The organism is Promicromonospora sp. NPDC019610 (assembly GCF_044389365.1).
Lineage (GTDB): Bacteria > Actinomycetota > Actinomycetes > Actinomycetales > Cellulomonadaceae > Promicromonospora.
Genome location: NZ_JBIRXX010000001.1, coordinates 1,256,245 through 1,369,340 on the forward strand (window position 1 = coordinate 1,256,245; position 113,096 = coordinate 1,369,340).

The 113,096-nt window shown below is 72.4% G+C and carries 106 protein-coding genes, 1 tRNA gene and 1 riboswitch (1 of these 108 running past the window's edge); of the genes, 53 read left to right on the plus strand and 54 right to left on the minus strand.

All coding sequences use genetic code 11. The annotated features are described in order from the left end of the window. Positions 1-201 precede the first annotated feature (201 nt). Together purU and ACH45N_RS05515 are read right to left on the minus strand one after the other, a co-directional pair. The gene (gene purU / locus ACH45N_RS05510; RefSeq protein WP_377231404.1) at positions 202-1,062 is read right to left on the minus strand and encodes a formyltetrahydrofolate deformylase; all 861 of its coding nucleotides are present in this window, start codon (positions 1,060-1,062) and stop codon (positions 202-204) included. Positions 1,063-1,071: 9 nt separating this feature from the next. After that, the gene (locus ACH45N_RS05515) at positions 1,072-1,671 is read right to left on the minus strand and encodes a GNAT family N-acetyltransferase (protein ID WP_397391907.1); all 600 of its coding nucleotides are present in this window, start codon (positions 1,669-1,671) and stop codon (positions 1,072-1,074) included. Positions 1,672-1,760: 89 nt separating this feature from the next. Here ACH45N_RS05515 and ACH45N_RS05520 point away from each other — a divergent pair, with 89 nt between their 5' ends. After that, complete coding sequence (locus ACH45N_RS05520; RefSeq protein ID WP_285103188.1) at positions 1,761-2,270, plus strand: GNAT family N-acetyltransferase; 510 nt, start codon at positions 1,761-1,763, stop codon at positions 2,268-2,270. A gap of 1 nt (position 2,271) precedes the next feature. Here ACH45N_RS05520 and ACH45N_RS05525 read toward each other — a convergent pair whose 3' ends face one another. From ACH45N_RS05525 to ACH45N_RS05535, 3 genes are all read right to left on the minus strand, one after another. Continuing rightward, entirely contained in the window at positions 2,272-2,664 is a 393-nt protein-coding gene (locus tag ACH45N_RS05525) for a PPOX class F420-dependent oxidoreductase (protein ID WP_397391910.1), read from the minus strand. Between the two features lie 44 nt (positions 2,665-2,708). Then, positions 2,709-4,097, minus strand: coding sequence for an NAD(P)/FAD-dependent oxidoreductase (locus tag ACH45N_RS05530; RefSeq protein ID WP_397391912.1), 1,389 nt, complete (start codon positions 4,095-4,097; stop codon positions 2,709-2,711). A 75-nt stretch (positions 4,098-4,172) separates the two neighbouring features. Further along, complete coding sequence (locus ACH45N_RS05535) at positions 4,173-5,078, minus strand: hypothetical protein (RefSeq protein ID WP_397391914.1); 906 nt, start codon at positions 5,076-5,078, stop codon at positions 4,173-4,175. A gap of 187 nt (positions 5,079-5,265) precedes the next feature. Then, positions 5,266-5,352: riboswitch (ZMP/ZTP riboswitch) on the plus strand. A gap of 97 nt (positions 5,353-5,449) precedes the next feature. Between ACH45N_RS05535 and glyA the strand changes: the two genes are divergently transcribed. From glyA to ACH45N_RS05555, 4 genes are all read left to right on the plus strand, one after another. Beyond that, positions 5,450-6,730, plus strand: a complete 1,281-nt coding sequence (glyA, locus tag ACH45N_RS05540; RefSeq protein ID WP_397391916.1) for a serine hydroxymethyltransferase — start codon at positions 5,450-5,452, stop codon at positions 6,728-6,730. Between the two features lie 4 nt (positions 6,731-6,734). Then, positions 6,735-7,616, plus strand: a complete 882-nt coding sequence (locus ACH45N_RS05545) for a bifunctional methylenetetrahydrofolate dehydrogenase/methenyltetrahydrofolate cyclohydrolase (RefSeq protein ID WP_397391918.1) — start codon at positions 6,735-6,737, stop codon at positions 7,614-7,616. Positions 7,617-8,160: 544 nt separating this feature from the next. Further along, positions 8,161-8,796, plus strand: coding sequence for a flavin reductase family protein (locus ACH45N_RS05550; protein WP_397391920.1), 636 nt, complete (start codon positions 8,161-8,163; stop codon positions 8,794-8,796). Positions 8,797-8,888: 92 nt separating this feature from the next. Next, on the plus strand, positions 8,889-9,371 hold the full coding sequence (locus ACH45N_RS05555; RefSeq protein ID WP_397391922.1) for a VOC family protein: 483 nt from the start codon (positions 8,889-8,891) through the stop codon (positions 9,369-9,371). A 14-nt stretch (positions 9,372-9,385) separates the two neighbouring features. Here ACH45N_RS05555 and ACH45N_RS05560 read toward each other — a convergent pair whose 3' ends face one another. Beyond that, complete coding sequence (locus ACH45N_RS05560) at positions 9,386-10,042, minus strand: trimeric intracellular cation channel family protein (RefSeq protein ID WP_397391924.1); 657 nt, start codon at positions 10,040-10,042, stop codon at positions 9,386-9,388. A gap of 94 nt (positions 10,043-10,136) precedes the next feature. Continuing rightward, positions 10,137-10,865 carry an alpha/beta fold hydrolase gene (locus ACH45N_RS05565; RefSeq protein WP_397391926.1) on the minus strand — a complete coding sequence of 243 codons (729 nt, stop codon included), beginning with the start codon at positions 10,863-10,865 and terminating at the stop codon, positions 10,137-10,139. Between the two features lie 158 nt (positions 10,866-11,023). On the opposite strand from ACH45N_RS05565, the gene ACH45N_RS05570 reads away from it, so the two are divergent. Beyond that, a complete protein-coding gene (locus ACH45N_RS05570; RefSeq protein ID WP_397391928.1) occupies positions 11,024-11,848 on the plus strand; it encodes an exodeoxyribonuclease III in 825 nt (274 codons plus the stop codon). Here ACH45N_RS05570 and ACH45N_RS05575 read toward each other — a convergent pair. From ACH45N_RS05575 to ACH45N_RS05605, 7 genes are all read right to left on the minus strand, one after another. Continuing rightward, positions 11,845-13,029, minus strand: coding sequence for an ABC transporter permease (locus tag ACH45N_RS05575; protein WP_397391930.1), 1,185 nt, complete (start codon positions 13,027-13,029; stop codon positions 11,845-11,847). The two genes, ACH45N_RS05570 and ACH45N_RS05575, sit on opposite strands and share 4 nt — an antisense overlap. Then, a complete protein-coding gene (locus ACH45N_RS05580; protein ID WP_397391932.1) occupies positions 13,026-13,805 on the minus strand; it encodes an ABC transporter ATP-binding protein in 780 nt (259 codons plus the stop codon). The genes ACH45N_RS05575 and ACH45N_RS05580 overlap by 4 nt, the downstream gene beginning before the upstream one ends. Next, positions 13,802-14,881, minus strand: a complete 1,080-nt coding sequence (locus ACH45N_RS05585) for a secretion protein HlyD (RefSeq protein ID WP_397391934.1) — start codon at positions 14,879-14,881, stop codon at positions 13,802-13,804. Before ACH45N_RS05585 ends, ACH45N_RS05580 begins: the two co-directional genes overlap by 4 nt. A gap of 153 nt (positions 14,882-15,034) precedes the next feature. After that, positions 15,035-16,267 carry a galactokinase gene (galK, locus tag ACH45N_RS05590; protein WP_397391936.1) on the minus strand — a complete coding sequence of 411 codons (1,233 nt, stop codon included), beginning with the start codon at positions 16,265-16,267 and terminating at the stop codon, positions 15,035-15,037. Between the two features lie 83 nt (positions 16,268-16,350). Continuing rightward, the gene (locus ACH45N_RS05595) at positions 16,351-18,426 is read right to left on the minus strand and encodes a beta-galactosidase (protein WP_397391938.1); all 2,076 of its coding nucleotides are present in this window, start codon (positions 18,424-18,426) and stop codon (positions 16,351-16,353) included. A 113-nt stretch (positions 18,427-18,539) separates the two neighbouring features. Next, a complete protein-coding gene (locus ACH45N_RS05600) occupies positions 18,540-19,529 on the minus strand; it encodes an NAD-dependent epimerase/dehydratase family protein (protein ID WP_397391940.1) in 990 nt (329 codons plus the stop codon). Positions 19,530-19,748: 219 nt separating this feature from the next. Continuing rightward, positions 19,749-20,549 (minus strand): MarR family transcriptional regulator, encoded by an 801-nt coding sequence (locus tag ACH45N_RS05605; RefSeq protein ID WP_397391942.1) that lies wholly within the window; start codon positions 20,547-20,549, stop codon positions 19,749-19,751. A 116-nt stretch (positions 20,550-20,665) separates the two neighbouring features. On the opposite strand from ACH45N_RS05605, the gene ACH45N_RS05610 reads away from it, so the two are divergent. Further along, positions 20,666-21,847, plus strand: a complete 1,182-nt coding sequence (locus ACH45N_RS05610) for a DUF418 domain-containing protein (protein WP_397391944.1) — start codon at positions 20,666-20,668, stop codon at positions 21,845-21,847. A 1-nt stretch (position 21,848) separates the two neighbouring features. Here the strand turns inward: ACH45N_RS05610 and ACH45N_RS05615 are convergent, their stop codons facing one another. Continuing rightward, complete coding sequence (locus ACH45N_RS05615; protein ID WP_397391946.1) at positions 21,849-22,988, minus strand: Mrp/NBP35 family ATP-binding protein; 1,140 nt, start codon at positions 22,986-22,988, stop codon at positions 21,849-21,851. Between the two features lie 117 nt (positions 22,989-23,105). Between ACH45N_RS05615 and ACH45N_RS05620 the strand changes: the two genes are divergently transcribed. After that, a complete protein-coding gene (locus ACH45N_RS05620; RefSeq protein ID WP_397391948.1) occupies positions 23,106-25,040 on the plus strand; it encodes a hypothetical protein in 1,935 nt (644 codons plus the stop codon). Here ACH45N_RS05620 and ACH45N_RS05625 read toward each other — a convergent pair. Both ACH45N_RS05625 and ACH45N_RS05630 read right to left on the minus strand, forming a co-directional pair. Beyond that, on the minus strand, positions 24,995-25,519 hold the full coding sequence (locus tag ACH45N_RS05625; protein ID WP_397391950.1) for a DUF1003 domain-containing protein: 525 nt from the start codon (positions 25,517-25,519) through the stop codon (positions 24,995-24,997). The genes ACH45N_RS05620 and ACH45N_RS05625 overlap by 46 nt on opposite strands. Then, positions 25,512-26,825 carry a magnesium transporter MgtE N-terminal domain-containing protein gene (locus ACH45N_RS05630; RefSeq protein WP_397391952.1) on the minus strand — a complete coding sequence of 438 codons (1,314 nt, stop codon included), beginning with the start codon at positions 26,823-26,825 and terminating at the stop codon, positions 25,512-25,514. Before ACH45N_RS05630 ends, ACH45N_RS05625 begins: the two co-directional genes overlap by 8 nt. Positions 26,826-26,898: 73 nt before the next feature. Here ACH45N_RS05630 and ACH45N_RS05635 point away from each other — a divergent pair, with 73 nt between their 5' ends. After that, positions 26,899-27,729 carry a general stress protein gene (locus ACH45N_RS05635; protein ID WP_397391954.1) on the plus strand — a complete coding sequence of 277 codons (831 nt, stop codon included), beginning with the start codon at positions 26,899-26,901 and terminating at the stop codon, positions 27,727-27,729. A gap of 32 nt (positions 27,730-27,761) precedes the next feature. Here the strand turns inward: ACH45N_RS05635 and ACH45N_RS05640 are convergent, their stop codons facing one another. Beyond that, positions 27,762-29,303 (minus strand): aminopeptidase P family protein, encoded by a 1,542-nt coding sequence (locus tag ACH45N_RS05640; RefSeq protein ID WP_397391956.1) that lies wholly within the window; start codon positions 29,301-29,303, stop codon positions 27,762-27,764. A 12-nt stretch (positions 29,304-29,315) separates the two neighbouring features. Then, positions 29,316-30,149: an alpha/beta fold hydrolase gene (locus ACH45N_RS05645; protein ID WP_397391958.1), complete on the minus strand. Its 834-nt coding sequence runs from the start codon at positions 30,147-30,149 to the stop codon at positions 29,316-29,318. Positions 30,150-30,322: 173 nt separating this feature from the next. Here ACH45N_RS05645 and ACH45N_RS05650 point away from each other — a divergent pair, with 173 nt between their 5' ends. Next, complete coding sequence (locus ACH45N_RS05650) at positions 30,323-31,171, plus strand: PHP domain-containing protein (RefSeq protein WP_397391960.1); 849 nt, start codon at positions 30,323-30,325, stop codon at positions 31,169-31,171. Further along, the gene (locus ACH45N_RS05655; RefSeq protein ID WP_397391962.1) at positions 31,168-31,803 is read left to right on the plus strand and encodes a MarC family protein; all 636 of its coding nucleotides are present in this window, start codon (positions 31,168-31,170) and stop codon (positions 31,801-31,803) included. Before ACH45N_RS05650 ends, ACH45N_RS05655 begins: the two co-directional genes overlap by 4 nt. A gap of 1 nt (position 31,804) precedes the next feature. Here the strand turns inward: ACH45N_RS05655 and ACH45N_RS05660 are convergent, their stop codons facing one another. The 3 genes from ACH45N_RS05660 to ACH45N_RS05670 all read right to left on the minus strand — a co-directional run bounded on the left by ACH45N_RS05660 (position 31,805) and on the right by ACH45N_RS05670 (position 34,404). Further along, entirely contained in the window at positions 31,805-32,101 is a 297-nt protein-coding gene (locus ACH45N_RS05660; protein ID WP_397391964.1) for a DUF1905 domain-containing protein, read from the minus strand. A 103-nt stretch (positions 32,102-32,204) separates the two neighbouring features. Then, positions 32,205-33,869, minus strand: a complete 1,665-nt coding sequence (locus ACH45N_RS05665; RefSeq protein WP_397391966.1) for a DEAD/DEAH box helicase — start codon at positions 33,867-33,869, stop codon at positions 32,205-32,207. Between the two features lie 313 nt (positions 33,870-34,182). Beyond that, the gene (locus tag ACH45N_RS05670; RefSeq protein ID WP_397391968.1) at positions 34,183-34,404 is read right to left on the minus strand and encodes a DUF3107 domain-containing protein; all 222 of its coding nucleotides are present in this window, start codon (positions 34,402-34,404) and stop codon (positions 34,183-34,185) included. A 178-nt stretch (positions 34,405-34,582) separates the two neighbouring features. Here ACH45N_RS05670 and ACH45N_RS05675 point away from each other — a divergent pair, with 178 nt between their 5' ends. From ACH45N_RS05675 to ACH45N_RS05685, 3 genes are all read left to right on the plus strand, one after another. After that, on the plus strand, positions 34,583-35,455 hold the full coding sequence (locus tag ACH45N_RS05675) for a DUF3152 domain-containing protein (RefSeq protein ID WP_397391970.1): 873 nt from the start codon (positions 34,583-34,585) through the stop codon (positions 35,453-35,455). A 170-nt stretch (positions 35,456-35,625) separates the two neighbouring features. Continuing rightward, entirely contained in the window at positions 35,626-38,853 is a 3,228-nt protein-coding gene (locus ACH45N_RS05680) for an ATP-dependent helicase (RefSeq protein ID WP_397393801.1), read from the plus strand. Further along, positions 38,850-42,239, plus strand: coding sequence for a UvrD-helicase domain-containing protein (locus ACH45N_RS05685; RefSeq protein ID WP_397391972.1), 3,390 nt, complete (start codon positions 38,850-38,852; stop codon positions 42,237-42,239). The genes ACH45N_RS05680 and ACH45N_RS05685 overlap by 4 nt, the downstream gene beginning before the upstream one ends. Positions 42,240-42,251: 12 nt before the next feature. On the opposite strand, the gene nudC is transcribed toward ACH45N_RS05685, so the two are convergent. Then, positions 42,252-43,169, minus strand: coding sequence for an NAD(+) diphosphatase (gene nudC, locus ACH45N_RS05690; protein ID WP_397391974.1), 918 nt, complete (start codon positions 43,167-43,169; stop codon positions 42,252-42,254). 114 nt (positions 43,170-43,283) lie between these two features. On the opposite strand from nudC, the gene ACH45N_RS05695 reads away from it, so the two are divergent. Beyond that, positions 43,284-44,201, plus strand: a complete 918-nt coding sequence (locus tag ACH45N_RS05695) for a phosphotransferase (RefSeq protein ID WP_377228225.1) — start codon at positions 43,284-43,286, stop codon at positions 44,199-44,201. 6 nt (positions 44,202-44,207) lie between these two features. Here the strand turns inward: ACH45N_RS05695 and ACH45N_RS05700 are convergent, their stop codons facing one another. Beyond that, positions 44,208-44,477, minus strand: coding sequence for a mycoredoxin (locus tag ACH45N_RS05700; RefSeq protein ID WP_020016326.1), 270 nt, complete (start codon positions 44,475-44,477; stop codon positions 44,208-44,210). An 88-nt stretch (positions 44,478-44,565) separates the two neighbouring features. Here ACH45N_RS05700 and ACH45N_RS05705 point away from each other — a divergent pair, with 88 nt between their 5' ends. Continuing rightward, the gene (locus ACH45N_RS05705; RefSeq protein ID WP_397391977.1) at positions 44,566-46,581 is read left to right on the plus strand and encodes an ATP-dependent helicase; all 2,016 of its coding nucleotides are present in this window, start codon (positions 44,566-44,568) and stop codon (positions 46,579-46,581) included. Between the two features lie 500 nt (positions 46,582-47,081). Further along, entirely contained in the window at positions 47,082-47,447 is a 366-nt protein-coding gene (locus ACH45N_RS05710; protein ID WP_285103255.1) for a WhiB family transcriptional regulator, read from the plus strand. Positions 47,448-47,455: 8 nt separating this feature from the next. Here the strand turns inward: ACH45N_RS05710 and ACH45N_RS05715 are convergent, their stop codons facing one another. Next, a complete protein-coding gene (locus ACH45N_RS05715; protein ID WP_397391979.1) occupies positions 47,456-48,511 on the minus strand; it encodes a ThiF family adenylyltransferase in 1,056 nt (351 codons plus the stop codon). 150 nt (positions 48,512-48,661) lie between these two features. Here ACH45N_RS05715 and ACH45N_RS05720 point away from each other — a divergent pair, with 150 nt between their 5' ends. Next, positions 48,662-50,095, plus strand: a complete 1,434-nt coding sequence (locus ACH45N_RS05720) for a zinc-dependent metalloprotease (protein ID WP_397391981.1) — start codon at positions 48,662-48,664, stop codon at positions 50,093-50,095. Between the two features lies 1 nt (position 50,096). On the opposite strand, the gene ACH45N_RS05725 is transcribed toward ACH45N_RS05720, so the two are convergent. Next, positions 50,097-50,639 (minus strand): SprT-like domain-containing protein, encoded by a 543-nt coding sequence (locus ACH45N_RS05725; protein ID WP_285103261.1) that lies wholly within the window; start codon positions 50,637-50,639, stop codon positions 50,097-50,099. 139 nt (positions 50,640-50,778) lie between these two features. Between ACH45N_RS05725 and ACH45N_RS05730 the strand changes: the two genes are divergently transcribed. Both ACH45N_RS05730 and ACH45N_RS05735 read left to right on the plus strand, forming a co-directional pair. Further along, positions 50,779-51,879 carry a PDZ domain-containing protein gene (locus tag ACH45N_RS05730; RefSeq protein WP_397393803.1) on the plus strand — a complete coding sequence of 367 codons (1,101 nt, stop codon included), beginning with the start codon at positions 50,779-50,781 and terminating at the stop codon, positions 51,877-51,879. A gap of 141 nt (positions 51,880-52,020) precedes the next feature. After that, positions 52,021-55,035, plus strand: coding sequence for a UPF0182 family protein (locus ACH45N_RS05735; RefSeq protein ID WP_397391984.1), 3,015 nt, complete (start codon positions 52,021-52,023; stop codon positions 55,033-55,035). 31 nt (positions 55,036-55,066) lie between these two features. Here the strand turns inward: ACH45N_RS05735 and ACH45N_RS05740 are convergent, their stop codons facing one another. Then, positions 55,067-55,915: a nicotianamine synthase family protein gene (locus ACH45N_RS05740; protein ID WP_397391986.1), complete on the minus strand. Its 849-nt coding sequence runs from the start codon at positions 55,913-55,915 to the stop codon at positions 55,067-55,069. 111 nt (positions 55,916-56,026) lie between these two features. Here ACH45N_RS05740 and ACH45N_RS05745 point away from each other — a divergent pair. The 3 genes from ACH45N_RS05745 (at position 56,027) to ACH45N_RS05755 (ending at position 57,176) form a co-directional block, all read left to right on the plus strand. Further along, positions 56,027-56,100 (plus strand) — tRNA-Met (locus ACH45N_RS05745). 53 nt (positions 56,101-56,153) lie between these two features. Then, entirely contained in the window at positions 56,154-56,381 is a 228-nt protein-coding gene (locus ACH45N_RS05750) for a hypothetical protein (protein WP_397391988.1), read from the plus strand. A 93-nt stretch (positions 56,382-56,474) separates the two neighbouring features. Next, positions 56,475-57,176, plus strand: a complete 702-nt coding sequence (locus ACH45N_RS05755; RefSeq protein WP_397391990.1) for a GNAT family N-acetyltransferase — start codon at positions 56,475-56,477, stop codon at positions 57,174-57,176. A gap of 581 nt (positions 57,177-57,757) precedes the next feature. Here ACH45N_RS05755 and ACH45N_RS05760 read toward each other — a convergent pair. Further along, positions 57,758-58,585, minus strand: coding sequence for a GNAT family N-acetyltransferase (locus tag ACH45N_RS05760; protein ID WP_397391992.1), 828 nt, complete (start codon positions 58,583-58,585; stop codon positions 57,758-57,760). A 392-nt stretch (positions 58,586-58,977) separates the two neighbouring features. After that, on the minus strand, positions 58,978-59,664 hold the full coding sequence (locus tag ACH45N_RS05765; protein ID WP_397391994.1) for a nitroreductase: 687 nt from the start codon (positions 59,662-59,664) through the stop codon (positions 58,978-58,980). Between the two features lie 87 nt (positions 59,665-59,751). Between ACH45N_RS05765 and ACH45N_RS05770 the strand changes: the two genes are divergently transcribed. Further along, positions 59,752-60,348, plus strand: coding sequence for a TetR/AcrR family transcriptional regulator (locus tag ACH45N_RS05770; RefSeq protein WP_397391996.1), 597 nt, complete (start codon positions 59,752-59,754; stop codon positions 60,346-60,348). A gap of 140 nt (positions 60,349-60,488) precedes the next feature. Here ACH45N_RS05770 and ACH45N_RS05775 read toward each other — a convergent pair whose 3' ends face one another. After that, a complete protein-coding gene (locus ACH45N_RS05775) occupies positions 60,489-60,779 on the minus strand; it encodes a hypothetical protein (RefSeq protein WP_397391998.1) in 291 nt (96 codons plus the stop codon). Positions 60,780-60,956: 177 nt separating this feature from the next. Continuing rightward, complete coding sequence (locus ACH45N_RS05780; protein WP_397392000.1) at positions 60,957-62,093, minus strand: glycosyltransferase; 1,137 nt, start codon at positions 62,091-62,093, stop codon at positions 60,957-60,959. Between the two features lie 778 nt (positions 62,094-62,871). Between ACH45N_RS05780 and ACH45N_RS05785 the strand changes: the two genes are divergently transcribed. Beyond that, positions 62,872-64,200, plus strand: coding sequence for a glycosyltransferase (locus ACH45N_RS05785; protein ID WP_397392002.1), 1,329 nt, complete (start codon positions 62,872-62,874; stop codon positions 64,198-64,200). A gap of 231 nt (positions 64,201-64,431) precedes the next feature. On the opposite strand, the gene ACH45N_RS05790 is transcribed toward ACH45N_RS05785, so the two are convergent. Then, a complete protein-coding gene (locus ACH45N_RS05790) occupies positions 64,432-65,382 on the minus strand; it encodes a cupin domain-containing protein (RefSeq protein WP_397392004.1) in 951 nt (316 codons plus the stop codon). Between the two features lie 101 nt (positions 65,383-65,483). On the opposite strand from ACH45N_RS05790, the gene ACH45N_RS05795 reads away from it, so the two are divergent. Then, on the plus strand, positions 65,484-65,906 hold the full coding sequence (locus ACH45N_RS05795) for a nitroreductase/quinone reductase family protein (protein ID WP_397392006.1): 423 nt from the start codon (positions 65,484-65,486) through the stop codon (positions 65,904-65,906). A 225-nt stretch (positions 65,907-66,131) separates the two neighbouring features. Here ACH45N_RS05795 and ACH45N_RS05800 read toward each other — a convergent pair whose 3' ends face one another. After that, positions 66,132-66,506, minus strand: a complete 375-nt coding sequence (locus ACH45N_RS05800; protein ID WP_397392007.1) for a nuclear transport factor 2 family protein — start codon at positions 66,504-66,506, stop codon at positions 66,132-66,134. Between the two features lie 181 nt (positions 66,507-66,687). Here ACH45N_RS05800 and ACH45N_RS05805 point away from each other — a divergent pair, with 181 nt between their 5' ends. Together ACH45N_RS05805 and ACH45N_RS05810 are read left to right on the plus strand one after the other, a co-directional pair. Next, positions 66,688-67,449: a DUF427 domain-containing protein gene (locus ACH45N_RS05805; protein ID WP_397392008.1), complete on the plus strand. Its 762-nt coding sequence runs from the start codon at positions 66,688-66,690 to the stop codon at positions 67,447-67,449. A gap of 210 nt (positions 67,450-67,659) precedes the next feature. Further along, positions 67,660-68,670 carry an NAD-dependent epimerase/dehydratase family protein gene (locus tag ACH45N_RS05810; protein WP_397392010.1) on the plus strand — a complete coding sequence of 337 codons (1,011 nt, stop codon included), beginning with the start codon at positions 67,660-67,662 and terminating at the stop codon, positions 68,668-68,670. A 6-nt stretch (positions 68,671-68,676) separates the two neighbouring features. On the opposite strand, the gene ACH45N_RS05815 is transcribed toward ACH45N_RS05810, so the two are convergent. Further along, the gene (locus ACH45N_RS05815; protein ID WP_397392012.1) at positions 68,677-69,795 is read right to left on the minus strand and encodes a sensor histidine kinase; all 1,119 of its coding nucleotides are present in this window, start codon (positions 69,793-69,795) and stop codon (positions 68,677-68,679) included. After that, the gene (locus ACH45N_RS05820; RefSeq protein ID WP_397392014.1) at positions 69,792-70,556 is read right to left on the minus strand and encodes a response regulator transcription factor; all 765 of its coding nucleotides are present in this window, start codon (positions 70,554-70,556) and stop codon (positions 69,792-69,794) included. Before ACH45N_RS05820 ends, ACH45N_RS05815 begins: the two co-directional genes overlap by 4 nt. A gap of 135 nt (positions 70,557-70,691) precedes the next feature. Between ACH45N_RS05820 and ACH45N_RS05825 the strand changes: the two genes are divergently transcribed. The 3 genes from ACH45N_RS05825 to ACH45N_RS05835 are packed head-to-tail and all read left to right on the plus strand — an operon-like array spanning position 70,692 to position 72,681. Then, complete coding sequence (locus tag ACH45N_RS05825) at positions 70,692-71,345, plus strand: glycosyltransferase family 2 protein (RefSeq protein ID WP_397392016.1); 654 nt, start codon at positions 70,692-70,694, stop codon at positions 71,343-71,345. Then, on the plus strand, positions 71,342-72,019 hold the full coding sequence (locus tag ACH45N_RS05830) for a DUF2064 domain-containing protein (RefSeq protein WP_397392018.1): 678 nt from the start codon (positions 71,342-71,344) through the stop codon (positions 72,017-72,019). The genes ACH45N_RS05825 and ACH45N_RS05830 overlap by 4 nt, the downstream gene beginning before the upstream one ends. Next, entirely contained in the window at positions 72,016-72,681 is a 666-nt protein-coding gene (locus tag ACH45N_RS05835; protein WP_397392020.1) for a class I SAM-dependent methyltransferase, read from the plus strand. The genes ACH45N_RS05830 and ACH45N_RS05835 overlap by 4 nt, the downstream gene beginning before the upstream one ends. Before the next feature lie 108 nt (positions 72,682-72,789). Here ACH45N_RS05835 and ACH45N_RS05840 read toward each other — a convergent pair whose 3' ends face one another. Beyond that, positions 72,790-73,791: a cupin domain-containing protein gene (locus ACH45N_RS05840; protein WP_397392022.1), complete on the minus strand. Its 1,002-nt coding sequence runs from the start codon at positions 73,789-73,791 to the stop codon at positions 72,790-72,792. Positions 73,792-73,970: 179 nt separating this feature from the next. On the opposite strand from ACH45N_RS05840, the gene ACH45N_RS05845 reads away from it, so the two are divergent. After that, a complete protein-coding gene (locus ACH45N_RS05845; protein WP_397392024.1) occupies positions 73,971-74,978 on the plus strand; it encodes a helix-turn-helix transcriptional regulator in 1,008 nt (335 codons plus the stop codon). Positions 74,979-75,011: 33 nt separating this feature from the next. Here ACH45N_RS05845 and ACH45N_RS05850 read toward each other — a convergent pair whose 3' ends face one another. Genes ACH45N_RS05850 through ACH45N_RS05870 form a run of 5 tightly spaced genes read right to left on the minus strand, consistent with a single transcriptional unit; the run spans position 75,012 to position 80,819 of the window. Continuing rightward, positions 75,012-76,877 (minus strand): glycoside hydrolase family 15 protein, encoded by a 1,866-nt coding sequence (locus ACH45N_RS05850; RefSeq protein ID WP_397392026.1) that lies wholly within the window; start codon positions 76,875-76,877, stop codon positions 75,012-75,014. Then, positions 76,874-77,788 (minus strand): S-methyl-5'-thioadenosine phosphorylase, encoded by a 915-nt coding sequence (locus ACH45N_RS05855; protein WP_397392028.1) that lies wholly within the window; start codon positions 77,786-77,788, stop codon positions 76,874-76,876. Before ACH45N_RS05855 ends, ACH45N_RS05850 begins: the two co-directional genes overlap by 4 nt. A 9-nt stretch (positions 77,789-77,797) precedes the next feature. After that, a complete protein-coding gene (locus ACH45N_RS05860) occupies positions 77,798-78,154 on the minus strand; it encodes a hypothetical protein (RefSeq protein WP_397392030.1) in 357 nt (118 codons plus the stop codon). Next, positions 78,151-79,380, minus strand: coding sequence for a molybdopterin-dependent oxidoreductase (locus tag ACH45N_RS05865; RefSeq protein ID WP_397392032.1), 1,230 nt, complete (start codon positions 79,378-79,380; stop codon positions 78,151-78,153). Before ACH45N_RS05865 ends, ACH45N_RS05860 begins: the two co-directional genes overlap by 4 nt. Next, positions 79,374-80,819 (minus strand): hypothetical protein, encoded by a 1,446-nt coding sequence (locus ACH45N_RS05870; RefSeq protein ID WP_397392034.1) that lies wholly within the window; start codon positions 80,817-80,819, stop codon positions 79,374-79,376. Before ACH45N_RS05870 ends, ACH45N_RS05865 begins: the two co-directional genes overlap by 7 nt. Positions 80,820-81,063: 244 nt before the next feature. Here ACH45N_RS05870 and ACH45N_RS05875 point away from each other — a divergent pair, with 244 nt between their 5' ends. Together ACH45N_RS05875 and ACH45N_RS05880 are read left to right on the plus strand one after the other, a co-directional pair. Beyond that, the gene (locus ACH45N_RS05875; protein ID WP_397392036.1) at positions 81,064-81,378 is read left to right on the plus strand and encodes a PadR family transcriptional regulator; all 315 of its coding nucleotides are present in this window, start codon (positions 81,064-81,066) and stop codon (positions 81,376-81,378) included. Next, complete coding sequence (locus ACH45N_RS05880; RefSeq protein WP_397392038.1) at positions 81,378-81,839, plus strand: HAAS signaling domain-containing protein; 462 nt, start codon at positions 81,378-81,380, stop codon at positions 81,837-81,839. Before ACH45N_RS05875 ends, ACH45N_RS05880 begins: the two co-directional genes overlap by 1 nt. Before the next feature lie 268 nt (positions 81,840-82,107). Here the strand turns inward: ACH45N_RS05880 and ACH45N_RS05885 are convergent, their stop codons facing one another. After that, complete coding sequence (locus tag ACH45N_RS05885; RefSeq protein WP_397392040.1) at positions 82,108-82,593, minus strand: cupin domain-containing protein; 486 nt, start codon at positions 82,591-82,593, stop codon at positions 82,108-82,110. Positions 82,594-82,758: 165 nt separating this feature from the next. On the opposite strand from ACH45N_RS05885, the gene ACH45N_RS05890 reads away from it, so the two are divergent. The 9 genes from ACH45N_RS05890 (at position 82,759) to ACH45N_RS05930 (ending at position 91,899) form a co-directional block, all read left to right on the plus strand. After that, positions 82,759-83,742: a helix-turn-helix domain-containing protein gene (locus ACH45N_RS05890; protein ID WP_397392042.1), complete on the plus strand. Its 984-nt coding sequence runs from the start codon at positions 82,759-82,761 to the stop codon at positions 83,740-83,742. Between the two features lie 213 nt (positions 83,743-83,955). Next, the gene (locus ACH45N_RS05895; RefSeq protein WP_397392044.1) at positions 83,956-84,411 is read left to right on the plus strand and encodes a DM13 domain-containing protein; all 456 of its coding nucleotides are present in this window, start codon (positions 83,956-83,958) and stop codon (positions 84,409-84,411) included. Then, positions 84,408-84,938, plus strand: a complete 531-nt coding sequence (locus tag ACH45N_RS05900; protein ID WP_397392046.1) for a hypothetical protein — start codon at positions 84,408-84,410, stop codon at positions 84,936-84,938. The genes ACH45N_RS05895 and ACH45N_RS05900 overlap by 4 nt, the downstream gene beginning before the upstream one ends. Before the next feature lie 37 nt (positions 84,939-84,975). Further along, positions 84,976-85,578, plus strand: coding sequence for an acyl-CoA thioesterase (locus tag ACH45N_RS05905; RefSeq protein WP_397392048.1), 603 nt, complete (start codon positions 84,976-84,978; stop codon positions 85,576-85,578). 17 nt (positions 85,579-85,595) lie between these two features. Further along, positions 85,596-86,969, plus strand: coding sequence for an FAD-binding oxidoreductase (locus ACH45N_RS05910; RefSeq protein ID WP_397392050.1), 1,374 nt, complete (start codon positions 85,596-85,598; stop codon positions 86,967-86,969). Between the two features lie 164 nt (positions 86,970-87,133). Next, a complete protein-coding gene (locus ACH45N_RS05915) occupies positions 87,134-88,876 on the plus strand; it encodes an NAD(P)/FAD-dependent oxidoreductase (protein WP_397392052.1) in 1,743 nt (580 codons plus the stop codon). Continuing rightward, positions 88,873-90,309 carry a hypothetical protein gene (locus tag ACH45N_RS05920; protein WP_397392054.1) on the plus strand — a complete coding sequence of 479 codons (1,437 nt, stop codon included), beginning with the start codon at positions 88,873-88,875 and terminating at the stop codon, positions 90,307-90,309. The genes ACH45N_RS05915 and ACH45N_RS05920 overlap by 4 nt, the downstream gene beginning before the upstream one ends. Before the next feature lie 229 nt (positions 90,310-90,538). After that, positions 90,539-90,991, plus strand: a complete 453-nt coding sequence (locus tag ACH45N_RS05925; protein ID WP_397392056.1) for a carboxymuconolactone decarboxylase family protein — start codon at positions 90,539-90,541, stop codon at positions 90,989-90,991. A 272-nt stretch (positions 90,992-91,263) separates the two neighbouring features. Further along, positions 91,264-91,899 carry a LysE family translocator gene (locus ACH45N_RS05930; protein WP_397392058.1) on the plus strand — a complete coding sequence of 212 codons (636 nt, stop codon included), beginning with the start codon at positions 91,264-91,266 and terminating at the stop codon, positions 91,897-91,899. 63 nt (positions 91,900-91,962) lie between these two features. Here ACH45N_RS05930 and ACH45N_RS05935 read toward each other — a convergent pair whose 3' ends face one another. From ACH45N_RS05935 to ACH45N_RS05945, 3 genes are read right to left on the minus strand one after another with little or no spacing between them, the layout of a single operon-like run. Then, positions 91,963-92,673 carry an alpha/beta fold hydrolase gene (locus ACH45N_RS05935; protein WP_397392060.1) on the minus strand — a complete coding sequence of 237 codons (711 nt, stop codon included), beginning with the start codon at positions 92,671-92,673 and terminating at the stop codon, positions 91,963-91,965. Between the two features lie 46 nt (positions 92,674-92,719). Next, positions 92,720-93,871, minus strand: coding sequence for a sensor histidine kinase (locus tag ACH45N_RS05940; RefSeq protein ID WP_397392062.1), 1,152 nt, complete (start codon positions 93,869-93,871; stop codon positions 92,720-92,722). After that, entirely contained in the window at positions 93,868-94,566 is a 699-nt protein-coding gene (locus ACH45N_RS05945; RefSeq protein WP_397392064.1) for a response regulator transcription factor, read from the minus strand. Before ACH45N_RS05945 ends, ACH45N_RS05940 begins: the two co-directional genes overlap by 4 nt. A 166-nt stretch (positions 94,567-94,732) precedes the next feature. Here ACH45N_RS05945 and ACH45N_RS05950 point away from each other — a divergent pair, with 166 nt between their 5' ends. Together ACH45N_RS05950 and ACH45N_RS05955 are read left to right on the plus strand one after the other, a co-directional pair. Then, on the plus strand, positions 94,733-94,924 hold the full coding sequence (locus tag ACH45N_RS05950) for a hypothetical protein (protein WP_397392066.1): 192 nt from the start codon (positions 94,733-94,735) through the stop codon (positions 94,922-94,924). A 108-nt stretch (positions 94,925-95,032) separates the two neighbouring features. Next, positions 95,033-96,475, plus strand: a complete 1,443-nt coding sequence (locus tag ACH45N_RS05955) for a glycoside hydrolase family 43 protein (RefSeq protein WP_397392068.1) — start codon at positions 95,033-95,035, stop codon at positions 96,473-96,475. A 136-nt stretch (positions 96,476-96,611) separates the two neighbouring features. Here ACH45N_RS05955 and ACH45N_RS05960 read toward each other — a convergent pair whose 3' ends face one another. Further along, positions 96,612-97,235: a TetR/AcrR family transcriptional regulator gene (locus ACH45N_RS05960; protein ID WP_397392070.1), complete on the minus strand. Its 624-nt coding sequence runs from the start codon at positions 97,233-97,235 to the stop codon at positions 96,612-96,614. Between the two features lie 49 nt (positions 97,236-97,284). Between ACH45N_RS05960 and ACH45N_RS05965 the strand changes: the two genes are divergently transcribed. Further along, on the plus strand, positions 97,285-98,229 hold the full coding sequence (locus tag ACH45N_RS05965) for an NmrA/HSCARG family protein (protein WP_397392072.1): 945 nt from the start codon (positions 97,285-97,287) through the stop codon (positions 98,227-98,229). A 70-nt stretch (positions 98,230-98,299) separates the two neighbouring features. Here the strand turns inward: ACH45N_RS05965 and ACH45N_RS05970 are convergent, their stop codons facing one another. After that, complete coding sequence (locus ACH45N_RS05970) at positions 98,300-100,456, minus strand: BTAD domain-containing putative transcriptional regulator (RefSeq protein ID WP_397392074.1); 2,157 nt, start codon at positions 100,454-100,456, stop codon at positions 98,300-98,302. 33 nt (positions 100,457-100,489) lie between these two features. Between ACH45N_RS05970 and ACH45N_RS05975 the strand changes: the two genes are divergently transcribed. Then, complete coding sequence (locus tag ACH45N_RS05975; protein ID WP_397392076.1) at positions 100,490-101,365, plus strand: alpha/beta fold hydrolase; 876 nt, start codon at positions 100,490-100,492, stop codon at positions 101,363-101,365. Between the two features lie 50 nt (positions 101,366-101,415). After that, complete coding sequence (locus ACH45N_RS05980) at positions 101,416-101,796, plus strand: hypothetical protein (protein ID WP_397392078.1); 381 nt, start codon at positions 101,416-101,418, stop codon at positions 101,794-101,796. Positions 101,797-102,056: 260 nt separating this feature from the next. On the opposite strand, the gene ACH45N_RS05985 is transcribed toward ACH45N_RS05980, so the two are convergent. Continuing rightward, positions 102,057-102,605, minus strand: a complete 549-nt coding sequence (locus ACH45N_RS05985; protein WP_397392080.1) for a MarR family winged helix-turn-helix transcriptional regulator — start codon at positions 102,603-102,605, stop codon at positions 102,057-102,059. A 146-nt stretch (positions 102,606-102,751) separates the two neighbouring features. Between ACH45N_RS05985 and ACH45N_RS05990 the strand changes: the two genes are divergently transcribed. Both ACH45N_RS05990 and ACH45N_RS05995 read left to right on the plus strand, forming a co-directional pair. After that, positions 102,752-103,723, plus strand: coding sequence for an aldo/keto reductase (locus ACH45N_RS05990; protein WP_397392082.1), 972 nt, complete (start codon positions 102,752-102,754; stop codon positions 103,721-103,723). An 86-nt stretch (positions 103,724-103,809) separates the two neighbouring features. Further along, positions 103,810-104,901: a Gfo/Idh/MocA family protein gene (locus tag ACH45N_RS05995; RefSeq protein WP_397392084.1), complete on the plus strand. Its 1,092-nt coding sequence runs from the start codon at positions 103,810-103,812 to the stop codon at positions 104,899-104,901. Positions 104,902-105,177: 276 nt separating this feature from the next. On the opposite strand, the gene ACH45N_RS06000 is transcribed toward ACH45N_RS05995, so the two are convergent. After that, a complete protein-coding gene (locus ACH45N_RS06000) occupies positions 105,178-105,720 on the minus strand; it encodes a TetR/AcrR family transcriptional regulator (protein ID WP_397392086.1) in 543 nt (180 codons plus the stop codon). A 76-nt stretch (positions 105,721-105,796) separates the two neighbouring features. Between ACH45N_RS06000 and ACH45N_RS06005 the strand changes: the two genes are divergently transcribed. The 3 genes from ACH45N_RS06005 (at position 105,797) to ACH45N_RS06015 (ending at position 108,219) form a co-directional block, all read left to right on the plus strand. After that, positions 105,797-106,843 carry an aldo/keto reductase gene (locus tag ACH45N_RS06005; RefSeq protein WP_397392088.1) on the plus strand — a complete coding sequence of 349 codons (1,047 nt, stop codon included), beginning with the start codon at positions 105,797-105,799 and terminating at the stop codon, positions 106,841-106,843. Next, on the plus strand, positions 106,843-107,658 hold the full coding sequence (locus ACH45N_RS06010; RefSeq protein WP_397392090.1) for a DUF998 domain-containing protein: 816 nt from the start codon (positions 106,843-106,845) through the stop codon (positions 107,656-107,658). Before ACH45N_RS06005 ends, ACH45N_RS06010 begins: the two co-directional genes overlap by 1 nt. Before the next feature lie 270 nt (positions 107,659-107,928). After that, the gene (locus ACH45N_RS06015) at positions 107,929-108,219 is read left to right on the plus strand and encodes a hypothetical protein (protein ID WP_397392092.1); all 291 of its coding nucleotides are present in this window, start codon (positions 107,929-107,931) and stop codon (positions 108,217-108,219) included. Positions 108,220-108,245: 26 nt separating this feature from the next. On the opposite strand, the gene ACH45N_RS06020 is transcribed toward ACH45N_RS06015, so the two are convergent. The 5 genes from ACH45N_RS06020 to ACH45N_RS06040 form a co-directional block, all read right to left on the minus strand. Beyond that, positions 108,246-108,701 carry a carboxymuconolactone decarboxylase family protein gene (locus ACH45N_RS06020; RefSeq protein ID WP_397392094.1) on the minus strand — a complete coding sequence of 152 codons (456 nt, stop codon included), beginning with the start codon at positions 108,699-108,701 and terminating at the stop codon, positions 108,246-108,248. 124 nt (positions 108,702-108,825) lie between these two features. Then, positions 108,826-109,713, minus strand: a complete 888-nt coding sequence (sigJ, locus tag ACH45N_RS06025; protein ID WP_397392096.1) for an RNA polymerase sigma factor SigJ — start codon at positions 109,711-109,713, stop codon at positions 108,826-108,828. A gap of 82 nt (positions 109,714-109,795) precedes the next feature. Continuing rightward, positions 109,796-110,890: a Gfo/Idh/MocA family protein gene (locus ACH45N_RS06030; protein ID WP_397392098.1), complete on the minus strand. Its 1,095-nt coding sequence runs from the start codon at positions 110,888-110,890 to the stop codon at positions 109,796-109,798. Continuing rightward, positions 110,890-112,056 (minus strand): Gfo/Idh/MocA family protein, encoded by a 1,167-nt coding sequence (locus ACH45N_RS06035; RefSeq protein ID WP_397392100.1) that lies wholly within the window; start codon positions 112,054-112,056, stop codon positions 110,890-110,892. The genes ACH45N_RS06030 and ACH45N_RS06035 overlap by 1 nt, the downstream gene beginning before the upstream one ends. A gap of 137 nt (positions 112,057-112,193) precedes the next feature. Beyond that, a protein-coding gene (locus tag ACH45N_RS06040) for a LacI family DNA-binding transcriptional regulator (protein WP_397392102.1) crosses the window boundary here: on the minus strand, positions 112,194-113,096 show its 3' portion. The gene runs 105 nt beyond the window's last position; the window shows 903 of its 1,008 coding nt (coding positions 106-1,008); its start codon lies beyond the right edge, outside the window — the gene reads right to left on this strand; the stop codon is at positions 112,194-112,196.

The window sequence follows — 113,096 nt, forward strand, 5'->3', positions numbered from 1 at the left end:
AAAACCCCCCCCCCCCCCCCCCCCGCGCGCCCCCCCCTGCTTATCACCCCCCCGCGGCCGGCGGGTTTCCCCCACTGTTGGGGGGCCCCCCCCCGGCCCCCCCACCCCCCCCCCAACTCTACGTTCAGTGCCTCGCCGGTCCGGGCGGCGGCGCCGGCCGGCGGCGCCAGCGGCCCGCAGCGGCGGCGGCGCCCGCGCCCGTCAGCGGAAGACGACCGTGCGGCGGCCGTCCAGCAGCACCCGGCGCTCCGCGTGCCAACGGACGGCGCGGGCCAGGGTGCGGCGCTCGACGTCCTCGCCGATGCCCACCAGGTCCTCGACCGTGCGGGAGTGGTCGACGCGCTCGACGTCCTGCTCGATGATCGGGCCCTCGTCGAGGTCGCCCGTCACGTAGTGCGACGTGGCGCCGATGATCTTGACGCCGCGGTCGTGCGCCTGCCGGTACGGCCCCGCGCCCTTGAACGACGGCAGGAACGAGTGGTGGATGTTGATGACCTGCCCGCTGAGGTCGCGGCACAGCTCGTCGGACAGGATCTGCATGTAGCGGGCCAGCACGACGAGCTCGGCGTCGGTCTCCTTGACCAGACCGCGCAGCGTCGCCTCCGCCTCGGCCTTGGTGTCCTTGGTGACGGGCACGTGGTGGAACGGCTTGCCGTAGAACGCGGCGATGTCCTCCAGGTCGCGGTGGTTGCCCACCACGCCGACCACGTCGATCGGCATGCGCTGCGACCGCTCCCGGTACAGCAGGTCCACGAGGCAGTGCGCGGCCTTGGAGACCATGACGAGCGTGCGGATGCGCCGGCCGACGACGTCGAGCGTCCACGTCATCTGGAACCGGCCCGCCACCTGCGTCATCGCGGCAGTGAGCTCCTCGCGCGACGCCGTCGACTCGACCTGGACGCGCATGAAGAAGAGGCCGGACGCCGGGTCGCCGAACTGCTGCGACTCCGTGATGTTGCCGCCGTGCTCCGCGAGCATGCCGGCCACCGCGTGCACGATTCCCGGCTGGTCCGGGCAGGACAGGGTCAGGATCCAGTGGGTGGCAGCGGTCGCGTCGTTCACGCGGTCAGGCTAACCCGGCGCGGCGACCGGCGGGACCTCGTCCCGCGAGAGCTCGCGGCGCATCACCCAGCGCCGTCGGCCGCCGCTCACCCCGCCCGTCTCGGCCGCCCGCTCGAAGCCCGCCGCCTCGAACATCCGCACCGTGCCGACGTACCCGCTGATCACGTCGACCCGCTCCGCGCCGGCGTCGACCGGGTAGCCCTCGACCACCTCGGCGCCGTGGGCCCGGGCGTGCTCGACGGCCCCGGCCAGGAGGTGGTGCATGAGTCCCCGCTTCCGGTACCCCGCGCGGACCACGAAGCACACCGCCACCCAGGCGTCCCGGTCGTCGACGAACGGGATGGTGCGGGTGTTCATCAGGCGCCGGTACGTGGACCGCGGCGCGACCGAGCACCAGCCCGCGACGACGTCGTCCACGTACACCAGGACGCCCGGGCCGGGCTCGGTGGCGCACTGGTCCCGCATGTAGCCGGGGCGGTCCTCCTGCGCCACCCTGCTGTCCCGGTAGGCCATGCACCAGCAGCCCTTGCCGCCCGGCTTCTTGACGCCCACCACCTCGTAGAAGTCGTCGTACCGCCCGACGGCGGGCCGTACCTCGATGCGCTCCATGACCCCGAACCTACGCCGGGTCAACGACACGCCGGACCGGACCGTGGTCGCCGTCGACCCGGGCATGTCACCTCTGCCACCATGGACCCATGAGCAACTCCACCACGACGATCGCCCTGGTCGAGGACGACCATGCGGGCGAGCTCCTCACGCTGCGCCGCGCCGCGTTCGTCACCGAGGCCCAGCTGTACGACGACCCGAACATCCCCCCGCTGACCCAGACGCTCGCCGAGCTGCGCGAGGACCTGGCGCGGGACGACGTGGTGACGATCGGCGCGTGGGAGGGCCACCGGATGATCGGCTCGGTGCGCGTCGAGATCGAGGGCGAGAAGGCGACCCTCGGCCGCCTCGCCGTGGCCCCGGACAAGCAGGCCCGCGGCATCGGCACCGAGATGCTGTTCGCCGTGCTCCCGTACCTGCCCGAGCAGACCACGGAGATCTGGGTCTTCACCGGCAAGGACTCCAAGCAGAACCTCGCGCTCTACACGAAGCACGGGTACGAGGAGCAGTACGACAAGGCCGCGGGCGACCTGACCTACACCTACCTGCGCCGGGTGCTCGGCGCCGCGGGCGCGCAGCCCGTGCCGCAGGAGAAGTAGCTCAGAAACCCCAGGCGTGGAAGGACTCGATCTCCAGCCACGCGTCGAACCGCGGGTTCTTGCGGTTCGGGTAGGGGTTGCCGCCGTAGTGGACGGACAGCCGGTCGATGCCGGCCAGTCCCTCGTCGGGCGTGATCGTCACGCGGCCCTGGATGCTCACGTGCCGGTACCAGTTCTCGGAGTCGAGCACCGTGAGGGACACCCGCGGGTCCGCCCGCAGGTGGTCCAGGCGCTTGCGCGTGCCGTCGAGGTTCAGCAGCACCCGGCCGTCCTCGTACAGGTACCAGGTGGCCACCGACACGGGCGCGCCGTCGGGCCGGACGGTCGCCATGACCGCGTGGTTCGGGCGTTCGAGCACCTTCGCGATGTAGTCGGGGACGGGGGGCTTGGTCACTTCGTGCTCCTTCGACTTCGACGCCGGACGTTCGCCGCAGCCAATCAGGTATCGCGGCCCAGGCCAAGTGCTTCGCGCGACCGGAGCGGCTCCGGCGGGTGCGGGGCCGGGACCTGCCGGAGCGTGCGGAGAGCGGTGCGCTCGGTCTCCGCGGCGCCGTCGAGCACGTCGAACCGGTCCAGGACGAGCTCCGCCGCGAAGTGCGTCGCGACGACGCCCAGCCCGGCGAACCCCGCCACGTGCTGCACGCGGCCGCCGGCGGCCTGCCCGAGGACCGGGCCGGAGCCGTGGGGCGTGCCGGCCGCGCCGCCCCACCGGTGCGTGAGGCGGACGCCCTCGAGCTGGGGGAACGTCGTCAGGAGGTGCTCGGCGAGGCGCCGGGAGGCGACGGGCCGGTTCTCGTGGGCGCGCCGCATGCGTCCGCCGGGGTGGTAGACGGCGTCGTGCCCGCCGAACACGATCCGGTCGTCGGCCGTGAGCCGGTAGCGGTGGGGCCGGGGGGCCAGGTCCCGCAGGCCCTGGCGGCCGCGCCAGCCGATGGCGCCCAGCAGCTCGGCGGACAGGGGCTCCGTCGCGACCGCGTACTCGTACACGGGCACGGTGTGCCGGCGGTAGCCCCGCAGCAGGGCGGGGAACGCGCCCGTCCCGAGCACCACGCGGTCCGCGCGCACGGCGGCCTCGCCGGCGGGCGACGTGGTGCGCAGGACGACGTCGCCGGCCGCGCCCCGACCCGGCGGCACCAGCCGGGTCACCCGCGTGTGCTCGAAGATCTCGACGCCGAGCGCGCTCGCCGCCCGTGCCAGCTCGGCGGCCAGCCGCGCGGGGTGCGTGAGCACGACGTCGTCGGGGCGGACCAGGCCGGCCTCGTAGGTGGGGCTGGCGATCTCGGCGCGCACCTTGGCCCGGTCGAGGAACGTGTGCGGCGCGCCGACCCGGGCGGCGGCGGCCGCCGCCTCCTGCAGCCGGTCGATGTGGTGGGGCTCCACGGCCAGGTCGACGACGCCGGTGCGCTCCCACGGGCAGTCCAGGGCGAGCCCGGCCACGGCGGACCCGACGGCCGCCAGGTGCTCCTGGCCGAGCCGGGTCAGCGTGGCGCGCTCGGCGGCGTCGGGCCGGCCGCCGTGCGTGAGCCGCGTCCCGCAGAACCCGCCGTCGCGGCCGGACGCGGCCCAGCCGACGGACCTGCCCTCGATCAGCACCACGCGCGCGCCGGGGTGGCGCTGCCTGGCCCGCAGTGCCGCCCACAGCCCGGCGTACCCGGCACCGACCACGGCGACGTCGGCCCGGACGGGGGCCGACAGCGCCGGGTAGCCGACGGGCTCGCCCAGGTCGTCCTGCCAGAAGACCGCTTGACGCGTCCTGGCCAGGGCATGGTCGACGACAGACCTGGCCGGAACGTTACGCTCGAAGACGGTCTGCCGCCGGTGCCCCATGCCGCAAATCTAGCCAATGCCCGATGAATGCTGGTTTCGGCCAGGTGAGAGGTGGATGACGCCGCAGGTGAGCGGTCAGCCGGCGAGGCAGACCGTCTCGAAGCTGCGGGTCGCGTCGTACCCGAGCTCGAGCTTGTCCTGGGTGCCCTCGGGGCACTCCATCCCGCTGACGATGAGGGCCGTGACCTTGCGCGCGCCGTCCGACGAGCAGGCGAGCTCGCCGCCGTCGCCGTCCACGCAGTCGCCGCTCACGAGCTGTCCGCCGCCCTTGCCCGGGTCCCCGGGGTGGTCGTCGGCCAGGTTGCGCGCACACACCGCCTGGGTCTCGCCGCCGGCCTGGCCGTCCTTCTGGAAGACGACGTCGGTGCCGGTCGGGCAGTGCAGCTGCGCCAACGACACCGCGTCCTGGATCTCGAGGATCGAGACCGTGGCGTCGGGGTCGTCGCACAGCAGGGGGCGGTAGCTGTCGGCCCCGTCCGGCCCCGAGGGCGACGGGTTCGGTCCGGCGCAGGCGTCGACCGCCCACGCGGCGGCGGCGTCCTCGGTGCCGTCGGGTCCGAAGAAGTGGATGCCCACGGCGACGATCACGCCGGCGGCGACGAGGAAGGCGACGACGGACCAGATCCAGTCCCGCCGCATGCCGCCCTTGCGCCGGCCGCTCCCGCCGTCGGGCCCGTCGCCCCCGCCGGACGGCAGGTCCGGGCCGGGCGGCTGCGTCCGGCCCGGCGGCTGGGTCTGGCCCGGCGGCTGCGTCCGGCCCGGCGGCTGCGTCCGGCCCGGCGGCTGCGGCGTCGCGCCGGACCGGGCCGGGAACTGACCGGTCCGCGGCGGGAACTGGCTCGAGCGCTGGGCCGGCTGGAACTGGCCGGAGCGCTGGACCTGCTCGAACTGGCCGGTGTGCCGGCCCGGCTGGGACGGGCGGCGGCGCGGGTCTGGCTGGTGTTCCGGAACACCTGCGTCCGGTGACACGGGGGAGGGCATGGCGGCACAGTAGCGACGTCGGGGTGAATCGCAAAAGGGTCTCAGGTACTTTCGCTGCAATCCTGCGGTTCCTGGCCGGCGGCCGTGAGCGCGGAGGACCGCGGCCGGATGCGCGACGGACGCGCGGCGGGCGCACGTCGGACCCGCCCCGGGCATGCGGTACGGGCTCCGGCCGCCGCTGCTACGATCTTCGGGTCGCGACTGGCGTCAGGTGGATCACCACCGGGGAGCGACGAGTCATGCCGACGACGGGTCGTTCGCCTGGGCCCTGGGTCACCTTGTGAGAGGTGCACGCCCGGGCCAGTCGTGTCACGGCGCGTGTGCCCTCCACCGCCGTCCGACCATCCCCGTCCCGCATGAATCGAGGAGCCATGAGCGCATCGACCCCCGACCCGCTCGCCACCCCGCTCGCCGAGCTCGACCCCGAGATCGCCGCCGTCCTGGACGGAGAGCTGGCCCGCCAGCGTGACACGCTCGAGATGATCGCGTCCGAGAACTTCGTGCCGCGCGCCGTCCTGGAGGCCCAGGGCTCGGTCCTGACCAACAAGTACGCCGAGGGCTACCCGGGCCGCCGCTACTACGGCGGCTGCGAGCAGGTGGACGTCGCCGAGAACCTCGCGATCGCCCGCGCCAAGGACCTGTTCGGCGCGGAGCACGCCAACGTCCAGCCGCACTCCGGCGCCCAGGCCAACGCCGCGGTGCTGCACGCCCTGATCAACGCGGGCGACAAGATCCTCGGCCTCGAGCTGGCCCACGGCGGCCACCTCACGCACGGCATGCGGATCAACTTCAGCGGCAAGCTGTACGACGTCGGCGCCTACGGCGTGGACCCGCAGTCCTACCGCATCGAGATGGACGAGGTGCGCAAGAAGGCGCTGGAGCACCGCCCCGACGTCATCATCGCCGGCTGGTCGGCCTACCCGCGCCACCTCGACTTCGCCGCGTTCCGCGAGGTCGCGGACGAGGTCGGCGCCAAGCTCTGGGTCGACATGGCGCACTTCGCCGGCCTCGTGGCCGCGGGGCTGCACCCGTCCCCGGTGCCGCACGCCGACGTCGTCTCCTCGACCGTGCACAAGACGATCGGCGGGCCGCGCTCCGGCTTCATCCTCTCCAAGGAGGAGTACGCCAAGAAGATCGACTCCGCGGTGTTCCCGGGCCAGCAGGGCGGCCCGCTCATGCACGTGATCGCCGCCAAGGCGGTCTCGTTCAAGGTCGCCGCGACCGAGTCGTTCAAGGACCGCCAGGAGCGCACGCTCCGCGGTGCGTCGATCATCGCCGAGCGCCTCTCGCAGCCCGACGTCGCCGCGGCCGGCGCGTCCGTGCTGACGGGCGGCACCGACGTGCACCTGGTGCTCGTCGACCTGCGCAACTCAGCTCTCGACGGACAGCAGGCCGAGGACCTCCTGCACGACGCCGGGATCACGGTCAACCGCAACGCCGTCCCGTTCGACCCGCGGCCCCCGCGCGTCACCTCGGGCCTGCGGATCGGCACGCCGGCGCTGGCCACCCGCGGGTTCGGCGACACCGAGTTCACCGAGGTCGCCGACATCATCGCGACGGCCCTGAAGGACGGCGCCGCGACCGACGTCGACGCCCTCTCGGCGCGGGTCGAGAAGCTCACCGCCGCGTTCCCGCTCTACCCGGGGCTCTGAGCCGATGACCGCACAGATCCTGGACGGGAAGGCCACGGCGGCCGCCATCAAGGCGGAGCTCAAGGACCGTGTGACGGCGCTGCGCGAGCGCGGCGTCGTGCCGGGGCTCGGCACCCTGCTGGTCGGCGAGGACCCCGGCTCGCAGTGGTACGTGGCGGGCAAGCACCGCGACTGCGCCGAGGTCGGCATCGCGTCGATCCGGGAGGACCTCCCGGAGACCGCGACACAGGAGGAGATCGAGGCCGCGGTACGGCGGCTGAACGAGGACCCGGCCTGCACCGGGTACATCGTCCAGCTCCCGCTGCCGAAGGGCATCGACACCAACCGCGTGCTGGAGCTCGTCGACCCCGACAAGGACGCCGACGGCCTGCACCCCACCAACCTGGGGCGCCTGGTGCTGCGGGTCAACGAGGACATCACGTCCTCGCTGCCCTGCACGCCGCGCGGCATCATCGAGCTGGTGGAGCGGCACGGCATCAAGCTCGCCGGCAAGGAGATCGTGGTGCTCGGCCGCGGCGTCACCGTGGGCCGCCCGATCGGCCTGCTGCTCACGCGGCGCGCCGTCAACGCGACGGTCACGCTGACGCACACCGGCACGCAGGACCTCGCCGCCCTGGTCCGGCGGGCCGACGTCGTCGTGGCCGCCGCGGGCGTCAAGGGCATCGTGTCCGGCGACATGGTCAAGCCGGGCGCCGTGCTGATCGACGTCGGCGTCTCCCGCGAGATCAACCCGGAGACCGGCAAGTCGCGGGTCGTCGGCGACGTCTCGCCCGAGGCCGCCGAGATCGCGGGCTGGGTGTCGCCCAACCCGGGCGGCGTCGGCCCGATGACGCGGGCGATGCTGCTGGCGAACGTGGTCGAGTCGGCGGAGCGCTCGCTGGCGTGACGCCGGCCTGACCCGGCCCGATCTGGCTGCGTGACCTGGCCGTCTGACCTGGCCGCCGAACGTAGGGATGGTCGCCGCAAGAGCTCTCTTGCGGCGACCATGCCTACGTCCGGCGCGCCCACGGTGGGTACGGTTCGGGGATGTCCGAGTCCAGACACCGTGCCGTCGTCGTTTCCGAGGCCGACGACGCCGCGTTCGCGGCGCTGCCGCCGGGTTCCTGAGCTGGCCCAAGCCCGCCGAGCTGTTCGACCGGTATGCGCGCCGCGCCGCGACGGGCGAGATCGTGGCGCTCGCCGCGCGGATCGACGACGAGGTGGTCGGCTACTGCCTCGTCCAGTGGGTCTCCGAGTACCCGCCGTTCGCCGAGGCGGGCACTGACCCGTGTTGACCACAGCAGCTTCTGCCAGGCCGGGCCCAGTTGCGGCAGCAACTGCTGTGGTCAACACCGGAAACCGTCGGGGGTGATCGCTGGTTCGCGGCGCTGGAGGGGCGCGACGGCCGAAAGCCGCCAGACCTGGCGGCCGGGCGAGGCGACGCTGAGGTCATGCACAAGACCGTCGACCTCAAGGTCAAGTACTTCGGCACGCCCGTCGTGCTCCTCTCGACGCGGAACCCAGACGGTTCCGCCAACCTCGCGCCGATGTCGTCCGCCTGGTGGCTCGGCGACCACTGCGCACTGGGGCTCGGCGACTCCGCGCAGACCTCGGCAAACCTCCGGCGCGAGCGCGAGTGCGTCCTGAACCTGGTGCCGTCCGGCCTGGTCGACGTCGTGGACCGGCTGGCGCTCACCACCGGCAGGCCGGACGTGCCGCCGCGCAAGGCCGCGATGGGGTACGAGTTCGTCCCGGACAAGTTCGCCCGGGCCGGCCTGAGCGGGCAGCCGTCCGACCTGGTCCGGCCGCCGCGCGTCGCGGAGTGCCCGGTCCAGCTCGAGTGCTCCGTCGAGCAGGAGTCCCCGCTGGGTACGTCCGGTTCCGGGGCCACCGTGTTCCACGTCCGCGTGCTGCGCAGCCATGTCGCCGAGGAGCTCGTCCTGCCAGGCACCCACTACGTCGACCCGGTGGGCTGGGACCCGCTGATCATGAAGTTCTGCGAGTTCTTCGGCGCCGGATCAGCGATCCGGCCGTCCCGTCTCGCCGAGGCGTGGGAGATGCCGCACGGCGGGGTGCTGACGCACTGACGCCGGTCTCACCCGATGAGTTGCGAGGTGCCGCGGCGTCTGAAGAGTTGATGACGGGGCCGCCGCGGCCCCGAGCGACTCAGGAGGACATCATGGTGAGCGTGCGGACCCATCTCTGGTTCGGTAACAACAAGGCCGGCGAGGCCGCCGCGTTCTACGCCGAGCACATCCCGGGCTCGTCGGTCGAGCGTGTGATCAAGGCGCCGGAGAACGCCCCGGGTGCCGAGGCCGGCACGGACTTCGTCGTGGAGTTCACGGTGGCCGGCCAGCCCGTGATCGGGCTCAACGCCGGGCCGCACCGCACCCTCGACGAGGCGTTCTCGTTCTACCTGTCCGTCGAGGGGCAGGAGGAGGTCGACCACTACTGGGACATCCTGACCGCCGACGGCGGCGAGCCCGGCGCCTGCGGCTGGTGCAAGGACAAGTTCGGGGTGTCGTGGCAGGTGATCCCCAAGGAGCTCGAGCGGCTCAGCGGCTCGTACGCAACGCCGGCCGAGACCGCCACGATGAACGCGATGCTGACGATGGGCAAGATCGACGTCGCGGCCCTGCAGGCGGCGCACGACGGCGCGTAGGCCGCACCGGGAGCTCAGTGCCGCGGCCGCCGCACGACCAGGGCCTGCTGGTCGGGGAACCGCCAGCCGTACCGCACAGCGAGCAGCCGGAGCAGCGTGGTGAGGACCACCGCGGCGACCGCGGCCCCGAGCACGGGCACCCCGAGTGCCACGAGGGCCACGAGCAGGGCGGCGCCGCCCGCGGCCGCGACGGCGTAGAGCGACCCGACGTGCAGCAGGGCGACCGGGAGGTTGAGGGTCACGTCGCGCAGCACGGAGCCGCCGACGGCCGCCGCCGCGCCCACGAAGACCGCGGGGACGGCGGGGACCCCGAGGGAGAGGGCCTTCGAGGCGCCGATCGCGCCGAACAGGCCGATGACGACGGCGTCCAGCGGCAGGATGACGGGGTCGAGGCGGGCGAACAGGCGCTGCAGAGACAGCCCGACGAGGGCCGCCGCCGCCCCGACCAGCACGTACCAGGGCCCGTAGATCACCACGGGCGGCTCGCCGAGCAGGACGTCGCGCAGGAGGCTGCCCCCGAGGGCCACCCCGATGCCGACGAGCACCGTGCCCAGCACGTCGATGCGGCGGTCGGTGAGGGCGCCCGCGAAGAGCGCGCCCTGGAGTGCGCCCAGTGCCACCGCCGCGAGCTCGGCCCACAGCGGGATGCCGAAGGGGATGATCGTGTCCATGCGGTGTGCTCCGTGCCTGCGACCTGTTCTCGTTCCTGGGGCCGCCGCCGGTCCCGGAGCGACCCGCGGGGAGCTCCGGGACCGGCGGGACGGGTCAGCGGGCGGTGGACCGCGCGGCCTCGAGGATCACGTTCGTCACGGACCCCGGCTGGGAGACCGTCACGGCGTGCGAGGCGTCGACCTCGACGAGCGTGGCGTCCGCGCGCTCCGCCATGAAGCGGGAGAGCTCCGCGGGGACGGCCAGGTCCTTCGTCGCCGAGAGCACCCACGACGGGATCGACCTCCAGGCGGCGGCGCTGGCCGGCGCCTCGAACGCGGCGAGCCCGAGCGGACGCTGCGTGGCCGCCATGTGCTCCGCCGTGGTGGCGTCGACGTCACCCGCGAACAGCTCGTGGAACTGCGCCGGGTCGATGTAGAGCTCCGTGGCCTGCGTTCCCTCGGGCGTGGTGTACGGGAACGGCTGCGCCGCGCCGCCGAGCCTGGCCCCGGGGAACTTCTCGACGAGGTCGACCAGGCTCTCGCCGGGCTCCGCGAGGAAGCTCGCGACGTAGACCAGGGCGGTCACGTCCGGGTTGCCCTCGGCCGCGTGGCTCATCACGTGCCCGCCGTAGGAGTGGCCGGCGATGACGACGGGTCCGTCGATCGTCCTCAGCACGTCACGCAGGTACTGCGCGTCCTGCTCCAGGTCGCGGAGCGGGTTGGCGACCGCGATCACCCGGTGGCCGGCCTGGCGGAGCGCCGTGATCGAGCCGTTCCAGCTCGACGAGTCGGCGTAGGCGCCGTGGACCAGGACGATGGTCTGCTTCGTGGCGGTGGTGCTCATGATGCCCTCACTCTCGGATCGGTCCTGCTTCGTCGAAGACCCGGTGCCTCCGACTCCCCCCGTAACGCATCGTGAATGCAATATATTGCATGTCGCGCGAGAAGGCGAGAGCTGCGTCGTGATCCGCCTCTGTCAGAGGTGGCCGTTAGGCTCTCCCGGTGCCCCTGATCGTCGCCACCGCCAATGTCAACGGGATCCGTGCCGCCGTCCGCCGCGGCATCGAGTCCTGGATCGCCACCCGCACCCCGGACGTGCTGCTGCTGCAGGAGGTGCGCGCGCCCGACAAGCTCGTCCGTGAGGTGCTCGACGGCTGGCACGTCGCGCACGCGGAGAGCGAGGTCAAGGGACGCGCCGGGGTGCTCGTCGCGTCCCGGCTGCCGCTCGGCGACGTCCGCACGGGGCTCGCGACCCACGGGCCGGACGGCGCCGCGGAGACCGGCGCCGACACCGGCCGCTGGGTCGAGGCCGACGTGCGCCTGCCCGACGGCGGCACGCTCACCGCGGTCTCCGCCTACCTGCACTCCGGGTCCACCACCCCGGGCCAGGAGCACACGATGGTGGCCAAGTACGCCTATCTGGAGAAGGTGACGGCGCGCCTCGCCGAGCTCTCCGCGGCGCAGGTCCCGGCTGTCGTGGCGGGCGACCTCAACATCGCCCACCAGAACGTGGACATCAAGAACTGGAAGGGCAACCAGAAGAGCGCCGGCTTCCTCCCCGAGGAGCGCGCGTACGTGACCCGCTGGCTCGACGAGCACCGGTGGACGGACCTGGGCCGTCACCATGCGGGTGACGGCCCCGGCCCGTACACGTGGTGGTCGTGGCGCGGCGCGGCGTTCGACAACGACTCCGGCTGGCGCATCGACTACCAGCTCGCCAACCCGGCCCTGGCGGGCGCCTGCCGCAAGGTCGAGGTCGACCGGGCGCCCACCTACGCCGAGCGCTGGAGCGACCACGCCCCGGTCGTGGCGACCTACGAGCTCTAGTACCGGATCGCGTCGATCACCTTGACGCGCACCGCGTAGATCGCCGGGATCAGGCCCGCCAGGGCGCCGATCCCGACGGCGCACGCCATGCCCACCAGGGCGGCGTCGAACGGGAAGCCCGGCAGGTCGTCGAGCGGCCGGCCGAAGATGCGGTCGATCGGGATGTTCTTGATCACGGCCACCGCGATCACGACGCCGACCACGCCCGCCACGGTCGTGGCGACCACGGACTCCATGAGGACGCCGAAGAACACGCGGGCGCTGGTGGCCCCGAAGGACCGCCGGATGCCGATCTCCCGGATCCGGTACCGCACGGTGACCAGCGCGATGTTGAGCAGTCCGAGCCCGCCCAGCAGCAGCGCGAACCCGCCCGTCCCGAGCACCAGGTACTGCAGCACGCGGTCGATCGCGACGGCGTCGGACATCGGCTTCTGCACGTCGAACGGGACGCCAGCCGCCGCCAGGTCGCGGGGCAGCACCTCGGCGAACTGGTCGGCGAGCTCCGGCGGCACCCAGAACCGGTAGCTGTCGGCCATCACCCGGTCGGGGAACCAGCGCACCGCCTGGTCGAACAGCATGAGGGCGCGCGGTCCCTCGTCGTTCCACTGCACGGGCACGACGCCGACCACGGTCGCGGCCACGGGCGACTCGCCCTCGATCACCACCTGCGGGTGCGTGGCCACGGGGGCGCCGTCGGCGTAGGCGTCCAGGAAGGCCTGGTTCACCACGAGCACCGGGGCCAGCCGCTCGGCGTCGGACTCCGTGAACCAGCGGCCGGCCTCGAGGTCCTGGCGGGTGATGGTCCCGCTGTCCACGTCGACGGCCGACCACTCGACGTAGGTTCCGGCCTCGCCGCCGCGTACCGCGAGGTCGGCGGTCGCGCGCACGGAGTGGTACGAGATCTTGTGCCGCTCGGCCACGGCGTCGACGAGCGCGTCCACCTCGGCGGCCGTCATCCCGGCGTCGGCCGGCCCCGTCGACCAGCCCTCCAGCGTGGTGTCGCGGCCCGACATGCGCTCGTTCTGCTCCTGCATGGCCTGGCCGAACATCGTCACGGCGGCGGTGATGCCGGTGATCGCGGTGACGGCGCAGGCGACGCCGATCAGCGCGAGGAGCACGCGGACCCGGTGGATCCGCAGCTCGTCCCACGCCTCGACGATCGCGCCCACGACGCCGGTCATGCGGGAACCCCGGCGGACTCGGACTCGGACTCGGGCTCGGGCTCGGACCTGAGCCCTGACTCGGCCACGGCGGCGGGTGCGTCGAGGTGGATGGGCACCAGCACGCCGTCGGCCAGCCGGAACTGGCGGTCGGCGCGGGCGGCGATGGCCAGGTCGTGCGTGATGGTCACGAGCGCGGAGCCGGTGTCGCTCGCGGCGTCGTCCAGAAGGGTCATGATCGCCTGGCCGGTCTCGACGTCGAGCGCCCCCGTGGGCTCGTCCGCGAGGATGACGCGCGGCCCCCGCACGAGCGCGCGGGCGATGGCGACCCGCTGCTGCTCGCCGCCGGAGAGCTTCTCGGGCCGGGTGTCGAGCCGTTCGCCCAGGCCGACGCGTTCGAGCGACCGCGTGGCGAGCCGGGTGCGGTTCCAGAACTGCTTGCCGCGCGCGTACAGCAGGGGCGCGGCGACGTTCTCGAGCGCCGTCCGTCCCTGGAGCAGGTTGAACTGCTGGAACACAAAGCCGAAGTCGTCGCCCCGGCGCCGGGCCAGGGCCCGGCTGCGCAGGCGGCCGACGGGCTCGCCCTCCAGGAGGTACTCGCCGGAGGTGGGTGAGTCGAGCAGGCCCAGGATGTTCAGCAGGGTGGACTTGCCGGTACCGGAGCGGCCGACGATCGCGACGTGCTCACCGGGGCCGACCGTCAGGTCCACCCCGCGCAGGATCTCCAGCGTGCTCCCGTCCGGGAGCTCGACGTGCCGGGTGACGCCCTGGAGGTCGACGAGCGGGATGCCGGTCATCCGAAGCACTCCTCCTCGAACGCCTGCATGGTGTCCATGTCGCCGTCCATCGACGCCTGGTCGTAGGCGCTCATGTCCTCGCAGTCGACGCCGCCCTCCGTGCCGTCGTCGACGGGCGTGAACTCCAGGATCTGCTCGCCGGCCTTCAGGCCCTTGGTGACCTCGACCTGCAGCCCGTCGGTCAGGCCCAGGGTCACGTTGCGGGGCTCGGGCTCGGCGCCCTCCTCCTTGACGGTCCACACCCGGCCGGTCTGGGAGGTGCCGAGCACCGCGCTGATCGGCACCACGACGACATCCTTCGCGTCGCCGTTCGTGATCTCGATCTCGGCGCCCAGGCCGGAGAACGCCTTGACCTTGGGCGGGATGTTGCAGTGGACGGCGCCCGTGGCCGGCTCGGGTGCGCCCGCCATGTCCTCGCCGCCCGTGGTGGTACCTTCGCCGCCGGGCGCCTCGCCGATCGTCAGCCCGGTGCACGTGAACGGCGCCGGCCCGCCCTTGAGCGTCACCTGCGCCGAACCCTTGGCGCCGACCAGCCGGTACTGCTGGTCGGCGGTCAGCGTGCCGGAGACCGAGAGGGTGCCGGGCGAGATCGTGCCGATGACCTCGCCCACGGCGACCGCCTGGTCCTTCAGCGCCGTGACGTCCACGGTGCCGGTGACCGGCGCGAGGGCCGAGGTCCAGGTGACCTTGGGCTCCTGCTCGGTGACGGTCTCCTCGCCGGTCTTCTCGTCGACCTCGACCACGGGCTCGACGGGCTCCTCGCTCTTGATCCACAGGATGCGGGTGCCCTTGTCGACCTTGGCGTCGTCGACCTGGATCTCGGCGATGACGCCGTTGGCGGTGGCCTTGATCTCGACCGGCGGGTCGGTCACCACGGACGCCGGCACCGTCACCGCGTTGGTCACGGAGCCCTTCTCGACGGGGATCACCGCCTCGGTGATCTCGCCCGTGGGCTGGAGCGCGTCCGGCGGGTCGAGCTCGGCGCCCTTGAGCGCCAGGACCACGAGCGCGGCGGCGATCACGGCCCAGATGATGATCCGGGCGGTGGGGAAGACGTACTGGCGGACAGCACCCACGGGGGCTCCTCGCGGCGGGGACGGGTGGCAGTCCGGTGGACATTAGTCCAGGTACCGGCCGAAAGGGGATGAAAGTACGGGGTGAAGCCAAGCCTTTGCGCACCAGGGCCCCGCACCTGACGGTGCGGGGCCCTGGTAGTGGTGCGGCGGCGCTCAGGCGGCGGGGGCCGACGGCGGCGCCAGCAGGAACACGGGGGCCGTCAGTCCGGCGTCGGCGAACGCGTCCGCGACCGCCTGGGCGACCGTGTCGACGTCGGACAGGCGGACCAGCGCGATGGCGCTGCCGCCGAACCCGCCGCCCGTCATGCGCGCGCCGAGCGCGCCGGCCGCCAGGGCGGAGTCGACGACGAGGTCGAGCTCGCGGCAGGAGACCTCGTAGTCGTCCCGCAGGGAGACGTGCGAGGCGACCATGAACGGGCCGACGTCGGCCGCGCGGCCCTCCCGCACCAGGTCGGCGAATCGCGCGGTGCGGTCGATCTCGGACACGACGTGGCGCACGCGGCGGCGCAGCACGCCGTCGGGGTCGTGGGGCTCGAGCTCGGCCAGCGCGCGGTCGATGCCCATGCCGCCGAGCGTCGGCGCGATCTCGCGCAGCGAGCCCAGGCCCAGCAGCTCCGCGGCCTGCTCGCACGAGGCCCGGCGGGCGCCGTACTCGCCGGAGACGTGCGAGTGCTCGGCCTTGGTGTCGACGACCAGGAGCGTGAGCCCGGCGGTGTCGAGGTCGAACGGCACGGGCACGCCCGACTCCAGCGGCTTGAGGCCCGGACGGAAGTCGAGCAGCAGGGCGTAGCCCTCGCGGCAGCGCAGCGACGCCGACTGGTCGAGCCCGCCCGTGGGGGCGCCGGCGATCTCGTTCTCGGCGCGACGGGTGGCGTCGACCAGCTCGGCCCGCCCGGCGTCCGACGCCGTGAGGCCGAGGCCCGCCACGGCGTCGAGGGCGACCGCCACGGCGGCCTCCAGGGCCGCCGAGGAGCTCAGGCCCGCGCCGAACGGCACGCACGAGTCGACGGCGGCGTCGAAGCCGCCGATCTTGTGCCCGGCCTCGGCCAGGGCCCACGCGACACCGGCGACGTAGGCGCCCCAGCCCTGCACCGCACCGGGTGCGACGTCGGACAGACTGGCCTCCCAGACGCCCTCGGCCTGCGCCGACACCAGCCGGACCAGGTCGTCCTCGCGCGGCCGCAGCGCGATGTAGGTGCGGTGCGGCAGCGCCGTCGGCAGGCAGAGACCGGCGTTGTAGTCGGTGTGCTCGCCGATGAGGTTGACCCGCCCGGGGGCGGACCAGACGCCCTCGGGCGAGCCGTCGAACGAACGGGTGAAGAGCTCGTCGACCCGGTGCGCGCCGTCCTCGGCGGTCCAGGCCTCGAGCCAGTTGATGGTGGTCACGGAACTGATTATTGCCCTCTCTGCGCGCCGGGCCGACCGCCGGTCAGGCAGCGAGACCGGCGCGCTCGTCATCGGGACGGGCGTCAGGCACCCTGGCGCAGCACGCGGACGGCCCCCGCGGGCACGTCCGTGTCGCCCGCGACCTCCTGCCCGGTGAGCAGGTCGGTGGCGGGCGACTCCAGGGGCAGCTTCACGTCGCCGTCGGTGTGGTTGACCGCCACGGTCCAGGTGGCGGCGTCGCCGTACCGGCGCACCACCTCCAGCCCGTCCACGGTGCCGGACTGCGCCAGCCCCGCGCCCGCGTAGACGTCGGCCATGACCGTGGCCAGCGTGTCGGCGTCGAGGGCCGTGGACACGTACCAGCCGGTACCCGCGCCGTGCCGGTGCCGGGTGATCGCCGCCCCGCCCGGCTTGGGGCCGTCGACGTAGGTGCCGACGGGCTCGGCGCCGTCCAGGACCAGGTCGTCGGCCCAGACCGTGCCCGTGAGGTCGGTCGTCGTGTTGCTCGCGGCTTCGGCTCCCGCAGCGCCGGCCCGGTAGGCGACCGTGAGGGAGTCGTCCGCGCGCAGCGGCAGGAACTCCTCCACCCACACGCCGAGCGCGTCGCGCAGCGGGGCCATGAAGCCGCCGGGGTGCACGGCGTCGTGCTCGTCGACGATGCCGCTGAAGTAGCTGACCAGCAGCGAGCCGCCGGCCTCGACGTACGCGGTGAGGTTGGCGGCGTCCTCCGCCCGCAGCAGGTACGACGCCGGGGCGACGACCAGCTTGTAGCCCGACAGGTCCTGTCCCGGCCGCACCAGGTCGACCGTGTGGCCGTCCCGCCAGAGCCGGTCGTAGTAGGCGTCGACGCGCTCGCGGTGGCGCGCGCCCTCGCTGGGCCGGAACTCCAGGTCCTGCGCCCAGAACGACTCGTAGTCCCAGACCAGGGCGACGTCGGCCCGCACCGTCGAGCCGCGCAGCTCGGTCAGCCTGCCGAGGTTCGCCCCGAGCTCGGCCACCTCGCGCCACACCCGCGAGCCCGTGCCGGCGTGCGGCAGCATCGCGGAGTGGAACTTCTCCGCGCCGGAGCGGGAGGCGCGCCACTGGAAGAACATGATCGCGTCCGCCCCGCGGCCGAGGTGCGCGAACGAGTTGCGGGCCAGCTCACCGGGCCGCTTCGCCACGTTGCGTGGCTGCCAGTTCACGGCCGACGTCGAGTGCTCCAGCAGGAGCCACGGCTTGCCGCCCGCGACCGACCGCGTGAGGTCGGCGGCCAGCGAGAGCCCCACGAAGCCGCGCGGGTCGGCCGCCCGGAGGTAGTGGTCGTTCGAGACGAGGTCGACCTCCTTGCCCCACGCGAACAGGTCGGTCCAGGGGCAGCTCGCCGCCATGAAGTTGGTGGTCACCGGCACGGCCGAGTGCTCGCGGACGGCGTCGCGCTCCGCGATGAAGCACGCCCGCAGGGCGGCGTCGGAGAACCGCGCGAAGTCGAGCTGCTGCGCCGGGTTCACCGCCTCCGGGGCGGCCGCCGGGACCTGGACGTGCTCCCAGTCGGCGTAGTGCTGGCCCCAGAAGGCGGTGCCCCAGGCGGCGTTCAGCGCGTCGAGCGAGCCGTACCGTTCGCGCAGCCATGTGCGGAACGCCCGCTGGGCGTGGACCGAGTAGTCCAGGGCCACGGGCGCGCCGTACTCGTTGTGCACGTGCCACCCCGCCAGCGCCGGGTGGGTGCCGTACCGCTCCGCCAGGGCCGTGGTGATGCGCAGCGCGGCCTCCCGGTAGGCGGGGGCGGTGGGCGCCATGAGCCCGCGGCCGCCCGGGCCCATCGGCGTGCCGTCCCGGTCGACGACCCGCGCGTCCGGGTGGGCCGCGTACAGCCAGGCGGGCGGGGCCGCCGTCGGCGTGGCCAGCAGGATGCGGACGCCGCCGTCGTGCAGCAGCCCGATGATGCGGTCCAGCCAGCCGAAGTCGAACTCGCCCGGGCGTGGCTCGAGCAGCGCCCAGCTGAAGATGCCGAGGCTGACCAGGTTCACCCCGGCCTCGTTCATGAGCCGCACGTCCTCGGCCCAGACCTCCTCGGGCCACTGCTCGGGGTTGTAGTCGCCGCCGTAGCCGATCTGGTCGACGCCGGTCAGCCAGCCGTCGAACCGTGGTCCGGGGGCGAAGCTGGAGGTCTCGGGCATGCGGGTCCTTTCAGGGGTGTTCCACGTGCAGCACAACGGTAGGTCCTCGGCGGGCGTGTAGGAATACGCTTCCCGACGTCGTCCGTGGCGCCCTGCGTTCGCCCGCGGCGTGCTCACCCCCGGACGGCCGCCAGCACCTCCTGTTCCTCGTCCCGCGTGAGGCCCGTGACCGGGGCGTCCGGCGTGGCGCGGAGCCACGTGAGGGTGTCGCGGGCGGTCTCGGCGAAGGGCCGGATCCGCAGGCCCGCCTCCAGCGACGACGCGACGTCGTGCGTCATGAACCCGCTCTCGGCCAGGTCCGCGACCCAGAACGGGATGGACCGGGGCCCGGACCACTGCGCCACCTCGTGCGCGGTGAGGACGTCCGGGGCGACCGCGACGAGCGCCGGGTCCGTGCCGACGCCGTCGGCCACCGCGGCCAGCAGCTCCGACCGGGGCACGGGCGGGCAGACGGCGTCGAAGTCGCCCTTCGTGCCCTGCTCCGCCGCCGTCACGATCCACTCCGCGAGGTCGCGGACGTCCACGAGCTGGACCGGGTCGTCCACGGGCTCGGGCACCAGCACCGGCAGGCCGTCCTCGGCGGCCTGCGCGAACCGGGCCGGCCAGTAGGTGAACCGGCCGCTCGGGTCGCCCGGCCCGACGATCAGGCCGGGGCGGATCACGAGGGCCGCCGCCGCGCCGGTACGGACGATGGTCTCGCAGGCGACCTTCATGGCGCCGTAGACCTCGGGGCCGGAGGCCGGGTCCTCGTCGGTCTCGATCGGGTCGAGCAGGGGCAGGGTCGCGGGGGTGCCGCCGATGGTGGTCGTGTCCGCGTAGACGTTGACGGTCGAGACGAACGTCCAGTGGGCGTCCGGGAAGGCCGCGACGGCGGCGCGCACGTGCGACGGGATGCGGGAGACGTCGACGACGGCGTCGAACGGCCGCTCCGTCAGCTCCGCGGGCACCGAGTCGGCGCGGTCCCAGCGCACCAGCGCGGCGCCGTCGGGCACCGTGCCGCTCACGCCGCGCGCCGCGCACACGACGTCGTGGCCGCGGGCCACCGCGGCCGCCGCCACCGCACGGGACAGGAAGACGGTTCCACCGAGCACCAGGATTCGCATGGTGCCCACCGAACCGCATCGGGAGCGACGGGGCACGCGGATCTGCTGCTGGCGAATCTTCGGTGGGCGAAGCCGGGATGAACCCTGGCTGCGGCAGGAGCGGCTGCCTGAGGCGCATTCCCTTTGAGGCCCGGGTTTCTTCGCTTTGGGGCGACCCAAAGCGAAGAAACCCGGGCCTCAAAGGGGACGTCGGCCACCGGCCCAGCACGAACCGGATAGTCACGCCCGACGACGCAGCACCGCCCGCTGCTCCGGCGACAGCACGCTCCGGAGCTGCTCGGCCGTGACCGGCACCCCCGCGCGCGTCAGGGCCCGGAGAACCGCCGCGGCCTCGCCGGTCGCGAGCGGCCACGGGCCCGCCGACATCGCCTCGTGGACCGCGGAGAAGAACCGGGCCGCCCGGGCGAGCCGGATCCCGGCGGGAGTGTCCGGACCGAGCACCTCGACGCCCCGCGTGGTGGTCCGCACCCAGCGGGCGTTGGCCTCCACGCTCTCGTACCAGGAGGCGGCCCACACGTCGTCGCCCACGACGTAGCGCTCGCGGCGGGTCTCCGGTTCCCGCTCCCGCCGGATCAGGCGGAGGCCGTCGAGATACACCACCGCGTTCGACACGGCGGCCCTGGACATCCCCAGCTCGGCGATGAGGTCGGCGGCGGTGAGCCCGTCGTCGGACGAGTGGATGAGCACCAGCACCCGTGCGGTCGTGCGGGGGACCCCCGTGGCCACCACGTTCTCCGCGAACTCGTCCAGGAAGGCGGCCCGGGCGGCACCCCGCGGGTCGGGCGCCGGTTCGTCGCCGGCGGCGCGGGTGACGGCCCGAGGACGCCGCGCCCGCTCGCGCGCCGCCGCCTCGGCAGCGTCGGCGTCGTACCCGGCGGGCCCGCCGTTGCGCGAGACCTCACGGGTCACGGTCGACGTCGGCCGGCCGAGCCGCCGGGCAATCTCGGCGTGGTCGAGCCGAGCGGCGAGCCCGGCCGCGACCTGCTCACGCTCCGTCCGGTTCAGGCGTGCTCCCGACACGTCGCTCCCGTCGTGCGTTGGTGGTTCGGCTGTTGCAACGATCCACCGTATCCGGTGGATACCGGCCGAACGGGAGTCAATTCTGCTCTGAACGCAACGCAGACGAGAGGAACGACGTGACCGCACTCCCGAAGCCCGCCGACCCGCGAGAGGTGGGTCTGTCCCGGGCGCTCGCCCCCGACGTCGCACGCGGCCTCATGCTGCTCCTCATCGCGCTGGCGCACGCCCCGGGATTCGTGAGCGACCGTGCACCCACCACGGCGAACACGGTCGCGGAGCTCCTGCGGTCGCTGCTCGCGGAGAACCAGGCACGCTCGATGTTCATCGTGCTGTTCGGCTACGCGATGGGCCAGCTCCTGTACCGGCAGGAGGCCCGCGGCACCGGGCCGGTCGAGACCCGCCGGCTCCTGCGCCGTCGAGGGTTCGTGCTGGTCGGCGTCGGGCTCGCGCACTACGCGCTCCTCGTGCCGGTCGACATCGTCGCGACCTACGGGTTCGCTCTTCTGTTCCTCGCGGCCATGGTCACCGCCGGCGACCGCGTGCTCCTGTGGACGGCGGCGGCCACGCTCCCGCTCGGCATCGCGCTGATCGGCTGGACCTACCAGCGCGCCGTGGCCGCCGAGCTGTCCGGCGAGCCGTCCGGGATGGCGCCGTACATGTCGGCCGACTACGCCGCCCACGTCGTGTCCGGGTTGCCGGGCTGGCTGCCCGAGACCGTCCTCAGCGTGGTCGTGGTGGTGCCCGGGATGCTCTTCGGCATCTGGGCGGCGCGTCGCCGCTACCTGGACGAGCCCCGGGCCCACGCCGGCCTGCTCCGCCGGACCGCGGTCGTCCTGCTGCTCGTCGCGCTGGTCACCCGGCTCCCCGAGGCGCTCGTCGTGGCCGGGTTCTGGGTACCGGCGTCGTCGGCCACGGGCTGGGCGCTCGCCGTCCTCCACACGCTGGGCGGTTGCGCGGGCGGGGTCGGGCTCGCGGCGCTCGTCGGGGTCCTGGTGACCCGCCGGGAGCCGGCCGGCGGGACCGGCAGGGCCGCCCGACGGGCCGGGAGGGTCGCGACGGCGCTGGCCGCGCTCGGGCAGCGGTCACTGACGTTCTACCTGGCGCAGTCGCTGGTGTGGCTCCTGCTCTTCTACCCGTTCACGCTCGGCCTGGTGGACACCCTGACGTTCGCGGGGGCGGCCGTCGTCGCCGTCGGTGTCTGGGCCGCCTCCGTCGTGGCGGCCGCCGCGATGGCACGCGCGGGCCGGGCCGGCCCCGCCGAGATGCTGGTGCGGAGGCTTGCCTACGGGCGCCGCTGAGTCAGGCCGGGTGGATCCCCAGCTGCATCCCGGCGAGCCCCCGCTTGCGGGTGGCCAGCGCGGAGGCGACCTCGCGCAGCACCTTCGCGCCGGGCGAGTCGGGGTCGGCGAGCACGACCGGCGTGCCGGCGTCCCCGCCCTCGCGGACGGCGACGTCGAGCGGCACCTGGCCGAGCAGCGGCACGTCCTTGCCGATCACCTGGGTGAGCCGCGCCGAGACCTGCTCGCCGCCGCCCTCGCCGAAGATCGGCAGGCGGGTGCCGTCGGGCTGCTCCAGCCACGACATGTTCTCGACCACGCCCACCACGCCCTGCGACGTCTGCGTCGCGACGGACCCGGCCCGCTCGGCCACCTCCGCGGCCGCGGCCTGCGGCGTGGTGACCACGAGGATCTCGGACGACGGCAGCAGCTGCGCCACGGAGATGGCGATGTCGCCGGTGCCGGGCGGCAGGTCGAGCAGCAGCACGTCGAGGTCGCCCCAGAACACGTCCGCGAGGAACTGCTCCAGCGCGCGGTGCAGCATGGGGCCGCGCCAGACCACGGGCTGCCCCTGCGGCACGAACATGCCGATCGAGACCACCTTGACGCCGTGGGCGATGGGCGGCAGCAGCATGTTGTCCACCCGGGTCGGCTGTCGGTCCACGCCGAGCATCCGGGGGATCGAGAAGCCGTAGATGTCGGCGTCGATCACGCCGACCGACAGCCCGTCGGCGGCCAGGGCCACCGCGAGGTTCGCCGTGACGGACGACTTGCCCACGCCGCCCTTGCCCGACGCGACCGCGAACACCTTGGTCATCGAGCCCGGCTGCGAGAACGGGATGACGGGGTCGCCCACGCCGCCGCGCAGCATCGAGCGCAGCGAGGACCGCTGCTCGGCCGTCATCACGCCCAGCTCGACGTCGACGCCGGACACGCCCTCGACCGCCGTCGCGGCCGCCGTCACGTCCCTGACCAGCGTGGACTTCATCGGACAGCCCGCAACCGTGAGGTCGACGCCGACGGCGACGTGCCCGCCCGCGGAGACGTCGACCGACCGGACCATGCCCAGGTCGGTGATGGGGCGCCGGATCTCGGGGTCGAGCACGCCGGTCAGTGCGTCGCGGACACGAGCCTCGAGCGCGGGGGAGTCGACTGCGGTCATGAATCGATCTTAGGCGGGGCCCGGACGCTCCCGGATCAGCGGCCCTGGGCACGGTACTTGCAGTGCCCGTCAGTTGGTGGCGGTACGCTGCCTCACCACCAGGGGTGAGGAGGCCCGATGACCGAGCCACGCGTGCCGACGCGAGTTCGGCGTGTCGCCTCCGAGGACCAGGCACGCGAGCTCGCCGCCGAGCTGCAGCGCCCGGGTCGCCGGTGGCCCGTGGTGGTCATCTCGACCCCGGCCGGCCATTCCGTGCCCTTCGTGGACCCGCAGCGGGTGCTCGACGACGTCGCCGGGCTCGCCGAGGTCGTCGTCATCCCCACGGGCGACGTGTCGTGGGAGTTCTCGTCGGGCATGCCGCCCGACACGCAGGTCTACGGCGGCGCGTCCCGTGTCTACGGCACCGAGCTGGACTGGGTCCACCAGCCCCGCCGCTCGCCGCTGCACTTCGCGTACTCGACGGACGAGGACGCGCACGTGCGCGAACGCCTGGTCGGCGACGTCATGCGGTTCGCGGTGCGCGCCGGGATCGTCGGCGCGGCGCGGTCCGCCCCGGAGGCAGCGACGATCGAGGGCCGGGTGCTGGGCGTGCTGGGCACGCGAGCCCTGGTCGCCACCGACGACGGCGGCCAGGTCACCGTCGCGGAGGAGCTCGTGCTGGCCGACGTGCCGCTCGCCCGCGTGCTCGCGCCCGGGATGCGCGTCACGGGCGTGCTCGACCCGGTCCGCCGCCTCCTCGACGTGCGCGGCATGCTGCCCGACGCCGACGCGCTGCGCCGGGCGGTGCACCGCGCCTACCGCGTGGGGCAGGTGGTGCTGGGCCGCGTGGAGAGCGTCGAGGACGACGTCGTGTGTGTCGCCCTGGCCCCCGGCGTCCGCGTGCGGGTGCGTCGCGCCGACATCACCGGCAACGACCTGGACCTGCTGAGCGACCTCTTCACGGTGGGCGAGGTGATCCTGGCGCGCCGGGTGCCGGCCCCGCTGGACGGTCTGGCGCTGCGGCTGGACGACGTCGACGAGTCCGAGGACCGGCCCGTCCCCGCGATCGCGCTGCTCGACGGCGGGCCGCCGTGGCTCGAACCACCGGAGCCGGAGCCCGAGCTGGCCCGCCTCGACGGCCCGCTGGTGGTGGGTTCGCTGGCCGAGCCCCATGAGCCCGTCGACCTCGGCGGGACCCGCCCCGCGCCGCCGTCCGGCCCGCCCACCCCTGCCGACCTGTTCGGCCTGCGCCCCGCCGACGTCGGCCCGGTGCCGACGCCGGCCGACGGCCAGCGGAAGCCGACCCCCGGCGACGTGGCCGCCTGGCACGCGGGCGGGCACGACGCCCTGCCCTCGCCGACGGCGGCCGAGGCGTCGCCGGAGCCGGCCGGCAAGGCCACCCGCGACCTCAGCCTGTCCCTCGACGCCGCCCGGTCCCGGGTGGGCGCGCTGGAGAAGGAGCTGCTGGACGACAAGGTCCGGCGGCGCCAGGTCGAGCTGGAGGTCGACCGCCTGCTGGGGCGCGTCGGCGAGCTCACCGAACGGCTCGACCGCAGCGAACGCCGGGCGGAGCAGCAGGCCACGGCCCTGCGCAAGGCCCGGCAGGAGGCCGCGCGCCTGCGCCGCCGGCTGGGCGACGCCGGGGTCGAGGTGCCCGAGGAGCGGTACTTCGCCGACGACGAGGAGCAGCTCCGGTTCGAGGTGCTGACCGAGTGGGCCCGCGCGATCCCCGCGGCGGAGAAGTCCGGGCGCCCCCTCGCCGACTACACGCTCGGCCCGCGGTTCCTCGCCTCCCTGACCGAGGTCGAGGGCGTGAGCCGCGAGCGCGTGGTCTGGACGCTCGTCATGGTGCTGACCGGGCTCGCGCTCGACATGAACGGGCTGCAGGTGCACCGCCTCCGTACAGGCCCCGGCGGCGACGACCCGTTCCGGCACCGGGACGACGGCGCCGTGTGCTGGCGGGTGTCGCTGCAGGTCAACACGCCGTCGGCCCGCAGGCTGCACTACTGGAAGCTGCCGGGCGGCGCCTATGAGCTGTCGCGGGTGGTGCTCCACGACGACGTGGAGCCCTGAGCCCGGTCCTTCTCGTCGAGCTCCTCCAGCAGGTTGCGGATCTCCGAGCGCACGAAGTCGCGGGTCGCGACCTCGGAGAGGGCGAGGCGCAGCGCCGCCATCTCGCGGGCCAGGTACTCCGTGTCGGCGAGGTTGCGCTCGCCGCGCTGCCGGTCCTGCTCCGCGGTGACGCGGTCGCGGTCGTCCTGCCGGTTCTGCGCGAGCAGGATCAGCGGCGCGGCGTAGCTGGCCTGGAGCGACAGCATCAGGGTGAGCGCCGTGAACCCGTTGGCGGCGCTGTCGAACCGCAGGTGCTCCGGGGCCCAGATGTTCCACGCGAGCCAGAGCAGGCAGAACACCGTGAGGTAGATGAGGAACCGCGGCGTGCCCAGGAACCGGGCGATGGCCTCCGTAGCCTTGCCGACGGCGTCCTCGTCCAGCCGGAACCGGGGGACCAGGCCGCGCCGCTGCGCGAGCGGGGTGTCGAGACGGTCAGGCACGGCCGGCCCCCCGTCGTGCGGGACGCGCCGCCGGCGCCGACTGCGCGGCGATCGCCTCCATGCGCTCGTCGTCGCTGTCGCGCCAGTCGTCCGGGAGGATGTGGTCGAGCACGTCGTCCACAGTGACCACGCCCAGCAGCCGGCGCTGGGCGTCCAGCACCGGGAGGGCGAGCAGGTCGTAGGCCGCGAGCAGCCGTGTCACCCGGCCCACCGACGCGTCATGGGTCAGCCACTCCGTCTCCGTGTCCAGCACCGACGCGACCGCCGCGTGCGGCGGCTCGCGCAGCAGCCGCTGGAAGTGCGCGACGCCGAGGAACCGCCCCGTCGGCGTCTCCAGCGGCGGCCGCACCACGAACACCAGCGACGCCAGCGCGGGCGGCAGCTCGGAGCGCCGGATCTGGGCCAGGGCGGTCGCGATCGTGTCGTCCGCGCCCAGGATCACGGGCTCCGTGGTCATCAGGCCGCCCGCCGTGTCCTCGGCGTACTCGAGCAGACGGCGGACGTCGGCCGCCTCGTCCGGCTCCATCAGGTTCAGGAGCTGGGCGGCCTGCTCGTCGGGCAGCTCGTTGAGCAGGTCGGCGGCGTCGTCCGGCTCCATGACCTCCAGGACGTCGGCCGCGCGGTCGCGGTCCAGGCCCGACACGATCGACACCTGGGCGTCCTCCGGCAGCTCCTCCAGCACGTCCGCGAGGCGCTCGTCGTCGAGCGCGGCGGCGATCTCCATCCGGCGCGCGGTGCCCAGGTCCCGGATCACGTCCGCGAGGTCCGCCGCGCGCATGTCCTGGTACGCCTCCAGCAGCCGGGCGGCGCCCTGCTCGGGCGACCGGCTGGTGAGGTCCTGCACGGCGTCCACCGGCACGGTCAGGGTCGAGCCCCGCCGGAACGGGGTCGACCCGCGCGTCGACCGCCGTCGGACGAAGAGCTGGTCCACCAGCCAGTCGCCCGTGCGCTGCTGCGCGATCGAGACGTCCTCGATCGTCACCTCGCCCGAGCCGTCCTTGAGCTGGACCCGGCGGTCCAGCAGCTCGCCGAGCACCAGCGACTCCATGGCCCGCTGCTCGAACCGCCGCATGTTCACCAGGCCCGTGCTGATCACCTGGCCCGCGTCGATGCTCGTCACGCGCGTCAGCGGGAGGAAGACCCGCCGTCGGCCCGGGACCTCGACCACCAGGCCCACCGCCCGCGGCGCGCCCTTCGCCCGCACCAGCACGACGACGTCACGGACCCGGCCCACCTGGTCGCCGATGGGATCGAAGACGGCGGTGCCGGCCAGACGTGCGACGAAAACCCTGGTGCTGGCGCTCACGCTGGTCAGCCTACGACCCGTGTCGGGGCGTCGCTCCTCGCCACTATCGTCCGGGTAGGGGAGACTATGGGGTATGAGCATGTCTCGCCCGGGTGCCGTCCCGAAGGTCCCGACCCTGCCGGCCGGTGACGAGGTTGCCGCGTACTCCACCTACCTGGAGGCGCAGAAAGCGGTCGACTACCTCTCCGACAACAAGTTCCCCGTCGAGAACGTCACCATCGTGGGCACCGACCTGCGCATGGTCGAGCGTGTCACGGGACGACTCACCTACGGCCGGGTGGCGCTCGCGGGCGCCCTGTCTGGCGCGTGGTTCGGTTTCTTCGTGGGCCTGCTGCTGACGCTCTTCGCGGGCTCCTCGGGATTCCAGGTGATGTTCGCCGGTATCGCGCTCGGTGCGGGCTTCGGCCTGCTGTTCTCGATCCTGTCGTACTCGTTCACGGGCGGACGGCGCGACTTCACGTCGTCGTCGCAGATCGTGGCCGCCACCTACGCGATCCTCTGCGGCCACGAGCACGCGAGCGACGCGCGGGCGCTGCTCGTGCAGTCGCCGGGCGGCCTGGGCAAGGCGCGCGGGGCGGCCTCGGTCGGGGTCCCGGCCCCGGCGGCGCCCGCGCCCTCGGCTCCGGCGGGCCAGGCCCCCGGTGTCGCGCCGACGGCGCGCGCCGCGCCGGCGACGCCCCGCACCCCGGACCCGCGCTGGGTCACGCCCTCGGGCGAGCCCCGCTACGGCGCGATGCGGCCGGGCGCGGCTGGTGCTGGTGCGCCGACGCCGGCCGACGCGCCGGTCCCGCCGTCGGACGACCCGTCCGACCCGCCGGCCGAGCCCGCCGACACGGACACTCCGACCCCGCCGGCGACCCCGCCCGCGAACCCGTACGCGCCGCCGACGGACGACCAGAAGTAGGGCGGCGGCGCCCCGGACCTCACAGGGCAGGTTCAGCGCAGCGACGCCATCCAGGCCTCGACGTCCTCCGGGCGGCGGGGCAGCGCCGCCGAGAGGTTCTCGTACCCGTCCTCGGTGACCAGCACGTCGTCCTCGATCCGCACCCCGATGCCGCGGAACTCCTCGGGGACGGCGAGGTCGTCGGCCTTGAAGTAGAGGCCCGGCTCGATGGTGAACACCATGCCCGGCTCCAGGGTGCCGTCGAGGTAGAGCTCGCGGCGCGCCTGCGCGCAGTCGTGCACGTCGAGGCCGAGGTGGTGCGACGTGCCGTGCACCATCCAGCGGCGGTGCTGCTGGCCGTCCTCGTCCAGCGCGTCGGCGGCGGTCACCCCGTCGGGCAGGAAGCCCCACTCCTCGAGGCGGGCCGCGATGACCTCCATGGCCGCCGCGTGGATGTCGCGGAACTTGGTGCCCGGCTTCGCGACGGCGAACGCGGCGTCGGCCGCGTCGAGCACCGCCTGGTAGATCTTGCGCTGCACGTCGGTGTACTCGCCGTCCACGGGCAGGGAGCGCGTGACGTCGGCGGTGTAGAGGGAGTCGACCTCGACCCCGCCGTCGAGCAGCAGCACGTCGCCCGACCGGACCTCGCCGTCGTTCCGGATCCAGTGCAGCGTCGTGGCGTGCTCGCCCGAGGCCGCGATGGTCTCGTAGCCCACGGCGTTGCCCTCGAGGCGGGCGTGCCCGTCGAAGGTGGTCTCGACGACGCGCTCGCCGCGGCGGTGCGCCTTCGCGGCGGGCAGCGCGCGGACGACGGCCTCGAAGCCCTCGATGGTACGGGCCACGGCCTCGCGCATCTGCTGGATCTCGTACTCGTCCTTGATCAGCCGCAGCTCGGACGTGGCCTCGACGAGCACGTCGTCGGACAGGAGCTGCTCGTCCTCGGTCTCGCCGGCCTCCAGCCGGAGCTCCTCGACGAGGGCCTCGATCGCGTCGTCCGCGCCGGTCACGACGAGGAGGCGCACGCCGCCGTCGCCCACGTCCTTGCCCAGCGTGTCGCCCAGCTCGTCGATGTGGCGGGCCTCGATGCCGGTCAGCGTCTCGATGTCGGCCAGCGACGGGCGTGCGCCCACCCAGAACTCGCCGTAGCGCGCGTCGGCGTAGAACTCCTCGTTGTCGCGCGGGGCCAGCGGGCGCACGTACAGCACGGCGTGGTGGTCCGAGCCGGCGTCGCCGGTACCCTCCTCGACCGGGTGCAGCACCAGCACGGCGTCGGGCTCCCGGTCGGTGCCCAGGCCCGTGAGGTGCGCGAACGCCGAGTGCGGCCGGAACCGGTAGTCGGTGTCGTTCGACCGGGGCTTGAGCGAGCCCGCCGGGATCACGAGGCGCGCGCCGGGCAGGCGCTCCGAGAGCGCGGCGCGGCGGGCGACGGTGAACGGCGCGGCGTCCGACGGCGTCAGGCCGAGCTCGGCGCGCGGGGCCCACTGCGACATCACGAAGTTCTTGAACGCGGTCGAGGCGGGGCGGTGCGAGCGGTTGGATCCGCGGTCCGCGGTCCCCTGCTCGTCAGGCTGAGAAGTGGTCGTGGGCTCGCTCATGCGCCCAGTGTTTCACGCACGTCGGCCGAAGTCGGCAAGCGCCCGGGTGAGCACCCGGTTGAACGCGGAGGGGGCCTCCGTGTTCACGTCGTGCCCCGCACCGGGGACGACGACGAGCGCGCCGTCGCGGGCGGCGGCGAGGTGCCGCTGCTCCCCGATGCGCATGGCGTCGCGCGCTCCGTTGACGAACCAGACCGGCACCTGCGCGGCCCGCACGTTCGCGATCGAGGAACGCCCGGCGAGGTGCGTCAGCGCGTCCGTGACGACGTCCCAGGTGGGCCGGTACATCTCGGCGGTCTGGAGCGGCGCGATCTCGATCTGGCGCAGGTCCGCGCCACCGGGGGCGCTCCGCAGCGGGCGGAACGGCATCGCGGGCACCGAGAGACGGGCGCGGTGCGTGGTCGGGTGCACGACGCGGCCGGTCAGGCGGCGGGAGAGGTAGGCGGCGTTCGCCACGGTCCGCGCGACGTCCCGGTAGAGCCGCACGGGCTTGCCCTTGGGGTCGGACGTGCAGCCCGCGGCCAGCACGCCCACCAGACGGTCGGTGGTGTCGGGCCGGGCGGCCCAGGCGAGCGACGTGTAGCCGCCCAGCGACAGGCCGACCAGGGCGACCGGACCGGACGGGAGGGACGCGACGGCGTCGTCCACCGCCTCGAAGGCGCCGTCCATGGTGAACCGGTCGTGGCGGCGCGACCCGTGGGCCGGGAGGTCGACCGCGACGGCCTCGTGGCCGGCCGCGCGCAGGTGCTCGACCTGGTTCTCCCAGATCGCACCGGAGCTGCGCATGCCGTGCACGAAGACCACGCTCGTAGGGGTGGTGTGCTCAGGCTCGTGGTTGCTGCTCATTGCCTTCGATGATGCGGGATCGGCTTGGGCACGCGGCGTACGACGGCGGAACACGGCGTGAACGTGCTGTGTGGGCTTGCTGTCGCACGGACGTGTCGCCGTGCGACGCGGCGTGCTGCACCTCACCACCTCCCGGTGCCTCCCCGCGGCCCGGGGATCTCTACCCTTGGGGGGTGATCGACCTCCACACGCACTCCACCGCGTCCGACGGCACCGACTCGCCAGCGCGGCTGGTGGAGGTCGCCGCGCACGCCGGCATCGGCACGCTGGCCATCACGGACCACGACACGACGTCGGGCTGGGCCGACGCGGCCGAGGCCGCCGGCCGGTACGGCGTGAGCCTGGTGCGCGGCGCCGAGATCTCAGCGATCGCGCGGACGACGGGCTGGGGCACCGGCGTCCACCTGCTGGCCTATCTGCACGACCCCACGCACCCCGACCTGCTGGACGAGACCGAGCGCACCCGTGCCGACCGCGAGTCGCGCGCCCGGCGCATGGTGGGCCTGCTGGCCGAGGACTTCCCGATCACGTGGGACGACCTGCTCGCGCAGACGAAGCCCGGCACCACGCTGGGCCGACCGCACCTCGCGGACGCGCTGGTGGCGGCGGGTGTCGTCCGCGACCGGGACGAGGCCTTCGCCACCATCCTGCGCCCCGGCACCCGCTACTACGTGGGCCACTACGCGCCCGACGCCGTCGCCGCGGTCCGCGCGGTCCGCGCGGCGGGAGGCGTGCCGGTGCTCGCGCACCCCGGGGCGGACGCCCGCGGCCGGATCGTCCCGGACTCGACGATCGAGGAGCTCGCGGCCGTCGGCCTCGCGGGGCTGGAGGTGGACCACCGCGACCACACGCCCGACACGCGCCGGCGGTTGCGCGACCTCGCCGAGTCCCTGGACCTGCTGGTCACGGGGTCGAGCGACTTCCACGGGGCGGGCAAGCAGAACAAGATCGGCGAGAACACCACGGCGCCCGGCGTGCTCGAGGCCATCGCGGACCAGGGGGCCCTGGAGGTGCTCGGGTGAGCTGGTTCGACGTCGCGCTGTTCACCGAGGTGTTCGTGACGCTCTTCGTGATCATGGACCCGCCGGGGACGGTGCCGGTGTTCCTTGCGCTCACCTCGCGGATGACGGCGCAGGACCGCAAGCGGGCCGCGCGCACCGCGATCTTCGTGGCGTTCGGCGTGATCGTGGTGTTCGCGCTGTTCGGCCAGCTCCTGCTGGAGCACATGGGCATCTCGCTCGCGGCGCTCCAGGCGTCGGGCGGCCTGCTCCTGCTGCTCGTGGCGCTGGAGCTGCTCATGGGCAAGATGGACGCCGGTGAGTCCGACTCGGGCGGGTCGACCAAGAACGTGGCCCTGGTGCCGCTGGCGACGCCGCTGCTGGCCGGGCCGGGCACCATCGTCGCCACCATGGTGTTCGTGCAGCAGGGCGTGAGCGCCGGCGAGTCACCGGTGGGGCACTACGCCTCGATCGGGGTCGGCATCATCGCGGTGTGCCTCTGCACCTGGGCCGCGATGCGGTTCGCCGGGCTGGTGCACCGCGTGCTCAAGGACTCCGGCGTCACCCTGGTCACCCGGATCGCGGGTGTGCTGCTCGCGGCGATCGCCGTGCAGATGATCGCCAACGGCGTCATCGAGTTCGTGCGGACGGTCTAGCTCAGACGTCGATCGTCTCCAGCGTCACCGACACAGGCTTGTCCGGCAGGAGGCCCTCGGCCTGCCGCACCTTCTTCTTCATCGGCAGCACGTAGCCGCCGTTGCTGTCGCTCGGGAAGACGGACGTGGTCCAGGTGGTCTTCCCGACCGTGACCCGCACCCGGATCGAACCGAAGCCGCGCGGTGGCAGCGGGAGGTCGGCCAGCTCGTCGGACTGCTCCGGGGGCACGGTCACGAACCACCAGGAGTCGGTACGCACCTGCCACTGCCACAGGGGAGCGGCGAACTCGATCTGCACGGTGCTGAGCCTGTCAGAAACCCGGGAACTTGTCCGACGGACACGGTCAGAACCCACAGGTCACCGGGGTGACCTGTGGGTTCTGATGTTCAGCGGCTCCGGATCAGGAGTCGGCCTGGGTGCCCTCGGCCGGGCGTCCGCCGCGCGTGCGGCGGCGGTTGCGGCTCCGGCGACGGCGCTGGCCGTCGTCCTCACCGCCCGACGCCGGGCGGTCGGCGCCGGCGCCCTCGGGGCCGGCCGCCGGGCCGGCGTCCGAACGGCCCGCCGAGCGGAAACCGCCGTGCGAGCTGCCGTGCGAGGCACCGCCCTGGCGTCCGCCCGAGCGGGGGCCGCCCGAACGACCGCCGCCGGAGCGCGAGCCGCTGTTGCGCTTGCCGGTCTCGCCCAGATCCTCGAGCTCCTCGGCGTCCAGGCCGGCGAGGTGCTGCGCGGACCGCGGCAGGCGGCCCTTGGTGCCCTCGGGGATGTTCAGGTCCGCGTACAGGTGCGGCGACGTCGAGTAGGTCTCGACCGGCTCCGGGAAGCCGACGTCCAGCGCCTTGTCGATGAGCGACCAGCGCGGCACGTCGTCCCAGTCGACGAACGTGACGGCGGTACCCGTGTTGCCCGCGCGGCCGGTGCGGCCCACGCGGTGCAGGTAGGTGCGCTCGTCCTCGGGGCACTGGTAGTTGACCACGTGGGTCACGTCCTCGACGTCGATGCCGCGGGCGGCGACGTCGGTCGCGACGAGCACGTCGATCTTGCCGTTGCGGAACGCGCGCAGCGCCTGCTCGCGGGCGCCCTGGCCCAGGTCGCCGTGGATGGCGCCGGCGGCGAAGCCGCGCGACTGCAGCTCCTCCGCGACCTTCGCGGCCGTGCGCTTGGTGCGCGCGAACACGATGCTGCGGCCGCGGCCCTCGGACTGGAGCAGCCGCGCGAGCACCTCGACCTTGTCGAGGGCGTGGGCCCGGTACACGACCTGCTTGATGTTCTTGACGGTCGCGCCCTCGTCGTCCGGCTCGGCGGCGCGGATGTGCGTGGGCTGCTTCATGTAGCGGCGGGCCATCGAGACGACGGCGCCCGGCATGGTCGCGCTGAACAGCATGGTGTGCCGCTGCGCGGGGGTGCGGGCGAGGATCTTCTCGACGTCGGGCAGGAACCCGAGGTCGAGCATCTCGTCGGCCTCGTCGAGCACCACGGTCGCCGCGCGCAGCAGGTTGAGGTGGCCCTGGTTGAGCAGGTCGATCATGCGGCCGGGCGTGCCCACGACGACGTCGACGCCGGACTTCAGCGCGTCGATCTGCGGCTCGTACGCGCGGCCGCCGTAGACCTGCACGATGCGGACGCTGCGCTTGGCGGACGCGATGGCCAGGTCGTTCGCGACCTGGACCGCGAGCTCGCGGGTCGGGACCACGACGACGGCCTGCGGCTTGCCGGGGGCGACGAGCTCGTCGTAGCCGGGCTCGCCCGGGGCAACGACGCGGTGCAGCAGCGGGACGCCGAAACCGAGCGTCTTGCCGGTACCGGTCTTGGCCTGGCCGATGATGTCGTGCCCGCTCATCGCGACGGGCAGCGTCATGGCCTGGATGGGGAACGGGTGGGTGATGCCCGAGTCCAGCAGCGCCGCGACGATCTCGGGGCGGACGCCGAAGTCCGCGAACGTCACGTTCTGCGCCTGGATGGCGGACGGGGAGGAATAGTCGGGCCCCGGGGCCACGACGGGCTCGGGGTCGGTCACGGTGGCCGCGCTCGCGGCCGGGGTGTCGGTGGTAGTCACTGGCGCCTTCATCTTCTCGCGGCGCGGTGGGCCCTCATGGCCCGGCGATCGCGCCTTCGTGCGGCAGCCGATCGTGAAAATCATCGCGCGCCGGGCGGGAGGCCCAGGCTGCGCGTCCTGTCGGCGGCCTCGCTGAGGAGGTCGGAGCACAGGCTCGGGGGTCGGAACGTGACGACCGGGCAACCGATGTACGTCGTTCATGGTACGCGCAGGATGTTTCGGTGTGGTTAGCGAAACGCCCCCGGCACCCCGTTAGTAATGAACGCCACGTGGCGGAGGGCCCTCACGGGCGCCGTCCGCCACGCGGCGTCGGGTATCGCAGGGATCAGACGGCGCCGAAGCCGACCTTGCGCTGCTCCTCGGAGCCGATCTCGACGTAGCCGATGGCGCTGCCAGGGATGATCACCTGGCGGCCGCGGGAGTCGGTGAGCTCGAGGGGGCCACCGGCCAGGGCCTTCTTGACGGCCGTCGCGACGGCGTCCGCGCTCTCGTCCGTCTCGACCACGACCTCGCGCGGCAGGTTCTGCACACCGATGGTGACGTCCACGTTTACTCCAGTTCGGTCGGGGATTGCGCCGTGTGCCCGGGGGACCGGGGACCCGGCCTGACGATCCTAGTCACGCACCGGGGCGGTCGGCCTGCGGTTTCGCCGTGAGCCGATACGCGTCCACATCCTGTGGACGACATCGTGGGCCGGCGGGCCCGTGCGTGGCACGATGGTCGGCGTGAGCAGCCCGCGGCAGGACCCTCGGCGCGCCATGGTCGCGCTCGGTCTCTGCTTGTTCCTGGGCCTCGGCGCGGGCGTCGCGGTGACGATGGGCGCCGAGCCCGAGGCCTCCGCGGCCGCCGTCGCCGGCGTGGTCGAGGACAACCTCGGCGTCGAGGCGGGCGACGCGATCCGGGACGCGTACGAGGCGGCCCGGTCGGGCGACCGCACGGAGCCGCCGGACCCGGTCGTCCCGCTGGACGCCGGCGCGGTGGCCGGCAAGACGGCCCCGCCGGCACCCGCCGCCGAGCCCGAGCCGACGCCGGAGCCCGGCTCCGGCCTGCTCGGTACCTCGGTCGGCGTGGCACCGAAGCTGTCCGGCAAGCTCGTGGTGGCGCGCGGGTCGCGTGCCGCGCCTGCCGAGGGCAAGGTCTGGCGGGTCCAGGTCGCGGTCGAGAAGGGGCTGCCGGTGGACCCGGAGGTGTTCGCCGAGGCCGTGCTGGCGACGCTGAACGACCCACGCGGCTGGCACGGGGCGGACGGGTCGACCTTCGCCTGGACCGACTCGGACCGCTACGACGTGCGCGTCGTGCTCGCGAGCCCCGGCACCACCGACCGGCTCTGCCTCCCGCTGGACACGATCGGCAAGCTCTCGTGCGGCATCGAGGAGACCGCCGTGCTCAACTTCAGGCGCTGGGCCACGGGGTCCACGGCGTGGAAGGACGTCGGGAACTACCGGCACTACCTGGTGAACCACGAGGTGGGGCACGTGATCGGGTACCACCACGACCTGTGCGGGGGCAAGGGAGAGCACGCCACGGTGATGGTGCAGCAGACCACCACGACGAGCGGCTGCATCCCCCAGCCGTGGCCCGCCCCGGACGCGGGCTGAGACCGGGATCACCACGCCGCGCCGCGCGGTGAATCGGACATTCGCGACGCCTCCGCGCGGGGCGTCGGGGAGTGTCAGTGGCTCGTGGTTCGATCGTCCGCGTGACACCGACCCTCACCCTCGCACCTCGGCTGGCGCCGCCCGGGACCCGTCCCGACGGCGCCACCTCCGTGCGGCTCGACGACAGCCAGGCGGCCGCCGTCGAGTCCGCGCTGAGCCGGCCCGCGACGCTGGTCCTGGGGGCCCCGGGGTCGGGCCGGACGACGGTGGCGTGCGAGGTCGCGGTCCGGGCGCTGATGTCCGGGGTGCCGCCGGAGCGGGTCCTGGTCCTGGCCTCCTCACGTCGTGCGGCCGCGCGGCTGCGGGACGAGGTGGCGGCCCAGGCCGGCCGCACGGTCGGCGCGCCGATGGTGCGCACGGCGTCGTCGGCCGCGTTCGCGGTGCTGCACACACGCGCCGCGGCGCTGGGACAGCCCGCGCCCACCCTGGTCTCGGGTCCGGAGCAGGATCTGGTGCTGGCCGAGCTGCTCGCCGGGCACGTCGCCGGCGAGGGGCGGCCGCTGCGGCTGCCGGTCGGGCTGCCCGAGGAGTCGCTGGGCCTGCGCGGCCTGCGCCAGGAGCTGCGGGACCTGCTGATGCGGGCCGCGGAGCGCGGCCTCGGGCCGGTCGAGCTCGACGAGATGGGGCGCGCCAACGACCGCCCCGAGTGGATCATGGCCGCGCAGCTCTACGAGGAGTACCTCGACACGATGACCCTGCGCCTCGCGACGCCCGACGCGGGGCCGCGCTACGACCCCGCCGTCGTGATCGACGAGGCCGCGGAGTCCCTGCGCTCCTGGGAGGACGAGGTGCCGGGCGCGCCGCGGCCGACCTGGGACCTGGTCGTGGTGGACGACTACCAGGAGGCCACGGCCGCGACGGTCCGCCTCCTGCGCGTGCTGCACGACGACGGGGCGCGGCTCGTGCTGCTGTCCGACCCGGACTCGGCGGTCCAGACGTTCCGCGGCGCCGCGCCGGGCCTCACCGGCCGCGCCGCGGCGCCCGCCGGCCCGGGGCGGGCCTTCGGCGCGTTCGACGCCGAGACGGTGGTGCTGTCGACGGTCTGGCGGCAGCGGCCCGAGCTGCGCGCCGTGACCCGCGCGGTGACCAACCGGATCCCGGTGTCGGCGAGCGCGCTGCACCGCCGCGCGACGGCGCGTGCGGTCGAGGAGCCCGTCGGCGAGGACGCGCCGCCCGCCGTCCAGGTGGCGGTGCTCGCGGGCGCCGCCCAGGAGGCGGCGTGGATCGCCCGCGAGCTGCGCGCGGAGCACCTGCTGCGGGGCACTCCCTGGGAGCGCATGGCGGTGATCGCGCGCAGCGGCACCCGGCTGGGCGCGCTCCGGCGCGAGCTGGTCTCCGCGTCGGTGCCCGTGGCGCTGCTCGGGTCGGACCTGCCACTGCGTGACGAGCCCGCGGTGGCACCGCTGCTGGCCGCCGTGAAGACGTGCGCCGGCGCGCCGCGCGGCAGCCTGGAGGCACTGATCGCCGAGGAGCTCGACGGCGACGAACCCGTGCTCGACCCGGAGACGGCGGCGCTGCTGCTCGTCTCGCCGATCGGCGGACTCGACGCCGTGGCCCTCCGGCGCCTGCGACGCGCGCTGCGGGCGGAGGAGCTGTCGGCGGGCGGCGGCCGCACCTCGGACGCCCTGCTCGTCGAGGTGCTCGCGGACCCGGCCCGCGCGGCGCTGCTGCCCGCGCAGGTGCGGCGCGGACCGCTCGCGGTGGCCCGGGTGCTCGCCGCGGGCCGCGAGGCGGCGGGGGAGCCGGGCGCCACGGCGCAGACCGTGCTCTGGGCGGCCTGGGCCGCGACCGGCCTGGCCGAGCGGTGGAGCGCCGCCGCCCTGGCCGGCGGCCCCGCGGGACTGCGCGCCGACCGCGACCTCGACGCCGTGCTCGCGCTGTTCCGCGCGGCCGAGACCTTCGTGGACCGGATGCCGGGCGCGCCCGTCGGCGCCTTCGTCGACTACCTGGCGTCGCAGGACCTGCCGGCCGACTCCCTGGCGGCCTCCGCCCAGGGCACGGGCGCCGTGGAGGCGCTCACGCCCCCCGGCGCGGCGGGGCGGGAGTGGGACGTGGTGGTCGTCGCCGGCGTGCAGGACGGCGTGTGGCCCGACCTGCGGCTGCGCGACTCCCTGCTCGGTTCCCAGGCGCTCGTCGAGCTCATCGCCGGCCGGTCCGAGGACGGCCGGGTGGTGGGCGCCGAGGCTCGCCGCCAGGTGCTCACCGACGAGCTGCGCGCCTTCGCGGTGGCGGTCTCCCGCCCCCGGCGGCGGCTGCTCGTCACCGCGGTGGAGGACACCGAGGAGTCCCCGAGCGTGTTCTGCGACCTCGTGTCCCCCCGGGACGACGGCGGCGACGGACCGGACCCCCGCCGGGTCCCGGTCGGCCCGCCGCTCGACCTGCGCGGCGTCGTGGCCGCGGCGCGCTCGGAGCTGGTGCGGACGTCGGCGTCGACGTCGGCGCCGCCAGGGGAGACGGCACCCAGCGCACAGCCCGCCGCCGCCCTGCTCGCGGACCTCGCGGCCGCCGGTGTCGCCGAGGCGGACCCGAGCACCTGGTACGGCGTGGCCGGCGTCTCGAGCGAGGTGCCCCTGTGGGGCGAGCGGGACACGGTGACGGTGTCGCCCTCCAAGGTCGAGACCGTGACCACCTGTGCCCTGCGCTGGGCGTTCGAGTCGGCGGGCGGCACCAAGCCGGACGCCACCCACCAGACCCTCGGCACGCTGCTGCACTCGATCGCGCAGAGCCACCCGAAGGGTTCGCTCACGGACCTGAGGACGGAGCTGGACCGCCGCTGGCCCGAGCTCGCGCTGCCCGACGGCTGGCCGTCGCTCCAGCTCCGCAAGCGCGCGGAGCGCATGGTGGAGCGGCTGGCGAAGTACCTGGGCGACTCGGGTGAGCCGCTGCTCGTCGAGGCCGACTTCGACCTGCGGGTGGGCCGCGCCCGGCTGCGTGGCCAGGTGGACCGCGTCGAGGACGCCGGGGACGGCGCCGTGACCGTGGCCGACCTCAAGACCGGCAAGACCGCAGCCAGCAAGGACAAGGCGGCCGAGAACCCGCAGCTCGGCGCCTACCAGCTCGCCGTCGAGGAGGGTGCGCTCGACCTGCCCGAGGGCACGGTCAGCAAGGGTGCCAGCCTCGTCTACGTGGGCACCGAGACGGTGTCGGCGAGCGTCCGGAACCAGCCGGCGCTCGCCCCGGACGAGGAGGGCAGGAGCTGGGCGCGCGACACGGTCGAGGGCGCCGCCGACACCATGGCCGCAGCCCGGTTCGCGGCCCGGAACAACGACCTGTGCGAGATGTGCGCGGTGCGGCGGTCCTGCCCGCTGCAGCCCGAGGGACGGAAGGTGGTCGAGTGACCGGGCACGAGCCGGAGATCCGCCTGTCGGCACGGGCCATCGCGCGGCTGCTCGGCCGGCACGAGCCCACCGACGAGCAGGTCCGCGTCATCGAGTCCCCGCTGGAGCCCGCCCTCGTCGTCGCGGGCGCGGGCTCCGGCAAGACGGAGACCATGGCCGCGCGCGTCGTGTGGCTGATCGCCAACAAGCTGGTCCACCCCGAGCAGGTGCTCGGCCTCACCTTCACGCGCAAGGCGGCGGGCGAGCTCACGCAGCGCGTCCAGACCCGGCTGGCCCAGCTCAACCGGGCGCTCGGCGAGGAGTCGGGCGAGGCGCTCGCCGGCCTGGACCTCGACCGGCCCACGGTCGCGACCTACAACGCCTATGCCGCCTCCCTCGTGGCCGACCACGGGCTGCGGCTCGGCGTCGAGCCCAGCGCGCGGCTCCTCGGGCAGGCCGAGCAGTGGCAGCTCGCCTCACAGGTGGTGGAGTCCTGGGACGAGGACCTCGCCACCGACCGGGCCGTCAGCACCGTGACCGCGGCCGTCGTGGCCCTGTCCGACGCACTGGGCGAGCACCTCGTCGACCCCGCGGACGCGCGGGCCCGGCTGACCGACATGGCCGAGCACCTCGAGTCCGTGCCGCTCGGCCCGCGGCAGAAGAAGCGCACCAAGGACGTGGACAAGCTCATCGGCTCGATCGCCGAGCGGGCCCGGTTCGTGGACCTCGTGGTCGAGTACCGGCGCCGCAAGCGCATCGCGGAGGCGCTCGACTTCGGCGACCAGGTCTCCTTCGCCGCGCAGCTCGCCCGCGAGGTGCCCATGGTGGGCGCCGCCGAGCGCGCCCGGTTCGAGGTGGTCCTGCTCGACGAGTACCAGGACACCTCGTTCGCCCAGGTCGAGCTGCTCTCCGGCCTGTTCGGCGGCGGGCACCCGGTCACCGCCGTCGGCGACCCCCACCAGTCCATCTACGGGTGGCGCGGCGCCTCCGCCGCGGGTCTCGCGCGCTTCCCCGGCCGCTTCCAGCGCGACGACGGCGTCCCCGCCGCCGTGCACTACCTCTCCACGTCCTGGCGCAACGACGCCGCCGTCCTCACCGCCGCGAACATCGTGTCCGGCCCGCTCCGCTCGCGGACCGGCGCGGGCACGGCCGTCGAGGTGCCGCCGCTGGACCTGCGGCCGGGCGCCGGCGAGGGCGTCGTGACGGCGCACGTCGCGGCCACCCTGGAGGAGGAGGCCGAGGCCGTCGCCGAGTGGGTCGCTGAGCGCTGGCGCTCGGGCGCCCATCCGGACGGCCGGTCCACGGCCGCCGTGCTCTGCCGGGCGCGGGCGCAGTTCCCCGCGATCGAGGTGGCGCTGCGCCGCCGTGGCCTCCCGGTCGAGGTGGTCGGCCTCGGCGGCCTGCTGTCCACGCCCGAGGTGGTCGACGTCGTGGCGCTGCTGCAGGCCGCCCACGACCCGTCGCGCGGCGACTCCCTGCTGCGCCTGCTCACCGGGCCGCGCCTCAACCTCGGTGCGGCCGACCTGCACGCGCTCGGTTCCTGGGCGGCCGACCTTGCCCGGCTGGACGACCCGCGCCGGGCCGCGGCAGCCTCGGCCGAGCCCGTGCCGGACGACGACCTGCGCGTGGTCGAGGGCGACATCTCCGACCACCGCTCGATCGTGGACGCGCTCGACGACCTCCCGCCGGTGGGCGAGCCGGCGCGCGACGGCCGCGTCCTGTCCGAGGACGCGCACCGCCGGCTGGCGGCGCTCGCCCGGCTGCTGCGCGACCTGCGCGGCCTCACCTACCTGTCGCTCCCGGAGCTGGTCGTCCAGGCCGAGCGCGCGCTCGGCCTCGACGTCGAGGCGGCCACCGCCCTCGCGCTGGCCGGGGCCGGGGTGGGCGGCGCGGTGAGCGACCGCGGCCGCGAGCACCTCGACGCGTTCCGGGACGTCGCGGCCTCGTTCGCGCAGTCGTCGGACACGGCGACGCTCGGCGCCTTCCTGGCCTGGCTCGGCGTCGCGGGCGAGCGGGAGCGCGGGCTCGACATGCCAGTGCACGAGCCCGACCCGGACGCCGTCCAGGTCATCACGGCGCACGCCGCGAAGGGCCTGGAGTGGGACGCCGTGGCCGTGGCGGGCCTCGCCGACGGCGCGTTCCCCACCTGGGACCGTGGCTCCCGGTCGGGCGAGTCGTCGTCCGGCTGGCTGTCCGACCTCGGCGAGCTGCCCTACCACCTGCGCGGGGACGCGGACGACCTGCCCCGCTTCGACTGGGAGCACGCCTCCGACACCAAGGACCTCGTCGCGCTGCGGGACGAGTTCAAGGCCGAGTGCGGCGAGCACCGCCTCGCCGAGGAGCGGCGGCTGGCCTATGTCGCGTTCACACGGGCCCGGCGCGAGCTCTTCCTGACCGCCTCCTGGTGGGGCACGGCGAGCCGCCCGCGCGGCATCTCCCCGTTCCTCGCCGAGCTGGCGGACGCCGAGCTGGTCAGGTCCGACCTGTGGGCGCCCATGCCCGAGGCCGACGCCGAGAACCCCCGCAACGCGGAGGAGGTCACGGCCCACTGGCCGGCCCCGGACGGGACCGGCCAGGCCGGGGAACCCGACCGGCAGCGCACCGCCCGCGACGTCCTGCGCGCCACGGCGGCGCTCGTGGACCAGGCGGCCGACGAGCGCCTGGTCGCGCTCGCCGCGATGCGCCTGCCCGCGGACGCGCTGACCGCGCCGCAGGGCGTGCTCGCCGACGCGGCCGGCCACGACCTGGTCGACCTCGCCCGGATGCTTCTCGCCGAGCGCAACCGGCACGCGGACCGCGAGGTCGCGTTCCCGGCGCACGTCTCGGCCTCGGGCCTGGTGCGGCTCGCCGCCGACCGCGACGCGTTCGCCCTCCAGCTCCGCCGGCCGGTGCCGGTGCAGCCCACGGTGCACGCCCGGCGCGGCACCCGGTTCCACGAGTGGGTGGAGCAGTTCTTCACGTCGGCCACGCTGCTCGACGTCGACGACCTGCCCAGCGCCGAGGACGACGACCTCCCGGAGGACACCGACCTCGACAAGCTGCGCGACACCTTCCTGGGGTCGGAGTGGTCCGCGCGGATGCCCGTCGCGGTCGAGGTCGACGTCGAGACGCCGGTCGCCGGCGTCATGCTGCGCTGCCGCATGGACGCCGTCTTCAAGGACCCGGCGACGGGCCCGGACGCCGTCGTGGTGGTGGACTGGAAGACCGGCCGCGAACCCCTCGACGCCTCGGCCCGGGCCGCGCGCGAGGTGCAGCTCGCCGTGTACCGGCTGGCGTGGTCCCGCTGGACGGGGCTGCCGCTGGACCAGGTGAGCGCGGCCTTCTACTACGTGGGTTCGGACACCACGGTGCGCCCGGACCGGCTGCTCGACGAGGCCGAGCTGGAGGCGCTGATCCGGGGCGACTGAACGGCCGCGCCGTCAGGCGCCGATCGGCCCGCCGAACCACTCCTCGATCAGGGAGCGCGCGATCGAGGTGTGCCCGGGCAGGCCCAGGTGTCCGTCGGCCACCGCGGTGGCGACCTCGTCGCGGGTGAACCAGTCGGCCTCGGCGATCTCGTCCTCCTGCCGGACCAGCCTCGTGGTGGTCGCGCGGGCGCGGAAGCCCAGCATGAGCGAGGCCGGGAACGGCCACGACTGGCTGCCGCGGTACTCGATCGACGCCGGGTCGAGGGTGACGCCGACCTCCTCCGCGGTCTCGCGCGCCACGGCCTGCTCCAGGCCCTCGCCGGGCTCGACGAAGCCGGCCAGCACCGAGCGGCGGCCCATGTCCCACTGCGGGCCGCGGGCCAGCAGCAGGCGGTCGTCCGCGTCGGTGATCGCCATGATCACCGCGGGGTCGGTGCGCGGGAAGTGGTTGGACTCGTCCGCCGGGCAGTGCCGCACCCAGCCGCCCTGCCGCACCTCGGTCCGCGTGCCGCACAGCGGGCAGTGCGTGTAGACCGCGTGCCACTGGGCGAGGGCGACGGCCTCGATCACCAGCCCCACCTCCAGGTCGCCCGCGTCGAGCGAGCGGATGCCGGTCCACTCCGCGTCGAGGTCGGGCTCCGGCACGGGATCCGACCCCGGCGCGCGGCCGCCGTCGTCCAGGGCGACGGCGAGATGGGCGACGTCGCCCACCTCCCCGAGGAAGAGAAGCGTGCGAGCGGCCAGGTGCGCGACGTCGTCGGGCGCGAACAGCGCGAGCCGCTGCCCGGACGTGGCCACCCTCGTGCCGCGCACCACCAGCACCCGCGTGGACGGCTCCTTGAGCAGGTCGTCGAGGAGACCGGGCTCGGCGCGCCGGTGCGCGGCGCGGTCGTGGGCGGCGCGGGCGAAGGGGAGGTCGAGAGGACGCACGGGACGACGTTAGTCGCCTGCGGGAGCCCGCGACGCCAGACGTCTCGCGCGGAGACGCCGGACACGCCACGGTCCTGCCCCGTCGTGCGCCGGGCGCTGCTCTAGGGTGAGCACGTGTCCCGCACGCCCCTCGCTCTCGCCGCCCTCTCCACCGCTGCCGTGCCGGGTCTCGACGCCCGGTCTGTGCGCGTCGGAGACCTCGCCGGCGACTACGACGTCGCCGTCGTGACCGGCGCGGACGACCAGGAGTGGGTGGTGCGCGCGCCCCGCACCACCGTGGCTGGGGCCGCCCTGGAGGCCGAGATCGAGCTGCTCGACGCGCTCCGGCTGTACATCGACACGGGCGTGCTCCCGTTCGTGGTGCCGCAGGTCGCGGGCTACGCCCTCCTGCCGGAGGGCGGCCGGGCCGTCGTGCACCGCCGCATCATCGGCGACAACCTCGACGTCGAGGTCCTGGAGCAGGGTCCCGGGCTGGCGGCCGACCTGGGCCGGGCCATCGCGGCGATCCACGAGCTGCCGACGTCGGTCGTCGAGACGTGCGGCCTGCCCAGCTACACCGCGTCCGAGTACCGCGAGCGTCGGCTCACCGAGGTGGACGAGGCGGCCAGGACCGGCCGCGTCCCGCCCACCCTGCTGCGCCGCTGGGAGACCGCCCTGGAGGACGTGTCGCTGTGGCGGTTCAAGCCCGTCGTCACGCACGGTGACCTCGCGCCCGACCAGCTGCTCGTGGACCGGCAGCGCGTCGTCGCGGTCTCCGGCTGGGCGGAGGCCCGCGTCGCGGACCCCGCGGACGACCTCGCGTGGCTCATCGCCGCGGCACCGATGGAGGCCGTGGACTCGATCATGGAGGCCTACCAGCTGCGCCGCAAGGAGCTCACCGACCCCCGGCTCGCGGAGCGGGCCATGCTCGTGGGCGAGCTGGCGCTCGCACGCTGGCTCCTGCACGGTGTGCGGCACCGGCTGCCCGAGGTGGTCGAGGACGCCACGTCGATGCTGGAGGACCTGGACGAGGCGACCCTCGACGAGGCCTGACCGCCGTCAGGCCGCCAGGGCCTGCTTCACCTGGGCGAGGCTCGGGTTGGTCGCGGCGGAGCCGTCCGGGAAGACCACGGTGGGCACGGTCTGGTTGCCGCCGTTGACCTGCTCCACGTAGGCGGCCGCCTCGGGCTGCTCCTCGATGTCGATGACGGTGTAGCCGATGCCCTCGGAGTCGAGCTGCGTGCGCAGCCGCCGGCAGTACCCGCACCAGGTGGTCGAGTACATGAGGACGGTGCCGTCCTCGGGAAGCGGCGTGGTCGTCTCGGACATCTGTTCTCCTTGTCGGTGGTTGCTGCGAGAATCGCAGACGATGCTCACCCAGACCAACTCCGCCGACGGTTCGAATCATCCTGGACCGATGAGCCCCGACGCGATCCTGACCGCCCTCGATCCCGAGCAGCGTGAGGTCGCGCTCGCGCTCAACGGGCCCGTGGTCGTGCTGGCCGGAGCGGGTACGGGCAAGACCCGCGCCATCACCCACCGCATCGCGTACGGCGTCCGCATCGGCGCGTACAAGCCGACCAGCGTGCTGGCGGTGACGTTCACGGCCCGCGCCGCGGGGGAGATGCGCACCCGGCTGCGGGGGCTCGGGGTCCAGGGGGTGCAGGCCCGGACGTTCCACTCCGCGGCGCTGCGGCAGCTCGGCTACTTCTGGCCGCGGGTGGTGGGCGGCGCCCCGCCGCGGCTGCAGGAGTTCAAGGCACCGATCATCGCCGAGGCCGCGCGGCGCGTCGGCCTGAGCGTCGACCGCGTCGCCGTCCGCGACCTGAGCAGCGAGGTGGAGTGGGCCAAGGTCTCGCTGGTGGCCGCGGACGACTACGAGAAGGCGGCGTACCGGACGGGCCGCGAGGCGCCCTCGGGCTACGACGCCCAGGCCGTGGCCCGCCTCATCACCGCCTACGAGGACGTGAAGACGGAGCGTGAGCTCATCGACTTCGAGGACGTCCTGCTGATGCTCGCCGACATGCTCAACAGCCACAAGATCGTGGCGGACGAGGTGCGCTCGCAGTACCGGCACTTCGTGGTCGACGAGTACCAGGACGTCTCGCCCCTGCAACAGTTCCTGCTGGACCAGTGGCTGGGTGGGCGCAGGGAGCTGTGCGTCGTGGGCGACCCGTCGCAGACCATCTACTCGTTCACCGGCGCCACCCCGCGCCACCTCCTCGACTTCCGGCGCACCTTCCCGGAGGCGCAGGAGGTGCGGCTCGTCCGCGACTACCGCTCCACGCCCCAGGTGGTGAACCTCGCCAACGAGGTGCTCAAGCGGGCGGGCCGGGCGGGCGGCGCGCACCAGGCGCTGGAGCTCATCGCGCAGCGCGAGCCGGGTCCGGCGGTCGCCTTCACGGCGTACGACGACGACGAGGCCGAGGCGAAGGGCATCGCCGCCCGGGCCGCGCGGCTGGTCGCGTCGGGCGTGAAGCCCAGCGAGATCGCCGTGCTCTATCGCACCAACGCGCAGTCGGAGGCGTTCGAGGCCGCGTTCGCCGACGCCGGTGTGGGCTACCTCGTGCGCGGCGGTCAGCGGTTCTTCCAGCGCAAGGAGGTGCGGGACGCGCTGGTGCTGCTCCGGGGCGCGGCCCGCTCGGCCGACCCGGCGGCGTCCATGCCGGACCAGGTGCGCGACATCCTCGCCGCCGCCGGGTGGGCCGACCAGCCGCCGTCGTCGCGCGGCGCGGCGCGGGAGCGCTGGGACGCGATGCAGGCGCTCGTCTCGCTCGCCGACGACCTGGCGGCGGCCGCGACGCCGGACAGCCCCGCGACCGTGTCCGCGCTCGTGGCCGAGCTCGACGAGCGGGCCGCCGCGCAGCACGCGCCGACGGTCGAGGGCGTCACGCTCGCCTCGCTGCACGCGGCGAAGGGCCTGGAGTGGGACGCGGTGTTCCTCGCCGGGATGAGCGAGGGCCTCATGCCCATCTCGCTGGCGGAGACGGACGACGCGGTGCACGAGGAGCGCCGGCTGCTGTACGTGGGGATCACGCGGGCCCGCGAGCACCTGGAGGTGTCGTTCGCCCGTTCGCGCAACCCGGGCGGGCGGGCCACGCGCAAGCGCACGCGGTTCCTCGACGGGCTCTGGCCGGACGAGCCGCGCGCGCCCCGCGCCCGGACGGCGCCGAAGGGGCAGGCCCGGGCCCTGCTCACCGACGAGCGTGACACCGCGCTGTTCGACGCCCTGCGCGAGTGGCGGCGGGAGGTGGCTCAGGAGACGGACAAGCCCGCCTACACGGTGCTCACGGACGCGACCCTGGCGGCCATCGCGGAGATCCGACCTTCGGGCACGGCCGAACTTGCTCGCGTGAACGGGATCGGTCCTGCGAAGATCGACAGGTACGGCCCCACGATCCTCGCGATCGTGGCGAACGCACCGGCTTCTTGAGCGGTTTCGGACCCCTCCCGGGGTGGTCCGAAAAACTTCTCAAGAAAGTTTGGAAAAAGAGTTGGCTCGCCACGGCGGCCCGGCATAGTGTTCACATGTCCCTGACAGCAGTGGGCGAGATCGAGAGATCTGGCCCGGATTCGAGTGAGGAGGTGGGTGCATTGGAGATGAACATGATTCCGCAGACGGATCTGCAGGTGTGCAAGCACGTGCTCGGCTACGAGCCCGTCCCGGCCACTGGCGCAGCTCTGCCTTTCCGCGCGCGCACTCACCGCGGAGGCGTCAAGCCGTCCGCTCTCGCACCCGACTCCGCATCTCCAGGAGACTCACCGGTCTGACGACCGAAGAGTTCCAGGCCGCGGAGTCCACCTAGGACCCGCGGCCTTCATTCTTGCCCGGAGATCCGGCCCCACCTCGGCCGGCCCGGCAAGGATCTAGCCCCTGGGTCCTGCACCACCAACGTTCATCGACGACGTTCCTTCAGGACACAGGAGACAACCGTGCGCCTCACTGCGCTCCTCGACACTCTTCCCCAGGGCGGCTCGGGCCCCTGGGACCCGCCTCAACACCCCGCCACGAGCGGGACCGGTTCGGACTCGGCGGAGTTCAACCGGCTCATGGACACACTGCTGCCGTGCCGTACCAACGACCCGGAGCTGTGGTTCGCCGAGCACAGCACGCAGGTGGAGCAGGCCAAGGCCCTCTGCCGCACGTGCCCCCTCATCGAGGGCTGCCTCGCGGGCGCCCTCGACCGCAACGAGCCGTGGGGCGTCTGGGGCGGCGAGGTCTTCGTGGACGGCGCCGTCGTGGCCCGCAAGCGCGGTCGCGGCCGGCCCCGCAAGTCGGAGAACGTCGCAGCCGCATGACCCGCGGGTCAGGCCGCCCGGACCGGCAGGACCACGCACCCGCACCGCGGGTGCGGCTCCGCCGGCCGGGCGCGGGGGATCCCTGCCGGGAGCGAGATCTCCAGGCACGCACCGACGGCCGCCGGCCGGTGCCCGTCCAGCTGGGCGAGCACCTGGCCCGCGGCCGTCGCCGCTGCCACGGCGGCGAGGGTCGCCTCGTGCGTCGGCTCCGGCGTCTTGCGGAGCTGGGCCGCCAGTGCCGGCCATTCCCGGTCGGCGTCCGCGTGGGCGAGGTCCACGCAGCTCACGCAGGCCGACCGCCCCGGCCGCACCAGGGGGCCCACCACGACGTCGGCCTCGCGCACCACGACCGGCAGGTGCGGCACCCCGAGGCCCAGCAGCCGCTGGTACCGCGCCGGGTGCGCGGCATGGGGCTCGGTGACCACGACGACGTCGAGGGCCGCCGGGTCCGGCCCGGCGTCGTCGTCCACCCGGACCGCGACCCGCGGCGAGCGTTCCGCGAGCAGGGCCTGGACCGCCAGGTCGCGCGCCTCGCCCACGTCGGACGCCCGTAGGCCGCCCAGCCCGACGTCGGTGGTCTGCACCGGCAGCGGGTCGCTCAGCACGAGGCCGCCCACCCCCGCCGTCGCGAGGTGCAGCGCGACCGCCGTCCCCAGCCGGCCGAGCCCGACGATCCCGACGACCCGTCCCGCGCGCTCCGCGAGCGTCGCGAGCCCGGCGCCGTCGGGCCGCAGCATGCCGAGCGCCGTCGCGTCCGCCGCCCCGTCCGCCGGGGCGGTCACCACGCCGACGGCGCCGGGGACCGGGACGAGCACCCCCGCCCGCGACAGGGCGGCCATGATCTCGTCGCGCCGCTCGACCCCCACGCCGCACCGCGCGGCCGACTGCTCGACGGTCACGTGCCGGCGCTCCGCGATCTCCTCCAGCCAGGACTCCTCGGCCGGCGCGAGCCCGGACAGCACGAACGACCAGCGCGGGTCCGAGCCGCACTGCACCTGGCCACCGCCGCGGGTGAGCACGGGGGTGCCGGGCCGGAGCCGCAGGGCGGGGGTGCGCTTCTTCATGCCCACCACGATGCCTGACGGCGGCGCGCCGGGGCCGTTGTCCACAGGCCCGGAGGCATATCCAAAGCATCGGGCGGTCCGGAAGTTCCCGGCTGCGCCCAGAGCCAAATGGACGGCGCAACCCTTGCCGACCCGGTTACGGTGAACACTATGAGCGACCAGCACCAGCCCGGCGATACTCCGCAGTCGTGGGAGGAGATGCTGCGCTCCATGCTCGGCGACGGCGCAGACGAAGTGATGGCCGAGATGCGCGAGCGCGGCATCGACCCGACCGCGCTCGGCGGTGCGCCGGACCCGGTGATGATGCAGTACGCCCTGGCCCAGGTGCAGAAGATGCTCTCGGCCGAGGGCGCCGGACCGGTCAACGCGGACGTCGCGCACGACGTCGCGCGGCAGGTCGCGGTCAGCGAGGGCGACCCGTCCCTGACCGGCAAGCAGGCCAAGGACGCCACCGACGCGCTCGGGGTGGCCGAGCTCTGGCTCGACGCCGTGACCGACCTCCCGCCCGCGGGCGGCACCCGGCGCGCGTGGAACCGGTCCGAGTGGGTCGAGGCCACGCTCCCGGTGTGGAACGAGCTGGCCGCGCCCGTGGCGTCCTCCGTCTCGGAGGCGCTCGCCACGGTGCTGCGCGACCAGCTCCCCGACGGCGTGGACGACGGCGAGGCCGTGCCGGGCATGCCGGCCGGCGTGCTGCACGGCCTGGGCGGCTCCATCGACCCGGCCCAGATGATGCGCCGCCTCGGCTCGGCCGTGTTCGGCATGCAGGTGGGGCAGGCCGCGGGCACGCTCTCGCGCGAGGTGTTCGGCGCCACCGACGTCGGCCTGCCGCTGCTCGACAGCCCCGACACCGTGCTGCTGCCCACCAACGTGGCCGAGTTCGCCGACGGCCTGGACGCCCCGCTCGAGGAGGTACGGCAGTTCCTCGCCGTGCGCGAGGCGGCGCACGCGCGCCTGTTCACCCACGTCCCGTGGCTGCGCTCGCACCTGCTGTCGATCGTGGAGCGGTACGCGCGCGGCATCACCATCGACCTCGACGCGCTCGAGGCCCAGGTGCGCGACATCGACCTCGCCGACTCGGACGCGCTGCGCAGCGCGCTGTCGGGCGGGGTCTTCGGCCTGCAGAACACGGACGAGCAGAAGGCCGTGCTCCTCAACCTGGAGACGACGCTCGCGCTGGTCGAGGGCTGGGTGGACGAGGTCAGCGCCATGGCCGCGCTGCCGCACCTGCCGCACGCCATCCCGCTGCGCGAGATGATCCGCCGGCGCCGGGCCGCGGGTGGCCCTGCCGAGCAGACGTTCTCGACCCTGGTGGGCCTGGAGCTGCGGCCGCGCCGGTCGCGTGACGCCGCGACCCTGTTCGCGATCGTGGCCCGCGCCCAGGGGACCGCCGGGCGGGACGCCGTGTGGGACCACCCGGACCTGCTGCCCGGCACCGAGGACCTGGACGACCCGTCGGGCTACCTGGTGCGTCGCGAGGCGGCGGAGAACGAGCACGCCGACGTGGACGCGGCGCTCAAGGAGATCTTCGGCGAGGAGGAGCAGGGCCCGCGCGAGGAGCAGGGCCCGGGCGAGGCGGACAAGTAGCTCAGTCCTCCTCGTCGTCCGGGGTGGCCTGGCCGTTGTCGTCCTGCGTGAACGAGGCGCCCTCCAGGAAGCCGCGCGCGCGGTCCGTCCGGGGGTAGACCTCGAGGATCTTCCAGAACTCGGGGCCGTGGCCGGCATGCAGGAGGTGCGCCAGCTCGTGCAGCAACACGTAGTCGAGCACCCAGGACGGCATGCCCTGCAGCCGGGTGGAGATCCGGATGGAGCCGTCCAGCAGCGTGCAGGATCCCCAGCGCCTGCCCTGGTTGGCCGACCACCGGACGCTGGAGGGCCGGGCCCTGCCGCCGAGGTACTTGGCGGAGAGCTCGCCCGCGCGGTCCATGAGCTCCTGGTCGGACGGGCGGCGCCGCCGCTCCTTGTCCTCGAGCCGGGCCACCATCTTCGCCACCCACTCTCGTTCCTGAGCCCGAGAGAAGCGCGCAGGAATGGCGACGATGGTCCGTCCACCGTCGCGGTATGCGCTCACCGTGGCGGTGCGACGGCGGCTCCGGCGCACCTCCACGGACGTCAGGGCGTCGTGGGCCACGGCACGACCGTACCGGTTATCGGCGTCAAGGTGGGGTATAACACACCGTTCAAGTGGAAAAACTTTGCCTACGGGGCCGTCCTCGGGCGCGATTCACGGAACCCCCAGGCAAGTGAGGAATGATGGGCCGGTGACCGACATGCGCGACCTCCAGCACGCTCCGCAACCCGAGCCGTCACCGTTCGACCAGGCGGTGGACAGCCCCGCGCCGATCACGCGCCGCACGGTCACTCTGGGGGTGTCCTTGCTGCTCACGGCCGTTCTGGCCGCGCTGGCCCTGGTCGTGCCCACGCCCTACGCGATGCGTTCGCCGGGGCCCACCGAGGACACCCTGGAGCGCAACCTCATCCAGATCGAGGGCGCCCGCACGTACGAGTCCACGGGGCAGCTGCGCCTGACCACGGTGTCCGTGCTGGGCGGGCCGGGCTACCCGATGATGGCCGGCCAGGTGATCCAGGGCTGGCTGGACCCGCGGCGCTCGGTGCTCCCGGTCGAGGCGATCTTCCCGGAGGCGACGACCAAGGAGGAGCAGCAGGAGGTCAGCCAGGCCGAGATGGTCTCGTCGCAGGAGTCGGCCACGGCCGCGGCGCTGACGGAGCTCGGCTACGACGTGCCCGCCGTGCTGGACGTCGCCGGCACGGAGCCCGGGTCCGGGGCCGAGGGCAAGCTCAAGGAGGGCGACGTCATCACGGAGTTCCAGGGTGAGCCCGTGGGTACCTACGCCGACCTCATCGACGGCCTCGCCGGGACGACCCCGGGGGACGACGTGACGCTCGGCGTGCAGCGGGGCAAGCGCACCATGGACGTCACCGTCACGACCGCCGACAACGGTCAGCGGGCCGTGCTCGGCGTCTTCATCGACCCGCACTACGACTTCCCCGTGGACGTCTCCATCGAGATCGAGGACATCGGCGGACCGAGCGCGGGCACCATGTTCGCGCTCGGCATCATCGACAAGCTCACCCCTGAGGACGAGGCCAACGGCGAGATCATCGCGGGCACCGGGACCATGAGCCCGGAGGGCACCGTGGGTCCCATCGGCGGCATCGAGCAGAAGCTGTACGGCGCCGTCCGGGACGACGCCGAGTGGTTCCTCGCACCGGCGGACAACTGCGACCAGGTGGTGGGCAACGTGCCCGACGGGCTGCGTGTGGTGAAGGTGGCGACGCTGGCCGAGGCGCGCGACGCCGTCGAGCAGATCGGGCGTGGTGAGGGAGCCGACCTGCCGACGTGCTCCTGACGCTCGCGGGCGGGATCCCGGGCGTTGACCGCGTGTTGCACATCTGGAGGATGTGGGAACCTTGTGGTGGGAACCTTGACCAGAGCCTGGCCGTTCCACCTGCGTACGGCCCAACCATTCATGACGTGAGGTAACGCAGAAGTGTCCTTCGCCGCAGCACCTCGTCGCCCATCCGGCGGCGCACCCCGAGCCCGACGACGCAGTCCCCTGGGGGTGGCGGTCGTCGCGGTCGCCGTCGTCGTCGCGGCCCTGCTTCTCCTAGCGCAGTTCTGGACCGAGGTCATGTGGTTCGGGCAGCTCGGGTTCTCCCGGGTGATCTGGACCGAGTGGGGGATGCGCGGCGCGCTGTTCGCCGTCGGCTTCCTGGTCATGGCCGGCGCAGTGTTCTGGTCGTTCACCGCGGCCTACCGCTCGCGCCCCGTGTACGCGCCGAGCACCCCCGAGCAGGCCACGCTCGACCAGTACCGCGAGGCGGTCGAGCCGCTCCGCCGGGTCGTGATGATCGCGGCCCCGGTACTGATCGGCTTCTTCGCGGGCGTCGCGGCGTCGGCGCAGTGGCGCACCGTCCTCCTGGCGTTCAACAGCGAGCCCTTCGGTGAGACGGACCCGCAGTTCGGCATGGACCTCGGGTTCTTCGTCTTCCTGCTCCCCGCGCTGCGGTTCGGCGTCGGGTTCCTCATCTCCGTGGTGGTGATCGCCGGCATCGCCGGGGTGATCACGCACTACCTGTACGGCGGGCTCCGGGTCGGCCCGGCCGCCGCCGGCGGCCCCCGCACCACCCCCGCGGCGCGCATCCACCTGGCCGTCATCGGCGCGGTGCTGCTGCTGCTGATCGGTGCCAACTACTGGCTGGACCGCTACTCGATCCTGACCAACGCGGGCGACCGGTTCGACGGCGCCTCGTACTCCGACGTGCACGCCGTGATCCCCGCCAAGGGCATCCTCACGGTGGTCGCGATCTTCGTCGCCGCGCTGTTCGTCGTCACCGCGTTCCGCGGCGACTGGCGCCTGCCGGCGATCGGCGTCGGCCTCATGGTCGTGTCCGCCATCGCGATCGGCGGCATCTACCCCGCCGTCGTCCAGCGCTTCCAGGTGAACCCGAACGCGCAGGAGCTGGAGAGCGAGTACATCCAGCGCAACATCGACGCGACCCTCTCGGCCTTCGGTATCGACGACGTCGAGAAGGAACCGTACGACGCCACGACCGAGGCGGAGGAGGGTGCCCTGCGCTCGGACGCGGACACCGCCGCGTCGATCCGCCTGCTGGACCCGCAGATCGTCTCGCCGTCGTTCCGCCAGCTCCAGCAGAACAAGCAGTACTACAACTTCAACGACTCCCTGTCGGTCGACAAGTACGAGATCGACGGCGAGTCCCGCGACACCGTGATCGCGGTGCGCGAGCTGAACCTCGACGGTCTGGGCCAGGACCAGCGCAACTGGGTCAACGACCACACCGTGTACACGCACGGCTACGGCGTTGTCGCCGCGTACGGCAACCAGCCGGGCCCGGACGGACGCCCGGCCTTCTTCGAGGGCGGCATCCCGTCCCAGGGCGCGATCAGCGACCTCGAGGGCGAGTACGAGCCGCGCATCTACTTCAGCCCGAGCACCACCACCTACTCGATCGTGGGCGCGCCCGAGGGCACCAAGGCGTGGGAGCTCGACTACCAGGCCGACGACGCGGACGACGGCGGCCAGGTCAACACCACGTTCACCGGTGACGCCGGGCCCGACGTCGGCTCGTTCGGCAGCAAGCTGCTGTACGCGCTGAAGTTCGGCGAGGAGCAGCTGCTGTTCTCCGACCGGGTCACGAGCGAGTCGCAGATTCTCTACGACCGGGACCCGCAGCAGCGCGTCAGCAAGGTCGCCCCGTGGCTCACGCTCGACAACCGGGTCTACCCGGCGGTCGTGGACGGCCGCGTGAAGTGGATCGTCGACGCGTACACCACGAGCGACGCCGTCCCGTACTCGACCTCGACCCCGCTCGACGAGGCGGTGGCGGACACGCTCACCCAGCAGGCCGGCGCCCCCGTCGAGCTGCCGGAGGAGGTCAACTACATCCGGAACTCGGTGAAGGCCACGGTCGACGCCTACGACGGCTCGGTCGACCTGTACGCGTGGGACGCCGACGACCCCATCCTGAAGGCGTGGAGCAATGTCTTCCCGGGGTCCGTGAAGCCGATGGACGAGATCTCCGGCGACCTCATGAGCCACCTGCGGTACCCGGAGGACCTGTTCAAGGTGCAGCGCACCCTGCTCAGCCAGTACCACGTGACCGACTCCGCCGAGTTCTTCTCGGGCCAGGACTTCTGGAACAACCCGACGGACCCGACGTCGGAGGCGACCACCGCCCCGCTGCAGCCGCCGTACTACCTGACGCTGCAGATGCCGGGCCAGGACGAGTCCACGTTCTCGCTGACGTCGACGTTCATCCCGGGCGGTAACACCGACCGCGAGGTGCTCACCGGGTTCCTCGCGGTGGACGCCGACGCGGGCAACGAGGCGGGTACCAAGGCCGAGGACTACGGGAAGCTACGCCTGCTGGAGCTCCCACGGGACACGACTGTCCCCGGACCGGGTCAGGTGCAGAACAACTTCGACTCGAACCCGACGATCTCCGAGCAGCTGAACATCCTGCAGATCGGCGCGTCCACGGTGCGCCGGGGCAACCAGCTCACCCTGCCGGTCGGCGGCGGTCTGCTGTACGTGCAGCCGGTCTACATCCAGTCGACCGGCGGCACGCAGTTCCCGCTGCTGCGCAAGGTGCTCGTGGCGTTCGGTGACGACATCGGGTTCGCCGACACGCTCGACGAGGCGCTGGACCAGGTGTTCGGCGGCGACTCGGGTGCCCAGGCCGGCGACGCCGGTGCGGCGGCCGAGGACGAGGCGCCGACCGCCCCGCCCACGGGCGAGGGCGACACGGGCACCGAGCCGACGCAGGAGCCCAGCCAGGAGCCCAGCGGCGAGTCCACGCCGGACAGCACCGAGGCGCCGTCGTCCGAGCTGGACGCCGCGCTGCAGGACGCTCGCGCCGCCATGGAGGACGCCAACGCCGCCCAGCGCGACGGCGACTGGGCCGCCTACGGCGAGGCGCAGGACCGGCTGCAGAAGGCACTGGAGGACGCGATCGCGGCGGAGGAGGCCCAGCAGGGCTGATCCTCCCGCTCGCCCCCGTCAGACCTGCAGGTCACTTCGGTGACCTGCAGGTCTGACTCTTTGAGGCGAGGCGGCGGGCCACCACCACCGAGTTGATGACGTCGTCGGTGGGGTGCACCACCTCCAGCACCTCGAATCCCGGCATGGCCCCCAGGTCGACGGGCGGGTACAGCAGGGTGCGCGCGCCCCGCGCGCTGCGCGCGAGCAGCAGCGCGCCGGGCTGCATGGTGTCGGCCATCCGGCGCAGGATCGCTGCCTTGGCCGACGGCGTCTCGCCCACCAGCGCGGCGAGCACCACGACGTCGTGCTCGGCGAGACCCACGTCGGCGGCGTCGGCCTGCTCGAAGCGGACGGTCGTCGCGCCGAGGCACGCCGCGACCCGGCGTGCCAGCGCCACCGCCGTGGCGTCCCGGTCCAGGCCGACGACGGGGGAGTCGAGCGCGGCGGCGTAGCCCAGGGTGCTCAGGGGGAGCGGTCCGCTCCCGACGACGGCGACCGATCCCGGCGTGCCGCCGCCCGCGTGGGCGATCAGCCGGGCCTCCAGGGCCGTGAGCCGGCGGTAGTTGTCGAGGTAGGGGAACGCGTCGAGGGCGGCGCGGGCGTCGGGCGCGCCGGCGATGTGCTCCGCCCACGCGTGCTCGAGCTCCGTCTCGCCGCGCGCGGAGAGGTCGCGGATGGCGTCCTTGCGACGGTGGACCTCGGGGTGCGCCAGGACGTCCCGGGCCTGCCGGTCGGGCGTCGCGAGGACCGCCTGCACCAGGCCGCCGAAGAGCGCGTTGGTGCCGGGGTCCGGGCGCAGGTGGGGTAGTGCGGCAAGCTGGTCGGTGAGGTGGACGATCCGGTCGGCGGACAGGGTGGTATCGCTCAGCTCCGTCGTCATGGGGACGATGGTTCCACGGCCGGATCGGTTCGACCGGCTGTGACCTGCGTCTCGACCGGGCAGCCCGGTTTGCACTTCGTCGCTCGGGGTGCGTAAAGTAGGGATCACCGACGCGGGGTGGAGCAGCTCGGTAGCTCGCTGGGCTCATAACCCAGAGGTCGCAGGTTCAAATCCTGCCCCCGCTACAAGATCAGGCCCGGGAATCCTTGGATTCCCGGGCCTGAAGGTTTTGTGGAACGTGAACACCACAACAGAAACTCAACTGATTGAGCTGCTGCGCGGCAGCGCCGTGGTCGAGGCCGGTGGCGAACGGTTCGAGCTGCGCACGGGCGGCGTCGCCGTGGAGCACACCGGAGAGCGGCTCACGCTCCTGCGGTCCATGCCGGTTCGCGGCTCTCGTCCGACGCGATGGTGCGTGCGGTCACGGCGACGGGGCACCTGGGGCCACCGCTTCTTACGCTCCTGAAAGAGTCTTCGAGTTGCTGGTGCGGACACCTAGTGTCGAACGCAGGGGCTTCCCACGAGCCCGACACCCCCGCGAAGGCAGAAGGGCCTGACCATGACCACCACCGTCGACCGTGAGCTGGACAACCCGGTACTGCATTCACTGATGGGACCACACCGCGGCGTCGCGCTGCGGGACGGGCGCGCAGCGCGGTTCCACCCGGAGGTCGCGCCGTTCATGGCCGTCCCGGACGGTGCGGACGAAGAGGACTGGCGAGGGCTGGCACGGCTGACGCGCGGTGTTCCTGGTCTGATCTTCCGGCCCGCTGCTGATCTGCCGACGGACTGGAAGATCCTCCATCGGATCGAGGGAGTCCAGATGGTCGGCCTCAAGACACGGGCCTGGACCGCGGAAGACATCAGCCTCCTCGGCCCGACGGACATACCAGAGATGCGTGAGCTCGCTGCGGTCGCTGAGCCGGGCCCTTTCGGCGCTCGGACGGCGGAGACCGGGACGTACTTCGGGATCCGCAAGCAGGGGCGGCTGGTGGCCATGGCCGGTGAGCGCTTTCAGACTGACCACTGGGTCGAGGTCAGCGCGGTGTGCACGCACCCGGACTGGCGTGGTCGTGGGTACGCGACGAAGCTGGTCGCGGCACTCGCCGACCATGTGCGTGGCCGTGGGAAGGAGCCGTTCGGGCACGTCGTCGGGGCGAACACGAGCGCCCTGAGGCTCTACGAGGAGCTCGGGTGCCAGGTACGGCGCAGCGTACAGGCCACCGAAGCGGTCCCGCTGGACTCGGCCCCGCCGATGTGACCGCCGGGTTCCAGCGAGTCCTGACGACGTGGTACGACCTGGTCGCGGGCGGTCCACTCTGCGTGTGGTCCGATCAGCGGTTCCGGGCGAGCCTTCGGTAGCGCCGCTGACAGCCGGGCAGCGGCCACAGAGGGACCGCTCGCGGCCATTCCCCCCGCGGAACCAGGCATCCGAGCCGCCGTCCACCGTGATGACACCGCCGCCCAGGTACGCGGCAGCCGGAGACAACATCATCATCACCCGTCGGCCAGGTGGTCCGGGCCACCCACCCCCACCAACCGGAAGGGGGTAGGTCCGAAACGCCTTGGCCTGCCGTCGGACGGGAGAGTTCCTCGGCAAGGAGCGGAGTCCGGACCGGTCCCGGGGCCAGAACATTCAGGCGGATCCCGGCACCCGCCCACCCCGGGGTCGCGGCTGTTCGCTGCGCCCACCTGGGTCACCGCGAGCTACGTGGCGGCGCAGGTGAGGTTCGGTGCGGCCGGTCCCAGCGGCCCCAACCCCCACCCACGCAGCGTGGCAGTCGCCGACCGGGTGGCGGGCACGTTCCTGGGTGGTCTGGGAGCGTACTTCGCCGTGGCCGGTCAGCGAGTGAAGTAGACGACGTCGTCGCCGCTGTCCACGAAGCCCAGCTTCTCGTGGAGCGACCGGCCCATCGCGCTGGACTGCAGGTAGGCGGTGTGCGCGCCCGCGCGCCGGCCCTCTGCCAGGCGGTGCAGCAGCAGCGCGCGGCCCAGGCCGCGCCGGCGCAGGGCCGGGACCGTGCCGCCCGAGTAGATCCCGAGCCAGCCCTGCTCGTCGAGCCAGCTGAGCCCGGTGGCCGCGACCTGTCCGTCGACCACCGCCACGTAGACCCTGGCCGCGGGGTGGGCGAGCACCTCGTCCGTGACGAACGGCCTACCGTGGCTGTCGTCGGTGCCGAAGGACTCGTCCAGCACGCGCGTGAACGCGGCGCGGTCCTCGGGCGTCCGGACCATCCGGAAGGTCGCGGAGGAGAGCGCTGCACCGTCTGGTTCGGGCAGGTCCGCCAGCGAGCGGACCATCGTCGGGCGCCGGAGCTCGCGCAGACCGTGGTCGGCGGCCACCGACCGTTCGGCCCGGGTCGGGCTGTGCCCGACGACCTGCATCGACCATGTCGGCAGGCGCGTGGCGGCGTCCGCCAGCGCACGGTCCAGGTCGGCACGCTCATGTCCCGCCGCGGTCAGCACCAGGCCGTTCAGCATCGGTACCGGCACGGTGGTGTCGATGACGTCCGCCCCCGGGGCGACGGGTGTCACCGAGCCGCCGGGGACGAGGGAGGCCAGGAGCGCCTGGGCGCGCGCCAGGGCCGGTGCGGGTCCGTCCGGCCGGGACCGGCTCGTGTGCTCCTGCTGCGTTCCGTCGGGTACGGGCGTCTCCTGGTGCGTGGTCATGTGCGTGTCCTTTCGACATGGTCGGTCGAGGGTGTCTTGCTGACGGTGGCGGGTGCGCGCAGTGCCAGCACGGCCAGCCAGGTCCACCCGATGATGTTGGTGAGGCGCTGCCAGATGCCGAGGGTCCCGTCCGACCCGAGGGCGACGACGAAGATCAGCGGGACGGAGACACCGACCGCGAGGCAGTACCAGCGCCAGGGTGAGGTGGGTCGCCATCGCGCGGCAGTCCGGACACACCAGACCACAGCGAGCCGCGCAAAACTGGCATGTCGAGAGCGTAGCTACCGGTCGTGCGGATGCCGCAGATCTTACGAAACCGCAAGATACTTGCTCGGGATCGAGGACAGGACCTCCCGCCAGGGTCGTGGGGTGCGCGTCCTCGGGGCGCGTCGTCAGTGGTGGAAGCGCGTCGTCTCGCGCAGCGGCGCGCGACCGACGGCCACGGTGTTGACCGGGGCTGCGGGGTCGGCGTAACCGAACGAGATGCCGAACAGCAGCCTCCCGCCGGTCACGCCGAGCGTCTCGCGCACCGTGTCGGCGTAGAAGCTCAGGAGCCCTTGCGGGCAGCTCGCGACCCCGTGGGCCTCCATGGCCAGCAGCAGCGTCTGCGCATACATGCCGACGTCGGCGGTCAGGCGTGGGTTGCCCGACCCTGGCGCGTACAGCAGGGCGACGTGCGGCGCATCGTAGAAGTTCAGGCTCCGTGCGTCGTACGCGGCGCGCAGGTCGTGTGCGTCGCGTCCGATGCCGAGCGCCCCGTAGACGGCCTCACCGAAAGCCGCACGTCGGCGCTGGTGCACGGGCGTGTAGATGTCCTCGCTGTGCGGCAGGTCGAGGGTGCGCCGACCAGCGCGGTCCGCGGCCAGGAGTGCCTGGGCGAGCTCGTCCCGCGCTGCCCCGCTGACCACCTCGACCTGCCAGGGCTGCGCGTTGCTGTTCGACGGTGCGGCCCCGGCCAGATCGAAGACTGCCTCGATCGTCTCCGCCGGCACAGGGTCAGGCAGGAACGCCCTGGTCGCGTGTCGGCCGCGGATGAGCTGCTCGGCCGTACGGGTGAGGTCGCTGGACACGGTTGCCACCAATGCTCCTAAGTACACGGCTACGTTTACCTGAACCACCGTAATAGACCATCGCGTCGAAGTAAACGCTGACGTATAGTTCATGATGTGAGCGAGACACCCGTGCGCCGGGCCGGGCGAGGAGGACGAGAGCGGGCGCTCAGCGCGGCCAGCAGCCTGTTCGCGAGGCAGGGCATCACAGCGACCACGATGGAGGATGTCGCGGCAGCCGCCCCGGTCTCCAAGCGGACCTTGTACGCGCACTTCCCGACGAAGGAGGCGCTGGTCCTGGCGCAGCTCGATGGCCTGTTGCACTCCGGGTACACGCTGCTCGACACACTGAGGCGTACCGATCTCCCGCCGCGTGACCGCCTCCTGGCGCTGTTCGTCGTGCCAACCAGGTCGGACGGCGCGGTTCGGGGCTGCCCGTTCATCCAGGCAGCGGCGGAGCACCCGGACCCCGCCGACCGCGTGCACGCCCTCGCGCGGGAGCAGAAGCTGGAGATGCTCACGCTGGTGACCGGCATGCTCGACGAGCTCGGGGCCGACGAGCCGGAGTCGCTCGCCGAGCAGCTCGTCACCCTCTCGGACGGGGCGGTCAGCCGCGCGATGGTGCTCGACGATCCCGCCTATGGTCGTCACGCGCGCGCCGCGGCCGAGGCCCTGCTGGAGCACGCACTGCCTGCCGGTGCCCGGCGGGCCTAGTCTGCAGAGGTTGTTCTGGTGCGCACCCTCAGCAGGCACGAGGCCGCCTTCCGGACGGGAGGCCGGGCACGGTCGTGCACCGGCTCGCGCTCGGGCGTGGTGCACTGGCTCATCGGTGCCCTCATCTCGTGGGGACCCGATCAGTCCGTCGACAACTCGGCCCAGGCGACCCTGACCGACGCACGACCGGTCCGAACGAAGTCGGCAAGGATCGTGCGTGCATGGGCAGACGCGATCGTCGTCTCCGGTTCAGCGGTGAAGGTACCGCTGGGGCGCGCGAAACGGACCTCGTCGCCATCGCCCGTCCGACTGTTCCCGACCGCGTAGTGCCCCACGCCGTCGTGGTGCAGCAGGACCCGGGTCAAGGTGGGGTGCCCCACCAGGAACTGCACCATCAGGGGACGATCCAGTGGAAGCTCGGCGTCCCACATGTCGACCTCCAACGGGCTGCCGACGAGGCCCGCGTGGATCTCAGCGAGGTCATAGGCCTGTCGAGCGCCTTCGACGTCGTGGATCTCCAGTCGGGTCGTGCCGTGCGTAGGCGTTCCCCAGGACGCGAGGTAGGAGCGTGTGATGTCGTCACCCGTTCAACTCGGAGCCAGGTCGGACTATGGCCACGGGTTCGTGATCTCGGCGATCACCGTGGCGGGGTCCGGACGAACGGCGATCTCGTCGGCGATCGCCTGCGCCCGCTCGCGGTACGCGCCGTTCCCGAGCACGACCGCGACGGCCCCGGCGATCTCGTCCGCCGAGTCGGCGATGACCGCCACCCCGGACGAGGCCGCGCGGGCGGCGTTGATGGGCTGGTCCGCGCCCTGCGGCCAGAGAACCATGGGCAGACCGTGGACCAGGGTGCCCAGGACGGTACCGACGCCACCAGCGCCGACCACGAGATCGACCCGGTCGAGCAGCTGGGCAAGCGGGACGAAGGGCACGTACTGCACGCGCGCTGAGTCCGGCTCCGAGAACGTCTGGCCCTCCGTGGGGTGCCTGAGGGACGAGCCGATCGTCGCGATCACATTGACTCCGGCATCCGCGACGGCCGCCACCGTCGCGGCGAGCGTGTCCGGGTCGGAGAAGATCGTGCCCAGAGTGACCAGCACCGTCGGCTTGTCGTTCGGCCCGGACAGCTCGAGGTCGGCGTCCTTCGACCGTCGGTGCGCCTGCGGCCGGACCGGCCGAACCGCAGTGGTGGGAGACCAGTCCGGGTCCTGCAGCAACGGCGGGCACGGGTCGATATAGCTCGACACCGCTACCGGTTCGAGACCGAGCCGCTCGTAGCGGGCCAGGGCAACACGATGGATCTCGTCGCCGATCACCGCCGGCACAGCCGGACCTATGCCGGCCTGGTGCCAGTCGATGCCGAGCCGCGCCGCGACGATCGGGCCGACGGCGTCGAACGGCTCTGCGATGATCAGCTCCGCTCCCCAGGCGGCGGTCCGTTCGATGCTCTCGTCGATCGCGAGGTCGACGCGGGAGCCGCCGAAGATCTCACCGATGACCGGCGGGGTCGGATGAAAGACGTCGGCGCCGGTGCGGCGGGCGGCGTCCTCCGAGAAGTCGCCCGGCATCGCGCCCGCTTCGAGGAGCTCCACCTCCACGGGAAGCTCCTCGCCGAGGTCGGCCCGGAATCCGGCGCTCGTCAGCATCCCGACCGAGTGGCCGAGGCCGACCGCTGCCTGCATGAGCGGGACCAGAGGTAGGGCGTGGCCGTACGCAGGCACGGCACTGAACAGGATTCGCATGTCTCTCACTCTCGAGACGGCGGCGGCGAGGGGTCGCCCGGTTTGGGGCCGGCGGCATGCGAGAGGCATCCAACATGCCGCCGGCGTCCCAGAACCTAGACACGGCCGATCCCCAGGTCGGGGAGTCTTTCAACACCGTAAGAACTCGCTCGCCCGGAAGTGCGCCGAGGTGAGGCCGGCGCCATGCGGGAGGCGACACACATGCCGCCGACGTGCCCGAACCTGGGCGCGGCCGAACTCCGGAACGGGAAGTCCTGCAGCACGTAAGAACTCCGGGTTGCGCTGCGAGGACGGCGTTCCCGGCGACGCCCGGTGGGGTTCTTACGCTCCTGTAACACCTCGGCTGCGGCGTTCCCGCGTGACTACCGTTCCCGTCGGCAGCTGTCGACCCGTGAGCTCACGGGTCGTGGCCGTGCGTGGTCCTGGGTACGGCGAGCAGCGCCGGCGCCGCACGGACCAGAGAGGACGAGAACGATGACCGGTCAGGGCAGAGGACACGCCGTAGTCATCCGCGGGAGCGTCGCGGGGCTGACCGCGGCCGGGCTGCCTGCGGCCGCTCTCCCCGCCGCCGCAGATCCGGTGTGAGCTCGTCCAGGGTCCCTGGCCGCGCCATGCCTCCCTCGGCCACCGCGACGAAGCACTCACGGTGCCGGGTCTCCATGCCGCATGTTCCCCACGAACCCCCAGCATCAGCTGCGCCAATCCGGGCACTACGTGGTCTCGACATGGTCGCCACGAAGCCGGGACGGGCGGCCACACACAACAGAGAGACAAGACAATGACACGGATCATCGTTGCCGCCACGTCCATCTACGGACACGTCGCTCCCATGCTCACCGTCGCGAAGGACCTCATCGCACGGGGTCACGACGTCACGTTCGTGACCGGCTCGGCGTACCGCGAGGTGGTCGAGGCGACAGGAGCCACCTTCGCTCCGGTCGCAGGTGCGGCTGACATCGACATGGGCGTGGAGGTCAACCGGCCCGAGCGGCTCGCGCTCGCGCCCGGCATCGAACAGTTCGCCTACGACATGCGGGCCCTGTTCATCGACGCGATCCCCGAGCAGTTCCGTGTGCTGGACCGCCTGCTGGCCGAAGCAGGCGAACCCGTTGTGCTGGTGCACGAGGTGTGGTTCTGGGGAGGTGTGCCGTTCTCTCTGGGTGCGGCAACCCCGCACGCACCGTCAGCCACCATCGCGGTCGGCATCACCCAGCTCACGGTCTCGAGCATCGACCTCGCCCCGTATGGTGCCGGCCTGCCACCGGAGCGCACAGAGCTGGGCCGTGCCCGGAACCGGAAGCTGCACCAGCACCAGCTCGCGGGACCGCTGGGGCAGACCCAGCGGCACTACGACGACACGCTCAGAACCCTCGGCGTGTTCGGTGAGGTGCCGTACTTTCTGGACACCGTGGCTCACCATTCCGACCGGTTGCTCCAACTCTCTCTGGAAGAGCTCAGCTATGTACGCCCGGACCTGCCCAAGACCGTAGAGTTCGTCGGCGCGCTGCCGTCGCCGCCGGCGAACGTCGACCTGCCGGCGTGGTGGAACGAGGTCGTTCAGGCGGACCAGGTGGTGGTCGTCACGCAGGGCACGTTCGCCAATCACGACCTTACCGAGCTCCTGGAGCCGGCCATGCAGGCACTCGCGGACCTGCCGGTGCTGGTCGTCGCGGCCACAGGCTGCGATGTCACGCTCACCGACATTCCGGAAAATGCGCGAGTCGCGCAGTACATCCCGTTCGCCCAGCTGCTCCCCGAGACCGACTTGCTGATCACGAACGGCGGGTTCGGTGGCGTCCAGCAGTCCCTCTCCTACGGCGTCCCCATGGCGCTGGCGGGAGTCGCAGAAGAGAAGCTCGAAAGCAACGTCCGGGTCGCTGCCACCGGAGCAGCCATTGATCTGGCGACACAACGCCCCACACCCGCCGCCATCCGCGCCGCGGCGCTGGAGGTCCTCGGGAACAAGGACTACCGCGTCGCCGCCGGTCGGCTGCAGACCCAGTATGCGGAACTCGATCCGCTCGCCGCGGTTGCAGCGACCGTCGACGAACTGTCTGGTGCCGCTGCCACCGACCCGTTCCCTGGCCCGGGTGGTTTCAATCGTTGAGACGTTTGACCATGGGCCGCACCACGTCAGGCCGTTCTCCTGAAGATGCACGACCCCTGGGCCGCGAGGTCGACCTGTGGCACGTGAGCAGTCCTTCCGGATGAGCGGACCGATCTGGCTGACCGGCCGATGTTCGTCCGGACCCGCGACGGATCGAGGCGCACCTGACCATCGTGTGCACCGCACCGCCCCGGGTGTCTGCGGCGATCACGATCAAGGGCAGCACCGGTGTCAGTGTGTCGAAGCGCCGGGGCCCTCGGCCTCGGCTCGGGCGGCGCGCCGGAAGCTGCCGGGAGCTTGCTGCCGGTCTTTTCGGAACGCGCGGCTGAACGCGTACACCGAGGTGTAGCCCACCGCGCGGGCGATCGCTTCCAGGCCGTCATCGGTATCCCGGAGTCGGACCGCGGCCAAGTCCATGCGTAGGCGGGTCAGATAGCGGCCGGGCGTCTCATGGGCAACCGTCTGGAACTTGCGCGCGAGGGTCGTGCGCGAGATCGCGAGCTCGGCGGCGAGCAGGTCGGTCGTCCAGGGTCGGGCTGGATCCCCATGAAGCCTCGACATGGCGTCGCTGACGAGCGGATCGCTCAGGGCGGCCAGCCAGGAGTTGCGGGCCGCGGGCGGGTTCTGGCTCAGCCAGACCCGGAGGAGCTGCACGAGCAGGATGTCGACCAGTCGCCCGAGTACCGTGGTGGATGCGATCTGGGGGTGCGCCAGTTCGCGGGCCAGCAGGCGCACGGTGTCGTCCAGACTGGACCCGCCGTGCTCTGCGCGCAGGTGAACGATCTCGGGGAGCGAGTCGAGCACCTGGATCGATACCGCGGGGTCGTGCTCGTACGCGGCGCCCAGGATGTGGCCATGTGGTTCGCCCGATCCGAAGCGCAGCACGGCGCCCTGCGCGCGAGCCAGTTCGGCGACCTCCTTGCTGCAACGTCCGACCGCGGCGTCCGGGTCGCTGCTCAGGGTGTGCGCGGTCCCGGCGCGCAGCAGCACCACGTCACCGGGCATCAGCTGCTCGGGCGGGCGGCCTGGCAGCCCGAGCCAGGCGGTCCCGGACGTGACGGCGTAGAACGCGGCGGTACCGAGGGGGTTCCAGGAGATGCCCCATGACTCGGCGGCGTCGATACGAGCACCGAGGACGCCGCGAACGCCGGCGGCCATGAGTACCTGGTCGAGCAGGTCCATGTACCGAGAGTAGTGCGACGGCCACAACGAGAAACAATCAGATATCTTTCTGGGTCGTTCAGTCATCGATTCGCGCGCGACGCGACCGTAACGTGGCGTCCATGACAGACACGTTCGACCAGCACGACTTCGACACGACGGTGATCGCCGACTTCCGGGCCAACGGCGGCAAGGTTGGTGGCCTGCTCGATGGCAAGCCGGTTCTTCTGCTGCACCACCTCGGAACCCGGACCGGAGAGGAGCGGATCTCGCCGCTCGTCTACTTCCGCGAGGGCTCCCGGATCTTCGTCTTCGCCAGCGGGAACGGCAGCGACCAGAACCCCGGCTGGTATTACAACCTGCTCAACCGTCCCAGGGTGATGGTCGAGCTCGGCACCGAGGCCTTCGAGGTCACGGCGCGAGTCCTGACCGGTGCGGAGCGTGACGAGTACTACGCCAAGCAGGCCGCGGTGCAGCCACAGTTCGTGGACTACCAGCGCAGCGCGGCGCGGACCATCCCGGTGCTGGAGCTCGTGCGGGACTGACGCTGAACCTGAGCGGCGGCCGAGGGTTTGTCGCAGGCGAACCGTTCTCAGGACGGAACGACCACCGCAATCGTCAACGGATCGACTTCACCGTGCCGACCGGTTCGGTCCAGGACCTCCGGCGTACGCCGTGACGCGGACGGCCCGAGGCTCGTCGCGGCTGATGATGGTGTCCTTGTGCGGGTGGGCATGAGCATGCGGGACGGCCATCGCGCGGCCAGGGACCTAGACGGTCCCGTCGGCTGGGGCAAAGACCGGTGCGATGTCGATGACGACCCGCCAGTCGGCGACCACGTCGCCCTTCCAGCGCAGGATGTCCACGCACGGAACCGTCACGACGGTTCCGTCGAGCCGCGTGTAGTCGACCTGGATGTACGCGACGGTCACATCGGGCTCGGGGTGCCAGAGGTCCTGCACGCGGTGCCGGACACCACTGATCGTCGACCAGAGCTGCGTGCAGGCCGCGCGGACCTCGTCGTGTCCGGTGGCTGCCGGTGCGTTGCCGAAGGTGAGGACGACGTCGGTGCTGAGTCCTGCGACGAAGCCGTCGGCGTCAAGAGCGTCGATCGCTGCGATGGTGTCGTCAAGGGTGCGTGCCATGAAGTGTCTCCTCGTGAGCGGTGCCTGAGCAGGGCAGGCCTCGTGAGTTGCCCCCGCCCGGTTCGTCCCCAGTGGCCGCAGGCGGCCGGATCACGTTAACCGTCCGGCCGTGCCGCAGCCGAGGTGTTACAGGAGCGTAAGAACCCCACCCGGTGGAGCACGGGCACGCATCCTGTTCCACATGCCCGACATCAGTCAGAACCCCTTTGTGATCACCCCCGGAACGGTCCAGCAAGGACAGACCAGGGCCCGCGTCTTCAGCGCGGGACAGCTCGTGGCCGACTCGGCCGCGCCACTGCTGGCATGGGAGCACCCCTACTACCCCACGTACTTCTTCTTGCCGACCGATCTTGAGGTGGAGCTCGAGCCTGCGGGACGCGGCCCGCGGTCCAAGGCGTTCGGTCCCAGCGAGCTGTTCGACGTCCTGGTGGGGGACCGTGTGCTGCCGCGGGTGGCCCAGCGATACCCGGAGGCCCCGGCGGAGGAGATGCGCGGTGCGTACTGCCTGACCTGGTCGGCCTTCGACACCTGGCTCGCGGAGGACGAGGTGCTGCACACCCACCCGCGCAGCCCGTACGTGCGGATCGATGCGCTGCCGTCCAGCCGGCACGTCCGCGTCGTGGTGGGCGGAGAGGTCGTCGCGGAGTCGCACCGCCCGATCGTCCTCACCGAGACGGGGCTGGTGCCCCGGTACTACCTGCCGAGAGTCGACGTGCGGATGGACCTGCTGATCCCTACGGACACAGTCAGCCACTGCCCGTACAAGGGGGCGGCGTCGTACTGGACCGTCGTAGCCGGCGACGTCAGGCTGCCCGACGTGGTGTGGGGGTACGAGACCCCGCTGCCCGAGTCGACACGGTTGGCGGGGCTGGTCTGCTTCTGGCCGGAGAAGAGCGCCGACCTGGAGATCTATGTCGACGGGGAACGGATCGGCCGGCCGTAGGGCATACCGAGAGGAAGCGGTCAGCGTGCTGTGCTCGCTGCGTCGACTCCGCGTCCGTGACCAGGCGGTACATGTCATGACGCCCACGGTGGGCCGGTCGACCGCCCCGCCCGGCCGCCCGGACCGCACCGTCAGGCGATCGTCAGGTCCATGCGCTCGCGCCGACCCCGCCTCGGGCAGTTGACTCGGGACCTGGAGAGAGGAGCGCAGATGCGCGTGCTGGTCACAGGTGGGGCGGGGTTCATCGGCCGGGAGGTGGTGCAGGTTCTCGAACAGCGGGGCGACGACGTCGTAGTGCTCGACTCGCTTCGTTCGGACGTGCACCGCCACGTCTCCGGTGGCGACGAGCGAGTGATCGTCGGCGACGTCCGGCACCCGGCGGCGGTGCGATCGGCACTCCTCGGGTGCGACGCCGTGGTCCACCTCGCGGCGAAGGTCGGGCTGGGTGTGTCACTGGACGACATCGACGACTACGTCTCGTCGAACGACCTGGGCACCGCCGTGCTGCTGCGCACCGCCAAGGTCCCCCACATCGTGTACGCGAGCTCGATGGTCGTCTACGGCGAGGGCCGGTACGACTGCCTGGAGCACGGCCAGGTCGCGCCGCCACCTCGCCGGCTCGACGACCTGGACAGGGGGCTGTTCGAGCCGAGGTGCCCGCAGTGCCGAGCGCCTCTGACCCCCGGTCTGGTGACGGAGGACGCGCGGCTCGACCCGCGCAACGTGTACGCCGCGACGAAGGCGCACGGCGAGGCGCTCCTCGGGGCATGGGCACGGCAGACCGGTGGGAGCGCCACGGCGCTGCGCTTCCACAACGTCTACGGGCCGGGGATGCCGCGCGACACGCCGTACGCGGGAGTGGCCGCCCTGTTCCGCGCGGCCGTGGAGCAGGGCGAGGCACCTACCGTTCTGGAGGACGGCGAGCAGCGCCGGGACTTCGTCCACGTGACCGACGTGGCGCGCGCGGTGGCCGCCGCGGTCTCCGTTCCGCAGGTGGCGGGCGGCGTGACCCCGCTGAACGTCGGCTCCGGTGTGGTCACGACGGTCGGCGAGATGGCCCGGACCACGTCCAAGCTCCTCGCCGGCCCGGAACCCGTGGTGACCGGCGGCTACCGGCTCGGCGACGTCCGCCACGTCACGGCCTCGAGCGACGCGGCGGAGCGGGCTCTCGGCTGGCGGGCGCGCGTCGGGCTGGCCGAAGGGCTGGCCACGCTCGCCTGAGCGACGTCACCCGGCGACGGGCAGCCGCACCTCCACGTCGCACCCTGCCGTGGTGCTGCGCACCGCGACACGCCCGCCGTGCTCGTCGACCACCCGGTCGACGAAGGCGAGCCCCAGCCCTGAGCCGCCGGCCCTGCCACCCTGGTAGCCGGCCCGGAACATGTGCGGCACCTCGTCGTCGGGGATGCCGCCGCACGTGTCGCGGACGGAGAGTCGGGCCGTGCCGTTCTGCTCGGTGACTTCGACCAGGACGCGGCCACCCGCGCCGCTGGACCGGATCGCGTTCGACACCAGGTTGTCCATGACGCGGCCGAGGCGGTCCTGGTCACCAAGCACGATCACCACACCCGAGACGGACTCGGCCAGATCGACGCCGTGCTCGACGGCGGCCGGGCGCGCGTGCGCCAGGACGCCGTCGAGCACGGCGCCGAGGTCGACCGGGCTTGGCTCGCTCCGGAGGATCGGCTCGTCGGACCGCGACAGCTCGTCCAGGTCCCCGATCATCCGGGACATCCGGTCGACCGCCGAGGCGATGCCGTCCAGTGCCGGTACCGGGTCCGGGAAGACGCCGCTGCGGAGCCCGTCGGTGGCCGCGCGGATCCCCGAAAGAGGGGAGGCCAGGTCGTGACTCACGAAACCGACGATCTGGCGTCGCGCCAGTTGGGCGGCCTGCTCCGCGGCGCGCGCCGCGTCGAGACGCTCGCGCGTCGACGCCAGCTCTGCCATCACTGCGGCCAGCTCCGCCGTCGCGGGTGTCTCTGATCCGCTCTCGTGCGCGGATCTGTTCTGCACCGCCGGTACATCGGCGAGGCGGCGGGCGCCGTCGACGAGGAGCCGGACCTCGCGCCCGAGCATCCGGCCCAGCGCCAGCGCGAGCAGCAGCTCGAGCGCCGACGCCGTGCCGAGCACCAGCCAGACCACCGAGGCGTCGTGGGGGGAGAGGAACATGGCCTGAACGTTGACCGCCAGGGCCGTCATCATCGCGGCGACCGGGACCAGCGCGGCGAGCAGCAGCGCGAGCATGAAGGAGAGACGGCGCGCCAGCCGGATCGCGACCAGACCGGCTGCACCGACGACGACGGAACAGCCCACGGTGACGAGCACCATGAACTGGACGTCGGTCATCGCAGCGCCTCCCTCTGCGCCGCGGCGGCCGGCGGGACCGCGGCGACCACGCCATCCGCCGGGGGAGCGCCCACCCCGTCGCCCGCCGAAACCATGTAGCCCGTACCCCGCAGGTTGACGATCAGCTCCGGGCGGGCGGGATCGTCCTCCAGCTTCCGGCGCAGCCGACGGATGTGCACCATCACCGTGGAGTCGTCGCCGAACGTCCAGCCCCACACCCGGCGCAAGAGCTCCCGGCGACCGAACGGGTGCCCCGGGCGCTGGGCGAGAAAGCTCAGGAGGGCGAACTCACGGGGGGTCAGCTCCACCACCCGGCCGCGGTACGAGGCCGTGCGGGCGGCCTCGTCGAGCACCAGCCCGCCGGCCCGCACCCGCACCGGGGTGTGCTGCACGTCGAACGGTCCCCGCCGCAGCAACGCCTCGACCCGCAGGACCAGCTCACGCGCGTCGAACGGCTTGGTGACGTAGTCGTCGGCCCCCTGCTCCAGACCCACCACGCGGTCGTCGACCTCCGACAGCCCCGACAGCATCAGCACCGGCGTCGCGTCCCCGTCACGCCGGCGACGCGTCAGCATCTCCAGGCCCGAGCTGCCGGGCAGGCGCACGTCCAGCACCACGGCGTCCGGCTGCCAAGAACGCCACATCCGCTCGCCCTCGGCGGCATCGGTGGCGGTGCGTGCGACATGCCCGGCCTGCGTCAGGTGCGCGGCGACGCTCAACGTGACCAGCGCGTCGTCGTCCACCACGAGAACTTTGGTCATGTTCACGACCATACCGACGGTAACCCCGGGACGACGCCGTACTGCCGGGAACCGCTGCGCGGCGACGACGGCCGTCAGGTAGCCGTCAGGTCCGTGACACTGCCCCCGGACTGTCGCCGTGCCTACCGTCGAATCATGCTTCCGACCGTAGACGTGGTCCTGCCCTGCCTGGACGAGGCCGAGGGGCTCGCCTGGCTCCTGCCTCGCCTCCCGGACCACATGCACGCCGTCGTCGTGGACAACGGCTCCCGCGACGGGTCCGCCGAGATCGCACGCGCCCACGGCGCCACCGTCGTCCTGGCCGAGAGACGTGGCTACGGCGCCGCCTGCGCCGCGGGGCTCGAGGCCGCCACCGCGGACGTCGTCGCGTTCTGCGACGCGGACGCCAGCCTGGACCCCCAGGACCTGCCGCGGGTGACCGGCCCCGTGCTCGCAGGACGGGCCGACCTCGCGCTCGGCCGCAGACGCCCCGAGCGGGGTGCGTGGCCCTGGCACCTCCAGCTTGCCAACGCCGAGCTGGCTCGCCGTGTGCGACGCCGCACCGGGATCAGGGTCCGCGACGTCGGCCCGATGCGCGCGGCTCGGCGAGAGCCCCTGCTCGCCCTCGACCTGCGCGACCGGCGCAGCGGCTACCCCCTCGAGACGCTGGTCGCCGCCGCCGAGGCCCACTGGGTCGTCACCGAGGTCGACGTGCCCTACCGCAGGCGACGCGGCAGGTCGAAGGTGACCGGGACACCCCGCGGCGCGTGGCAGGCGGTCCAGGACATGTCGAAGGTGCTCGCGTCATGACCGGCACGACACCACCCCGCATCGTCATCGTGCTGGCGAAGGAACCCGTACCAGGGAAGGTCAAGACACGCCTGATCGGGCAGCTCACATCGGCCCAGGCGGCCACGCTGGCCCAGGCGGCGCTCGCGGACACGCTGGAGGCGGTGGCAGGGCTCCCTGGAGTGCGTCCGGTGCTCGTCCTGGACGGCCGGCCCGGCACCTGGGTGCCGCAGGGATTCGACGTGGTCCCGCAGGTCACCGGTGGTCTGGACCGCCGGATCGCCGCCGCCTTCGACCACGTCCTCGACCCGGACGGAGCCTCGGGCCCCACCCTGCTGGTCGGAATGGACACACCTCAGCTCGGCCCCGCCCTGTCGGCCGTCGACTTCGGTGACGACGACGCGGTGCTGGGCCTGGCCGAGGACGGCGGGTTCTGGGCGGTCGGGCTTCGTCGGCCGGACCCGGCTCTGTTCCACGGCGTGCCCATGTCCGAGCTTGGGACCGGCCAGGCGCAGCTCGACCGGCTGCGCGGTGCCGGCCTGCGGGTGCGGCTCCTGCCACCGCTGCGCGACGTCGACACCGTGTCCGATGCCGCCGCCGTGGCTGCTGTCGCGCCGGACACCCGGTTCGCCCAGGCGTGGTCCGTAGTGTCGCACCGTGTTCTGACAGGCGCGACGCACGAGGACCTCGCGTGACCGAGACGACGGCCCGCCCCGTGAGCCCCTTGCTCCTGTTCGAAGCCGCGCTCATGGGCGCGCCGGTGACCGCCGTGCACCTGACGCACGCGGTGCCGGTCGACGTCGCAGCGTGGACGGCCGAGCAGGACGCCGTCGACGAGGCGATCGTGGGCCTGTGCGAGGGACCGGTGCTCGACGTGGGCTGCGGTCCCGGCCGCTTCGCCGCGGCGCTGGCCAAGCGCGGCGTGCCGGCACTGGGGATCGACGTCTCGCGAGCGGCGGTGCGCCGGGCGCGGGCCCGTGGGGCGCTCGCTCTGCGGCGCGCCGTCGAAGGCCCGCTGCCCGGGGAGGGGCGCTGGGGGACCGTACTTCTCGCAGACGGGAACATCGGCATCGGCGGAGACCCACGGAGCCTGCTCAAGCGGTGTCGTGACCTCGCCAGGCCCGGCGGGCTGATCCTCGTGGAGGCGGATCCGGATCCCGCGACGGACGCGTCTGGGCCTCTCGTGCTGCACGCCGAGGACGGGCGACGCTCCCGTCCGATCCCGTGGGCCCGCGCCGGGGTCTACACGCTCCGGTCGGTGGCGAGCGAGCTCGCGCTGACCGTGGCGCAGGAGTGGGAGCTGGGCGGGCGCGTGATGATGCTGCTGCGGACACCCACGACTGTCGCGCTCCGGTAGCGACGCGTCCGTGCGGTGACGGCCTGGTAGCACCACCGGGCCGTCACCGTGGGCGCAGGCATCGGAAAGCAGCCCTTCGATACCCGCGATCTTGCGCTCAGCGCCTGCTCAGCGGCCGAGGACCGCCTCCGGGATCTTCTCGTCGGCTTCTAACGGCGTGGCAAGGATCGACTGGCCGGTCGCCCGGGCTGCCTGACTCATCAGCTCGTACGAGGTCTGCCAGCCGTCCGGCCGGGGCTGGGACACGTCGTGGCCCGCCATCCGGAAGAAGGACTCCAGGCCACCCGGGGTGGTGACGGCGAGCGTCTCGGCGTCCGACGTGATGCGATGGGCAACCGCTACACCGCGCGGCACGACGACGACCCCGCCTGCGGACAGCTCATGACGATCCTCGCCGACCCAGTAGATGCCGCTGCCGCTCAGCATGACGATGGTCTCGTCCTCCTTGTGGTGCACATAGACCGGCGACGCCGAGCCCTCCGGTGCGCTGGACCGGAAGAGCGAGAGCTGGCCGTCCGTGTGCTGCTCGTTGAGCAGGATCCGCATCAGCCCGCCCCCGAGCCATTCCAGCGTCTCATGTTCATCGGACTGCGCCACATACCCGCCGGACTTCGGGTACCCGTCGGCCGGAAGCGTGCCGTCCAGGTCGAGCGGAGGACCCAGGATGATCTGCCCGTTGTCCGCAGCGGCCTTGCCCATGGTCTCCGGGGTCACCGTCCACCCCGGCGGCTTGGGCGTACTCAGGTCGTGACCCGCGCCGCGGAAGAACCCCTCCAGACCGGAGGGCGTGCTCATGGCGAGCAGGTCCGCGTCGGAAGTGATGCGGTAGGCATGGGGCACGCCGCGGGGGAGGAACGCGACGCTCCCCGGGCCGGCCTCGAAGCGCCGGTCGCCGACCCAGTAGACGGCGCTGCCGCTCAGCAGCACGAAGATCTCGTCCTCGCGCGTGTGTACATGGGCCGGTGACGCCGCACCGGCCGGTGCCGACGAGCGGAACATCGAGAACTTTCCGCCTGTCCGGTCCCCGTCGAGAAGTATCCGCATGGTGCCACCGCCGAGCCATTCCAGCTCCTGGTGGTCGGCCGCCCCCGCCGCGTACGGGTAGGTCATCTTTCCGTCCTTCCGATCGTGCCGGGGCAGTGCGACGCTTCCCGAGGACGCGTCAAGATACTGCCCGGCAAAGCACTGTCTGTCGGAGGCTAGAAGTTGACATGATGTCGACGGCATCCCCAGATCCGGGGATGGCCCGGAAGGGGTTCATGGCTCGGTTGTCGGTAGTAGAACGTGACGTGTTGCGCAGCATCGAGCAGGTCTGCGAGCAGGACCTGGACTCTCGAACCCTGCGCAGCCAGATCGTGCGTCGGCTTGGTCGTGTCATCCCGCACGACGCCTACTGTTTCGCCACCGTCGACCCGTGGACGTTGCTCGTGGCTGACGACGTCTCCGAGGGGCTACCACCGGACGGCGGGGCTGTCGCCACGCACAACGAGTACCTGGTCGCCGACGTCGACAAGTTCGCCGACCTGGCCAGGTCGCAGCAGCCGGTGGGGATCCTCGGCCTGAGCACGGGTGGTGAGCCCGAACGGAGCCACCGGTTCCGGACCGTCCTGCCGCTGATCGGGGCGAAGGACGAGATGCGGGTCGTCTTCGTCGTCGACCGCCAGTGCTGGGGCGCGATCTCTCTCTTCCGTGGTCACGACGGTCCAGGCTTCACAGCTCGTGACGCACAACTTGCTCGTGCGGTCTCCCGAACGGTCGCGGTGGCCCTCCGTCGCGCTGCGGCGCGCCCTCGGCCGTCGGGAGGTCCGCGGCCGGCCGGGCCGGGCGTCATGGTGCTGGACGGCCGAGGCGAGATGTTGTCCTCGAACGAAGCTGCCCGCCGGTGGATGGAGCAGCTTTCGCCGCAGAGGATGGCGGTCCACGAGGTGGCCGCGGCCTCCCGCGCGGGGCGTGGTTCGGAGGCGTACCTGCGGGTGAGGTCCCGCACCGGCCAGTGGCTGTCGCTCTGGGGCTCCGTGTTGGACGGCGGCGAGCCGGGCCGCGTCTCTGTCGTCGTGCAGCCTGCTCCGACTTCCGAGATCGCGCGCCTGCTGACGCTCGCCTATGCGCTCAGTCCCCGGGAGCAACAGGTGCTGCAGTCGGTGATCGCCGGCACATCGGCCCCCCTGATCGCGACCGAGCTGCAGGTCTCCGTGCACACCGTGCAGAGCCACCTCAAGTCCCTGTTCGCCAAGGTGGGTGTCTCCGGACGGGGCCAGCTCGTCGCTCAGGTAGTCGGTGAGATCTACGGCGGCTGACCACTCCCGGGTGCCGCTGAGCGCGGCGCGTCTCTATCGACTGACGGCGCCTTCCTCCTTGCCGGCGGCTTGATGGATCGCCCACGCGGCATTGACCAGGCCGATGTGGCTGAACGCCTGCGGAAAGTTGCCGAGCAGTTCCCCGTCGGCCGCCTCCTCGGCGAGCAGGCCCAGGTCGTTGGCGTACCGGCTGGCCCGATGGAACGTCACCCTGGCCTGCTCCAGACGTCCGGCCTGTGCCTGTGCCTGGGCCAGCCAGAAGGTGCAGAGCAGGAAGGTACCTTCCTGGCCCGCCAGCCCGTCGACACCGGTCGAGGTTCGATAGCGGTAGACCATCCCCTGGTCGTCGGTGAGTCGGTCGGCGATCGCGTCGATCGTGGCCAGCACCCGAGGATCGTCTCCCGGCAGGAGTCCGACGATCGGGATCATCAGCGCTGAGGCGTCGAGGTCGGTGGAGCCGAACGACTGGACGAACGCGCTGGCCTCGGAGCTCCAGCCCTTCTCGAGGATCCTCGACCTGATCTCGGCAGCGACCGCCTGCCAGTGCTCGCTCCGGTCGTCGGCCCGTAGCTGTGAGGCCAGAGCGCTCGCCCGGTCCAGCGCGACCCAGCACATCAGCTTGGAGAAGAGGAAGTGTCGAGGCTCGCCCCGGACCTCCCAGATGCCGTTGTCGGGCTGCTCCCACAGGGCGGCAGCGGTGTCGGCCAGGCCGATCAGGAAGCTGCGCGTCGCCTCCGAGGGGGTTCCGAGCTGGTCGCGTAGCCGGAAGGCCGAGCCCAGCAGCTCCCCGTAGACGTCCAGCTGCGGTTGGGTCCAGGCGGCGTTCCCGACGCGGACCGGTCGGCTGTCGCGCCACCCGGACAGGTGGGGGAGCGTCCGCTCGGTGAGGTCGTGCTCACCACCGATGCCGTACATGATCTGCAGGGAGCTTCCGTTACCGTGCGCCGCTGCAGCCGCCATGAAGTCGAAGAACTCGTCCGCCTCGTGCGGGCAGGCCGCGACCCACAGGGCGTCCATCGTGAAGCTGGCGTCACGGATCCAGGCATACCGGTAGTCCCAGTTGCGCTCCCCGCCGATCTCCTCGGGAAGCGAGGTGGTCGCCGCGGCGACGATCGCTCCGGAGGGCCGGTAACTCAGCCCCTGAAGCACCCGGCCGGACTGCAGTACCAGGTCACGCCATGGTCCGTCGTAGGTCTGGTGTGCGGCGGACCAGCTCTGCCAGGCGCCGATCGTGGTCTGCAGCGATGCCTCGATCTGCTCGGAGGTGTACGGCTGCAGTGGCGGGTCGGAGAGATGCGCGTGCTGCAGGGCGAACCCGACCGTCTGGCCGGCGGCGACGTGGACGGTTGCCCGGGCCTCGCCGTCGTCGAGAGTCCAGTCGATCGTGGAGGAGAGCAGGAGCTGGCTCGCTCCACCGGCACAGGCGACCGCTCCCTCGCCCTGGACCAGCAGGGGGACGATCAGTCCGTACTCCGGGCGAGGGCGTACCACCACGTCGAGCTCGATCTCGCCGCTGAGCCCCCGGAGCCGGCGGACGAGGACGTGCGGTGCGTGCTCGCCGAGCCGGTGCGGGTCCTCCGCGCCGTTGTCGGCGACGTCAGCTCGTGGGTCGGTGACGGCCAGCGCGTCGGTCAGCTCGACCGAACCGGTCGGCGTGGTGAGGACGGTCCGCAGGACCAGGGTGTCGGGCACGTAGCTGCGGTGGACGTCAGCCGAGCCGACGGCACCGGCCGGCCGGATCGTCCAGGTGCCGGCCGCGTCGTCGAGCAGACGGCCGAAGACCGACGGGCTGTCGAAGCGCGGGAAGCCAAGCCAGTCGACCGAGCCGTCTCGGCAGACCAGAGCTGCGGAGTGGCGGTCGGACAGCAGGCCGTAGTCCCCGATCGGCTGACGGCTCACGGCAGGTCGAACGGCAGCTTCTGCCCGTCGAGGACATGCTGACAGTCGCACTCGTCCTCGGGCAGGGCGGCCACCGTGGCCTCGAGGATGCCGGAGAGCTGGGACACGTTGCGGGCGAACAGCTCGAACACCGCGTCTTGCGTGACGTGCTCTCCGCTCTCGACTCCGGCGTCCGCGTCGGTCACGAGCGCCAGCGTGGTGCAGCACAGCGCCAGCTCCCGGGCCAGCGCGGTCTCGGGCATCGCGGTCATGTTCACCAAGGTCCCGCCGTCCTGGGCATTGCGCCGCGACTCCGCACGCGACGAGAACCGTGGGCCCTGAATCACCACCATCGTGCCGCCGTCGACTGCAGGCAGGGGACCTGCCTGGGCCGCGGCCACCGCGGCCCTCCGGCCGCGGGGGCAGTACGGGTCAGCGAACGGAAGGTGCACCACCGGTCCTTCGACGTCGTAGTACGTGTGGTCGCGGCCCCACGTACGGTCGATCACCTGGTCCGGTACGACGACAGAACCTGCGCTCAGCTCCGGCAGGAGGCCGCCCACCGCGCACGTGGTCACGAGCTGCCGGACCCCCAGCGCGCGCAGTGCCCAGATGTTCGCGCGGTAGGGGACCCTGTGGGGCGCGAAGCGGTGGTCAGCGCCATGCCGCGGCAAGAACACGACCTCGCGACCCCCGAGCAGGCCGCGTGCGGGGGCCTCGGACGGCGGACCGTAAGGAGTGTCGATGGCTAACGGTTCCGCGTCCGTCAGCAGTCGGTACATGCCTGAGCCGCCGATGACTCCGATGGGTGTGTTCACGCTCTCCAGGCTATGGCGGACGGCGTTCCACGGGCAGCCCTGTGGTTCGCACGTCAGCGGATCGTCAGGTACGGGCGGGTTGCGAGGCCGCGGCAGCGCGGTGACTTCGTCCACGTGCGCAGCTCAACGCACGCTGCTCCACAGGGCGACGAGCCACACCAGCAGGAGTGTGCCGAGCACCATGACCAGACCGCGCAGGACCACACCCACCCAGACGTGCTCCTGGCCGACGGCGACTGCCCGGCCCTGCGCTCGGTCCTGCGCCAGCGCGGGCAGGCGGACGAGCACCACCCACCCCAGCACGATCACCAGCGGTGCGATGACGGCGTCGTTGAGCGCCACGGATCCCGCCAGCCAGATTCCCCACGGCAGCCACCAGTGGGACGGGATCGAGGTGAGGGCCAGGTACGCCCACCAACCCATCCCGGCGACGCCGGCGACGACCAGCACCCGGCGCGTCCACCCGGTCCCCGCGCTCATGCCGCGTTCCCGACGACGAGGCGGGAGACCCACTTGGTCTGCAGCACTCCCGGACGGTTCGGCGCGATGATCCGCGCCGGGAAGCCGTGGTCCAGGTCGAGGTCCTCGCCCGCCAGGGTGAGCGCGAGCAGGGTGTCGTCATGGGCGACGTAGGAGCCGGGCAGGTCGGAGGTCGAGTAGAAGGTCCCCGCCGCTTGCAGGCTCACCACGTGGACGGGGTCGTCCGGCCGCCCGCCGGACAGGGTCGCGAGATCCCGGATCCGGACACCGGTCCACCGTGCCGAGGCGCTCCAGCCCTCGACACAGGCGATGGGCAGCACGGCCTCGTGCTGGTCCATGGCCAACAGGTCGGCGCGTGTCAGGTGCGAGGTCCCGCCGGGCCCGACCAGCTCCAGCGTCCAGTCCGGGTCGGTCGCCAGGTCCTCGACCCGCGCGGCCCTCGCCGTCTTGTTGACGGTCAGGCCCTGCGGGCCGTCGAGCGGATCGCGTGGTGCCAGCAGGGCGATGGCGCGCAGGGGGGTCACGGTCTGTCCCACCGTCAGCGCGGTGAGGAGGAGGGTGGCCACGGCCACCGACCCCAGGAATCCGCGCCGGGTCGTACCGTCCCGGTTCGTCTCGTCACCGTCCGGGACGTTCACGAGGGGTCGGCCGGTGCCGGATTCGTTCGAGTCGAGGTTGCGCGCACCGGCGGCGAAAGCCCGGACCACCACCGGGAGCTTGACCCCGACGTGGACCAGGGCGGCACCGAACGCGAGCCACGCCGTCGCGTAGTGGACGGTGGTGAAGCTGAACCCGAAGACATAGAGCTTGAAGACGTTCAGGATGCCGGTCACGATCTGGAAGACGGTCGAGGCGACGAGCACGCCTACCGAGGCGCGTTCCAGCGCGTGCTTCCATCCGGTGAGCGGCGGCCGCACGAAGAACAGCGGATAGACGGTGTACAGCTTGGCGAGGACCAGGGGCAGGGTGGCGAAGCCGACGGCCACGTGCAGCCCTTGGTTGAGCCGGTAGGCCCACGCGGGCTCCGGCCCGAAGGGCAGCCACGCCACGGGGTGCTGGTGCAGGTGCGAGACCAGGCCGGTGACGAACAGGACCAGGATCGCCGCACCCAGGTACATGCCGAGGCGCGCGACGACCCGCTCGTCGTGGACGGGCGAACGGAAGTCGCTCGGTTCGGGGACGCGCAGCCAGGCCGGTCGGGGCGGGAGTGACGGGCGTTTCACCATGGGGACTCCAGGATCGTGTTGAGCAACAGCGCCAGGCCCCCTTGGGCCCAGAGCCAGCCACCGGGCAGGGGGAGTGGTTCGGTCGGAGGAGATGCGTCGGTCAGAGGAGAGGCGTCGGCCGAAGACGGCGGCCGTCGGACGTGGGCCCGGAGGCCGGCGGCGGCAGGGACCACCCAGAACGCAACGGGAAGCCAGATGCGCTCGACCTCTCCGCGCTCGAAGCCGAGCAGCGCGCCGGACAACGCCGAGGCCAGACCCAGGCCGACGACCACCCCGGTCACGCGGTCGGTCCGGTGCAGGCGGGCCAGACCACCCACCGCGGCGGGCCCGGCGATGACGCCGAGAACCGCCAGGTCGACGAGCAGGAAGTACAGGTACGGTCTGTCGTTCCCGACGGGCGCCCATTGCGCATGGGTGGCGGCGATGCCGTCCCACAACCAGAACCCGGCAGAACCGAACCACCCGACCACGCCGACGGCGACCCCTGCCGCGACTCCGGTGGCACCGAACCGTCGGGTGAGGACCGGGACCGCCAGGGCGATGAGACCCATGTGGAGCAGGCCGTACGACAGGAGCGGGCAGGCGCCCAGGAGGAGCCCCGCCCCGACGGCGTACGCCCAGCGTGCGGCGGTGGAGCGGTCCTGGTCCGAGGCGAGCGCCAGCAGGGCGACGCCCCAGGCCAGCACGCCCGCGAAGAAGGCGTCAGCCGAGGTTGCGACCCACAGCGCGGCGGGTGCCAGGACGAGCGCGGGGACCACGGTCCGTGCGGCGTTCCCGTCGTCGCCGTGGTGACTCCCGGCCGGGTCGAGCCTGCTGAGCGTCCGCAGAGCGACCAGTACCGCCGGCACGACCGAGGTGCCGGCGAGGACGAAGAGCGCGGTGGCCCACCCGGCTCCGCCCAGCCCCCAGCGGTCGAGCAGCGCCAGCAGCAGCACCAGACCGGGCGGATGCCCTCGGACATGGATCGGGTAGTCCGACAGGTTCTCGGTGAAGCCCACCAGGAAGGCCGCCGGGTCGGCAGCGGCGGTCGGGACCACCGGCAGGTACTCGTGCTCTCCGGTGACCGGTCGGACGAGGCCGTGCCACGACGCCGTGACGGCAAGTGTCACCGTCCAGAAGACCGTGGCCGCCCACGCGGTGAACAGGAGCGCCGTCCAGGGCAGGCGAGCGGCCAGGCGGGGCCCGTACCGGACGACGAGGGCAAGGAACGCGAGGGCTACGACGACGCCAGGCCCGGTGTGCACCATCCAGTGGCCGACGAAGGGTTCGGCGCCGGTCAGCAGCGGCAGGTCGGTCCGCGAGCGGAGGAGGGCGCCCACGAGTGCCAGGGCCGGGATGGAGGCCGCCCAGACGGCCACGACGATCGCGGGGGCGCGTCGTCGCCGCTTTCGGTCGTGGGGTGCGCGCATGACACGGTGCAGCGCGGGGGGAGTGGTCACCGTCCCATCGTGGTGGCCGATCGATGTCGGAAAGTGCGTGGGCGACCTGACGATTGGCTGACGCCTTCCTGGTGCGCCGCACAAGTTCGCCGGCCGGCGGCGTCCGCGCTCGACGAGAAGCTGGGATTCGTGACCCGGCGTCACGGCTCGATGGCATACGCCGGGCCGACAGCCGCGGTGAGGTGCTTGCTTGCGCCGCAAGGTACCTGCTATCTTGTGTCGCATGATACCTACACCGGACATCGTGCTGACGCAGTTGCGCAAGGGGGTCGTGGAGTACTGCGTCCTGGCTTGCCTGCGCTCGGCGCCTGCCTACGGGCTCGAGCTCGCTGAACGCCTCGGCACCGACAGCACCCTGCTGACCAGCGAGGGAACGCTGTATCCGCTGCTTTCGCGTCTGCGTCAGCAGAGCTGGGTCACCACGACCCAGGTCCCTTCCGCGGTGGGTCCACCGCGCCGGTACTACGAGATCACCGACGAGGGCCGGGCGGCGCTGGAGACCTTCACCGCCACCTGGTCCCGTTTCACGACAGACGTCCGCACGACCCTGGAGTCCTGATGACCGCAACGCCCGACTTCCCGCCCCTGGTCGAGGCCTACCTCGCCGACCTGGACTGCGCCCTGGCCGGAGCCGACCCGCGCGAACGCGCCGAGACCGTGGCGGCGGTGCGCGAGCACGCCGCCGAGCTGCTCGCACGGTACGGGGGCGACGGCCAAGCGGCTCGTCGTGTGCTCGACGAGCTGGGTCCCGTCGAGCACATCGCCGCCGAGCTGACCCCCGCCCCGACGTCCGCCGTACCGGCTGCGAAGATCGAGGCCACGGACGTGGTGCTGGCGGTGCTCTCGGTTGTGCTCTGGCCGCTGGCGCCGGTCCTCCTCGTGTGGGCGGTCGTGCGGCTGCGCTCCGGCGTGGGCAACCGTGCGCTGCAATGGCTCACCATCGTGCTCAGCGCCATTCCCACCGTCGGCGGCGTGGTGCTCCTCCTGATCCACACCTTGAATCTCATCTTCAACAAGTAGATCGGCCTGTCGGCGCCAGGCCAGAGATCGTGCGAAGGGCCGTCTCCCGAGGGGGAGACGGCCCTTCGGTTCAGGGCGTCAGCCAGCCGCACCAGTTGATCCCCGGCGGCCACTGCTTCGCTCTCCGCTTCGACGGACCCGTTCGCCGACCTGGCCACCGACGGGCGACCGACCGTCAAGGAGGCCTCCGAGCGCGTCGAGTCCCGGGACATCGGGACCATGGGTCGGCCGTCCGGCGGTGCCGGAGGGCTCCCCGGACGCTGATCGCTCAGGGAGTCCGGTGGCCGTGGCGGATCCCGGCATCGAGCACCTCGGGTGTCCATCGATCCGGGCCCCAGGATGGTACGGGGACGCCGGGCACCGGCTCGTCACCGGCTTCGGTCCACAGTGCTTCAGGGCCTCCCGGCGTGTAGAAGAAGAGCATCTTGGCGTGGTCCAGACCCACGTTGTGGAACCTGTGCAGAGTCCCGGACGGAATGTGGACGACGTCGCCACGGCGTGCGGTCAGGGTCTGGTCGCCGTTGAGGAACTCGAGCTCACCGTCGAGCATGTAGAAGGTCTCGTCGGAGTCCGGGTGGTAGTGCGGGATAGGCCCGGCGCCGGGCGGCACCGACGCCTCGACGATGCTGAACAGTCCCTTGGTCTGCGAGGCGGTGAGCAGCACCTGGTAGAGATCGCCGGCGAACCAGCGGTTGGCGCCCTGTCCGGCCGGGACGTGCAGCGCGGACGGGATCTGGGAGTAAGGAAGCGACATCGGATCACATTTCTTCTGGGGGGAAACGAGCGCTGCTGACGGTAGGCGGCGCGGTGTTCGCCGCACTTGGACCTGAGCGACTGGTGTGCATGTATCTGCGTGCCATCGAGGACGCCTGCGATTCTTCGTACCCCTGGTGGCCAGCCGCAGGGCTAACCTCGCATTATGGAAGTTCCCGGACGTGTCGGGCAGGTCGAGCTGGATCTGACGGTCTCGGCAGGTGTCAGTGACCCGATCAGCGTGCTGGAGCGTGGCTGGGCCGAGCAGTCAGCCGGTGTGATCCCTCTTCCCCCGGTCGAGTTCGCGCGCGCGGCCGCCGACTACCGGATCAGGATCCGCCATGCGGAGGTCACCGACGCCGTGATCGAAGATCTCTACAGCGAGGCCATCGTCGGCTTCACCGGTGGTCATTTTCGGCACCATGAAGAGCTGGTTGTCGTCCACATCCCAGCAACAGGCGGCTGGGACTTCGAGGGCCGCCGCGTTGCCTTCGCCGTGGCGCCCGGGGAGCTGTGCGTGCGATCCAACGACCGGCCGTGGCAATTCGGTATCGCCCCGGCGACCCGCACCGACGTTCTCACGTTGCCGGCCCAGGAGTTCCGCCCGCTGATCGACGAGGAGCCGTTCGTCGGCCCACGAAACACCGCAGAGGCGCGGCTGCTCACGTCGTACATGACCCTGGTCACGAAAGACCTCGACGACGCGACCGATGCCGGCCTGCGGCACGCGCGGCATGCCCTGGTGGAACTCCTGAAGGGGCTCCTCACCCGACGGAACGTCGCCGTCGGCGAGCCGGCGCTTCAGATCGCCCTCGCAGAAGCTGCTCGGCAGCTGGCCGAGAGTCGGCTACTCGACCCCGACCTCACACCTGGTCTGCTGGCCCGGCTCCTGAACGTCTCTGTCCGGAGCCTCTACCGGGCCTTCGTCGACGCCGAAGAGTCGGTGATGGGCTTCATCCGCCGCCGACGGCTCGAACGGGCCTGCGACGAGCTCGTCCGCGGTGGTATGCCGCTGTCGGAGCTGGCGGCTCGCTGGCACTTCACCGATGGCAGTCACTTCACCCGTACCTTCAAGAGCAGGTACGGCATGGCGCCATCGGAGTACCGCCGATGGCATCGGAGAACGGTCAGCGGGGCCGGACGGGAGTAGGCCCACATCGTGGCAGGGGGTGCCGCGTCGAGCGTGCGGGTTCTCGGCCCCTCGTGAACACAGCGGGTCCACGGCCAGGAGTTCTTACGTTGTTGAAAGACATCCCGGGCGCACGCTCTGCCATGTCTAGGTTCTGGGGACCGGTGGCACGTCAGAGGCCTCTCTCGCGTGCCGCCGGTCCCTCTTGGAAACTCGACAGGAAGAACTCTCACCATGCGCAGGACAACATTCGCCGGCACCGCGATCCTTGCTCTCTCCCTCAGCCTCGCGGCGTGCGGTTCCGAGGACCCGGCGGCCGAGGAGACGACGCAGGCGCAGGTCGAGGAGTCGCCGATGACAGACGAGGCGACCGAGGAGATGGACGGAGAGACCCGCTCCGGCGACTTCGAGGGGCTGAACGACAAGTCCGTGGCCGGTTCGGTGGACGTCAGCGCCACCGAGGTGGTGCTGTCCGGGTTCTCCTCCGACGAGGGGCCCGACCTGCACGTGTACCTCACCGACGGCACGGAGTCGGCGGACGTCGCGGCCGGGGTCGAGGTCGACCTCGTCGCGTTCGACGAGGCCGACCAGACGTTCGCCCTCGACGGGGTGGACGTCGCCGACTACGACACGGTAGTGATCCATTGCGACAAGGCGAAGGCCGTCTTCGGCGCCGCGCCGCTCGCATGAGCCCGGACTCCCTGACCCGGACGCGCCCGGGCTGGGCGACCACCGTCGCCGCGCCGGTGGTCGCCGGGGCGGCGAGGGTCGCCCTCGGGGCGTTGTGGATCAACGAAGGGCTGATCAAGTACCGGGCCGGCTTCGGCGCCGCCGACATCCAGCTCGTCGTCGACAGCGCGGCGGCCAACAGCCGCGTCCCGGCCTTCTTCCAGACCTTCGCGAGCACCGTCCTCGGCGGGGCCCCGGAGCTCTTCGGCGTCGTGATGCCGCTGCTGGAGGTCGGCCTCGGCGTCGTCCTCGTGGCCGGGGTGCTGACGCTGCCCGCCGCGCTGATGAGCGTGGTGACCCTGTTGACGTACTGGCTGGCCGACCAGCTCACCGCGTCGTACCCCGTCATGGTCTCCCTGGCCGTCGTCGTCGTCGCCTGGCCGTTCGTCGCGTCGCGGATCTCGGTGACGACCCTGGTAGAGGGCGCCGTGCGCAGGCGTGACCCGGCCTCGCCCTGGATCAGCGAACCGGTCCGCCGATGGCTCTGACCGGCGCGTCGAGAACGAGCGAGGAGATGGAGGACGCATGACACGGATGGTGCAGTTCGCCTGGCGCACGCTGGTGCGGACCAGACCGGTGCCCGGACGCCGGCTGCTGGACCCGGTGGTCACCCGGATGCGGGTGCTGCCGCAGGACCTGGACGTGATGATGGTGGTGAACAACGGCAGCTACCTGCAGCTGATCGACGTCGCGGCCGCCCAGCAGATCGCGGAGATGGGTGGCACGCGCCTCGCGGCCAAGCGCTCGTGGGTCGGGTTCGTCGCGGCGTCCACGGTGCGCTACCGCCGGCCCCTGAGGCTGTGGGACCGGATCGAGATCACCTCGCGCGTGATCGGGTGGGACGAGCGCCTCTTCTACACCGAGCACCTGATCACCCGCGGCGGGGAGCTGTGCACCCGTGGCGTGGTGGCCCGCCGGTTCGTCAGCACCCGCACGGGCGACCGCATCGTCCCGGGCAGCATCGTGTCACTGCTGGCCCAGGAACGGGGATACGTGCCCCAGGAGCGTCCCGAGCTTCCCGCCGACGTCACGGCCTGGACCGCGGCCTGGAACGGCGCACCGACCGATCCCGCGCCGAGCGACACCACCTCGGCCGACCTCACCCCTTCCGCGCGGGACGCGCGGTGAACCAACAGGAGTCCTTGATGTCCACGAATCCCCTCGACGCCGCAGGCCTGCGGGCTGCGCTCGTCGGCAGCCTTGTCCTCCCCGGGGAGCCGGGCTGGGACAAGGCACGCCGGGCCTTTCAGCTGGCGGTCGACCAGCGGCCCGACGCCGTCGTGCTCGCCGCCTCCCCGGGCGACGTGGTCGCGACGGTGAACGCCGCACGGGCGGCCGGTCTGCGGGTCGCGGCCCAGTCGACCGGCCACAACGCCGGGCCGCTCGGGGCTCTGGACGGCACCGTGCTCCTGCGGACGTCCGGCCTGACCGGGATCACCGTGAACCCCGACGCCGGCACCGTTCGCGTCGAGGCGGGCGTGGTCTGGGGCGACGTGACGGCCGCCGTCGCTCGCCACGGGTGGGCCGGTCTGGCGGGCACCTCACCGACCGTCGGCGTCGTCGGCTACACCCTGGGTGGCGGGTTGTCGTGGCTCGGACGCCGGTACGGGCTCGCCGCCAACCACGTGGTCTCGGCCGACGTCGTGACAGCCGACGGCGTGGCGCGGCACATCGACGCCACGAGTGATCCCGAGCTGTTCTGGGCGATCCGGGGCGGCGGCGGCAGCTTCGCCGTCGTGACCGCGCTCGAGATCGCCCTCGTGCGGACACCCGACCTGCACGGCGGCACCCTGTTCTTCCCGCTGGAGCGCGCTGCCGAGGTACTGCACGCCTGGCGGGAATGGATCGCCACCGTGCCGGACGCAGTCACCTCGGTCGGACGGATCCTGCGGTTCCCACCGGTGCCGGACATCCCGGAGGAGGTGCAGGGTCAGTCGTTCGTCGTGGTCGAGCTGGTCTCGCTCCTGGGACAACAGGAGACCGACGAGCTGCTCGCCCCGCTGCGCGAGCTCGGGCCCGTGATGGACTCCGTGCGCCCGTCGAGCCCGGTGGCGCTCGCCGCGATCCACATGGACCCGCTGGTGCCGGTGCCCGCAGCCGGCGACGGGTTCCTCCTGACAGACCTGCCCGCCGACGGCCTGGACGCCTTCCTGTCCGTCGCAGGACCGGGCGAGGACTTTCACATGCTCGGGACCGAGATCCGGCACCTCGGAGGGGCCCTCGCACCGGACCCGGCCAAGGGCGGCGCCGTGACCGGCCTCGACGCCGGGTACGCGGTCTTCTCGGTCGCACTCACCCCCGACGAGCTGAGCGCCAAGGCGGCGCACGTCGCCCTGGACCGGCTGCGCGACGCCCTGCGGCCCTGGGGAGCGGCGACGTCGTACCTGAACCTCACCGAACGTCCTGGCGGCGCCCCGTTCGCGGACGAGCCCACGCTCGATCGCCTCCGCCGGGTCAAGGCCCTGTACGACCCCGCGGACCTGGTCCGCGGGAACCACCCGGTCGAGCCGGCCCGGTAGGCGACCTCGCTGGTCCTGGCCACCTGAGGGATGGCGGCCACGGCGAGGGCCCGCACGGCGGGCTGACGGATCACGTGACGCCTCGGCGCCGGCCGGACGCGATGGTCCGGCGGCGCCGAGGACCCGCCGCTCCGGGCGGGAACGGACGAGCTGGGGGTACTGCGATGTACGGAAGAGCACGGCCGCCGCGGCGCGTGGCCGGGGAACGGGCGCTGATCGGTGCCCTGTCGGGCCTGGTCGGCGCCCTCGTCGTGGGGGCGTTGTCGGCGTCCCAGGACATGTTCGCCGTGGTCCCGGCCGGGTGGCTCGGTCACGTGGTCCACGGCGCCGCCGTCGGCGTTGCGCTCGGCGTGGCGGTGGGGAGTGCCCGGCGCGGCCTGCCGGTGGTGGCCACCGTCTGCGGCGGGGTGCTCCTGGGCTGTCTCGGGTGGCTCGTCCGCTCGCTCACGCTCGTCCCGTTGCTGGCGGGCCGGACGCCGACCTGGTCGGCCGGGTCCGCGGTGGCGGCGTATCCCCAGCTCGTCGGTGACCTGCTGCACGGTGGGCTCACCGGCGCCGTCCTGGCGGTGCTGCTCGTGGTGCGTGCGCGACATGCCCGGTCCGAGGCCGGGGAACCGCGCGGTCGGCCGACGCGCGTCGTGATCGTCGGCGGCGGGTTCGGCGGGGTCAGCGCGGCGCGCGCGTTCGAGCGGTTCGCCCTGCGCGGCGCACCGGTCGACGTGACCCTCGTCAGCGACTCCAACTACCTGCTGTTCACCCCGATGCTCGCCGAGGTCGCCTCCGGAGCGCTGGAGCCGCGGCACATCAGCGCGCCCGTGCGGGCGTCCGTGCCCCACACCCGGTTCCGGCACGGCCGGGTGGAGCAGGTGGACCTGGCCGGGCGCACCGTGCGACTGGCCGGTCAGGAGGAAGCCGTCCCGTACGACCATCTCGTGCTGGCCGTCGGGTCGGTGCCCCACACCTTCGGCCTGCCCGGGGTCGAGCGGTACGCATGGACGCTCAAGAACCTCTCCGACGCGACCCGTCTGCGGGACCACGTGATCGGCCTGCTGGAACGTGCCGAGCAGGAAAGTGACCCGGACGAGCGGCGGAAGATCCTCACGTTCGTCGTCGCGGGCGCGGGGTTCGCCGGCACCGAGACGATCGCCGAGCTGTACGACCTGGTGTACGGAGTAATTCAGTACTACCCGGCGATCAGGGAGCAGGAGCCTCGGTTCGTGCTCGTGCACCCCGGCGAGCACATCCTGCCGGAGCTGACGTCCGCGCTCGGCGTCTACGCCGGGAAACGGCTGCAGGCCCGGGGGATCGAGCTCCGTCCCGGCGCGCGGGTGGCCGAGGCGACCGCCGACGGCGTGCGGCTCACCGACGGCGAACGGCTGCCGACGACGACATTCGTGTGGACGGCGGGAAACCGTCCCGGACCGCTCGCGGCCGGACTGCAGGACGCCGGGGGACCGCTGGGCACGGACCCGCAGCTGCGGGTGACCGGTGCCGACGGGGTCTGGGCGGTCGGCGACTGCGCCCGGATACCCGACCCGGCCCGGGACGGTGACCACTGCCCGCCCACCGCCCAGCACGCCATCCGGCAGGGCGGTGCCGTGGCCGCGAACATCGTCGCGACCATCGAGGGCCGGGAACCCGGTGCCTTCCGGTTCCGCACCCTCGGGGTGCTGGTGGCGCTCGGGCACCGCACGGCGGCGGGGGAGGTGCGGGGCATCCGGTTCTCCGGGCTGGCCGCCTGGCTGCTGTGGCGTGGCGTCTACCTCGCGAAGCTGCCGGGCGTCGAGAAGCGGGTCCGCGTGCTGTTCGACTGGCTGCTGGACCTGGTGTTCCCTCGCGACATCGTCGTCACGGCGTCCGGGCGGACGCCGGTCCCCGACGCGGACGCAGTGGGGAGCCCGCGATGAACGCCGTCGAGCAGACAGCCCCGGGCCTGGTCTCGCGCCGGCGAGGTGCCGTCGTGGGCGGTGTCGCGGGCGGCGTCGGCGGCCTGGTCTTCGGCGCGTCCATGGCGGTCTACGGGATGCTGCCGACGGTCGCGTCGATCGTGCGCACCGGCTCCGCCGTGGCGGGGTTCGCAGTGCACATGGTGTTCGCCGTGCTCATCGGTGCCGCGTTCGGCCTGCTGGTGGTCCGGCTCCGGCTGCGGGTGCGGGACGTGCTGCTCTGGGGTCTGGCGTACGGCACGCTCTGGTGGTTCCTCGGGCCCCAGACCCTGCTGCCCCTGTTCCGGGGCCGGCCGGTGGACTGGAGCGCCGCGGAGGCGGGTGACTTGCTTCCCAGTCTGATCGGGCACCTCTTCTACGGGGCGACGACGGCGGTGGTCCTCGTGCTGCACCAGCGGGAGCTGCGTGCGACGTGGCGGGTGCCGGGCGCCAGTGCCGTCCTGCGCGGCGCCCTCGCGGGCATCGTGTCCGCCGCCGTGCTGGCCTGGGCCCCGGACGCCCCGGGGGACCTGCCCGCCTGGTTGCTGACCGGCCTCGCCGTCGGCGCCTGCTACCCGCTCGTCTTCCCGGGCGCGTCGGAGCCCACCGGCCCGGCACTGGCCCGCGGCTCCCTGTACGGGTTCATGGCCTGGGTGGTGGTGGACCTGACGCTGGCACCGCTGGTCCGCGACGTGGACCTCGCCTGGTCCCGTCCCGACGCCGTAGCCGCGGCGGGTCAGCTGCCCGCGTACCTGCTGCTCGGGGTGGGCACGGCGGTCGGGAGCACCTGGTTGCGCGTGTGGGCCCGATCCCTGTTCCTCGACGACGTACGCAAGATCGACACCCGGCCGCCGGGTGCGCGCGGGCCGCGCGCGCTGGCGTTCGGCATGCTCGCCGGGCTGGTCGGCGGCCTGCTGTTCACGGTGGTGATGGTCCTCGTCGGCGCGCTGCCCCATGTGGCGGGCATGGTCGGGGCGCAGGACGCGCGCACGGGCCTGGTCGTCCACCTGGTGGTCTCCGCCGTGATCGGGGTGTCCTACGCCGCGCTGTTCCGACGGCAGAGCTTCGATCTCCTGTCCGGCGTGGGATGGGGCGTATCGTACGGCTTCCTCTGGTGGGTGCTCGGCGACCTCACGCTGCTGCCCGCCCTGACCGGCGCACCGGTCGTCTGGGACGCCGCGACGCTGGCGGCAGAGTTCCCCTCGCTCGTCGGGCACCTCGCCTACGGCGCCGCGCTCGGCGGGGTGTACCAGCGACTCGAGGCCGGAATCGATCCGTGGTGGATGACCCGCAGCGAGCTGGAGGCCCGCCGCGTGGCGGCCCGGCGTGAGCAGCTGCTCAGTGCCGCGCCCGCCGTCTGGGCACTCACCGTCATGGTCGCGGTCGTCCTGCCGGTCCTGCTCGGCGTCGGATAGGTTCTCGACTCCGTGCTGACCCGAGTGATGGGAGTGCCTGACCGGGTGGTCGGCTGACACCCTGGTCCCGCCCGCCGGGAGCGGACCCCGGGTGCCGGGAGTTCTTACGGTGCTGTAGGACTTCCCGTGCCTGGCCCCTGCCGTGTCTAGCGTACGGACGTCATCAGCATGGTCGAGGTCGCGCAGCTCAGCCCCCTCGGCCATCGGTCATCCAAGAACGGAAGCGCACATGTTCCCGAACGTCAACATCGTCAAGCGCCATCCCGGCCCGTACGAGGCATACGTGGCACTCAGCAAGGAGACGACGGCGGCTGCGCGGTCCGCCGGCCTCTCGACCATCCTCTGCGAGCTGGTCAAGATCCGGGTGTCGCAGCTCAACGGTTGTGCGTTCTGCCTGCGCGATCACACTCAGGCTGCCATCGCCGCCGGCGAGACGGCGGACCGTCTCGCGGTGCTGCCTGCCTGGTGGGAGTCGCAGTACTTCAGCGAGCAGGAACGCGCCGCACTGACGCTTGCCGAACAGGTCACCCGGATCGAGCACCAGCACACGTCCCCGGATCCGCTCACGGATGTCGAGGGGGTTCTCACCCCGGAGCAGATCGCGGCGGTGACCTGGCTTGCCATCGAGTTCAACGGCTGGAACCGGATCGCCGTCACAAGCCACTTCAAGGTAGCGCCCTGATCCCGAACAGCACCGACACCTGGCCGGGTGCCGTCGTCCACGTAGTGCCCGGTCAGGGTTGGATGGGCCGAGCCGCCGATGGATCGACAAGCTGCCCAGGCCGAGCCCCGGTGGCTACGAGGTCGAACGCTCCGGCTCGCGCACCGGCGAGAACGGCACGGTTCCTGCCCCTCGGTGTGGAGTTCTTACGGGTCTGAAATAGCGCGGTTCGCTCGTGCGCTTGTCGGGTTAGGGTCCGGGCTGTCAGCTGTCAGGGACCGAAGGAGCAGACTGTGTTGGACGGTGTCGCACTGTTCACGATCGTGGGTGTGATCGCGCTGGGCGCGATCAGTCCTGGTCCGAGCTTCATCGTGGTGGCACGCACCGCGTTGGCGGCAGGCCCGGGTGAGGGTCGTCTGGCGGCGGTGGGGATCGGGGCGGCCAGCCTGGTCTTTTCTGTGATCGCGGTGACCGGCCTGGGCGTGGCGCTGGTCTACGCCGGGTGGCTGTTCACGGTGCTCAAGGTGGCCGGCGGGATCTACCTGGTCTACCTCGGGGTGCGGATGTGGCTCGCGCGACGGACCGGGGCGCCGGTCGAGGCGGGGGAGATGCGCGTGGGGTCACGGCGGGCGTTCCTGTCGGCGATGCTCACGCACCTGAGCAACCCGAAGACCATCGTGGTCTACGGGAGCATCTTCGCCACCGCGTTGCCGCACGATGCGTCCGTGGCCACGCTGGTGGCGGTGCCGCTCGGTGTCACGCTGGTGGAGTCGGCGTGGTACCTGATCGTGGCGACGGTCCTGTCGACGCCGGGGCCGCAGCGGGTCTACGCGCGCAGCGTGGGCGTGGTCGACCGGGTGGCGGGCACGTTCCTGGGCGGCTTGGGGGCGTACTTCGCCGTCGACGGGATCCGCGCGGCCGTACGCTGACGGACGATGGCCGCAGCATGCTGCCGTGGGAGCCGGGCGCGAGGCGGCGTCGCCACGGCGCGGTCAGCCGCCGGTGGCGTTGCGCAATGCCTTGGCGACGTCGTCCGGGTGCGTGAGGATCGCTTCGTGCGTGCCCGGCACCATCAGCGGCTCGGCGTCGATCCGCGCTGCGAGCTGCGCCCCAGGTGCGGCGAGGGCCTGGTCCCGCTCGGCCAGAAGGTAGCTCAGAGGCACACCGAGGCTCGTGAGTTCCACCTCGTCCAGCGCATCGAGCATGTACCCGCCGGGCTGCGGCAGCAGCAGGCCGTGCACGAGACGCTGGAGAGTCTCCGGCTCACCCGGCATGAGGGACTCGCGGACCGCGGCGAGATCCACGCCGATCGTCCCGTCGGTGGATGCCGAGATCGTGGCGCGGACGAACGCGCCGACGTCCGGGCCCATCGCGTCCGCCATCGACTCGCCGGGGCGCGGTACGAAGGCACTGACCATGGCCACGGCGCGCAGCCGTCCGCCCAGTCGAGGCGCTGCGCCGGCGATCGGGATGCCGCCCCAGCTGTGGCCCACCAGCACCACATCGGACAGGTCGCGACGTTCCACCTCTCTGACCACGTGTTCGACGGCGTCCGCGAGGCGCAGACCCCGGGGATCGTCACCAGCCGCCAGCCCGGGCATGGTCAGCGCGACCGCGCCGTGGCCGGCAGCGGTGACGCGTTGCGCCACGGGATGCCAGGCCCAGCCGCCGTGCCAGGCGCCGGGTACGAAGACGTAGTGCATGGTGCTCCTCGAGTTGGGTGAAGTGAGGCGATATTCGCTGGAGTTGTCACTGCACGGTGGTGCCCGGGGTGACGGGAAGGGCCACATTGAGCCGAAATCCCTGAGCGGCGTGCTCGGCATGGACGTCGCCGCCATGGGCTCGCACGATGCCGCGGACGATGGCCAGTCCGAGCCCCGCGCCCGGCGATCCGGCGGGTTGCGCCTCTGGTGTCCGGGCGGGATCGGCGCGCCAGCCGACGTCGAACATCCGGGTGAGGTCCTCGGTGTCGACGCCGTCTCCCTGGTCCAGGATCGACAGCACGAGATGCCCGCCGCGGTCCGCGGCAGAGATGAGGATCTCCGTACCGCGTGGGGCATGGCGGATGCTGTTGGAGAGCAGGTTCACCACGACCCTGGTGAGCTTGTGGGGATCCGCTCGGAGTGTTCGCCCGTCGATGCCGGCGTGGACGACGCGGATGCCCTTCGCGGTGGCGAGCGGCTGGACGTCGACCACGGCGTCCGACACGACGTCCAGGAGCTCGATGTCCTCCGGCCGGAGCCGGAGGTTCCCACCGTGGATCTGGGACAGCTCGAACAAGTCGTCGACCAGCCGGTTCATGGTCCCGACCTGCATGCGGATGCGCCGGACGTAGTCAGCCGGGTCTTCGACGCCGCCGTCGTCGAGCGCTTCCGCAAGAGCGCCGACGCCTGTGAGCGGGGTACGCAGGTCGTGCGAGATCCACGCGAAGAGCTGGCGCCGGGAGGCGTCCAGCTGCTCGATCTCCGCGCGGGCGGAGGCGAGACGCGCAGACGTGTCGGCAAGCTGCGTGGCAAGGTCCGTGAACTCGCTGGCGCTGTGTGCCTGGGCGTCCACGACGACGCCCTCGCCGATGCGCTCCACCGTGCTGCGCAGGCTCATGAGCGCCCTGCTCGCGGCTCGGGCGGTGAGCAGGGTGGCCGCCAGGGTCAGTACCGCGGAGCTTCCGACGACCCACATGAGCACGAGCAAGTCGTGCCCCGAGAGGTACATCAGGGCCGAGACGGCGACCGTCGAGCAGAAGATGGAGGTGATGGCGGTCACGACGACGACGGTGAACTGGAAGGTGATGGATCGTGGCGGGCACAAGCGCAGGATCAGGAGTGCCGCGAGTGTGATCACGGCTGTGCAGCCCAGGGTGATGGCCAGGAGCAGCAGGAGGTCGGCCGCGGTGAGCATCATGATGCGTCGTCCACCGTGAAGCGATATCCCTGGCCCCATTCGGTGAGCAGGTAGCGGGGGAAACGGGGTTCGGGTTCGATCTTTTCGCGCAGCCGGCGCACGTGAACGGTCACGGTGGTCGTCTCTCCGAAGTTCCATCCCCACACCTCGCGCAGGATGTCGTCGCGGGTCAGGACGCGGTCGGGATTCTGCAGCAGGAACAGGAACAACTCGTACTCTCGGTTTGTCAGGGTCATCTCGTTCTCGCGCAGCCAGATCCTGCGGTGAGCGGGATGCACCCTGAACGGCCCCAGGGCGAACGGGCCGGTCGAGACGTGCGTGCGCCGGCTGCGGCGCATCACGGCGTCGATCCGGAGCTGGAGCTCGCGCAGCGCGAAAGGCTTGCTGATGTAGTCGTCCGCGCCGCTCTCGAGCCCGTCGATCCGGTCCTCGACCGTGTCGAGCGCGGTGAGCATGATGATCGACGTGCGGGGCGCCGACTGCCGCACTTCGCGGCACAGGACGTCACCACTGACGCCGGGCAGCATCCGATCGAGGATCAGCACGTCAGGGAGCGTGATGGAGAGGGCTCGTCGTGCCGCGGTACCGTCGCGGTGCTCGGCGACCCGATAGCCCTGCCCGCGCAGGTAGTCGGACACGACCGCGAGAACGGTTGCGTCGTCCTCCACGACCATGATCCGTGCCTTCGTCTCCATGCGCGGCAGCGTAACCGGGCCGTATCGGGGCACCGGGAGTTCTTACGGCCCTGAAAGACTTCCCGCGCTCGCACGGCGGCTGAAGGGCCGCTCCAGGTCCAGGTTCCCGCCGAACGACGACGACGCGATCTCAGACACGACAGCGACCGACGAGGTGGCCGGTGACATGACCGACGCCCAAGCCCCGGAGCTGCCCACCGGCCCCGCCCGGGCCGCCGTCGAGACGCCGGAAGCACTGGCCGCGCCCCCGTCGGCCACCTCTACCGCCGCGTCGAACCCCGGTGCCGGTGTCCACGCGATCGGCGCTCGCACCTACCTCGCCTTGACGTACTCGCGTCCGGACACAGCCTCTTCCTGAGGCGGAACGCGGGGCGACCACGAGCCCAGGTCAGGGTGCAGAATCGGCCGTGGACAGAGTTTTGCCCCGATGCAATACTCGGGAACCTCAACGGCGAGAGGACCCACTATGTCCCGTTTCCGTCGGATGGCTCTCGCGGTCGCCCTGCTGATCGCAGCCACCCCGCTCACGAGCAGTGCCGCCGTGCCACCGGAGGACCCCGTGCAACCCGCAGCAGTGGTGAACACGTTCCGCAATCCCGTCAACCCGAGTGCCGACCCGTCAGTGATCTTCCACGAGGGCACCTACTACGCCGCGACGACCCGAGGCGACCGCATCAGTATCTGGCGCTCGCCGAGCGTCGCCACTCTGCTGGCGGCTCCCGAGGAGGTCGTCTGGCGCGACTCCGACCCGACCCGCAACACCCAGATGTGGGCGCCGGCGTTCCGGCATGTCGGTGATCGCTGGTACATCTACTACACGGCCTCGGACGGCGTGGACAGCAACCACCGGATGTACGTGCTGGAGTCGGCCGGGAACAGCCCCATGGGTCCGTACTCGTTCAAGGCGAAGATCGCCGACTTCGGCGAGTACGCGATCGACGGCGAGCCCATCACCCACAACGGCCAGGACTACTTCGTCTGGACAGGCCCGGGCCGGGGCATGGGCGGACCGGCGCAGCTCTACATCGCGCGGATGACCAACCCCTGGACGACGACGGGTGGCCGGGTCGCGATCCCGGCGGACGGCGGCTGCACCGAGGTCCGGGAGGGCCCGACACCGCTGTACCGCAACGGCCGCACGTTCCTGACCTACTCCACCTGTGACACCGGCAAGCCGGACTACCAGCTGTGGATGAAGAGCATCGCGAACGGCGCCGACCCGATGGTGGCGGGTAACTGGGTGCAGCACGCCGGGCCGGTCTTCTCCCGTAACGACGCGACCGGTGTCTGGGGGCCCGGGCACCACTCGTTCTTCCGGTCTCCCGACGGCACGGAGGACTGGATCGCCTACCACGGCAAGAACACCAGCACCAACACCTACTCCTTCCGGACGACGCGTGTCCAGCGCTTCACCTGGAACGCGGACGGTACCCCGAACTTCGGCCGCCCCCTGGCCGCGGGTGCGACCCAGACCCTGCCGTCCGGCGACCCCGGCGCGGCCACCCGGGCGATCAATGACTTCGACACCGGCACCGGCCTGTGGCAGGTCCAGTACGCGGGCTCCTGGCAGTCCGGCTCGGGCTGTGGCGTGCAGTGCTTCTGGGGCGACGACCACTGGAGCGGCGCCACGAACGCCACCGCCACCATCAGGTTCAACGGCACTCAGATCGCACTGCTGAGCGTGCGGGACCGCGGCAACGGCATCGCCGCCATCTCGATCGACGGCGGTCCCGAACAACGTGTCGACCTCTACAGCGACATCCGCGTCGGAGAGCAGCTGAACTACCTCAGCCCGGTGCTGTCGCCCGGGGATCACACGCTGCGCGTCCGGGTGACCGGGGAGCGTAACCCCGCGTCGACGGGCTCGGTCGTCAGCATGGACCGGATCGAGGTCTACGGCGTCGGCTGAGTTCCAGCCGGTACCGGCGCCCAGGGATGACGACACCCTGGGCGCCATGCGGCGAGGTTCCACTCCCTTGTCTCGCCCCAGGTCTCTGCACAGGTCGAACGACTCCTCCTCGTCCTCCGTGTCGACCTGCGCCGGTTTAGGCCTGGGCCGGTGGCAGCCGGACCGCTGGAGGCAGCGGTGCGGCCACGGGACGGGCTTGGAACGACTGCAGCATCAGTGCCGCGAACCGGCGTGACGCGGCCAACCGCATCTCGGGTGTCTCCGCGCGGATTCCCTCGTTGGCCAGCAGGGCGAGGTTGATGTCCTCGAGAACGAAGTCCTCACGCAGCGAACCAGCCGCCTTCGCCTGCTGTACCAGCTTGCGCAGCGACGCGAGCGTGCGATCGCGCTCGGCGGCAAACTCCGCCGGCTCGGCCATCCGAGAGCTGAAGGCCCGGGCGAATCCTTTGTCCAGCGTGTGTACCGCCATGAGCTCTTCGACGACGACGGACAGGCCGTGCCACGGATCTTCTGCCGCCAGGCCCCGTCGGACGATCTCGGCACACGATGCCATCTGATCGGCGAAGACCTCGGCCAGCAGCGCCTCCTTGGTCGCGAAGTGTCGGTAGACCGTGGCTGCACCGACCTCGGCCCGCCGAGCGATCTCGCGGAGCGGCACGTCCAGGCCCCCGACGGCGAACGCGGCACGAGCCACGGCGAGGATGCGTTCTCGGTTGTCGCGAGCATCCGAACGTAGCCGTGCTCTCACTTCGGTTGTCACCGCTCTCACTTTAGCCAGACGGACGGGGTGCTCCGTTACGGTCCGAGGCATGAGCGAATCCTCGATCCACACAGCGGTCCCCGTGCCACAGGACGGTGGCGGGCGAACCATCACCGTGCTGGGCGCCACCGGACAGCAAGGAGGTTCGGTCAGCGCGGCGCTGCTCGCGTCGGGCTGGGCTGTGCGCGCGGTCGTGCGCGACCCGGCAGGCGTTCGCGCCCGCTCGCTGGCTACCGCCGGCGCCGAGATCGTCCGCGGAGACCTCGCAGACCGAGGGTCGCTGCGTGCGGCGTTCGCCGGCGTCCACGGCGTCTTCAGCGTCCAGCCGAGCTCGGGTCAGGTGGGAGCCGGACTGAGCCATGACGACGAGATTCGCTACGGCACCGCCGTGGCCGAAGCCGCCGAGCACAGTGGTGTGAACCACCTTGTCTACAGCTCGATGATCGCTGCCGGGCCGGCACCGACGGGCGTGCGCCACTTCGACGTGAAGAGCCGTATCGAGGACCGCGTCCGGCGTCTCGGTACCGCCAGCACCATCGTCCGTCCGGCCACCTTCATGGAGCTCCTTCTGACGACGGCGACGGATCTCGAGAAGGGGGTGCTGACGTTCCTGATGCGCCCCGATCAGGCCATGCAGCTGATCGCGGTGCGCGACATCGGCCGGGTCGTCGCAGCGGTCTTCGACGCGCCGGGACGATTCGCGAACCGCACCATCGAGATCGCCGGTGATGCCCTGACCGGCGATGCCATCGCCCGACACCTGGCACTAGCGGTAGGGCGACCGATCACGTACAGGCGCATGCCGCAGGCGGTGCTGGAGCAGGACGAGGTCCTCGCCAGATCGGTGGCGCTCGTCGACGACGGCAGGCTCGCGGGCCGTACCGATCTCGCGGCCTTGCGCGCGACGTTCCCCTTCCTGCTGCGCTTCGACCAGTGGCTGAAAGGGCCCGGTGGCACCCTCCTGGCCGATGCCCTCTCGAGCGGAGCGCGGTAGCGATCACACGGGACGAGGGACCGGAGGTCGCCTGTCAGGACCAGCAACGGGAGTGCGACGACGTGGGCAGTCAGTCGGCGAGGAACGCTTCCAGCGCATTCAGGTGATCCTGGACCGGGCCTGCCGTCAGCACGCCGCTGCCCGCCGCGATCTCGCCCGCAGCCGGGGTCAGGGCCGCATGAGCGCGCTCGGCCATGCGGCGGTCGCCCACCGCGGCGGCGGCGCGGCCGGCGAGGACCCAGAGGACCTCGGCCAGGAGACCCGGCGGCGGGTCCGGGATGCGGCGGACGGCCTTCGCCGCTGCGGTGATCTCCGCCGCGTTCGCGTTCGCCGTGGCGTCTCCGGCCGCGCGTGCCAGGAGCAGGTGCGGGCGGGCCCAGGGTTCGTAGGGGCCCCAGTCGGCGTCCTGCAGGGTCGGCGCAGCTCCGGCTTCGTCGGCGGACGGCGCGGAACCGTCGTCGGGCATCGGGCCGCCGTCCGGGGCAGTCCCGGCGTTCTTCGCCGGGAGCCCGTGCCAGACCCGCAGCGCGAGGAGCGCCAGCGGCAGCAGGCCCTCGGTGAGGCCGGGCATGCCGGCGCCGTCGAGCGTCCCGGCGGCGACCCGGTAGCCGCGCTCGGCGTCCGCGACGGAGATCGTGCGGTCATGCGCAGGGGGACCGGAGCCCTCGGCGCGCGCCGCCGGACCCTCCTCGCCCGGCACGCCCGAGGCCGCCGCCCGCAGCGCCCCGAACCAGGCCGTGAACACGCCCACCAGGGGTCGCTCGTGCCGCAGCCCGAGCGCCCCGGCGCTGTCCGCGTGCCGCTGCGCGTCGGACCACCGGCCGAGGGCGGACAGGGCCTGCACCCGCACCAGGTGCCCCAGGATCTCGAACGTCGCCAGCCCGTGCCGGGCGGCGAGCGACACCAGCTCGGCGCCGATCGCATCGCGCTCCTGGGCCAGGCCCGGGTGCTCGAACCGGGTCAGGTACCGCCCGGCCAGTGCGAATGCCAGGACAGCCGGGTCGCCGGACCGCCGGGCGAGTGCCTCGGCCTCGTACGCCGCCTGCGGGCCGCGGGCCCCGGCCAGGCCCCGTGACTCGACGGCCACCGTCGCCAGGAGCTTGGCCCGGACGGCGTCGGGCGCGTCGTCGGGCAGCGCGGCGAGCGTCCGCTCGGCGGCGGCGACCACCTGGGCGGCCAGACCGGCGTCGTCGGACCGGGTCCAGGCACCCGGCACGTCGAACGCGCCGATCACGCGCGCGGTGAGGTCCGGGTCGCCGAGCTGCTCCGCGGCGCCGACGGCGGCCACGCGCTGCGCGCGGGCGGCGGTCAGCCCTTCGCCGCCGGTCATCGCAAGCGTGCGCAGCAGAGTGGTGGTGGACTCCAGCCGGGTGCGTGCCCCGGCGGCGACCACCCGCTCGTAGGCGGACGTCGTGTCGCGCCAGACGTCGTCGGCGCCGGGCGCGCCGCCCGTGCCCGGGTCGTGCCGGAGCACCTGCGCCTCCAGCTCGGCCAGCCGCGGCCCCGGGTCCACGCCGAGCTCCCCGGCCAGCATGGTGCGCGCCCGGCGGAGCACCTCCAGCGCGTCGGCCTGCCGGCCCGACCGGTACAGCGCCAGCGCGAGCAGCCGCCAGCCCTCCTCGCGCCAGGGGTGCTCGGTCACGTGGGCGTCCAGTCCGGGCACGACGTCGGCCGCCTCGCCGAGGGTGGTGCGCGCCTCGGCGACGCGCTCGACCGCGACCAGCCGGAGCTCGGCCAGGCGGCCTCGCTCGGCCACGGCCCAGGGCTGCTCCAGGCCCGCGTACGGCGCGCCGCGCCAGGTGCCCAGCGCCCGGTCCAGCGCGGCGCGGGCCGCGGCGGGCGCCTGGTCCCGCGCGCCGGAGACCGCCGCCTCGAACGCCCAGGCGTCCACGTCGACCTGGCGCAGCGCGTACCCCGGGCCGTCGGTGACGAGCACCCGCGCCGGGGTGCGGGCCGCACGCCCGGGCTCGATCGCCCGGCGCAGGGCCGCGACGAAGGTGCGCAGCGCCACGAGCGCGCCCTGCGGCGGCTCTTCCCAGAGGTCCTCGACCAGCCGGCCGGCGGTCACCACCCGGCCCCGGGCTGCCACCAGGCGCGCGAGCACCGCCCGCTGACGCGGGCCGCCGAGCGCCGCCTCGGCGTCGTCGACCCAGGCGGTGACCGGGCCGAGCACGCCCACCCGGACCGGCGCCGGCGCCGCGGCGGGGCCTCCTGATCGGTCACTCATCGGCTGCTCATCCACGTGGCGGAGATTGGGGGCATGACAACGAAGATCCCTGAGTTCGAGTACCAGCGCGTCGCCGTGGGCGACGTGCACCTCAACGTAGCGGTCGGCGGCGCCGGCAGCCCGGTGGTGCTGCTGCACGGGTTTCCGCAGACGCACCTCATGTGGCGGCACGTCGCGGCGGACCTCGCCCGCGAGCACACCGTGATCGTCCCCGACCTGCGCGGTTACGGGGCCAGCGACAAGCCGGCCGAGCACGACCGCGACACCTACTCCAAGCGGACCATGGCACAGGACGTGGTGGGGCTGGCCCGGGCGCTCGGGCACGAGAGGTTCGCGCTCGCGGGCCACGACCGCGGCGCCCTGGTCGCGATTCGCGCGGGCCTCGACCACCCCGACGTCGTCACCCACCTGGCGATCCTCGACGTGCTGCCGACCCTCGACATGTGGGACGTGCTGCACGGCGCCGACGCGGCCGTCGCCTTCCACCTGTACCTGATGGCCCAGCCGCCCGGCCTCCCGGAGCGGATGATCGAGGGAGCGGCCGACCAGTTCTTCGGCTTCTTCCTCGACGCCTGGGGCACCAGCCAGGAGGCGATCCCGCTCGAGGTCCGGGAGGAGTACCTGCGGGCCTCGCGCGAGGCGGTCCCCTCGATCGTGGCGGACTACCGGGCGTCGGCCGGGATCGACATCGAGCACGACGAGGCCGACCGGGCCGCCGGACGCCGGCTGGCCGTGCCCGTCACCGTGCTCCAGCAGGACTGGGGCGCCGCGCTCGGCTACGACGCCGCCGGCCTGTGGTCCGCCTGGGCCGCCGACCTCGACCACCGCACGGTGACGGCCGGGCACTTCATGGCCGAGCAGGCCCCCGACGAGATCGTGGGGCACCTGCGCGCGCTCCTTGCACGCTGAGACGCTGACCGGATCTGCCGGCGGAACTGGGCCCGCTTGGGCGCTGCCAGGTGTCGCCACCGGACGACTCGGCGTGTACCAGCACGCTCGTCGACTCCGAGCCACTCAGGTCGCCGAGCGGCGCGAACTCGGGCATCGGCCGCCTTGAGCTCTACTACAACAGCAGCACGGGCAACAACTGTGCGATGGTCGTCCACACGGGTGCTTCCTACGGCGTCGCAGCCGAGACCTACGTTTCCATCGTCCGCTGCGCCGAGACCGTGTGGGACGGCGAGTGCAACGAAGCCAGCGGATTCGACAGCGACTACGGAAACTTCTCGTACTACGCGGGTGGTGTCCGGGTGTCCGCGCCGAACAACTGCATCTCGACTGCCGGCTCGATCAAGTGGAACGGTGTTTACCACACCGCCACGATCGGTGGGCACTGCTGAGCTCTGTGACACGATCCGGCGGCCCCGCGATGCACGGCGTCGATCGCGCCGCTGCGCTTGCCGGGGCCGCCGGGCCAGGTCTCTTCGTGGCGAGCGCCTCGTGACCGGTGTCGGCCGTGCTGCACGTCTGGACGGCGCGCCGCGCGAGTGCGACGTCGTCCTGCCGTAGGGCGCGGGTGACGACGAGGTCCCCGACGAGCGCGGCGTACTCGTCGCGGAACCGTTCGTGGTGGAAGGCCCGGACCAGTGCCTGGGTGTGCCTAGGACTCGCGAACGTCGGCGTCGGCCGTCGTCGCACGTGCGGAGGCGGTTCGTCCGTGATTGATCGCGGCGTCCACTGCCGCGCCGATGCGCTTCAAGGCCGTCAGGTCGCGCGGTTCGATCGAGTCGATCAGGTATTCGCGGACTGCCGCGACATGTCCGGGCGCGGCCGCGACCACGACGTCGTAACCGGCGTCGGTCAGGGTGGTGTTGGTGCGGCGCCCCGCACCGGGTATCCGGGACCTGGCGAGCAGCCCTCGTTTCTCCAGTCGTCCGACGACGTGCGACAACCGTGACAACGACGCCGAGGTGCGCACGGCCAGTGCGCTCATCTGCATGGTCCGGTCCGGCTCCTCCGAGAGGACCGACAGCACCATGTACTCGAAGAAGGTCATCTGGGACTCGCGCTGCATCCGCGCGTCCAGGGCGGCGGGCAGGCTGATCATGATCGCGGAGTTGGCCAGCCATGCCGCCAGTTCGTCACCGTTCAGCCATCGCGGCTCGGCGTCCGCTCCAGCGGGCATCTCCACACCAGTCGTCTTCGCCACACGGCCATCTTAGGCGCGAGTTGTTGACGCATCAAGTTCCAGGAGGTAGAACTTGACGCATCAAGTTCATCTTGATGCGTCAAGTTCTTGTGGGGTCGACCTACCGGCGGTGGGCCTGACGAACCGATCCAGGAGAGGAACATCCGATGCAGACCATGTCGCTCGGCGGGCTCGAGGTCTCGCGCCTCGGTCTAGGAGTCATGGGCATGTCCGCCTTCTACACGGGCAAGGACGAGTCCGAGGAGGGCTCCGTCCGCACCATCCAGCGCGCTCTGGACCTCGGCGTCACCCACCTGGACACCGCCGAGGCGTACGGGAGCGGCGCCAACGAAGCCCTGCTGGGTCGGGCGGTCAGAGGCCGGCGGGACGAGGTGGTGCTCGCCACCAAGTTCGGCCTGATCTCCCACACGGGCCGGCCAGGGGCGGACAGTACGCCGGCGAACGTCCGGCTCGCCGTCGAGGGGTCGTTGCGGCGCCTGGGCACCGACCACATCGACCTGTACTACCAGCACCGCGTCGACCCGGACACCCCGATCGAGGACACCGTCGATGCCCTGGCCGACCTGGTGAACCAAGGCAAGGTCCGCTACATCGGCCTGTCCGAGGCCGGCCCCGCCACCATCCGTCGCGCGCACGCCGTCCACCCGGTGGCCGCCGTCCAGAGCGAGTACTCGCTCTGGACGCGGGACCCCGAGGCCGAGGTGCTCCCGGTGCTGCGCGAGCTGGGAATCGGACTGGTGCCGTACTCCCCGCTGGGTCACGGCTTCCTGACCGGGAACATCCGCTCCCTGGAGGGCCTGGACCCCGACGACTGGCGTCGCACCAACCCGCGCTTCACCGGCGGCAACCTCGAACGCAACCTGCGCATCGTCGACGAGGTCCGGGCCGTGGCGACCGAGACCGGAGCCACCCCTGCCCAGATCGCCCTGGCCTGGCTCCTGGCCCAGGGCGAGGACATCAACCCCATCCCCGGCACCCGACGCGTCGAGCGCCTCGAGGAGAACATCGCCGCCGACCGGATCCGACTCACCCCGGACCAGATCGAACGGCTGAACAACCTGGCACCCGCGTCCGGCGACCGCCACGACCGCGGCGGCATGGCAGCCATCGACCGGTGAAGAGCAACCCGGCAACGAGCCGAACGGCACGGCACGACCGCGCCTCCACCGCAGAAGTCCGAGCAGCAGACGAATGGAGCAGCACCATGGCAAGCAACCTGATTCGTGTCGGGATCATCGGCGCGGACACGAGGGCGAGCTGGGCCGGGGCATCACACATCCCCGCCCTGGCGGCCCAGTCGCAGTTCCTGCTGGCAGCGGTCGCGACCCGGCGGGAGGAGAGCGCACGAGAGGCCGCCGAGCTGTTCGGCGCCGAGCGTTGGTACGCCGACCCGTACGAGCTGATCAACGACCCGTCGATCGATCTCGTCACCGTCGCCGTCAAGGTCCCGGCGCACCGCGAGCTCGTGCTCGCGGCGCTCGCGGCGGGCAAGGCCGTGTACTCGGAGTCCCCGCTGGGCGCGAGCGTCGCCCAGTCCGAGGAGATGGCGGCGGCAGCCGGCTCGCTGCACACGGCGATCGGGCTGCAGGGCAGCCTCAACCCGTCGGTGCGCCGGGCGGCCGAGATCATCGCGCAGGGCCGGCTCGGGCGGCTGCTGTCGGCGCGCGTGACCGCGACGACCTTCGGGAACGGCCCGGAGTCGGTGAGCGCGTACGAGTACTTCGACAAGGCGGACGCCGGCGCGGGCTTCATGACGATCGCGGTGGGCCACGTCCTGGACGTGATCGAGACGGTCCTCGGCGACATCACCGAGATCGACGCGCGCACGGAGCTGCTCTGGCCGGAGGTGAAGCTGGTCGACACCGGCACGACCACCACTCGCGAGGTACCGGACCACCTCGACGCGATCCTCAAGACCTCGTCCGGCACCCCGGTGGGAGTGCAGGTCCTGGCGGGTGTGCCCGTGCCCGACGCCCGGTTCAGCCTCGAGGTCCGAGGCGCCGACGGCTGGCTGAAGCTGACCGGCGACCACCCCGCCGGCGTCCAGGTCGGCGACCTCGCGCTGACCTCGAGCGTGGACTTCGAGGAGCCCGACAGCCCCGTCGCCACGGGAACCGGTCCAGCCGCAGCCGAGATCTGGACCGGTGCCTCCATCAACGTGGGCGAGGTGTACGCGAGCCTCGCGCGCGACATCGCCAACGGCACCCACCACACGCCTGGGTTCGCACACGCCGCGCACAACAGCCGCCTGGTCGCCCGGGTCGAGCGGGCCGCACGAACCGGCGTCCGACAGTAGGCGTGCCGGCGCCCACGGCGCCCACGGCGGCCATCGGCCGTCAGGACGAAGGCGCAAGCCGCCTGTGGTCGGTCTTGAACCCGGTCACCCGAAGCTCACCCTTCTGCTGCTTTCCCGCGAGCGGCCTGTCCGAGCCGCATCTGGAGCAGGACCTGGCCGAGTATCTCGGCATACCGGTCGCCACCCTCCAGGGCTGGCGAGTGGACCACAAGGGCCTGCGCCATCATCGTCGGTCGCCGCCGATGCGCACGGCTTCGCGGCGTTTCGCCTGCGGATCTATCGCCTGGGCTGTGTGCGCAGGCCGTCGAGGATGAGGGCGAGCATGTGGGGTGAACGGTCTTCAGGTCCGGGTGCGGCGCGCCAGAGGGCGCCGGTGAGCTGGAGGAAGTCGGCGGGATCTGCGTTGGTACGGATGCTGCCGTCTTCCTTGCCGGCGTCGAGGATCTGCTTGATCGCGGCGACGACGGGGCCGTAGGTCTGCTCGGTGATCGTCTGGTGTGCGCCGGGGCTGAGGGCGTCACCGAGGCCGTGCTTCTTGCGCATGGCCTCGACCAGGTCGGTGGTCCAGCGGCGCAGTGCTTCCAGCGGCGGCAGCTCGGCCAGGAGGTCGGCGACGGTGCCGGTGATGCGTTCCACCTCGTCCTGGTAGACGGCCAGGACCAGCGTCTCGCGGGTGGGGAAGTTGCGGTACAGGGTCCCCGCGCCGACGCCGGCGCGCTGGGCGACCTGGTTCATCGACGTGCTGCCGTCCTCGGAGAAGGCGTCGCGGGCGGCCGCGAGGATGCGTGCCCGGTTCTCGCGGGCGTCTGAACGGACCACTGTGACCTCACCTTGCTATGTGGAGAACTCTCCACTACGGTAGTGGAGAACTCTCCACATACCTTAGAGGAGCATCATGCGGTACATCAAGCTGGGCAGGACGGGCTTGGACGTGTCACCGGTCGCGATCGGTGCGATGACCTACGGCGAGCCCGACCGGGGCCACCCCGTATGGTCCAAGGGTGAGGACGAGGCGCGCCCGCTGATCAAGCACGCGCTGGAGTCCGGGATCAACTTCTTCGACACCGCGAACCTGTACTCGCTCGGTTCCAGCGAGGAGATCCTGGGCCGGGCGCTGAACGACTTCGCCGACCGCGACGAGGTGGTGATCGCCACGAAGCTGCGCCACCCGATGCGACTGGGCCCGAACGGACGCGGGCTGTCCCGCAAGGCGATCATGACCGAGGTCGACCACTCGCTGCGCCGTCTGGGCACCGACTACATCGACCTCTACCAGATCCACCGCAACGACCACGCCACCCCGTGGGAGGAGACGCTCGAGGCGTTGAGCGACCTTGTCACGGCGGGCAAGGTGCGCTACCTCGGCGCCTCATCCATGCACGCGTGGGAGTTCGCCAAGGCGCTGCACCTGCAGAAGCAGCACGGCTGGGCGCGATTCGTGTCGATGCAGAACCACTACAACCTCCTGGCTCGCGAGGAGGAACGCGAGATGATCCCGCTGTGCCTGGACGAAGGCGTCGGCACCATCATCTGGTCGCCGCTTGCTCGCGGCCGGCTCGCCCGCGCCTGGGACGACGCCCGGGCGTCGGCGCGCTCCGAGACGGACGGCGCCTACGCGGACCTGCTCTACTCGCCCGAGGAGGAGGCCGCCAACCGCGAGATCGTCAACGCGGTCGGGCAGGTTGCCGAGGCCCACGGCGTCGGCCGCGCGCAGGTCGCTCTGGCCTGGCTGCGCCGCCAGCCCGTGGTGACCGCGCCGCTGGTCGGGGCCGGCTCGATCCAGCAGATCGACGACGCAGTCGCCTCCCTGGACGTGGAGCTGAGCGACGACGAGGTGCGTGCGCTGGAGGGGCCTTACACACCGCGGTACGACTGGCAGGGTGTCTCGGACGAAGCTGAGCTGGAAGCCATCCGTCAGCGTGTCCCGGGGATGGCCCTGTGATGACCCAGATCATCCGCCCCGGCACGGCCGCCGGCGCCGGAGCACTCCTGCTCCTCCTGGGGCCGTTGGTGTCCTGGGTCGCCGAGCTCGTTACCGCCGCGGCCTGGCAGGACCCGCCCTACTCGCCCCTGTACAACTGGGTCAGCCACCTCGGTCTGACAGGACCCGCTCAGACCGCGTTCGGGCAGGTCGGCAACTCCCCGCTCGGCGTGGTCATGGACGCCGGCTGGGTGCTCTACGGGACCGTCCTGGTCGTCGGTGCGTTCCTCGCGTTCGACCTGCGCAAGGGCGTCCGGCCGGTCATCATCGTCGTCCTGGCGACCGTAGCCGGTGTCGGCGTCTCCCTCGTCGGCCTCTTCCAGGGCTCGAACGCGAACGTCGAGAACGGCCTCATCGTGTTCCACACAGTCGGTGCGCAGGGCGTCATGATCGCCGGAAACGTCATGGCGATCGTCGTGGGCGCGAACGGGGCCAGGATTGGGCTCGGTCGGGCCTGGTCGATTGCGAGCACCGTGGTGGGGATCGTGGGCCTGGTGATGTTCCCGCTCTTCATGGCAGACGTGTTCACTGGCTGGATGTGGAACATCGGCCTGTTCGAACGCGGCGTGATCTACCCGATCATGGCCGGCCACGTGCTCCTCGGCAGCGGCCTGATCGCCGTCCGGCGAAGCAAGGGCGCCAGGCTCACGGCGGCCTCCCCTGAACGAGCTGCAGGCTGGCTCGCCTCCGCCGGTCAGAGCCTGCGCATCGTCGAGGTCGCTCGCATCCTGCGCGAGCGACCCGGGCAGCGGGCAGCGAAGGTACCGACCCGCTAGCTGCCGTTGTTCATCGCCCGGCTCCTCAGCTGGTTCAACCCCCAGCTGCGTGCTGCGCCCGTAGCTCGGCCAGAACTTCGACGCAACCAGCGCAAAGGCCGAGCGGCTCCTTGAATGGACACCACGCCCGATCGAGGACACGATCGCCGACACCGCTGAGAGCCTCCTCGCCCACGGCATGACGCACCGGACGTGAGGTCAGCAGCGACTCGTACCCGGTAGTCGAGGTCAGGCTGCGAGCGTCGATCGTGGTCTGGAACGATGGTCCGCATGACAGCACCCGCAGCTCGTCCCGGGCGCAGCGCGCGCGTCGTCCTCGTGGCCCTCGTCGTGGTCGGCCTCGCGCTGCTGGGCACGGCGGCCTGGGTGGGGAACCGCCCGGCGCCCACCGGCTGGTTCGCGTACGCGCCCTTGTCGGACACGACCTACGTGCCCGGCGGCGTCTCGTCCCCCCGCACCGTGGCCGTGCTCTCGGCCGCCGGCACGCTCCTGCTGGGCGGCGCGGCCGGCTTCGCCGTCGGACGACGGAGCCGGCCGGCCGCGGGCACACAGCCGGACTGAGGGCCGGCGCCCGCGCCCTGCCCGGTTCAGCCGACGGCGTACCGGCTGGTGATCGCCACGCGGTTGAAGGCGTTCATCACGGTGACGATCCAGGAGACCGCCCCGACCTGGTCGTCGGTCAGGACGGCCGCGGCGTCGGCGTAGGCCGCGTCGCCGACGTGCCCGTCGGCGACCAGGGTGATCGCCTCGGCCAGGCCGAGCGCCGCGCGGTCGGCGGCGGAGAAGTAGCCCGTCTCCCGCCAGGCGGGCAGCACGGCGATCCGGTCGGGGTTCTCGCCCTTCTTCAGGGCGTCGCGCGTGTGCAGCCGCAGGCAGAACGCGCAGCCGTTGATCTGGGACGTGCGGATCCGCAGCAGCTCGACCAGGAGCGGGTCGAGACCCGCCGACACGGCGTTGTTCTCGGCCTCCGCGGACAGGGCGATCAGGGCCTTGTACGCGGTCGGCTGCTGCTTGCCCAGGTCGACGCGCTGGGTGGTGGTCATGGTTCTCCTCGGGATCGTGGTGCGGCCGGGACCGGCGCGCCGCAGCGGCACCGGGGCCGCCAGGGAGACGACATGGCCTGCCGGGACGTGACAACCGGAGCCGTGCCAGTGAGCCACGGGACGCTCAGACGCGGGTCAGCTTGTCCGGGTTGACGACCCGGCGGTAGGCGGTGATCCGTCCGTCCGCGATCTGCACCGTGTCCACCGAGAACACCCGGCCCTCGCGGTGGAACACCAGCGAGAGCTCGCCCCCGACCTCGACGAGGTCGATGCGGTCGGGGCGTAGCTGCCGGCCGACCCGCACCATGACCTCGGCCACCCGCTGACCGCCGAGGATGGGCTTGCGCGCCGCCGTGACCTTGCCGCCGCCGTCGGTGACGTAGACGACGTCGGGGTCCAGCAGGCCCACCAGGCCGGCCAGGTCCCCGGACTCGTAGGCCCCGCGGAACGCCTCCAGCACGCGCTCCCGCTCCGCCCGCGACACCCGCGACGTGCGGGGCATCGACTCCTTCTCGGCGGCCACGCGCCGCCGGGCCCGGGAGGCGAGCTGCCGGGCGCCCGGCACGGTCACGTCGAGGATCTCGGCGATCCGGGAGAACTCGAGGCCGAAGACGTCGTGCAGCACGAAGGCGACCCGTTCCGGCGGGCTGAGCTTCTCCATGACCAGGAGCATCGCCGCGGTGACCGACTCGTCGACGAGCACGGGCTCGGCCGCGTCCGGTCCGGTGAGCAGGGGTTCGGGGAGCCACGGCCCCACGTAGGACTCCCTGCGGTGGCGGGCGCTGTTCAGGATGTCGTACGACCGCCGGGCGGCGACGGTGATCAGCCAGGCCCGGAGGTTGCGCACCTCGTCGAGGTTCGCGGCGACGGCGCGCAGCCAGACGTCCTGGGTGACGTCCTCGGCGTCCGCCACGGTGCCGAGAATCCGGTATGCCGCGCCGAACACCGCGGGCCGGTGCGCGGCCCACTCGGCCCTGAGCCGGTCCTGCCCGGGCAGATCGTCGCTCGTCACGCGGCTGCTCCTCTCGGTCGGGAGCAGCATAGGCAGAGCGAGCGCCGGGCCCGGGGCTCCGGGCCCGGCGCGAGCGGGAAGGTCAGATCCCCGCGCCCTCGGCGTCGGGCGTGAGCACCCGGGCCGCGAGCTGCGCCTGCACGCTCAGCTCGGCGGCCTTGAACGCGTGCTCCTGCGTCATTGCGTGCTCGGTGCGCTCCAGGCAGTCGAGGATGAGCCGGCCGAAGTACGGGTAGCCCACGTTGCCCCTGGCGACCAGGTGGTGCTCGCCCTCGCCGTTGACCAGGAACACGTGCCCCGGGCCCTCGTCCGTGGCCACGTTCGTGTACTTGCGCAGCTCGATGTAGCCCTCGGTGCCCAGGATGAACGTGCGGCCGTCACCCCAGGTCTTCAGCCCGTCCGGCGTGAACCAGTCGACCCGGCAGTAGCCCGCCGCGCCGTTGTCCATCACGATGTTGGCCTCGCCGAAGTCGTCCAGTTCCGGGTGCTCCGGGTGGTTGTAGTTGGCGATGGCGGCGTGCGTCACCTGCGCGTCCCGGGCGCCCGCGTAGTGCAGCATCTGCTCGAAGTTGTGGCTGCCGATGTCGCACAGGATGCCGCCGTACTTGTCCTTCTCGAAGAACCAGTCGGGGCGGCCCGTGCCCAGGCGGTGCGGGCCCAGGCCCATGACCTGCAGCACGCGGCCGATCGACCCGCGCTCGACGAGCTGGTCGGCCAGGACCGCCGCCTCGACGTGAATGCGCTCGGAGTAGTAGACAGCGTACTTTCGGCCGGTCCGCGCGGTGGCCTCCCGGGCCGCGGCGAGCTGGTCGAGCGTGGTCAGCGGGGCCTTGTCCGTGAAGTAGTCCTTGCCCGCCTCGATGGCGCGCAGGCCCAGGGCGCAGCGCTCGGAGGTGACGGCGGCGCCGGCGACCAGCCGCACGTCGTCGTCGTCGAACACCTCGTCCTCGCTGCGCGCGACGCGCACGTCCGGGAACTTCTTCCGGAAGGCCTCCACCTTGGCGGGGTCCGGGTCGTACACCCACTTCACGGTGCCGCCCGCGGCCTGGAGGCCCTCGGCCATGCCGTAGATGTGGCCGTGGTCCAGCCGGACGGCGGCGAAGGGAAAGTCGCCCGCGCCCACGACGGGGTCGGGTACCGGCTCGGGTGCGTAGTTGGCACCGCTGCTCGCGTTCATCAGTTCGCCTCCTGGCTGCTGCCGACGGTGATCGCGCCGGGCAGGTCGCCCACCGACGCGGTCTTCTCGAAGAAGTGGGGCGCACGTGCCACCAGTGTGCCCGTGCGGTAGTACGGGTCGTCGGGCCGCAGCGGCAGGTCCACCGTGCGCCGCTCGATGCCGGCCTGGTAGATCGCGGTCACGAGCTCGACGGCGCGGCGGCCGTCGGCGCCGGTGACGGCGGGTTCGCGGCGTTCGCGGACGGCGGCGAGCGTGTCGCCGATCTGCCCGTTGTGGCCCACGTGCGCCAGGGGCTCCCGGGCCGCGGCCAGGGCCTCGATCTCCGCGACGCGATCGGCGTTGCCGCCGGGGGCGGGGAAGCCGTTGGGCGAGGCGGCCGAGGCCACCACCTTCCACGGCTGCGAGACGCGGGCGTCCCGGCCCTGCACGACGATCGCCTGCTCCTCGCCGTGATGCACCACCGAGCTCGTCACCTCGGCCAGCGCGCGGTCGTACTGGAGCACGGCGACGGACAGGTCCTCGACCTCCGCGTTCTCGTGCGCGGCGTTGGTCAGCACGGCCGTGACCGCGCGAGGTGCGCCCAGCATCCACTGGGTCAGGTCGAGGTGGTGGATCGCGTGGTTCAGGGTGCAGCCGCCGCCCTCCGACTCCCACGTGCCGCGCCACCACAGGTCGTAGTAGGCGGTGCCGCGCCACCACGCCGAGCTCACCTGGACGTGCGAGACCGGCCCGGCCAGGCCGGAGTCCAGCACCTCCTTGAGCGTGGCCATGTCGTCGCGGAAGCGGTTCTGCGCCACGACGGACAGCACGCGGCCGTGCTCGGCGGCGGCCGCGATCATCGCGTCGCACTCCTCCAGGGAGGGCGCCATCGGCTTCTCGACCAGCACGTCCACGCCGGCCCGCAGGGCCGTGACCGTCAGCTCCGCGTGGGTCGACGGCGGCGTCGTGATGCTCACCAGGTCGAGGTCCCGCTCGGCGGCCAGCAGCTCCTCGATGCTCTCGTAGGCCCGCGCGCCGGGCACCTGGAGCCGCGCGCGCTGCTCCGCGGCCTTGCCCGGGACGATGTCGCAGACGGCGACGACCTCGCACTCCTGCGCGAAGCGGCGGTATCCCTCGGCGTGCGCACCGGCGATACCGCCGGTCCCGACGATGCCGATCTTGAGCATGCTTCCTCCGGTTGGACGACGGCGTCACGACGCCGGCCAGCGGAACGGTGCGACGTCGCGGATCGCATCATACGTATGATGCAACGGTTCAACATCGTCATGTCCGGTGCGCGGGATGTCAAGGGCCGGCCTGGGCGTCAGGGGACGGCGGCGGGCGTGAGCGCCCCCGTCGACTCGCGCCACACGACGCGCTGGAGCGGCGCCGTGTGCGCCGGGGGCTCCTCGTGCCGCACCGCCGCGACGAGCCGGCGCATCGCGCGCCGTCCGGCCTCGACGAAGTCCACGGGGATCGTGGTGAGCGACGGCGTCGTGAACGCGCTGAAGTCGGCGTCGTCCCAGCCGGTGACGACCAGGTCGCCCGGGACGGACCAGCCGCGCTCCGCCGCCCCGCGCAGCACGCCCAGCGCCACGTAGTCGTTGGCCGCGATCACGGCGAGCGGCGGGGCGTCGTCGGGCAGGGCGAGCACGGCCTCGCGGCCCGACTCGGGGGACCAGGCGCTACCGACGGCGCCGAGCGACTCGACGCCGAGGCGCTCGACCTCCGCGAGGTAGACGTCGCGCCGGGAGCGCGCCGACGCGAAGTGCTCGGGCCCGGCCACGTGCAGGAACCGGCGGTGCCCAGCCTCGACGAGCGCCGAGATCACGGTGCCCAGCAGGCCCGCGTCGGCGAGCTCGCCGGTGGTGCGGAGCTGCTCGTCCAGGGCCGTCTCGGCCACGACCGGGGCGGAGTCCTCGTCGAGGGTGAGCGCGTCCGGGACCACCGGCAGGAACGTCAGCACGCCCTCGACCTGGCCGCCCCGGGCGAGGTCGACCACGCGCTCGGTGCGGGCCTCGGCGGTGCCGTCCACGCTGTGGGTGTCCAGGGCGTAGCCCGCCTCGGCCGCGACCTCCGCGGCGCCGGTGAGCATGCGCAGCCGGTTGTCCACCGTCACGCCCGTGACCACGGCCAGCCGGCCCGAGCGCTGGGTGCGCATCGACCGCGCCGCGAGGTTGGGTCGGTAGCCCATCGACGCCGCGACCGCCAGCACGTGCTCGCGGGT

Coding starts and splice junctions, on each gene's coding strand:
- ACH45N_RS05515 (WP_397391907.1), bottom strand. CDS start 1,671: ATGGAGCGCATCGAGGTACGGCCCGCCGTCGGGCGGTACGACGACTTC.
- ACH45N_RS05520 (WP_285103188.1), top strand. CDS start 1,761: ATGAGCAACTCCACCACGACGATCGCCCTGGTCGAGGACGACCATGCG.
- ACH45N_RS05530 (WP_397391912.1), bottom strand. CDS start 4,097: ATGGGGCACCGGCGGCAGACCGTCTTCGAGCGTAACGTTCCGGCCAGG.
- ACH45N_RS05535 (WP_397391914.1), bottom strand. CDS start 5,078: ATGCCCTCCCCCGTGTCACCGGACGCAGGTGTTCCGGAACACCAGCCA.
- glyA (WP_397391916.1), top strand. CDS start 5,450: ATGAGCGCATCGACCCCCGACCCGCTCGCCACCCCGCTCGCCGAGCTC.
- ACH45N_RS05545 (WP_397391918.1), top strand. CDS start 6,735: ATGACCGCACAGATCCTGGACGGGAAGGCCACGGCGGCCGCCATCAAG.
- ACH45N_RS05550 (WP_397391920.1), top strand. CDS start 8,161: ATGCACAAGACCGTCGACCTCAAGGTCAAGTACTTCGGCACGCCCGTC.
- ACH45N_RS05555 (WP_397391922.1), top strand. CDS start 8,889: ATGGTGAGCGTGCGGACCCATCTCTGGTTCGGTAACAACAAGGCCGGC.
- ACH45N_RS05560 (WP_397391924.1), bottom strand. CDS start 10,042: ATGGACACGATCATCCCCTTCGGCATCCCGCTGTGGGCCGAGCTCGCG.
- ACH45N_RS05565 (WP_397391926.1), bottom strand. CDS start 10,865: ATGAGCACCACCGCCACGAAGCAGACCATCGTCCTGGTCCACGGCGCC.
- ACH45N_RS05575 (WP_397391930.1), bottom strand. CDS start 13,029: ATGACCGGCGTCGTGGGCGCGATCGTCGAGGCGTGGGACGAGCTGCGG.
- ACH45N_RS05580 (WP_397391932.1), bottom strand. CDS start 13,805: ATGACCGGCATCCCGCTCGTCGACCTCCAGGGCGTCACCCGGCACGTC.
- ACH45N_RS05595 (WP_397391938.1), bottom strand. CDS start 18,426: ATGCCCGAGACCTCCAGCTTCGCCCCCGGACCACGGTTCGACGGCTGG.
- ACH45N_RS05600 (WP_397391940.1), bottom strand. CDS start 19,529: ATGCGAATCCTGGTGCTCGGTGGAACCGTCTTCCTGTCCCGTGCGGTG.
- ACH45N_RS05615 (WP_397391946.1), bottom strand. CDS start 22,988: ATGACCGCAGTCGACTCCCCCGCGCTCGAGGCTCGTGTCCGCGACGCA.
- ACH45N_RS05620 (WP_397391948.1), top strand. CDS start 23,106: ATGACCGAGCCACGCGTGCCGACGCGAGTTCGGCGTGTCGCCTCCGAG.
- ACH45N_RS05635 (WP_397391954.1), top strand. CDS start 26,899: ATGAGCATGTCTCGCCCGGGTGCCGTCCCGAAGGTCCCGACCCTGCCG.
- ACH45N_RS05640 (WP_397391956.1), bottom strand. CDS start 29,303: ATGAGCGAGCCCACGACCACTTCTCAGCCTGACGAGCAGGGGACCGCG.
- ACH45N_RS05645 (WP_397391958.1), bottom strand. CDS start 30,149: ATGAGCAGCAACCACGAGCCTGAGCACACCACCCCTACGAGCGTGGTC.
- ACH45N_RS05665 (WP_397391966.1), bottom strand. CDS start 33,869: ATGAAGGCGCCAGTGACTACCACCGACACCCCGGCCGCGAGCGCGGCC.
- ACH45N_RS05700 (WP_020016326.1), bottom strand. CDS start 44,477: ATGTCCGAGACGACCACGCCGCTTCCCGAGGACGGCACCGTCCTCATG.
- ACH45N_RS05705 (WP_397391977.1), top strand. CDS start 44,566: ATGAGCCCCGACGCGATCCTGACCGCCCTCGATCCCGAGCAGCGTGAG.
- ACH45N_RS05715 (WP_397391979.1), bottom strand. CDS start 48,511: ATGAAGAAGCGCACCCCCGCCCTGCGGCTCCGGCCCGGCACCCCCGTG.
- ACH45N_RS05720 (WP_397391981.1), top strand. CDS start 48,662: ATGAGCGACCAGCACCAGCCCGGCGATACTCCGCAGTCGTGGGAGGAG.
- ACH45N_RS05730 (WP_397393803.1), top strand. CDS start 50,779: ATGCGCGACCTCCAGCACGCTCCGCAACCCGAGCCGTCACCGTTCGAC.
- ACH45N_RS05740 (WP_397391986.1), bottom strand. CDS start 55,915: ATGACGACGGAGCTGAGCGATACCACCCTGTCCGCCGACCGGATCGTC.
- ACH45N_RS05755 (WP_397391990.1), top strand. CDS start 56,475: ATGACCACCACCGTCGACCGTGAGCTGGACAACCCGGTACTGCATTCA.
- ACH45N_RS05760 (WP_397391992.1), bottom strand. CDS start 58,585: ATGACCACGCACCAGGAGACGCCCGTACCCGACGGAACGCAGCAGGAG.
- ACH45N_RS05775 (WP_397391998.1), bottom strand. CDS start 60,779: ATGTGGGACGCCGAGCTTCCACTGGATCGTCCCCTGATGGTGCAGTTC.
- ACH45N_RS05780 (WP_397392000.1), bottom strand. CDS start 62,093: ATGCGAATCCTGTTCAGTGCCGTGCCTGCGTACGGCCACGCCCTACCT.
- ACH45N_RS05785 (WP_397392002.1), top strand. CDS start 62,872: ATGACACGGATCATCGTTGCCGCCACGTCCATCTACGGACACGTCGCT.
- ACH45N_RS05790 (WP_397392004.1), bottom strand. CDS start 65,382: ATGGACCTGCTCGACCAGGTACTCATGGCCGCCGGCGTTCGCGGCGTC.
- ACH45N_RS05795 (WP_397392006.1), top strand. CDS start 65,484: ATGACAGACACGTTCGACCAGCACGACTTCGACACGACGGTGATCGCC.
- ACH45N_RS05800 (WP_397392007.1), bottom strand. CDS start 66,506: ATGGCACGCACCCTTGACGACACCATCGCAGCGATCGACGCTCTTGAC.
- ACH45N_RS05805 (WP_397392008.1), top strand. CDS start 66,688: ATGCCCGACATCAGTCAGAACCCCTTTGTGATCACCCCCGGAACGGTC.
- ACH45N_RS05810 (WP_397392010.1), top strand. CDS start 67,660: ATGCGCGTGCTGGTCACAGGTGGGGCGGGGTTCATCGGCCGGGAGGTG.
- ACH45N_RS05815 (WP_397392012.1), bottom strand. CDS start 69,795: ATGACCGACGTCCAGTTCATGGTGCTCGTCACCGTGGGCTGTTCCGTC.
- ACH45N_RS05820 (WP_397392014.1), bottom strand. CDS start 70,556: ATGACCAAAGTTCTCGTGGTGGACGACGACGCGCTGGTCACGTTGAGC.
- ACH45N_RS05825 (WP_397392016.1), top strand. CDS start 70,692: ATGCTTCCGACCGTAGACGTGGTCCTGCCCTGCCTGGACGAGGCCGAG.
- ACH45N_RS05830 (WP_397392018.1), top strand. CDS start 71,342: ATGACCGGCACGACACCACCCCGCATCGTCATCGTGCTGGCGAAGGAA.
- ACH45N_RS05840 (WP_397392022.1), bottom strand. CDS start 73,791: ATGACCTACCCGTACGCGGCGGGGGCGGCCGACCACCAGGAGCTGGAA.
- ACH45N_RS05860 (WP_397392030.1), bottom strand. CDS start 78,154: ATGAGCGCGGGGACCGGGTGGACGCGCCGGGTGCTGGTCGTCGCCGGC.
- ACH45N_RS05865 (WP_397392032.1), bottom strand. CDS start 79,380: ATGGTGAAACGCCCGTCACTCCCGCCCCGACCGGCCTGGCTGCGCGTC.
- ACH45N_RS05880 (WP_397392038.1), top strand. CDS start 81,378: ATGACCGCAACGCCCGACTTCCCGCCCCTGGTCGAGGCCTACCTCGCC.
- ACH45N_RS05885 (WP_397392040.1), bottom strand. CDS start 82,593: ATGTCGCTTCCTTACTCCCAGATCCCGTCCGCGCTGCACGTCCCGGCC.
- ACH45N_RS05890 (WP_397392042.1), top strand. CDS start 82,759: ATGGAAGTTCCCGGACGTGTCGGGCAGGTCGAGCTGGATCTGACGGTC.
- ACH45N_RS05895 (WP_397392044.1), top strand. CDS start 83,956: ATGCGCAGGACAACATTCGCCGGCACCGCGATCCTTGCTCTCTCCCTC.
- ACH45N_RS05900 (WP_397392046.1), top strand. CDS start 84,408: ATGAGCCCGGACTCCCTGACCCGGACGCGCCCGGGCTGGGCGACCACC.
- ACH45N_RS05905 (WP_397392048.1), top strand. CDS start 84,976: ATGACACGGATGGTGCAGTTCGCCTGGCGCACGCTGGTGCGGACCAGA.
- ACH45N_RS05910 (WP_397392050.1), top strand. CDS start 85,596: ATGTCCACGAATCCCCTCGACGCCGCAGGCCTGCGGGCTGCGCTCGTC.
- ACH45N_RS05915 (WP_397392052.1), top strand. CDS start 87,134: ATGTACGGAAGAGCACGGCCGCCGCGGCGCGTGGCCGGGGAACGGGCG.
- ACH45N_RS05920 (WP_397392054.1), top strand. CDS start 88,873: ATGAACGCCGTCGAGCAGACAGCCCCGGGCCTGGTCTCGCGCCGGCGA.
- ACH45N_RS05925 (WP_397392056.1), top strand. CDS start 90,539: ATGTTCCCGAACGTCAACATCGTCAAGCGCCATCCCGGCCCGTACGAG.
- ACH45N_RS05935 (WP_397392060.1), bottom strand. CDS start 92,673: ATGCACTACGTCTTCGTACCCGGCGCCTGGCACGGCGGCTGGGCCTGG.
- ACH45N_RS05940 (WP_397392062.1), bottom strand. CDS start 93,871: ATGATGCTCACCGCGGCCGACCTCCTGCTGCTCCTGGCCATCACCCTG.
- ACH45N_RS05945 (WP_397392064.1), bottom strand. CDS start 94,566: ATGGAGACGAAGGCACGGATCATGGTCGTGGAGGACGACGCAACCGTT.
- ACH45N_RS05950 (WP_397392066.1), top strand. CDS start 94,733: ATGACCGACGCCCAAGCCCCGGAGCTGCCCACCGGCCCCGCCCGGGCC.
- ACH45N_RS05955 (WP_397392068.1), top strand. CDS start 95,033: ATGTCCCGTTTCCGTCGGATGGCTCTCGCGGTCGCCCTGCTGATCGCA.
- ACH45N_RS05965 (WP_397392072.1), top strand. CDS start 97,285: ATGAGCGAATCCTCGATCCACACAGCGGTCCCCGTGCCACAGGACGGT.
- ACH45N_RS05970 (WP_397392074.1), bottom strand. CDS start 100,456: ATGAGTGACCGATCAGGAGGCCCCGCCGCGGCGCCGGCGCCGGTCCGG.
- ACH45N_RS05975 (WP_397392076.1), top strand. CDS start 100,490: ATGACAACGAAGATCCCTGAGTTCGAGTACCAGCGCGTCGCCGTGGGC.
- ACH45N_RS05990 (WP_397392082.1), top strand. CDS start 102,752: ATGCAGACCATGTCGCTCGGCGGGCTCGAGGTCTCGCGCCTCGGTCTA.
- ACH45N_RS05995 (WP_397392084.1), top strand. CDS start 103,810: ATGGCAAGCAACCTGATTCGTGTCGGGATCATCGGCGCGGACACGAGG.
- ACH45N_RS06005 (WP_397392088.1), top strand. CDS start 105,797: ATGCGGTACATCAAGCTGGGCAGGACGGGCTTGGACGTGTCACCGGTC.
- ACH45N_RS06010 (WP_397392090.1), top strand. CDS start 106,843: ATGACCCAGATCATCCGCCCCGGCACGGCCGCCGGCGCCGGAGCACTC.
- ACH45N_RS06015 (WP_397392092.1), top strand. CDS start 107,929: ATGACAGCACCCGCAGCTCGTCCCGGGCGCAGCGCGCGCGTCGTCCTC.
- ACH45N_RS06020 (WP_397392094.1), bottom strand. CDS start 108,701: ATGACCACCACCCAGCGCGTCGACCTGGGCAAGCAGCAGCCGACCGCG.
- ACH45N_RS06030 (WP_397392098.1), bottom strand. CDS start 110,890: ATGAACGCGAGCAGCGGTGCCAACTACGCACCCGAGCCGGTACCCGAC.
- ACH45N_RS06035 (WP_397392100.1), bottom strand. CDS start 112,056: ATGCTCAAGATCGGCATCGTCGGGACCGGCGGTATCGCCGGTGCGCAC.